Below are 86,450 nucleotides of genomic sequence, written 5' to 3' on the forward strand. Positions count from 1 at the left end.
AGATGATACCGGCGCCCGGCAATGGCGGCGCTTTGATTTATCCTCATCTTCCCTTTCTGATTTACCTTGCACTTGCCAGGCAACATTATCGCCTTCATAACATTTCTCCTTATTCGGCTGTTGTTATTGCAAACGGGCAGCAGAAGCAAAAGGGTTATTGAGCCCACAATAAATCTTGCCAATAAGCCAAAGCGCCGTTGGATGATGGCGGAGAAGCACCAAGCGACCAAGGCAGAGAAAAAGAGACGGGGAAACGTGAGAAGCACAACCCCTCGACCAAACACACTTTTAACTCAAAAAAAAGCTTAAAATTTAGCTTTTGAGCCACACATCACACAAGGCGGATTTGTAGAAGCCTAAAATAGCGGCTCCTTTTTCCCGGTCACAAGCCGGTTCGATTTTCTGGAGCCCTGTCGACGTGCCTCACATAAGCAATTTCAGAACCCAACTCTTTTCTTTGCGCCTGGGCCATGCCCTGCGTGAAGTCATCGCCAAGGAAGGCTATAGTGGAAAGCACTTTGGCCAGGATCTGATGGCCGGGGTCACTGTGGGGATTATCGCTATTCCGTTGGCCATGGCATTGGCTATCGCCAGTGGCGTAGCCCCTCAATATGGTCTCTACACCGCTATCATAGCCGGCTTTATCATCGCCATCACCGGCGGCTCACGCTACTCAATCTCTGGCCCGACCGCCGCCTTTGTGGTGCTGCTCTATCCCATAGCCCAGGAGTTTGGCCTCGCCGGCCTGTTGATGGCGGGGATGATGTCAGGCGTTATCCTGATAGCCATGGCGCTGCTGCGCCTTGGTCGCCTGATCCAATATATTCCCCAGTCGGTGACGCTGGGCTTTACCGCCGGGATAGGTGTGGTCATCGCAGTTTTGCAGCTGAAAGATTTTTTCGGTCTGCCCATAGACAGCATGCCGGAGCAGTTCGGTGAAAAACTGCAGGTGCTGGCACTGGCGCTGCCACAAACCGATTTTCCCAGCTTAGTGGTGGCATTGGTCACTCTGGCTGTCATGCTGCTGTGGCCAAAACTGAAATTGCCGGTGCCGGCGCATCTGCCGGCCATCATTGTCGGCAGTCTACTGGCTTTGCTGCTCGGCAATTTGGGGCAAGAAGTAGAAACCATAGGCAGCCGCTTCCATTATCTGTTGCCCGATGGCAGCCAAGGCAATGGTATTCCCCCCTTCCTGCCGAGCTTTGAGTGGCCTTGGTTGCAACCTGGGCCGGATGGCGAACCTCTGGGGCTTTCCTGGCAGATGGTAAAAGCGCTGGCTCCGGCTGCCTTTGCCATCGCCATGTTGGGCGCCATCGAATCCCTGCTTTGCGCCGTAGTGCTCGATGGCATGACTGGCAAGCGTCACAGCGCCAACAGCGAATTGCTTGGCCAGGGGATAGGTAATATAGTAGCCCCATTCTTTGGCGGTATCACGGCTACAGCTGCCATTGCCCGCAGTGCGGCCAACGTCAAGGCCGGTGCCTTTAGCCCGGTATCGGCGATTATCCACTCCCTGGTGGTACTCCTGGGGCTGGTGGCACTGGCCGGCTTACTGTCCTTCCTGCCGATGGCTGCCATGGCGGCCTTGCTGCTGGTTGTAGCCTGGAACATGAGCGAAGCCCCCAAGGCCTGGCAACTGCTGAAAACCGCGCCGCGCAGCGATATCTGGGTATTCTTAAGCTGTTTTTTCCTGACTGTGGTGTTCGACATGGTGATCGCCATCTCCTTCGGGATCATGCTGGCGGCCCTGCTGTTTATGAAAGAGATCGCCGAGATGACCCGTCTCTACGATATCAGCAACAATAAGCGCTACATCGACCGGCCACTACCGGACGACTGGGTAGTACTGAAGATCAACGGGCCACTGTTTTTTGCCGCGGCGGAGCGCATTTTCGCCGAAATCGCGCAGATGACCCAGGATAAGCAGGTCATAGTGCTCTATATGGATGGGGTGTCCATTCTCGATGCCGGTGGTATGGCTGCGTTGAACAAACTGATACGCAAATGCCAGAGCAACAATACCCGTCTGCTGGTTGCCGATCTGCAGTTCCAGCCCATTAGAACACTGGCCAAGGCCAAGGTTCAGCCTATCGAAGGTGTGCTCAAGTTCTATCCCACCTTGAGAGAGCTGATTGAAGAGCAGGTACCACAGATAACCGTCGATTCCACGGCACCGGACTCAAGCGCTACCGCCAAGGAGAAACCCGCCCAATAATTTGGCAACGCCGAGCTCTTTTTCTGCCTGCGCCCGGAGTTATCCGGGCGCTTGTTTATCCCGTCAGCAGTTTCAATCACAACTGACTGACACAACTGTAAGAAATTGGCTATCCCCCCACTAAAGTTAATCTGCTAGTATGCGCGCTGATGAAAAGGGCGCTGATTAAAAAGCACAGGATAAAAAAGGCGCAATATTGAATTGCCGCCATACATTGCAAAGGACTGGGGATGCAAGCCAAACAAACAAAGCTCTGTAACCTGTTGAAGCTGGGTGCCGGGCTAGGATTGCTCTGCATGAGCCAATTAGCGCAGGCAGATGAGGGTAAAACGGAAGCGGAGATCCGCTGGCAGGCGTTGAGCCCGATAGCCAACCTGTATCTGAGTCACGCCAATGCGGAAGACTTTATCGCCAAGGGGGATGAAGAAAAAAAACGCTACGACAACTACGCCGGTGCCCTCGCCTATTACCTGATGGCCACAGAGCGCGATAGCAGCAATATCTGGGCGCCCTATCAAGCCGCCGGTACTCTGGCAATGTTGGAACTTAAAGACCAGGCAATCGAAATGCTGCAGTTGGCCGACAGCCGCGGCCTGTGGCAACAGATAATGCTTGAGGAAGACGACGAACTTGCCGGCATCAAGGACTCGGATGAATACCGCGCCGTGTTGGATAAGGTTAAACGCCGTTATCCTCAGCATGCAAAAGATGCCGGTACAGCTTATATCTACCGCCCTCAGGGGGCTGCCCCTGAAGGTGGCTGGCCTGTGCTGGTCTGGTTATCCGGCTATGGCACAGAAGGCAGTGACAGCGCCCATATGGCCAAACTGCTGACAAGTGAACGGGCAATATTTATCGGGATCAACGGCACGGAAAAACTCAATGAGCACAGCTTCCGCTGGGCCAGAACCGAAACCGAGTCCAGTCATCAGGCAGTGCAGCAGGCTTTGGCCAAGGCGGCAAAGAACAGCCCTGTCAACAAGCAGAAAGTGGCACTGATGGGCTTTTCCCAGGGTGCCCTTCACAGCGCTCACCTGCTGGCCAAACACCCGAATGATTATGTCGGCGCCCTGCTATTGTCGGCAGGCGGTATGCAAACCGAAATCAAGGCTTCGGCGCCCGCCGGTAAGCGACTGGTTATCTCATACGGCGAACAGGAGCACAGCAGTAATCTGGCGCTGGATAAACAGCTGGAACAATTTTTTAGCCCGGGTAATCAACTGCAGGTCAAACCGCATCAGGGCGGGCATTTCTTTGATGATGCCTGGCAGCAGAAATACCCGGATTATGTCAATTTCGTATTGGAACTCAATTAAGGAAGATTAGATGGAACTGAAAAGTGCCTCAGGTTTTAAATCCTATTTTACCCCCAAGCGCATTCTGATTGGGGTGGGCGTTTTGGCGGCCCTGGGTATTGCCCAAAGCTCAGTATTGATGACTGATGCCGGTTACACCTATGTGCATCAGAACAATGTTACCGGCTCTTTGGATGTGTTCACCGAGCCCGGCATCCACTTTCGCATGCCGTTTCTGTCGAAAATAACCCGCTATGATCAGGTCGTTACCGTCTCCTTTGGCAACAACCAGGGCGAGGTGTTCTACCAACGTCTGCCGGCGCTGCAGGTACGTTTTGCCGATACCTACACAGGCCAGGTACCGGCCACTTTCCGCTTCAAGCTGTCTTATGATCCCGAGCAGCTCAAGACGATGCATCGGGAGTTTCGCTCCAACGACAACCTGATTGACACCATGTTGATCAAGAACGCCCGCAACGTCACTGTGATCACCTCGACCCAATATACCGGCGAGGAGTTTTTCCAGGGCGGCCTCAATCAGTTCAAGGCACAATTGTCAGATCAGCTCAGCAACGGTATCTACACCACTGAGCGGCGCCAGGTTGAAGTCGAGCAGGTGGATCTGGTGCCGGTTGGCTTCGATCAGGAAGATTCCAACAAGCTGCAAGCCACCAAACAATTGGTGTGGAAGACAGTACCTATTACCGACAAGAGCGGTAATCCGGTACGTCAGGATAACCCGCTCAAACATTATGGCATCACGGTCACCCAGGTCACTATCGGCGATCCCAAGCCGGAGGATCAGCTGGACAAGCTATTGACCGATAAGAAAAAACTGGTTGCTGAGCGGATCCGCACCATTCAGGAGCAGGAAACCTCCAAGGCCCAGGCCAAGACAGAGCAGCTGCGCAAAGAGATCCAGCGTACCCGCGAAGTACAGGATGCCCAACGTGCCAAGGAGCTGGCGGTTATTGCCCAGCAAAAAGAGGTTGAAGTGGCGCGGCAAATCGCCGAGCGTGAACTGGTGGAAGAACGCAAGAAGAAAGATATCGCCACCCTGAGCAAGGCCAAGGAGCTGGAAATCGCCCAGGCCAACCTGGAGATCCAGAAAGCCAACTCGGCCTCGGCCATGTTTGAGGCCAAGGCGATCCGTGAAAAAGGGATAGCCGAAGCCGATGTACTGGCGGCGAAATACAAGGCCCTGGGTGCCCATGAGAAGGTGTATCTGGCCGAGCTGAACCGGGATGTGGCCAACTCCCTGTATCAGAACCTGCCCAACTTCAAGGTGGATATGCCGAAGAACTATATCAACGGCAGTGGCGGCAACGGCATGACCTCCAATTTGGACGTGATCACCGGCTTGTCGGCGTTGGGGCTGATGGAAAAAAGCACCGCCCTTGGCAGCAAAGCATCCGCCAAATAACGGGCTGGTTAGAAAGTAAATTGAAGGGAGGCTTAGCCTCCCTTTTTATTCGCCTTCATTTCAGGTCATACTGATATGCCCAACTGCAAGGAGGCCTTATGTCTAAGCATTCATCCGTTTCACTGCGCCCGCTGCACCGCGCTATTTCGCTTGCAGCGGCTCTCTCTATGGCGGCTTTGCTGACAGCTACTGTGAGTGGCTCTGCACTTGCTGAAAATTCAGCGCCATCGGAACTGAAGGATATCCGCCTGCCCCAGGGCTTTGAGATAGAAGTCTATCTGGATAATGTCGCCAATGCCCGCCAGATGGCGCTTGGCAGCCAAGGCACACTCTTTATCGGCAGTCGCGGCGAAGGTAAAGTCTATGCCGCAATCGATACAGATGCCGATGGCCGCCACGACAGGGTCAAAGTGATCGCCTCCGGGCTCAATATGCCTTCCGGGCTAGCCTTTCGGGACCAGACTCTCTATGTGGGCGCAGTGAGCCAAATTCTCGCCTTTGACAATATCGAGCAGCAACTGAGCCAGAGTGCTTCCCCGAGTTATCGAATCTTTTATGATGACTTACCTTCAGATAAGCATCACGGCTGGAAATACCTCAAGTTTGCCGCCGACGGTCGCCTGTATATACCCATAGGCGCGCCTTGCAATATCTGTGATGCCGGCAGCGACTACAGCAAAATAATCAGCCTGGACCTCCAAAGCAAACAACCAAGGCTCGAAGCCGCCGGTGTGCGCAACAGTGTCGGTTTCGACTTCGACCCAGTCAGTGGCCAGCTGTGGTTTACCGACAATGGCCGCGACATGATGGGAGACGATATGCCAGCCGATGAACTCAATCATTTGAGTCAGCGCGGCCAACATTTTGGTTATCCCTACGTTCATCAAGGGGATACCCTGGATCCTGAATTCGGCAAAGGTAAGCAGTCTGCCGATTTCAGCCCTCCTGAAGTCAAGCTGGGCGCCCATGTAGCGGCGCTGGGGATGACCTTCTATCGCGGCGACAGCTTCCCCAAGGCCTATCACGGCGGCATTTTTATTGCCGAGCACGGCTCCTGGAACCGGTCCAGTAAAGTGGGATATCGAGTGCGTTTCATACCGATAAAACAGGGCAAGGCCGGTGAACCTCAGGTGTTTGCCGAAGGCTGGCTCAAGGGCGAAACCGTATCCGGACGCCCCGCCGATGTGCTGCAGTTACCGGATGGTTCCTTGCTGATAGCCGATGATGCCCAAGGCCGCCTCTATCGCATCTTTTACTCGGGCTGATTTTTGTCCGAAACACAGTGTTCAAGGGCAGCGCGCGCCGTCCTGTCATGATATTATCTGCAGCCATTATCGCCCGGCCTTGGGAACAACGCCGGGTTAAGGAAGCTGCGAACCACGCCTTGCATCCTGTCCTGTAAGCCCACGCAGAGCACGCATGGGACTGGTTTGCACCTTCCGTTACTGTACCCGACCTGGAAACAGGCAAAATATTATAAATAAAATCAGTAGTTAAGGAGTTATCATGCAAGCCCTCGTTGCTGTTGTAATGGGTTCCAAGAGTGATTGGCCCACCATGGAAGCGGCCGCAGAGATCATGGATTATCTCAAGGTGCCCTACCATGTCGAAGTGGTTTCGGCCCATAGAACCCCAGACAAATTGATGGAATTTGCCGCATCAGCAGCAGACAAAGGATACAAGGTCATCATAGGCGGTGCCGGCGGCGCCGCTCACCTGCCGGGTATGATAGCTTCCAAGACCCGCTTGCCTGTACTGGGCGTGCCGGTACAAAGCAAGGCTCTCAGCGGCATGGACAGCCTGTTGTCGATAGTGCAGATGCCCAAGGGTATTGCCGTGGGAACGCTGGCCATAGGTACAGCCGGGGCATTCAACGCCGGGCTACTGGCCTGCCAGATGCTGGCAACTCAAGACTCTCAACTGGCCGAGCGCCTTGAAGCCTTCCGCGAAGCTCAGACCCGCGCGGTACTCGATAATCCGGATCCGAGGGAAGACTGAGATGGCTGACAAGAGAGTTTGGGTACTGGGCGATGGCCAACTGGGTGCCATGTTGCGTCATGCCGGCCAACCGCTGGCCATAGATGTCCGCCCCGTGGATATCATGGCACCAAGCGATGAAAAGTTGCCGCTGACAGACACAGATATTATTACCGCCGAGCGTGAGCAGTGGCCGGAGTCCCCTCTGAGCCTGCAGTTGTCGCAGCACTGTCATTTCATCAATGGCCCGGTATTTGGCCGCCTCGCCGACAGATACACCCAAAAATCCCTGCTGGATCAGCTCAAGGTGGCCACTGCGCCTTGGGAACTGCTGGACGATAACACCCAAGCTAATGATCTTTATCACAAATATGGTGAAAGAGTTCTACTGAAGCGCCGCACCGGCGGCTATGATGGCAAGGGTCAGCACTGGTTGAAACAAGCCGAATCGACCAGTATCCCGGCCGATTGGCGCAATCAAGCGATTGCCGAACAGGCGATCCCCTTCGATGAAGAGGTGTCTCTGGTTGGGGTTCGCAGCCGCAGCGGCGAGTGCTTCTTTTATCCTCTGACGCTCAATTTGCATCAGGATGGTATTCTGATGGCATCGATAGCCCCCCTGGCGCGTCTGCAACCGCTGCAGGCCGAGGCCGAAACCATGCTCGGCAGCATAATGCATGAGCTGGAGTATGTGGGGGTGATGGCGATGGAGTGTTTCCGGGTGGGCGATCACCTGCTGGTCAATGAGCTGGCTCCCAGAGTGCACAACTCAGGGCACTGGACTCAGGCAGGCACCCATATGGATCAGTTCCAGTTGCACCTGCGGGCCCTGTGCGAATTGCCACTGATGACGCCTCAGGTTAACTTCCAATGTGTGATGGTCAACCTGATAGGCATAGATAAGGACGACCGTTGGCTGAGCCTGGCCAATGCCGAGCTGTTCTGGTACGACAAAGAGGTGCGCCCCGGCCGCAAGGTAGGCCACCTGAACCTGTCGGTACTGGATAAAAACGCGTTGGCCGACAGCATTGCCAGGCTCCAGCAGTGGATGCCGACGCAATATCAGGCGCCACTTATGTGGATACTGGCGGAGTTTGGCTGACAAACGGGCGGGCACCCGCGCCCGCCTCTGACTTTGATTCAAGGTATAACTTTAGGATTCTCAGGATTTGTTGGATCAGAACGGACTCAGAAAGCAGAAGATAGACACATTGGATCTGCGCTATCATCTGCTGCTTCTGTTACTGCCTCTGCTGCTGATAGCCTTACTGTTCTGGGTCACCAGCCCGGCCGGTGAGCTTCCCTGGCTGCAGTGGGGCGGGGTTTCGATCATCTATTTCCTGGCCTACAGCTTGGGCTATTTTGTCCATCAAGGGCGCTTGGGCCGACTGTGGCAACACCTGGAGCAGGTGCTGGGGATCAACGAAGCCACCTTCGAATTAGTGCATCTTTCCAGTCAATACGAAACCGAACACGCCTTTCTCAACGCCCTGCTCGGTAAGGCAGTCGCCATGGTTGATGGCGCCGAAATGGGCTCCATCATACTGGTGGAACCCGGCAGCAATAAGCTGCATTTTGAATCTGCACTCGGGCTGGATCTGGCCAAGCTGCAACAGCTGAATATGACCCTGGAGCAGTCTTTCGAATACAGATTGACCGATGGCCGCTGCAACCGGGTAGTCGTGGTCAACGATATGCGCAAAATCAACGCCCAGAGTAGCCTGAGCGCCGAAGATCAGGCCCTGCTGCTGAGTGCCGCCAGCATTCCCATTCGGGCCACCCTGTCCAGCCCAATCCATATCGATGGTCAGCTCTATGCCATGCTCAACCTAGACAGTTCACTGCTGGCCTGTTTCAGCACCTATGACAGGGATCTGGTGGCTATTTTAACCCGAGAAGCTGCCAATGCCATTGCCCTGTATCAAAAGTCCCGCCAGATCCACCAGTTGGCTAATTTTGACTGCCTGACCGGACTGGCCAATCGCAAGTATTTTGAAGAACAGGCGCAAAAATGGCAGCCCAAGACCAAGCTGGAAAGCATGCTGGTGCTGCTGGATATGGATAACCTGAAAAAGATCAACGATACCTTGGGGCACGGTGCCGGTGACTTTGCCCTCAAGCGTCTGGCAACCGAGCTGAAACGCAGCTGCCCGCCACCGGCCCTGGTGAGCCGATTTGGCGGCGACGAATTTGTGCTGCTCTGCTACGGCAGTGAAAGCTGGCTCAGAGAACGTTTACAGCAGGCCGAAGCCAGGCTTGCAGCCGATGAGGTTGCCGTTTATTTCAGTGCCGGTATCGCGCCTTTCAACGGCGATATGGAGTACAGCCTGAAACTGGCAGACAGCCAGATGTACCGGCAGAAAAGAGCCCGCAAGGGTGGGCACGAATAAAGAAACCTGGCTCCCAATGACGGGATTGCTGCAGTAGGTGACAAGGAGAACCGATGCACAAACAGCTCATAATTATGGCGGCGCTGGCCGCAAGCACTCTACCCGTGCTGCAACAGGCGCAGGCGGCACAAAACCTCTCTTCCTTAATGGTGGAAGTTCGCCAGCAGGATGGTATCCCCCATTATTACAATCTAGCCAGTGGCATGCCCCTCAATGGTGAAATATCCATCGTCCGGGACAATCAAGGCTATACCCTGGCGGAATTCTCCCAGGGCTTGCCCAATGGGCGCTGGCAGGTATTTCACTCCAACAATGCCAAATTGATTGAGGGCCAATATTTCCAGGGCTATCAAAATGGCAGTTGGCGCATGTATGACATCAGCGGCCAGATGACCGAATTGCAGGTGTTCAACAAGGGCGTGCCGGAAGGGGAATGGCAAACCTTCGACACTAAAGGCCGTCTCAGTGAAAGCGTCTTCTACCGCGACGGTAACAAAGAGCAGGTCAAGCGTTTCTACGCCAGTGGTAAACTCAAGGCCAGCGAAACCTATACCGACAACCTGCGCCATGGTCAGTGGCAGAGCTTCTATGAAAACGGCACCCTGGCCCAAAGCCAGCAATACGCCAACAACCAACTGTCAGGCGACTATCTGGAGCAAAACGCCCAAGGGGTAATCAAGGTCAAGGGCAAATTCGATGCCAATGGCCAACGTCAGGGCGTCTGGCAGAGCTTTTTTGATGATGGCAGCAAAGAGAGTGAGATAAGCTTCAGTGCCGGCGAGCGGGACGGCGAAAGCCTGAAATATCACCCAAGCGGCGAACTGGCGCTCAAATGTGCTTATCGCGCGGGTAAGCGCCAGGGCCAATGTCAGACGTTCGACGACAAAGGGATACTGCTGGGCAATGAGCATTTCAGTGAAGGCGAAAGAGATGGCACCCAGGAGTACTTCAACAGTGAAGGCAAACTGGTCATAGAGCAGCACTACAAAAACGGCCTGCAAACCGGTGTACAGAAGCGTTTTCACCCCAATGGCCAGTTGGCTGAGCTGGAAACCTTCCACGACAGCCAATTGAGCGACAATGGTCAATATCCCCGCCATGGCAAGTATGAGCGTTTCGATATCGATGGCAAGCCCCTGGAGAAGTCCCAGTTTGCCATGGGCCTGCTGGATGGTTTGCATCAGCGTTTCAGCGCCGGCGTACTGCAGGAGTCCAGCCAATGGCAGCAGGGTGAGCGTCACGGCGACTTTATCCGTTACTTCCCGAACGGAAAAAAACGCAGCCTGAACCAATACCAGCACGACAAGCAAACCGGAAAATCCATCCGCTACTTTGAAGATGGCACTGTGCAGGAGCAGGGCGATGTCATTGAAGGCAAGTGGGTCGGCAAATATGAGAGCTTCTACGACAATGGCAAGCCCAGGGAGTTGGCCCACTATGCCAAAGACAAGGCCGCCAAGGATTATCGTTATCCGCTCGATGGTGCCTTCAAGCGCTGGTACGCCAACGGCGACCCCAATGAGGAAGGCGCATATCTCAACGGCGACAAGGACGGGCTCTGGATTCAGTATCGCGAAGGGGTCAAGAGCCGGGAGCAGACCTTTGTCAAAGGCAAACTCAATGGCAAATATGCCGAGTATTACCATGGCCGCCGCCGGGTTACTGGGGAGTACCTGGACAACAAGAAGACAGGTACCTGGATAGACTACCGCTACGAAGAGGACGATCCTACCTTCGGCACCATCCCAGAAGGCAATATTAGGATCAAGAGCCTGTGGCAACAGGGTAAGTTGCATGGTGCACGCGAGCATTACAGCTTCAAGGGCATCCTTTATCGCAAGGAAACCTATGACAATGGCGATAAGACCGGCGGCTATAGCGAGTACTATGTCAACAATGGGCAGCAGAAACTGGCCGGCGAGTTGTTAAAAGGGGCCAAAAACGGCCAGTGGCAAAGCTGGTTTGAAGATGGCATGCTCGCCGCCAGTCAGGAATTCAAGGACGATGTACTGCACGGCAAATCTGAGCAGTACTACAGTAACGGCCAGTTGAAACAGCAGGCCAACTACTGGCAGGGAAAACTCGATGGCAAACTGAGCCAGTACTTCCAAAATGGCAAACCACAGAGCCATGAGCAGTGGGTCAAGGGCCAGAAAGAGGGTGAAGCCAGTTACTTCCACAACAACGGCAAGCTGGCCGAGAAAGGCACCTTCCTCAGGGACAGAAAAGAGGGGCTGTGGCAGACCTTCTGGACCAATGGCGAGAAACGTACCGAAGGCAGCTATATCAGCAATCGTGAATCCGGCGACTGGAACTTCTACGACCAGTTCGGCAAGCTGATAAAGACAGAACACCACGGCTGATAAAACGGCTGGCTCATCTATAGAGAAACCAAAAAGCGCACCTTAAGGGTGCGCTTTTACCGAAGAACAGCTTAGTTTCCCCTGCCCTAGCCAAAGAACAAACGCCAGAGCCAAGAGGCGTCCAAGTCTTCCTTGCACTGATTATATTGCGCAGCATAACGGCGGGAGCGATTGTCCACCTTGTCGGCCACCCTTACCAACCAGGCCTTGCTGCGGTAACTGCCGCGTTTGTAACCGCCCCAGCCTTCGTGATAATTGAGATACTGGTTGCGGGCGTCCCACTTGGACACACCATTGATCTTATGGCTCTTGTAGATAAACCAGCCCATAAAATCCATTGCATCATCAAAATCGCTGCGACTGGCCCAGCTGTTGCCGGTCTCACGCACATAATCATCCCAGGTCATGGTCTTGGCCTGGGCATAACCATAAGCATCACTGGCGCGTCCTATGGGAATGATCCACAAGAAATACTCCATAGGTGGCGCCGCATTATGCTTGAAGGAGCTCTCCTGATACATCATGGCCAAGGGCACATGCACGGGAACACCCCACTTTTCACGGGCATCCTTGGCGGCGTTATACCAAGATCTGTGCTCTTTGAAGATGGCACAGATATTGTCGGGCTCTTTGGGAGGTGAAGTGGCGCAGCCGCCCAAAAACAGGGAGGCGGAAATAGCAAGCGCCGGGGCAAATTTGGATAGAAACTGTCGCTTCACGAAAATCTCACGGCTTTCAAAGGCCAGGCCTTTGGTTGAACTTGGACTCAGTGTCGCCCGAGTCAAACATCAAATGCAACCTGAGCCTCTGAAAAAGTGAGCTTTATTGCGGCTCCGGCAGCTCGCATTCATGAACTTCCTGCTGCCAGACCACGGGTTCCCAGTAACCGGTATCCTTGCCGGTATAGCGCCTGTCGGTATTGAACTTGGCCGCCAGGTGATAACGTTGCCCGGCTTCCACCAGCAACTTCAGCTCCTTGGGCGTGCGGGCCGACAGCCGCACTTTGAGCTCAGATGAATCTATCAGCTCAGAGACGGTAAAACTGTGTTCACCCGGTGGCAACTGATAGTTGGGTTTGGAGATCACCGGCTGGCCATCGAGATGGGTGACCACCAGGCGATAAAACTGCTGCTCCCGATCCGGCTCCAGATAACCTGAAACCGTACCACATTCGCGCCCGGGCTCGGGAGCACTGGCGCAGGCCGACAGCAACAGGGCTGCGGCCGAGATTAACAACAAAGACTTCACTGACTGACTGCTTCCTTGGCTGGTTCATCGGCAAAGTACTGAACCAGAAAATCATCAAAATTCAAACGATCAGCGGCTTCCATCTGCAACTGACTCTCGATTGAGGCCTGGGCTTCGGCTTCAAAGGAAGCCAGCGCTGCGGCACTCAGCGGATAATTCAGCAGCTGCTGCTGATATTCTTTCGCCAATGCCATCACCCAGGCGCCGTGATCCAGCCCCTTGTCTGCCAGGGTCTTCATCACCTGCCCAGACAGCGTCTCATTCGGGTCGATAACGGCTTGATGCCACTTGGCCAGTGCCAGCTGATATTGGTCATCATCCTTTCCATCGAGCAGCGTGGCCAACTGCTGCAGCTCGGCAAACAGTGCCAGCATCCACTGCTCACGCGCCACAGGCTCGCCGTTTTGACTCAACATCAAGCCAGGCTTACGCCCTTCCAACACCACGGCCTTGAGGTTGGCGGCTATCTCCTGCTCACCTGTGCTATCGGTCGTCGCCGATGGACTCAACAGGCAATGAAGCAGGAACAGATCCAGGAAGCGCACCTGAGAGGCCTCTATGCCTATGGCACTGAAGGGGTTTACATCCAACGCCCGCACTTCGATATATTCCACCCCGGCGCGTGCCAGTGCCTCGGAAGGCTTTTCACCGCTGCGGGTCACACGCTTGGCGCGAATGGGGGCATAAAACTCATTTTCTATCTGCAACACATTGGCGTTGAGCTGGCGATATTCGCCATCAACCTTCACCCCTATGTTGGCAAAGTTGTCCGAAGGCATCTTGATGGCGGCGCGGATCCCCTTGAGATAATCCGCCAGCGAGTTATAGCTGATACTGAGCCGCTCCTGCTCCTTGTTGGTGTAACCCAGGTCACTCATTCTCAGTGAGGTGGCCCAAGGCAGATACAGGGTGCCGCGGCCCATCTTTTCAAAATCCAATTCTGTCTGCTGCTCTTTGATGAAAGAGCAGCACAGCGCCGGTGAAGCACCAAACAGATAAGGCAACACCCACACCAAGCGGCGGTAATTGCGGATAAGGCCGAAGTAACGCTCGGAGATAAAGTCACAGCGGGAAACCGACTTGTCGCTCTGGGCATAGAGCAGATCCCAAAGCTCGTCAGAAACCGAGAAGTTAAAGTGCACTCCTGAGATGATCTGCATCAAAGCGCCGTATCTGTAGGTCAGGCCCTTGCGATAGAGGGTCTTCATCCGCCCTGAGTTAGAGCTGCCGTATTGGGCGATGGGAATATCCTTCTCGTCACCCACATAACAAGGCATGCTCACGGGCCAAAGCTTTTGTCCCTTAAGCTGATTTAGGGTAAAGGCATGAGTCTCGGTGAGGCCGGTAAGCAGCTCATCTATGCTGTGGGTAACAGGCGTTATGAACTCGAGCAACGCCTCACTGTAATCGGTAGTGATCCTCGAGTGGGTCAGGGCCGAGCCCAAGGTTTTGGGATGACCATCCATAGCCAGGTGCCCGCTGGCATCAATTCTCAAGGCTTCTCGCTCAATCCCACGGCGCATATCCTTGAGTGCGGCGCGTCCTTCGGCTCCTTTGAGCATTGCGACAGATTCGGTAAATGACTTCAAATTCTTTTTCTCTGCTTGGCGGCCTAGGCCTTTATCTGGCCAATAGACCCGGGCATACCTGCTCCGCTTTCATCTCTTGGTGATTCATCACCAAAAGGCACAGGACTGCTCTGTGTGACTGCTGCCCAAAATAAAGCCTAAGCGGCCTTTCAGGCAAGTGTAATTTAAAAGAGACAGGCGGTGATGCTCCTTGAAGCATCACCGCCTTGCATAGTGGCAAGCGAGTCGTAACCCGCCGCGGTTAAGATCAATATGGGGTCAAAGTGGCCGTTTTACAAGGGCAGATTGATCACTGAATAACCCATTGCCTTAATCCCGGGCTCGATAAGATTTTTATCCCCGACCACCAATATTTGCATGCTGGCAGGATCCAACCACTCTTTAGCCAGTTCATTTAGCGTATCAATACTGGTTTGGTTGATAATCTCATCCTGACGGGCAGTAAAATCATCGCTCAGACCGTACTTCTGGATCATTCGGATAAAGCCGGCCTTTTGGTAAGGCGTTTCATAATCCAGTGCTTTACCCTGCGAAATTGAGGCCCGCATAAAGCTAAGCTCTTGTGTCGTCATCCCCTTATCATGATAAGCCTTGAGCTCCTTGATAAACTCGGCCAGCGCCTTGGCGGTGACATCACTGCGAACGCTGGCGCCCGCCTTGAAGTACCCCTGCTCAATACCACCACTGAAGAAGCTGCGGGCACCATAGGTGTAGCCCTTGTCTTCCCTGAGATTAAGGTTGATGCGGCTGTTGAAGGCGCCGCCCAAGGGATAGTTCATCAGGTAAGCCTTGAAGAAGTCGCCCGTGGCATCGTAAGGCAGGGCGCGCTTGCCTATGCTGATAACCGACTGGGCCGCTCCCGGCTTATCGATAAGGAACACCACACCGGGTTTACCCTCGGGCAACTCACCCAAGGTCGGCAGAGACACAGCCTGGCCGCCCCAAGGCTCCAATCCTTTTAGCTTGCCGATTAGCTGATCGCGGGGCAGATCGGTTACCGCCACCAGTTGGGCGTTGCCGGCGCGATACTGCTCCTTATAGAAAGCCTTGATATCATCGAGCGTCAGTTGGCTGACACTCTCAAGCGTACCGTTATCATTGACACCGAGACTGGTTTGGCTGCCAAACAGCAACTTGCTGAAACCCTCTTCGGCCAGATAGTTGGGATCCGAGGCCAGATGTTGCAGGCTTTGCAACTGCTGCTGTTTTACCCGCTCGAAATCGGTTTCCTTGAAGCCTGGCTCAAACAGCCTTTCTTCGACTATTGCCAGGGTCTTATCCAGGTTTTCGGTCAAGGCCGAGATCCGGATGCTGCTTTGATAGCCGCTGCTGTCGAACACCACGGAAGATCCCAGCAGCTCCAGCGCCTGGGCTAGTTCTTCACTGCTGCGTTTGGCGCTGGACTCATTGAGCATGGCCGCCGTCAAACCGGCGAGCCCGGCCTTTTCCACCGGCACCAGTCTGTGACCGCCGTTGAGGTAGATGACCAGCTCGGTAGTAGGCGTTTCATGGCTTTCAGTGCCCATGACACTGATACCGTTGTTCAGTTGGGCAGACCAAAGCTTGGGCACCTGCATGGAGGGCGCCTTGCCGGCAGCGGGGATCTTACTGCGATCGAAACTGCTGTTGGCACTTACGGCCTGCTGCAACCCGGCAACGGCGTTGGCGGCAACCCTTGGTTCAGGCGGGGTAAAGTTATCGGCCTTGGCCACCAGCGCCTTGGCGCCCATGGGCACAACGCTCATCACTACGCTGGGCTTATCCTTGATGTAGCGCTTGAATACCCGCATCACATCTTCTTTGGTCACAGCATCATAGCGGGCCAAATCTTTGGCTATCTGATTGGGATCACCGGCGAATGTCTGGTTATAGGCCAGGTTGGACACCTTGCCCGAGACACTCTGCAGCGAGAAGATACTGTCTGCGCGGAACTGCACCTTGACCTTCTGCAGATCTTCATCTGTGACGCCCCGCTGTTCAAATTCGGCGATCGATTCGCGGATCTTGGCCTCTATCGGCGCCAGTGCTCCGCCCTTGGCCGGATTGGCCAAGGCGTAGATAGACATTTGACAGGCCAGCTCCTGGCAAGGATGACTGACCCCGGCCTGCACCGCATAACCATCTTTCACCAGATTCTTGTAAACCAGCGAGGTCTTGCCGCCGCCGAGAATATTGGCCAGCAGATCCAGCGCGGCCTCATCCTGATGACGGGCGTAAACGGTTGGGAAAGCAATACGGATGAGTGGCAGATGGACATTGTCTTCCATCGAGATATAGCGGCTCTTGTCCAGCGTTACCAGAGGTTTGGCATCGGTCGCCACCTCAGGCCCCTTGGGAATATCGCCAAAGTACTTGCTGACCCAGGCCAGCGTCTGCGCGGTATCGATATCACCGCCTATGGTCAGGGTGGCATTGTTGGGGCCGTACCAGCGTTGGAAGAAGTGTCTTACATCATCGGGCGTGGCACGGTCGAGATCCTCGGGCCAACCTATCACAGGCCAGGAATAAGGATGACCGGCGGGATAAAACGCCTGATTGAAACGTTCATTCATCCGCCCATAAGGACGGTTATCGATGCGCTGGGCCCGTTCGTTTTTCACGGTTTCCCGCTGCACTTCAAATTTCTTGTCGGTCAGGGCCGGAAGCAGATAACCCATGCGGTCCGACTCCAACCAAAGCATTTTTTCCAACTGATTACTGGGAACGGTTTCGAAATAGTTGGTGCGATCAGTGTTGGTGGTGCCATTCAAGGTGCCGCCGGCTTCGGTGACTATCTTGAAATGCTGTTCATCGGCCACATGCTCGGAGCCCTGGAACATCATGTGTTCAAACAGATGGGCAAAACCACTGCGCCCCGCCTGCTCTCTGGCCGAGCCCACATGATAGGTTACATCCACATGCACCAGAGGATCAGAATTGTCCTGATGCAGTATCACTGTCAGGCCGTTGGCCAAGCGATACTTGCTGTAAGGGATACCGACTTCACCGGCCTTGGGGGTTACCGACTCGATGAGAGTCACTCCTGCCGGCAATTGTACCGAGGAAACCTCAGCCAATCCTGTGTCGGTTTGCACAGAGCAACCCGCCAATGCGGCTGAAATTGCCGCCGCCAATAACCATTTCTTCAAAACGTTACTCCTTCAACCAGAGACTGAAACCCAATAACTCATTGCAGCCACTCTAAAGCCAACAACACAATAATCAAATAGCGCAGGCCCTTGCCTGTCAAAATCATCAGAGTGGATTTTGTAAGAGGAAGTTTCATCCAACCTGCTAAAAGGCACAGAATATCGCCGATCAGCGGCACCCAGGAAAGTAACAAGGCCCAATAACCGTAGCGCTTCAGCAGCGCCAGCGCCTGCTTGTGGCGACCGCTGTCGAGTTGCTCGGGCGTGACCGCCTTGCGCCCCAATAGCCCAAGTAGATAACTGCTCAAGGCCCCCAAGGTGTTACCTATAGTGGCGCTAAGCAGCAGCGACAATGCCATCTCCGGCTGCTTGTCCAGCAAAGCCAGCAACAAGACTTCCGAGCCTCCAGGCAGCAATGTTGCCGCCAAAAAAGCGCCGCTGAACATCAGCCAGAGTTCCCACATAAGATACCTTCCTGCATACTGCCTGAATCAAATGTCCATCCAGGCAAGTTCAAAGATAAATAGTTTTTAGCGCTGAAAGATATAAGAAAACAATGTCATTGCCCAGCTAAGTCTCAAGAGTTTAAATCATACAATCGCGATAGAAAGCCACAAAACCAGGGGTTAAAACCAGCCCTAAGATGGACAAGGAAAGGAGTCATAAATGCAGGAGCTGAACTTTATTCAATCTGTTCAGGAGCGGGATATTGATTTGATGTTGCTGGAGGAGTGCCACACTTCAATGGCCTTCTGCAATTGGTTGGTTTCCCGGGTATATGAATTCCCCCACACCGTAGAGTTTGTCGGCGCCTGGCATTCTGTCATTCACAACCAATACGGCGAGTCGGATCTCGTGGTGATTTTCAATGACAATGACGGCTCCCATCAAGCCATTCTTATCGAAAACAAGATAGATGCAACGCCACAACAGCAACAAGGGTTAAGGTATCGCTACCGCGGCGAACATGGGATAGAACAGGGCTATTGGGTCGATTTTCGCACCTGTCTGTTGGCTCCGCAAAAATACCTGACATCCAACAATGAGCCCTATGATAAAACCATCGCCTATGAGGAACTCATGGCGTACTTTGTCGCCCAAGGGGCATGGTACCGGGCACGGCTTATGGCCGAGAGCATCAGCAAGCAAAGACGCGGATACCAGCCCAGCATTAGCCCCGAAGTCACAGAGTTTGCCAGGAGTTATCTTGAGTTTGCGAAAAGATATCACCCGGAGTTGAACCCGGAAACACCCAAAAACCGCGCCGCCGGACATTCCTGGCTGCATTTCTACCCACTACTGCCCAATAAGCAAATCCGCATCGTTCATCAATTGGCAGGAAGCCTGGTCAAAATCATGTTTCTGGGAGCAGCCGAGCAGCTTGATTTGCTCACACAAGCCTTCGGTGCATATGCAAGCACAGGACTCATGATCAAACGCTCCGGCAAGTCTGTCGTGATGGAACTGCCTACGCCGCCCATTGACCCTTTTAAAGACAAATTCGAAGATGTCCAACCGCAAGTGCAACAATCCATTGCCCAAGCCAAGAAACTGAGACAAATGTTAATTCAGGTGCTGGCGGATAAAGGAATTGCAGCGAGCAATATTCAAGCATCTGACTGGTACTCTTGAAGAACCCCGGTCTATGATTAAGCCATATCTCTTTGAATAGTGAGCAATCATGGCCCGTCTTTTGTTTCTACCTATTATCCTTTCCCTGTTCTGGATAGCGTTTTTACACTTCAACAATGTCCCTTTGGCGCAGGGGAAACGCGGTTTTATTTGGATAATAGGCGTCAGTGGTGCCTTGATTGCCCTGCTGTCACTGGCCATCTGGCTGACGGCCTAAGCTTTTGATATGAGCCTTTGAAATGAATGCTTGAATCGACTCAGAGTGTACCAAAACCCGCTCATTGCGGATTGCCCTCCAGCGAGCCTTAAAACCGATAACCGGCGCGGCACACTGGCTACGCCGGTTATTTTTAACGTCATGGCACTCAGCTATTCAGCGCGCAAAGCGCTCAGTTCCCCAATACCGCCAGCAGAATACCGGCAGCGACCGCACTGCCCAGCACACCGGCCACATTGGGGCCCATGGCGTGCATCAACAGGAAGTTTTGCTGATTGGCCTCTAGCCCAACCTTATTCACCACCCTGGCGGCCATGGGAACGGCCGAGACCCCGGCGGCACCAATCAAGGGGTTGACCTTGCCACCACTGAGTTTACACATGAGTTTGGCCATCAAGACCCCGGCAGCGGTGCCAATGCTGAAGGCCACCGCCCCGAGCAGCAAGATCCCCAGCGTCTCGACCCGAAGAAACTGCTCGGCCGAGAGCTTGGAACCAACCGCCAATCCGAGGAAGATAGTGACGATATTGATAAGTTCGTTCTGCGCCGTGTTGGAAAGTCTATCCACCACCCCGGATTCGCGCATCAGGTTACCGAGACAGAACATGCCCACCAAGGGGGTCGCCGTCGGCAAAAACAATATGGTCATTCCCAGCACCATAAGGGGGAAGATGATCTTCTCCTTCTTGCTGACTTCCCGCAGCTGTTCCATCTTGATCTGCCGCTCGGCTTCCGTGGTCAAGGCCCGCATGATGGGAGGCTGAATGAGCGGCACCAAGGCCATGTAGGAGTATGCCGCCACCGCAATGGCTCCCAGCAAATCAGGCGCCAGTTTGGAGGCGAGGAAAATGGCCGTGGGACCATCGGCGCCGCCTATGATGGCGATGGCTCCGGCATCTTGCATACTGAACTCAAATCCGGGCACCAGGTTCAGGGCTATCGCACCAATCAGGGTAGCGAAGATCCCGAACTGAGCGGCCGCGCCCAGCAATAACGTCTTGGGGTTGGCAATCAGGGCGCCGAAGTCTGTCATGGCACCGACCCCCATAAAGATCAGCAGCGGAAAAACCCCGGTATCTATGCCCACGTGATAAACATAGTAGAGCAGCCCATTTTCCTCGGTAAAACCTGCATTGGGGATATTGGCCAGAATGGCGCCGAAGCCGATGGGAAGCAGCAGCAAAGGCTCAAACTTGCGCACTATTGCCAGATACAACAACAAGGCACCGACCAACATCATCAAGGCCTGTGGCCAGGTAAAGTGCGCTATTCCCGTCTCAGACCAAAAAGCGAGTAAACCGTCCATCATCGCTCCTTAGGCCAGTGCCAGCAACTTGGTACCGACGCTGACGGCATCGCCTTCCTTGACCAGGATGCGGCTGACAACACCATCGGCCTGAGCCCGGATCTCAGTTTCCATCTTCATCGCCTCAAGGATGATAACGACATCACCGGCGCGAACGCTGTCTCCGGCAGCCACCTGTACCTTGAAGATATTGCCGGAAAGTGGCGCACTCATCTCCAGTTCCGGCCCAGAGGCAACAGCAGGGGCCTGCACAGGGGCAGCCTGCGGCTCTGCCACCGGCAAAGGCGCTACCTGACTGATATCACCGCCCTCACTGACCTGCACCACAAAGCGCTGGCCCTGCACATCCACGGTATAAACCTCCGGCTGACGCCCACCGGTGGCAGCCTTGGTTTGAGTTGTTTGTGACAGAGGAGCTTCCAATTCTGGCTTGGGTTCAAATGCCGCTGGATTGCCACGGTTCTTAATAAACTGCAGGCCGATTTGCGGGAACAGCGCATAAGTCAGCACATCATCGTCGCGCTCTTCGCTGAGGCTCAAACCTTGCGCCAACGCTTTTTCGGCCAGTTCGGCCCGCAGATGTTCAAGCTCGGGCGCGAGCAGATCGGCCGGGCGACAACTCACAGGCTCGGCCCCCTGCAACACCCGCTGTTGCAATTCACTGTTCACCTTGGCCGGGGTGGCACCATATTCGCCCTTGAGTACACCTTCCGTCTCCTTGGTCAGCGACTTATAGCGCTCGCCCATCAGCACATTGATTACCGCCTGGGTACCGACAATCTGGGAGGTGGGGGTCACCAGAGGAATAAAACCCAGATCTTCCCGCACTCTTGGGATCTCCTCGAGCACCAGATCCAGCTTGTCCTCGGCGCCTTGCTCTCTGAGCTGGTTTTCCATATTGGTCAGCATGCCACCCGGCACCTGAGCCCGCAGAATGCGTGAATCTATGCCCTTTAGTGCCCCTTCGAAACGGGCATATTTTTTTCTGACTTCACGGAAATAGGCGGCAATCTCCTCCAGCAGCGCCAAGTCATAGCCTGTTGCCCTATCGGTATCTTCAACCATGGCAACCAAGGTTTCGGTGGCACTGTGACCATAGGTTTGGCTCATGGAAGAAATGGCAGTATCCAGAACATCAATGCCTGCCTCAATCGCCTTTTGATAGGTTGCGGTTGATAACCCTGTAGTGGCATGGCACTGCATGGTGATCAAGAGATTGGTTTCCGACTTCAAGCGGCTTATTAGCTCAAATGCCTCCATCGGCTTGAGCAAACCGGCCATGTCCTTGATACAGAGTGAATGGCAGCCCATATCTTCCAATTGCTTGGCCATGGTCAACCAGGTTTGCAGTGTATGTACGGGGCTTGTGGTGTAAGAAATTGTGCCCTGGGCATGAGCGCCAACATCAATCACGGCTTTCAGCGCGGCTTGCAAGTTGCGCACATCATTCATGGCATCGAACACCCGGAATACATCGACCCCGCTGTCATGGGCGCGCTCTACAAACCGGGTAACCAGATCGTCACTGTAATGGCGATAACCCAGCAAGTTCTGGCCCCTCAATAACATCTGCTGCGGGGTGTTGGGCATGGCTTGTTTCAGCGCCCGGATCCGCTCCCAGGGATCTTCACCCAGATAACGGATACAGGCATCAAAGGTTGCACCGCCCCAGGACTCCAGGGACCAAAAGCCGACACTGTCCAACTTGGATGCAATCGGCAACATATCTTCGATACGCATTCTGGTTGCCAACAATGACTGGTGGGCATCCCGCAGGACAACGTCGGTTAATGCTAAAGCTTTACTCATCTTTTTTATCCATCAGATTGCGGCAATTAAGCCTGTTTGCGGTATTGGTGAATGGCACAACTAATGGCTGCTAGCTGTTGCGGCGTTGGTGCACCTGCCTGGGCGACGACTGCGGATTGTGCCTTGGCCCTTTCCTGAGTTTGGTTCTTATCCTCCAAGCTGGGTTTAGGTGCCAGATAATGGGCCGATATCCGGATCCCCAAGATCAGCAGCCCCAAGAACAGATAAACCAGCCCCATACCAAGCAGCATAATCCCCACAGCTTCCACGAGTTGCTCAGAAAGCGACATCATATCTTCCTCATTTTGTTAATGGCGCGGCAGGCCTTTCCATGTCTAAGTCTGGTCTGAGATGACATAACATGGCACCCCAGCCGGACAATAATGGTAAATATGCGAAAAAATGTGATTTTCAATCACTGCTTGTTTTAGCCTAACAGGCCAAGTTGCACCTAACCATGTGACTTAGGTCAAAAGCGATAACCAATCTATAACAAAAAAACCTCCCCAATGTAAATTGGTCATACCAAAACAAATCAATAAAACCTCATAGGGAATAATGATTCATAAATATTCATTTAAGATTTTTGATGAAAAACCAAAACTCAAACCAGAACGAAGGGAAGATGATATCGCGAATACCGGCAAGGGCGGCAAGTTTCAACATAGGGGACTTGTGAATACAAATGGTTTTAAAGCCTTTCCCGGATGTGTTCGCCATAAGCGATAAAACTGTCTGTGATGAGTTTGCCTAGAAACCAAGCGACTCAGCGGCTCTGCTTTAAGCAATGGCGGTACGAATTTCGACAGTATGAAGAACAAAGCATGGTACTTGATGATGAAAATAGGTTCTCTATCCAGAACTTGTTACATCCCGGACTTTCAGTGGGCCTGTGTCTCTGTATCAAGCTTACGGATAAGGCACGGTGGATAGCTAGGAAATTGCAGGCGAGTAAGAAACAGATAGCAAAACGCCCCGCTATTGCGGGGCGTCTTACTTCTTTGCTATTTGGCGCGCATGGAAGGAGTCGAACCTCCGACCGCCTGGTTCGTAGCCAGGTACTCTATCCAGCTGAGCTACATGCGCTTAATCCGGAACTCAGAAAGCTTAGCTCTCAGAGTATAGTAAAGAATGGCGGAGAAGGAGGGATTCGAACCCTCGATGGGAGATAAAGCCCATACTCCCTTAGCAGGGGAGCGCCTTCGGCCACTCGGCCACCTCTCCGCATAAATTGGTGCGCATGGAAGGAGTCGAACCTCCGACCGCCTGGTTCGTAGCCAGGTACTCTATCCAGCTGAGCTACATGCGCTTAAATCTATTGCGTACCTTACTTGATATCTGGTGCGCATGGAAGGAGTCGAACCTCCGACCGCCTGGTTCGTAGCCAGGTACTCTATCCAGCTGAGCTACATGCGCTTTCAGATAATCAATTTTTCTTAGCAGCCTTTAAGGTTCCAGATGGTGCGCATGGAAGGAGTCGAACCTCCGACCGCCTGGTTCGTAGCCAGGTACTCTATCCAGCTGAGCTACATGCGCTTGATCATCTTGGAAAACTAAAGCAGAAGTGGCGCGCATGGAAGGAGTCGAACCTCCGACCGCCTGGTTCGTAGCCAGGTACTCTATCCAGCTGAGCTACATGCGCGAATTGTATTCTTTACTGCTAAAACGGAAAATGGTGCGCATGGAAGGAGTCGAACCTCCGACCGCCTGGTTCGTAGCCAGGTACTCTATCCAGCTGAGCTACATGCGCATATTTTACGTTAAGAAATGGCGGAGAAGGAGGGATTCGAACCCTCGATGGGAGATAAAGCCCATACTCCCTTAGCAGGGGAGCGCCTTCGGCCACTCGGCCACCTCTCCGTTTTCTTGGCGCACATATTACTGTTTGAAGAAAATAAGTCAAACCCTTTTTCCGAAACCTTTTCCGTTTGTCCTGTTTTTAATCACCTGACCTAAATAACGCGCAAATCCTGTGCTATCAAGGGTTTTCCGGCTCCAGAAAGTAAAAAATCCACCTGCATAGCAGGTGGCTTTGAACAGCCCCCTAGAAGGGGGCTAAAAGAATCACCCATCCAAACCAAGCTTGATCTGACCGTTTGATTCCTCTGCCTCTACTTTCTGTTGATACCTTACATATCGACGAATGATCTCTTCGTTTGCTCCCACTGAAGACACTCAAGCTTGGCGGAAGTCTCACCAGTAAGTGAACATGGTCTATCTGGACATTTAGCTCTACTATCCGACACCTCTTCATGCCGCTATAGATATAAATACTCCGACAAACCTCCTCCCCAACTCGGCCCTTCAAGATCCTGTGTCTATACTTTGGCTTCCATACAATGTGATACTGACAGCGATAGAAGATGTGCGATGCACTTTCATATCGGCTCATACTGCTTACTCCTTGATTTGCTGGTAACAAACCGAGTCAGTATGCAGCATGGGCACTCTTCGGGCTGAGCCCCGACTTGACGATCACCACCTCCACAGGAGGTGGTTTTGGGGTGACAATAAAAAAGCCAGTTTAAAAACTGACTCTTCTATTCCTGACGGAGGTTCACTTTATGTCGCCTCAGAAGTTACCACCTTCAGAAGGTGTTCCTGTTTTCTCAGACTGAATACGCTGATAAATCTCTTCACGGTGCACAGAAACTTCTTTGGGTGCATTCACACCTATACGTACCTGATTCCCCTTCACACCCAGCACTGTCACTGTGACCTCGTCACCAATCATCAGTGTTTCGCCAACACGACGAGTCAAAATCAGCATTCGATTGCTCCTCTAGTTTCCATATCTTCTACACACGGCGCTCATCCGTCGTAACCATTATTATAAGGTGAGCTTAGTACAAATTAATAGTATTCAATACTAAATCCGTTGTTTAATTACACCTTATTTAGTTCAAAAGCGTGATGTAACACCCGAACTGCCCTGTGTAAATCCGATTCATCTATTACCACTGACAGCTTTATCTCTGATGTTGCCATCAACTTAACATGAATTCCTTCATTCCCCAAGATATCAAACACCTTGGCGGTTGCCTCGGCCCTGCGATGCACGCCGGCACCTATTACAGACACCTTTGCCAGGGCTTTTTCAAACACCAATGGGCCAAACGATGTTCCAAGTTCCGGTTCATCGAGCGCCTTTAACGCCCAAGGGAGCCTGCTGGCATCCAAGGTAAAGCTGACGCTGTCATCTGTACCCGCCTTGGTCACCAGATCCACTTCCACACCATTTTCGGCCAGCAGTGAAAATACTGCCGCAAAGGGGTCCGGTGAATCGTCGGTGCGACTCAGACTCAGCATCGCCTGCCCTTTACTGCAAGCGATACCCGCTACTTGATTACTCTTGTCTTCACAGGCATCGAAACGTATCAGGGTGCCACTGCCAGGTTCAAAGCTGGAAAGCACCCGCAAGGGAACCCGAAAGCGCTCGGCATAAGAGACTGAATCCGGGTGCAACACCTTGGCTCCCAACCGAGCCATCTCCAGCATCTCTTCGAAACTGATGGCATCAAGCTTTTGTGCGCTCGGTTCAATATTGGGATCTGTGGTATAGACACCAGCCACATCGGTAAAAATTTGACATTCCTGCGCCTTGAGCGCGGCAGCCAATGCCACAGCAGTGGTATCCGAGCCTCCGCGCCCAAGAGTGGTCACTTCCCCGAATTGATCCCGCCCCTGGAAGCCGGCCACTATCGGGATAATTCCCTGGGCCAGCAATTCCAGCAGATACTGAACATCAACTCGTTCGATACTGGCACGGCCAAACTGGCTATTGGTGTGGATTTGCACCTGGGCGGCATTGAGCGACTTGGCCTTGACGCCACGTTTTGCCAACGCCATCGCCATCAGCGCAATACTCACCTGCTCGCCGGTGGAGACCAGCATGTCCATCTCCCGCGCCGATGCATCGGGGTCAATCTGCCCCGCCAGTGCAAACAAACGGTTGGTTTCACCGGCCATGGCAGAGAGCACCAACACCTGATGCTCGCCGCTCAATTGAGCTTTGGCAATCTGCTCGGCAATCACCTCGATACGCTCAATGGAGCCTACCGAGGTGCCGCCGAACTTTTTGACATACAGTCGCTCGTTACTGCCTGAACGTACTTCTTGTGTCACATAGACCTCGTTGGTGGCGAAATTATGCCAGACGTTCAGTCAGCCAAGGCGTTACCGATGCCAATGCCTGAGGCAAGTTGGCAACTTCACTACCACCAGCCTGAGCCATATCGGGACGGCCACCGCCCTTGCCACCAACCTGCGCAGCCACCATGGCCACCAATTCACCGGCCTTCACCTTAGCGGTCAAGTCTTTAGTCACCCCGGCGATAAGGTTTACTTTGTCGCCATGAGCCAGACCCAGCACCACTACGCCAGATTGTAGCTTCTGCTTGAGCTCGTCCTGCAGACCACGCAGAGAGCCAGGGTCAATGCCTTCGACCTGTTTCACCAACACCTTGACTCCGGCAATCTCTTGCGCATCGGAAATCATATCGGCACTGGCCGCGGCGGCCAGTTTGTCTTTGAGTTGAGCAATCTCTTTTTCCAGTTGACGGCTACGCTCCAACTGCGCCTTAAGCTTGGCTACCACTGAGTGACTGTCTGCTTTCAGCAAGTTAGCAGCATCACTCAACTCTTGCTGTTGCTCGGCGACGAAGGCCATGGCAGCAGCACCTGTGACTGCTTCAATACGGCGAATACCGGCGGCGATACCGCCTTCGGAAGTGATCTTGAACAGACCTATGTCACCGGTGCGGCCCACATGGGTACCACCACAAAGCTCAATAGAAAAGTCTCCCATGGTCACAACCCGAACCTGGGCGTCGTATTTCTCACCGAACAAGGCCATGGCGCCCTTGGCTTTGGCCTGCTCTATGTCCATCTCAGCCGTTTTCAGCTCGTGGTTACGACGGATCTGGGTATTGACCATCTCCTCAACCGCCTTGAGCTCTTCAGACTTAACCGCTTCAAAGTGAGAGAAGTCGAAACGCAGACGCTCGGGCTCCACCAATGAACCTTTCTGGGTCACATGCTCACCCAATACTTGACGCAGCGCGGCGTGCAGCAGGTGAGTCACTGAGTGGTTCAGTTGGGTGCGATGGCGCAGTTTCTTATCGACTTGCGCAAGCAACTCCTGACCCAGAGTCAGTTTGCCTTGGCTCAGTTGGCCGATATGACCTGTGGCCTGGGCATACTTTTGGGTGTCGCTCACCTCAAACAGCAAACCTTCGGCTGTCAGTTGGCCCTTATCGCCTACCTGGCCGCCTGACTCGCCATAAAATGGAGTCTTGTCCAGCACAATAACCGCTTGCTGACCGGCATCCAGAGTGTCGACCGCCTGACCATCGACATAGATGCCGATAACCTTGCCATTGCCGCTGAGTTCACTGTAACCGCAGAACTCACTGTCGGCATCAATCTTCAGCCCGGCGTTGTAATCGGCACCAAACTGACCGGCGGCCTGAGCCCGGCTGCGCTGCTCGGCCATCGCCGCATCAAAACCATCTTCATCGACCTTGATATTACGCTCGCGGCAAACATCGGCGGTCAAATCCATAGGGAAACCATAGGTATCGTAGAGCTTGAATACGGTTCCACCATCCAAGGTATCGCCTTTAAGCTCAGACAAAGCAGCATCCAAAATACCCAGACCACGCTCAAGTGTACGGGCAAACTGTTCTTCTTCGGCTTTCAGCGCCTTTTCCACTATGCTCTGAGTCGCCTTAAGGCCCTTGGCAGCATCGCCCATCACGTCAATAAGTGTAGGTACCAGCTTGTAGAAGAAGGTGTCTGTGGCGCCCAGTTTGTTACCGTGACGCACGGCGCGGCGGATGATACGCCGCAGTACATAACCCCGGCCTTCATTGGACGGCATCACACCATCGGCAATCAGGAAGGCGCAAGAGCGAATGTGGTCGGCAATAACCCGCAGGGATTTGTTTTCCAGATCTGTCACGCCGATGATCTCGGCCGTTTTGGCAATCAGAGTGCGGAACACGTCAATTTCATAGTTGGAATGCACGCCTTGCATAATGGCGGCAATACGCTCTATACCCATACCTGTATCGACTGAAGGCTTGGGCAGAGGCTCCATCACACCATCGGCCTGACGGTTGTACTGCATGAAGACTATGTTCCAGATCTCAATAAATCTGTCACCATCCTCTTCCGGTGTACCTGGGCGGCCACCAGGAATGTGAGCACCGTGGTCATAGAAGATTTCAGTACAAGGACCACAAGGGCCTGTATCGCCCATCTGCCAGAAGTTATCTGAAGCATAAGGTGCGCCCTTGTTGTCGCCGATACGGATAATGTCCTCGGCGGGAACCCCTATCTGCTTGTTCCAGATATCAAAGGCTTCATCATCAGATTGATAAACGGTAACGCACAGACGTTCCTTGGGCAGCTTGAGCTCTTCAGTCAAGAAGGTCCAGGCAAAGCGAATGGCATCTTCTTTGAAGTAATCACCGAAGCTGAAGTTACCCAGCATCTCAAAGAAGGTGTGGTGACGGGCCGTATAACCCACGTTATCCAGGTCGTTATGTTTACCACCGGCGCGAACACAACGCTGCGAAGTGGTAGCGCGGCTGTAGCTGCGCTTGTCCATACCGAGGAATACGTCTTTAAACTGGTTCATCCCGGCGTTGGTGAACAACAAAGTGGGGTCATTGCCTGGCACCAGTGAACTGCTGTCGACTACCTGATGGCCATTCTTGCGGAAAAACTCCAGGAAAGCACTTCTGAGTGCTGCTGTGGTTTGGTACATAAATCGTCCTGAGTTGCTTAAGCCTGAATAATGTATAAAAAGTGGTCTAAAGGCGTGCGTCGCCCGGCCACTCAAGCGCTCTTTTGCCAAGCATTATAAGCATGCAGCGCCAGAATACCAATTAGATTGCGCAGGGTATGACGCCTGATACAGCCAAGGTACAGAGAGCGTTAGCGGCATAAGCCGAAACCCAATAACCTGAGTCAGCAAATACCATTTGCCACAGGCGCGGAATCACTCAGGGGATGGAGCCCTGAAGGCTACGGCAAGTTTTAACGGGACAGATAAAGTCAGCTAAAAGCGCCAGAACGGAGTGTTAACAGCTGAGTGTTACTTTGGCGTGCAAACAACGACTGCAACTCAAGGAAAGTAAATGCTGGGGTTTTGTAAAACAAGGTCAGTTTGGGATGCTTTAGCAGCGGTAAGCTTAGTTGTGAAGGGGCAATTGTGATAGAGGGAAAAGTCAGTCGTAAGGGTCATATTCAAGGGCATATGCCACTTGATCATAACTAAAGCCCTGCCCCATCAAGTGACGAATTCGACGAGCTTTTTCTTTCATATCATCTGCGGGACTATCACCGAATTTCTTCAGCGCGCGCGTACGGGCCAAGGCAAACCAGTCACAATCACTGGCATCCAAAACCTGCTCAATACATTGTTTATTTAAGCCCTTTTGCATCAGTGCTTGACGCACTTTCCCCGGGCCGTGGGCCTTGGCAATATGGCTGCGCAGCAAGGCTGCCGCGAAACGCTGATCATCAATAAAACCTTTGGCTTCCAGACCATCCAAAGTCTGTTCAACTTCCGGCAACTCAAAGCCCTTGTCCAGCAAGCGGCTCTTGAGTTGCTCGCGGCCATAGTCGCGGCGCGCCAATAGCGCGACCGCAACATCCATTACCGACTGGCTCAGAAGACTTCTCCGGTTTCCAGATCGACATTGCCTTCACCTGTCTCGGCGCTGGCAGGTGCCGTTTCTGCTTTGCTGAGCAGTTTGGCGCGCAGTGCCGCTTCGATTTCGGCAGCCACTTCAGGATTTTCCTTGAGGAACTTACCGGCATTGGCGCGGCCTTGACCTATCTTGTCACCTTTGTAGCTGTACCAGGCGCCGGATTTTTCCACCAGCTTGTGGGCTACGCCCAGGTCAACCAACTCACCGGTACGGTTGATCCCCTGACCATAGAGAATTTGGAAATCGGCTTGTTTGAAGGGGGCGGCAATCTTGTTCTTAACCACTTTAACCCGAGTTTCGTTACCAACAACCTCGTCACCCTCTTTGATAGCACCTGTACGGCGGATATCGAGACGAACGGAAGCGTAGAACTTAAGGGCGTTACCACCAGTGGTGGTTTCTGGGTTACCGAACATGACCCCAATCTTCATCCGGATCTGGTTGATGAAGATAAGCAGAGTGTTAGACTGCTTGAGGTTACCGGCCAGCTTACGCATTGCCTGGCTCATCATACGGGCCGCCAGCCCCATGTGGGAATCACCGATTTCACCTTCGATTTCAGCCTTGGGCGTCAGCGCCGCCACTGAGTCAACAATGATGACATCGACGGCGCCACTGCGAGTCAGCGCATCACAGATTTCCAGCGCCTGTTCACCTGTATCTGGCTGAGAACACAGGAGGTTATCGATATCCACGCCCAGCTTCTTGGCGTAGATAGGATCCAGTGCGTGTTCGGCATCGATAAAGGCACACACTTTGCCTTCACGCTGCGCCGCAGCAATCACTTCCAGTGTCAGGGTTGTTTTACCAGAAGATTCAGGACCATAGATCTCAACGATACGGCCCATTGGCAGACCGCCGGCCCCTAGAGCCACGTCCAGAGAAAGCGAACCGGTAGAGATGGTTTCGACATCCATGGTTCTGTCTTCACCCAGCTTCATGATAGAACCTTTACCGAACTGCTTCTCTATCTGTCCCAGAACTGCGTTCAACGCCTTCTCTTTGTTTGGATCTATTTTCATTCCTGTTCCCTCTTGATTGCGGCGCAATGCGCCGCCTGAAATCTATGTTGCCGCTCCTTTTAAGAGCTTTGGCGTCAATACCAATCTGCCACCTAGTATACTGTACAATCATACAGTATCAAGTGCTGGTGATAATTTATTTAAAGGCCGCTTGCGGATCAATCACTTGTGACCGAAAGCATAAAATTTACCCGCCCACGACTGGTTCAGTGATGAATAACTGATACTATTGGCGCCATTGTCGAAAGGGCAACCGCTCTTGGAAAAACAGTCAAGGAAACATCTGAAAGCTCCCATGAATGCAGTGATCACGCCTATGGATAACCCGGATTTGGAAAAACACACCCCGATGATGCGCCAGTATCTGTCGATGAAGGCGCAGCATGCCGAAATGCTGCTGTTTTATCGCATGGGGGACTTTTACGAACTGTTTTACGATGATGCCAAAAAAGCCTCCGAGCTCTTGGGTATTTCACTGACGGCCAGGGGCAAGAGTGGCGGCGATCCTATTCCTATGGCGGGTATTCCCTATCATGCGGTGGAAGGTTATCTCGCCAAGCTGGTGCAGCTCGGTGAGTCGGTTGCCATCTGTGAGCAGATTGGTGACCCGGCCACGTCCAAAGGGCCGGTCGAGCGCAAAGTGGTGCGCATAGTGACTCCCGGAACCCTCACCGATGAAGCGCTGCTGCAAGAACGTCAGGATAACTTGCTGGCCGCCGTCTACGAAGGCAAGAACGGTTTTGGCTACGCCACCTTGGATGTGGCCTCCGGCCGTTTTGTGATTGCCGAGCTGGCCACCCTTGAATCATTGGAGGCAGAGCTGCAACGCACCAAACCGGCCGAGCTGCTCTACAGCGAAGACTTTTCCCAACAAAGCCTGATTGCCGGCATCAAGGGCAAACGCCGTCGTCCCGAGTGGGAGTTTGACTTGGATACCTGCATGCGATTGTTGCTGGATCAATTCGGCACCAAAGATCTGCGTGGTTTTGGCATAACAGACGCCAGGCTGTCACTGCAGGCCGCCGGCTGCCTGATGCAGTATGTTAAAGATACCCAGCGCACCGCCCTGCCCCATATCAATGCCATTACCCGCTTTAACCAGAGCGACAGCATAGTGTTGGATGCCGCCACCCGGCGGAATCTGGAACTGACTGTGAATCTTGCCGGTGGCCGGGACAATACTTTGGCTTCGGTGCTGGACGCAACCGCTACCCCCATGGGCAGCAGGATGTTACAGCGCTGGATCCATCAGCCACTCAGGGATCATCAACAGATAGGCCTGCGGCAAACCGCGGTGGCAGAGTTGATTGCCAGCGGCCTGTTCGAACCGTTACATGACGACCTCAAGGCGCTTGGTGATGTGGAGCGGATCATGGCACGCCTGGCTCTGAGAAGCGCCCGCCCGAGAGACTTTGCCCGTCTGCGGCAAGCGCTGGCACTGTTGCCGCAACTGCAGCAACTATTGGCAAACACCCAAAGCCCCGAGCTTGGCCGTTTGAAACGCCAGCTCAGTGAATTCCCAGAAGAACTCGCGCTGCTGGAGCGGGCGATTGTCGACAACCCGCCGGTACTCATTCGTGATGGCGGCGTGATCCGCGATGGTTATCATGCCGAACTGGATGAATGGCGCCGCCTCAGTGAAGGCGCCAGTGACTATCTGCAACAGTTGGAAGTCAGGGAAAAAGAACAAACTGGAATAGCCACCCTGAAAGTCGGTTTCAACCGGGTACACGGCTACTATATCGAAGTTTCCCGTGGACAATCGGCACTGGTGCCCCTGAGCTATCAAAGACGCCAGACATTGAAAAACACCGAGCGCTATATCATCCCCGAGCTGAAAGAGTATGAAGAGAAAGTGCTTTCCAGTCAGGGCAAGGCGCTGGCACTGGAAAAACAGCTTTGGGACGAACTGTTCGATCTCCTGCTACCCAAGCTCAGCGAGTTGCAGGCTTTTGCCATGGCAGCGGCCGAGTTGGATGTACTGAGCAACTTTGCCGAGCGGGCCGACAGCCTCAACTACAACCAACCTGAGTTGAGCGATAAGCCGGGCATACATATTGAAGCCGGGCGTCACCCAGTAGTTGAGCGAGTCAGCCAGGCTCCCTTTATCGCCAACCCGGTAACCCTTAGCCCTGAACGTAAAATGTTGGTGGTCACAGGCCCCAATATGGGCGGTAAGTCCACTTACATGCGTCAGGTGGCGCTGATCACCCTGATGGCGCATATCGGCAGCTTTGTGCCGGCAGATAAGGCAATTCTGGGGCCCGTTGACAGGATCTTCACCCGTATCGGCGCCTCGGACGATCTGGCCTCGGGCCGCTCCACCTTTATGGTGGAAATGACAGAAACGGCCAATATTCTCCACAATGCGACCGCAGAGAGTCTGGTGCTGATGGATGAGATTGGCCGCGGCACCTCCACCTATGACGGCTTGTCACTTGCCTGGTCGGCGGCAGAGTATCTGGCTCAGCGACTCGGCGCCATGACACTGTTTGCCACCCATTACTTCGAGCTAACTCAGTTGGCAGAATTGATGCCCCAGGTTGCCAATGTACATCTGGATGCCATGGAGCATGGCGACAGCATAGTCTTTATGCACGCAGTGCAGGAAGGGGCCGCCAGCAAGAGCTATGGTTTGCAGGTTGCTTCACTGGCCGGTGTTCCGGCCTCGGTGATCAAGGCCGCCAAATTGAAACTGCAGCAACTTGAAAGTCGCGATCACGGTCAAGAACCCCATGTCCCGGCGCAGGCCACACTGCAACTGGAAACGCCGCCATCTGAGCTTGAACTTCTGCTTGGCAGGCTGAACCCGGATGAGCTCAGCCCAAGAGAGGCGCTGGACCTAATCTATAAACTCAAGGCGTTGGCAAACTAAGTCCGCTACTCCAGCTATCGCTGTGGCTTGTAAATACAAGAAAGAAGGGGCGCAATGCGTCCCTTCTTTTTATTACAAAGGATGGTAAGTTGCTTTAGGCCTTGAACAGGGCCTCTACCGACAACCCCTGAGAGGAGAGTATGTCGCGCAGGCGTTTCAATGCCTCCACCTGAATTTGCCGCACTCTTTCACGGGTCAGGCCAATTTCCGAGCCCACATCTTCCAGAGTAGAAGGTTCATATCCCAGTAGGCCAAAGCGTCTGGCAAGCACTTCTCTTTGCTTGGTATTGAGCTCATTGAGCCACTTAACCACTGAGTTGGAAATGTCTTCTTCCTGCACCTGGGCATCCGGCGTCATCTCATCATCATCCGCCAATACATCGAGCAGAGCCTTGTCGTTGTCACCGCCTATCGGGGTGTCGACCGAGGTGATTCTCTCATTCAGCTTCAGCATCTTGCTGACATCACTGCTCGGCAGTTCCAGCTTTTCGGCTATCTCTTCGGCTGTGGGTTCGTGATCCAGCTTATGAGCCAACTCCCGGGCTGTACGCAGATACACATTGAGCTCTTTCACCACATGAATAGGCAGACGTATGGTGCGGGTCTGATTCATTATGGCTCGCTCTATGGTCTGGCGGATCCACCAGGTGGCATAAGTGGAGAAACGGAATCCGCGCTCGGGGTCGAACTTCTCTACGGCACGGATCAGACCAAGATTGCCTTCTTCAATCAGATCCAAGAGTGCCAAGCCGCGGTTGTTGTAACGGCGGGCTATTTTAACCACGAGGCGTAAATTACTTTCGATCATGCGGTTGCGTGATTTTTCACAACCTTTGAGGGCCTTGCGCGAGAAAAAGACTTCTTCTTCTGCACTCAACAAGGGGGAAAATCCGATTTCACTCAGATAAAGTTGGGTCGCGTCTAAGTTCTTTTGCAGGTCATCCTGAACCATTTCGGCCAGAGCTTCTTCCTTCTTCGACGCCACTTCCGTGTCGTTTACGGATAAATCTACAAGCTCTTCCACGGGTGCGCTAGCATTTTTGCGGCTCATAATATTCTCTCCCAAACCTTAACAAACTAATTTACATCGCTTTTTATCCTCCATATGCCAACTTTGGCTCCCAAACAATCAGCGTTTGGGTAAATAATTAAGTGGATTAACAGACTGACCATGGTAGCGGATCTCAAAGTGCAGCATGACCTGGTTGGTGCCTGTACTTCCCATCTTCGCAACAGTTTGCCCGGCGGACACATGCTGCTTTTCCTTGACCAAGATCTTATCGGCGTGGGCGTAAGCACTGAGATAGTCATCACTATGCTTGATAATGACGAGGTTTCCATAACCCCGCAAAGCATTACCCGCATAGACTACCCGACCATCGGCAGTGGCTTTAATAATATCGCCTCGGTTGCCGGCTATCTTGATTCCTTTGTTTCCCTGCTCTTTGGCAGAGAAGGCGCCAATCACCCGACCATTGACTGGCCATATCCAGCGACTGACTTTGTCCGGCAGAGTCGAACTCGGCTTGTGGACAACATGGTTAACATTCTGTTTACCATTGGGTACAGGGTAAGCAGACTTTGGTTTGGGATCAAGTGTTTTTTTCGGCTTATTTTGCTTGGCTTGAGCGACGGCCTGTTTCTGCTTAACCGTCTGTTTTTTATAGATCTTATCTTTTGGTTTTTGAGGTTTGGATTTGGAGTTTTTACTCGAACTCGGCTGTGAATTCGATTTAACATTTTTTTTACCATCGAGAATGAGCACTTGGCCAGGGTAGATGGTATAAGACTTATCTAGCTGATTTAACTTGGCTATTTGTGCATAGTCTTTACCGGCCCCCCAAGCGATGGAGTAGAGGGTATCGCCCTTTTTCACCTTATAAGTGTCAGAGCGAATAGAACCTCTTTCGATCGCCGGCCGTTTTACGCCATAAATGGATTCGACCGGAGCCGGCCTGTGAGCCTGAAAACTGCATCCAGAAACCAGAGTGACCAATAGCACTGAGCCAAGGCGACAAAGAAATGACGCCTTTTTATGCAGAAACTGGCTGGAATGCAATGGGCTCAAGAATACTCCTGCATGCTTTAATGACTATCAGGCCAAACCGCCACTGATTAAGGGAACAAATTTTACCGCTTCGACCACTTGGGAAATAAACTGTCCCCTCTCCCGGCGGATCTTCAGCAACTGTTGGCTCTCATCACCAACGGGGATCACCAGTACGCCCCCCTCTGCCAACTGTTCCAGCAAGGCTGTGGGAATATCAGAGGCCGCCGCTGTCACCATGATGGCATCGAAGGGCGCCCTGTTGGGCCAACCTTGCCAGCCATCACCGTATTTGAAGGCCACATTATGCAGATCCAGGCGTTTGAGGCGTTGGCGAGCCTGAATTTGCAGGCTTTTGATTCGCTCAACCGTGCAAAGCTCTGGCACCAACTGCGCCAGTACCGCCGCCTGATATCCTGAGCCGGTACCTATTTCAAGCACCTTGGCAGGATTATGCTCCAACAATAACTCCGTCATTCTCGCCACAATATAAGGCTGGGATATGGTTTGGCCCGAGCCTATGGGTAGAGCGGTGTTTTCATAAGCCTTGTGCGCCAAGGCACCATCAAGAAACAACTCTCTGGGGGTTTTGGCCACCACCTGCAACAGACCCGGGTGACGGATCCCTGCTTCCTGCAGTTTTCTGGTTAAGTTCAGTGCCGATGTGGAGGCTACCCGGGTCATAGTTTTTCTATCCAGTGTTGCAATTGTGAGAGCTGCCGATAGGCGGTTAAATCTACAGTTAATGGGGTGATGGATACATATCCCTGAGACACGGCATAAAAGTCTGTGTCTTCGCCCACATCCAGTTCAATCCCGGGTGGCCCCAACCAAAATACCTCGCGGCCGTGAGGATCTCTGGCTCTGACCATACCCTCAGCCTTATGGCGGGCGCCGAGCCGAGTAACCCGTATCCCCTTGATTTCATCGAGAGGCAGATCCGGCACGTTGATATTGAGGATCTGATCCGAGGCAATAGGATGCTTCTTAAGCCCCATTATGATCTTCACCGCATAGGCCGCCGCACTGTCATAATGCGTAAGCTCACGGCCCACCAAGGATACGGCCACTGCCGGCAACCCCAGAAAACGCCCTTCCATCGCCGCCGCCACTGTGCCTGAGTAGAGGGTATCGTCTCCCATATTGGCACCGGCATTGATCCCCGAGACCACCATGTCGGGTTCGCCTTCATAGAGTTCGCGAATCGCCAGATGAACGCAATCGGTTGGCGTGCCGTTTACCGAGATGTAGCCATTGTCTAACTTATTAATCCTTAAGGGATTCGTCAAGGTTAAAGAGTTACTGGCACCGGAGCAGTTGCGATCCGGCGCCACAGTGAGCACTTCGGCAACGGCTGACAAGGCTTCCGATAGGGCGCGGATCCCAGGAGCCGTTACCCCATCATCGTTGCTGACCAAGATTTTCATGCAGGGTTTCCTTCCTGAGCCGCCTGGCGCTCACGCCACAGACGTTCGGTCACATCATCATAGTCGAGCAGTTCCCGCAGCACTGAGGTTGCAAAGCTGCCCGCAGGAAGGCTGAACTCCAGCTCCAGTGTGTCCGGCTCGATAAACTGGTACTTCATCCCTTCGGGACGCAACAACAATGGTCGCCTTTCCTGCTCGAGCCCGGCTTTTTCCAGGCCTTCACAATCAGCGCTGTATTCGGCCAGAACCTGAGCCTCAAAAGCCAAGGCATCGGCACTGCTGAGTGGCTGCCCCCTACCCCACATGGGCGCCGACAGCAAAATATCTTTCTCTGCCAGCCTTTGTTGCAACACCTCATCCCAGCGCTCGGCAACAAAGAAGCTGCGGCTGCCGGCCAGCATGACACAATCACCGTCCAGACACTCAAGCCCATGGGTCGCCAGGCGCTGAGATACCAGTTGATTAAACAATAATGAGCGCAGCGCCGACAGGTAGATGGAGCGCTTGTTTCTGTCTTTCACCTTGCGCCCCTGCAGCATCTGCCGCGCCATTTCTATGTTGCGGCCGTTGTGGCCAAAGCGCTGTTCACCGAAATAGTTGGGTACGCCCCCCTCGGCAATCGACTCCAGCCGCTGCAATACATCTTCCGGCTGAGTTATCTGGCGCAGAACCAGCTTGAAACGGTTACCGGAAAGCGCACCAATGCGCAGCTTCTTGTTATGACGCGCCGCACTCAATACCGTGATGGACTCACTGTTGAGACTCAGCCAATCCGGTGTTTCTTTACCCGGAATTCGTACGCCGAACCACTGCTCTGTGATGGCATTCTTATCCTTCTGGCCGGCAAAGGTCACCTCTTTGGGATGCACCTTGGCCAATTTGGCCAGCATCTCGGCCACCTGAACCGTATTCAGGCCATCTTTACGAATATGCAGCAGATGGTGCTCACCCTCGCCCGAGGGCAGAAAAGGCAGTATTTCCTGCACCTGAAAATCGCTGTTGCTGGTGCGCATATCGCCTTTGGAGAGAGGCTTGCCATAGAGAAAGTGTAATGAATTCATCTTATTTGAATCTTTTCCTGTAAATGAGTCGGTATTACATACCGAACATCAGCACCACGGCTTCTACCGCAATGCCTTCACTGCGGCCGGTAAAGCCGAGTTTTTCTGTCGTGGTCGCCTTGACGTTGATGGAATCGAGATCTGTGTGCAGATCTTCGGCCAACATCTGTCGAATGGCTTCAATATGCGGCGCCATCTTGGGCGCCTGGGCAATAATGGTCACATCCAGGTTGCCGAGACGAAAGCCTTTGTCCAGTGCCAGGCGGTAACAATGACGCAGCAGCACCCGGCTGTCGGCTCCCTTGAATTCGGCATCTGTATCGGGAAAGTGTTTACCTATGTCACCAAGTGCCATGGCGCCGAGTATCGCATCTGAAATCGCGTGCAATACCACATCACCATCCGAGTGCGCCAACAGGCCTGTGTGGTACGGCACTTTCACCCCACCGAGGACCAAGGGCGGCTCACCACCGAATTTATGTACATCAAAACCGTGTCCAATACGTATATTCATTGCTTGTTCCTGTATTCAGTTGCCCCGCTGATGCGCCAGATAAAGCGCTGCCAGCGGCAAGTCGTCCGGATGGGTTACCTTGATATTGTCACTGCGGCCGCTGATAAGTGCCGGGTGTACTCCGCGCCACTCCATCGCCGAGGCTTCATCTGTCACCAGCACACCGGCGGCCAGCGCCGCTTTCAGCGCATCGGTCAAAGTGAGCAGTGGAAACAGCTGCGGCGTTAGCGCATGCCAGAGTGCTTCTCTGGCAACCGTTTCACTGATGCAGCCATCAACGCCGCTGCGTTTCATGGTATCGCGCACCGGCGCAGCCAGTATCGCCCCCTGAGGATGTTGTTTTCGTGAAGCAAGCAGCTTATCAATATCGCCATGGGTCAGGCAGGGTCTGGCGGCATCGTGTACCAGGGCCCAGGTATTGGCAGGCAATGGCTTGTCGGCTACCAGGCTCTCAAGCGCCGCCAGCACAGAATCGGCCCGCTCTTTGCCGCCGGTGACTGTCTCCAACTTGGGATGACTGGCCACCGCCAGTTTGCCAAAGAAGCTATCTTCCGGGTTCAGCGCCACTATCACCCTTGAGATGCCATTGTGACTCAGCAACCCCTTGAGGGTTTGCTCCAAAATGCAGGAGCCGGCAAGTGGCAGATACTGCTTGGGACAGTCGGCGCCCATGCGACTGCCTATTCCCGCTGCCGGTACTATGGCAATCACTGGTTCATCACTGGGGATCCCGGCCGCTGTAGTCCGGGAGGAAATAGATTCGCTCATGGATATCCGTTATGTTGAAATTGGGCCGTTACTGACTGGCCAAAGACATGGAACGCTGCTCACCACCAACAACCCGATAAAAGGTTTCACCCTTCTTGATTAACCCCAGCTCATTGCGGGCACGCTCTTCCAGGGCTTCGGTACCGCTGCGCAGATCGCGGATCTCCTCTTTCAGTACCTGGTTACGTTCTTCGAGCCTGGCATTGCTGTCATTTTGAGCCGCTATCTGCTGCTCAAGATGGAAGTACTCCGGCAGACTGTTTTCTCCCAGCCAAAGACGATATTGCAGTAGCCCCAGCAACAAGGCGATGACAAAAAGCAGTCGTTTCATGGTGATAAATTCAGCTCATGCCCTAAAAAATACGATTAGTGTTGATAGTACAACAAAAAAGGCCACCAAGTGGCGGCCTTTTGTAGCTGGGGGCGAAAATTACGCCTGACCTTTGATCTCACTCAGGCCGCGGTAGGCTGCCTTGGCGCCCAGTTGCTCTTCAATACGCAGCAGCTGGTTGTACTTGGCAACACGGTCAGAGCGGCACAGAGAGCCGGTCTTGATCTGGCCGGCTGCGGTACCTACTGCCAAGTCGGCAATGGTCGCATCTTCAGTTTCACCTGAGCGGTGAGAGATAACGGCGGTATAACCGGCTTCCTTGGCCATACGGATAGCGGCCAGAGTCTCGGTCAGAGAACCTATCTGGTTGAACTTGATCAGAATCGAGTTGGCAACGCCCTGCTCGATACCGCGAGACAGGATCTTGGTGTTGGTCACGAACAGGTCATCACCCACCAGCTGGATCTTGTCACCAAGGATCTTGGTCTGGTAAGCCCAGCCATCCCAATCAGACTCATCCAGGCCATCTTCGATAGAAACGATAGGATACTGCTCGGTCAGCGACTTGAGGAAGTCAGAGAAACCATTGGAATCGAATACCTTGCCTTCACCGGCCAGGTCATACTTACCGTCTTTGTAGAACTCGGAAGCCGCACAATCCAGCGCCAGAGTCACATCTGTACCCAGTTTGTAGCCAGCAGCTTCAACGGCTTCTTTGATAACAGCCAGGGCATCGGCGTTGGATGACAGGTTAGGCGCAAAACCGCCTTCGTCACCCACGGCAGTGTTCAGGCCCTTGGACTTGAGCACCTTCTTCAGGTTGTGGAAGATTTCAGCGCCCATACGCAGGGCTTCACGGAAACTCTTGGCACCGACTGGCTGTACCATGAATTCCTGAATGTCGACGTTGTTGTCGGCATGCTCACCACCGTTCAAGATGTTCATCATAGGAACCGGCATGCTGTACTGGCCAGGAGTCCCGTTCAGTTCGGCGATGTGAGCGTAAAGCGGCATACCTTTGAAGGCAGCAGCGGCCTTGGCAGCAGCCAAAGACACAGCCAGAATGGCGTTGGCGCCCAGCTTGTCTTTGTTTTCGGTGCCGTCCAGCGCGATCATGATGCCATCCAGCTCGGCTTGAGCCGTGGCATCTTTACCCAGCAGGGCTTCACGGATAGGACCGTTGACATTGTCAACAGCCTTTAGCACGCCTTTACCCAGATAGCGGGCCTTGTCGCCATCACGCAGTTCCAGCGCTTCACGGCTACCGGTAGAAGCACCTGATGGAGCTGCTGCCATACCGATGAAACCACCTTCCAGATGCACTTCAGCTTCTACAGTGGGGTTACCGCGAGAATCCATGATTTCGCGTCCAATGACGTTAATGATCTTAGCCATAATGTCCTCGATTAAAGTTAAAGAAAAAACCCATACCCATCTGAGCGTTCAGCGTCTCTCATATGGGTATTGGACTTTCACTTCACACTTCCCGGCCCGGCCGGGGATGAAAAAGCCGGAGCTGCCATAGCAGTCCGGCTCTTCTAGTTTAACCCAGATTACGCTTTTGGTAAGTACTGGCGGCGGCGACAAAACCTTCAAACAGAGGGTGACCGTCGCGAGGTGTGGAGGTGAATTCCGGATGGAACTGACCGGCAACAAACCAAGGGTGACCAGGTATCTCGATCATCTCTACCAGCTTGCGATCCGAAGACAAGCCACTGAATACCAAGCCGGCTTTTTCCAGACGCTCACGGAAGGCGTTGTTCACTTCGTAACGATGGCGGTGACGCTCGATACAAGTGTTGCTCTTATAAGCCGCAGCGGCCTTGGTGCCTTCAATTAGATGGCACAGCTGAGCGCCAAGACGCATGGTACCGCCAAGATCTGAGGCCTCGTCACGCTGCTCCAGATTGCCTTCTTCATCGATCCATTCGGTGATCAGGCCCACAACAGGGAACGGGGTTTCCTTGTTGAACTCGGTAGAGTGGGCACCTTCCATGCCGGCGACATGACGGGCGAATTCAATCAAGGCAACCTGCATACCCAAACAGATACCAAAGTATGGCAGTTCGTTCTCACGGGCGTATTGAGCGGCAAGGATCTTACCTTCAACACCACGCTCACCAAAGCCGCCGGGAACCAGAATGCCATCCAGACCTTCCAGCACTTCAACGCCTTTGACTTCAACAGTCTGGGAGTCGATATACTTGATGTTCACCGAAACCCGGTTTTTGAGGCCGGCATGCTTCAACGCTTCGTTGACTGACTTGTAGGCATCCGGCAGTTCGATGTACTTGCCGACCATACCTATGGTCACTTCATTGTTTGGATTGGCTTCCTGATAAACCACGTTTTCCCATTCGGACAGGTCGGCTTCAGGGCAGCTCAGGCCAAAGCGCTTGACTACCAGCTCATCCAGCCCTTGTGAGCGCAGCAGCGCCGGGATCTTGTAGATGGAATCCACGTCTTTGAGGGAGATAACCGCCCGCTCTTCAACATTACAGAACAGGGAGATTTTGGCTCTCTCTGTGGCTGGAATAGCGCGGTCGCCACGGCAAACCAGAATATCCGGCGCAATACCGATAGAACGCAGCTCTTTAACTGAATGCTGAGTCGGCTTGGTTTTCACTTCCTGAGCCGGGCCGATAAAAGGCACCAGAGTCAGATGCATAAACAGGCTGCGATCGCGGCCCAGTTCAACACCCAACTGACGGATAGACTCGAGGAAAGGCAGAGATTCGATATCACCCACAGTACCACCGATTTCAACGATGGCGACATCATGGCCTTCACCGCCTTCGAGGACTTTTTCCTTGATGGCATTGGTGATGTGCGGAATAACCTGAATAGTGGCACCCAGGTAGTCACCACGACGCTCCTTGCGCAGCACTTCCTCGTAGATACGACCTGTAGTGAAGTTGTTGCGGCGGTTCATCTTGGTACGGATGAAACGCTCATAGTGGCCCAAGTCCAGATCTGTCTCTGCGCCGTCCTCAGTGACAAATACTTCCCCGTGTTGGGTTGGGCTCATGGTTCCCGGATCAACGTTGATGTAAGGATCCAGCTTCATGATGGTTACATTCAGGCCTCTGGCCTCTAAAATTGCCGCGAGCGATGCTGCTGCAATGCCTTTACCTAGTGATGAAACAACGCCACCAGTAACGAAGATATACCTTGTAGTCATGCTGAACCTGAGAAAAAAGAATGATAAATAGGTGCTCGAATGAAAGCACCAGGACGGGGCGACAGTATATCAAAGCCCCTGCCATTTACCAAACAGGAATGACGATAATTTTTACGCTCTGATCTCATTCGCGCAATTTTAATCCAGGCTTCGCCTTCTACTGGATTTCACCGCGCTCTTCACGCTTGACCTGATCCCAATAAGCATCCAGTGCCTGCAGATCATGTTCTTCAAACGGCTTGCCGCTGGCATTGGCTTTTTGCTCGACGGCGCGAAAACGCCGCTCAAACTTGTTGTTGGCCCCTCTGAGGGCCTGCTCGGGGTCCACCCCCAAGTGGCGCGCCAGATTCACCGCAGCAAACAGCAAGTCGCCCACTTCGTCCTCAACCCTGGCCTTATCCGGCGTGGCTTGACGCGCTTCGTGCAACACTTCTTCAATCTCTTCGTGTACCTTGTCGACCACGGGCTCAAACTCAGGCCAATCAAACCCTACCCGGGCGACCCGCTTTTGGATCTTACCCGCCCGCGCCAACGCCGGCAGCGCCTTGGGAATATCGTCCAGCACTGAGTGCAGCTCGCGCCCGGCGCGCTCGGCCGCCTTGATACGTTCCCAGTTGTTCTTGGCATCCGGTGCCGAGTCAAAACTCAAGTCGGTATCGGCGGCAAACACATGGGGATGACGATTGATAAGCTTATTACATATCCGCTCAAGCACAGTGGCGAAATCAAACCAGCCCTTTTCCTTGCCAAGCTGACAATAGAACACCACCTGAAACAGCAAATCGCCAAGCTCAGAAGGTAACTCCTGCCAGTCGCGGCTCTCTATGGCGTCGGCCACTTCATAGGCTTCTTCCAGGGTGTAGGGCACTATGGAGTCAAAATCCTGCGCCCTGTCCCAGGGGCAACCCAGCTCAGGGTCCCTGAGCTTTGCCATAATCTCAAGCAATGCATTGATATCTGCCGCCACCGCCGCTACTCCTTTGTTGCTAATACGCTTACCAATCCAACGACTCTTTGATAAGTCTTAAAAAACAGCAGGACGCAACCTATGCGTCCTGTTTTTCGTGTCACTCGCATACCAATCCGGCATCAGAGCCTACGGGCTTCTATTACCCCGTCTATCTGGGTCAGCTTGGAGATAACCCGGGATAAACCGTCGAGGTTATAAAGCTCCATCTCAAGTTCAATGGCCGCAGTCTGGTTCTTGAGATCCGATGAGGAACTCATCGCCAGCACATTGGACTTTTCCGCCGCCAGCACAGAGGTGAGATCCCGCAGCAGACCGGTTCTGTCATTGGCCACCACTCGAATACGGATTTTGTAGCCGCCGGAGTAGTTTTCGCCCCAGACCACATCCACTACCCGCTCGGGATGGGCACGCATCAGTTCCTTAACCTGCTCACAATCGGCTCTGTGCACCGAAATACCGCGTCCCTTGGTAATAAAACCGAAAATTTCATCACCGGGCACCGGCTGACAGCAGCGCGCCAGATGGCTCATCAGATTACCGACACCATTGACCTCAATCTGGCCGCGATTGGCGCCTATGGGTTTCTGCTGACCTTTCTTGACCAGCTCTTCCACCGCTTCTTCGTCAGAAGGCTCCTGAGTTCTGAGTCGGCTCTGTACATGATTAACCACTTGGTTGAGGCGCACATCGCCGCCACCTATGGCCGCCAACAGGTCATCCATGTTGGTCATGTTGAAGCGCTCAATTGCGCTGCCGACATCCTTGAGTGTCAGCCCCACCCGCGCCAGTTCGGCTTCCAGCATCTCGCGTCCGGCCACCAGGTTCTTGTCCCTGTCCTGCTGCTTGAACCAGTGTTGGATCTTGCTGCGGGCTCTGGAGGTCTTGATATAACCCAGGTTGGGGTTAAGCCAATCCCGCTTCGGATTGGGATGCTTGGAGGTGATGATCTCGATGCGCTCACCGGTTTCCACCTGGTAGGTGAACGGCACTATGCGGCCATCGACCTTGGCGCCAATACACTTGTGGCCCACCTGGGAGTGGATATAGTAGGCAAAGTCCAATACGGTCGAGCCGGCTGGCAAGTCCACCACTTCTCCGGACGGGGTAAACACATAAACTCTGTCTTCGAAGACCTGGGCCCGGATCTCCTCCACCAGGTTGCCGCTCTCGACTACATCTTCTTGCCACTGCAAAATCTTGCGCAGCCAGTTGATCTTCTCTTCATAGCCACTCTGTTTGCCGGAGTGATTGCCCTCTTTATATTTCCAGTGAGCCGCCACCCCGAGCTCGGCATCTTCATGCATCTGCTGGGTACGAATTTGGATTTCGACCGTTTTGCCCTCCGGCCCCACCACCACAGTGTGAATCGACTGGTAGCCGTTGGGTTTGGGGTTGGCAATATAGTCGTCAAACTCTCTGGGAATATGGTGCCAAAGGGTATGCACTACACCGAGCGCACCGTAGCAGTCCTGCAGCCGGTCGGTGACGATTCGCACTGCACGCACGTCAAACAGCTCGTCAAATTTAAGCTGCTTGCCGCGCATCTTGCGCCAGATGGAGTAGATATGTTTGGGGCGGCCATAGACCTTGGCACGAATGCCTTCTTCATCCAGCCGCGTTTGCAACTGATTGACAAAGTTGTCGATAAAGACTTCACGGTCCAGGCGCTTGCCGTCCAGCTGCTTGGCAATCTCTTTGTAGGTCTCGGGATGCAGATAACGAAACGAGATATCCTCCAGCTCCCACTTGAGCTGACCTATGCCCAAACGGTTGGCCAGCGGCGCGTAGATGTCGGCAATTTCCCGGGCCAACAATACCCGGGTTTCTTCATCGTCGTTTTTCACGGCCCGCAGCAGGCATACCCGCTCGGCCAGTTTGATCACCACGGCGCGTACATCTTCCACCATGGCCAGCAACATCTTACGGATATTGTCGATTTGCGGTTCGCTGCTGCGGCTGTCATTGCCCACCTTGAGTGCACCTATGGCATCCATGGTCTTGACGCTGTTGACCAAGGTTGCCAACTCGGGGCCAAAGTCTTCGGTGAGCTTGGCTTCATCGACTATGCCCACCTCGAAAAACACAAATAAGATGGCAGCCTGCAGAGTTTCGATATCCATGTTGAGCGGCGCGAGGATCTCTATCATCTCCCGCGCCTTGGCCTGCAGCTCGGCTTTGGGACGCTTGCACTTACCCATAGGCAGTGCTTCCACCTTGGCTATCAGCTCCAACAAACGCCCGGCATCGGCGGAGTCGGCCACATAACGATTAACCCACTCATCCAGATTGAAATCAGGATCCTTAAAGTGTGCTTCGCGAACAGATACCATCTCACCTTCCTTTAGTGTCCGATTAACAGACTCAACAAGACTCCCTATCTTGAGCATACCCGATGGGATGTCAAACCCCCGTGAGTACCTTTATTGATAAAATTGACTCGATAGACAATAAAAGCATCAATTCCGCACAAACAAGGCCATGGCTTCGGTGTGATGGGTCTGGGGAAACATGTCCAACACACTGAGGCGCTCCAGGCGATAACCTTGCTCGAGCAACAAGACGCTGTCCCGCGCCAGGCTCGCCGGGTTGCAGGAGACATACACCACTCGCTCGGGCGCGATGTTTTTCAGATAAGAAAGCGTCTCATAGGCACCGGCCCGGGCGGGATCCAGCAGCAGTTTATCCACCTTGCCAAGCCAGGGCTCGGTCGAGAGGTCGGCGCTGAGATCGGCGCAAAAGAACTGCAACCCTTCAAGCCCGGCCTGTTTGGCATTTTGTCTGGCCTGCTCAACCATGGCGGGCACGCCCTCGACACCTGTGACCCTAGCGCCGCTGGCCGCCAGCGGTAGGCTGAAGTTACCCATGCCGCAGAAGAGGTCCAATATGTGCTCGCCGGCCTTGGGTTGCAGCCAATCTATGGCCTTGGCCACCATGGCGCGGTTTACTTCACCATTGACCTGAATAAAATTCCCCGGATTAAACTTAAGCGTCAGCTCATCGCCTTCGGCGCCGGACAAGCGGTAGCTTGGCTGATTGCCCGTAAGGTACTCACACTCGCCCTGATTGTCCTGCAGCACCAACTGTAATCCTTGCTGCCCGGCAAAAGCCTTGAGCTTTTCCTTGTCTTTATTCACCAGTGGCCGGGTAATTCTCAGCACCACAAAACGACCGGCTTCGGTTTCAATCAGCTCCACATGACCAAGCTGAGCCACGCCCTGCAGGTGAGCCAGTTGCGCTGCCAACGGCTTTATCAGTTCCGACAACGAAGCCGCCAATACAGGACATTCGCCAATGGCAACTACCTTGCTGCTGGACTTGGCCCTGAACCCCAGGGTGAATTCGCGACTTTGTTTGTCATACCAGGTCGCCAGTCTGGCCTTGCGTCTATAATGCCAAGGGGCGGAAGCCAGCTCGCCTATCTCCGGCAGCTCGGATAGGCCAGAGAGTTTGGCAAACAACTCGGCCAGGGCCCGGCGCTTGTGCCGCCGCTGGCTCAAATCTGACAAGTGTTGCAGATCGCAGCCGCCGCAAAGCGCATAATGGGGGCATTGGGGTTCAACCCGCTCCGGCGATGTTTGGGTGATGCGGATGAGTTTGCCCCTGGCATAGTTCTTTTTTTGTTCGGTGAGCTGCACCTCGGCGCTCTCACCGGGCAACAAGCCGGGAATAAACACCACTTTGCCCTGATATTGACCGATCCCGGCACCCTGATGATCCAATCCGGAAGCCGTGAGTGACAGTTTTGCGGAGACTTTCTTGGATCTGTTTGGTTTTTCTCTAAAAAATTGTGCCATCTAGGCCCCTGAAACAATAAAAAACTGGCAAAGACGCCGGGATATCTGGCAGTCTATCTATAGCCGTAAAACAAACTATCTGGAATACCTATACCGCCCATGAACAGTGCGAATAACATGACCAAGTACAGCCTCAGATCCTGGGTGCTGGTATTGGCCCTGGCTCCTACCATTTTGGTCGGTATTCTTCTGGGCAGTTACTTTACCATAAATCGCTTTTATGAGCTTGAAGATACGCTCATAGAACAGGGCAGCAATATCATAGAGCCGCTGGCTATCGCCAGTGAGGTAGGCCTGGCCGCCAATAACCGCGAGGCCACCAAACGCCTACTCGCCGCGGCTCAGCTCAACAAGTCGACCTTGGTGAAATCCATCGCCATCTTCGATGCCGACAATCAACTGTTTGTCACCTCCCACTATCACAAAGACTTTGAGATTATGCGCTACAAGGGTGCCATCTCGGATCTGGCCCGCACCGAGTACGATCAGGTAGGCGACAGTCTGGTGCTGAGAGCGCCTATTTTCGCCGCCGGCAGTCTGCTGGCGGTAGACGATGCTCCCGGCTTCAATGAGAAACCTCTGGGTTATATCTCTTTGCTGCTCAACAAGGAAAAGGCGCTGCTGGAACAGCACAGAGCCGCGGTGGCGGCTTTTATCATAGTGCTTATCGGGGTGCAGCTGAATCTGCTGTTCACCTTCCGTTTGGTAAAGAATGTGACTCAGCCAATCACAGACATGGTGCGGGTGGTGGCCAAAATCCGCGAGGGCAAGCTGGATACCCGGCTGGAGGGCAATCTCATCGGTGAGCTGGATCTGCTCAAACGGGGGATTAACGCCATGGCGGGCTCCTTGTCGGAATACCATGACGAGATGCAGCAGAATATCGATCAGGCGACCTCGGATCTCAGGGAAACCCTGGAGCAGATTGAGATTCAGAACGTTGAACTGGACTTGGCCAAGAAACGGGCACTGGAAGCCAGCAGAATAAAATCTGAATTTTTGGCCAACATGTCTCACGAACTGAGAACGCCGCTCAATGGCGTGATAGGTTTTGCCCGTCAACTATTGAAAACGCCGCTGCACGCCAGCCAGATGGAATATATTCGCACCATTGAACGCAGTGCCACCAACCTGCTGAGTATCATTAACGACATCCTCGACTTCTCCAAGTTGGAAGCCGGCAAAATGGTGCTGGAAACCATGCCGTTTGCCCTCAGGGAAACCCTGGATGACACCATGATGCTGCTGGCCGGCTCTGCCCACGAGAAGGGGCTGGAACTTGTGGTGGATGTAGCGCCGGAAGTGCCGGATGCCGTCAGCGGCGATGCCATGCGGGTGGGTCAGATCATCACCAATCTGGTGGGCAATGCCATCAAGTTTACCGATCAGGGCAGCGTGCTGTTGAAGGTGGATATCAGCAACATCAAGGAAGACAAGTTGCTGCTGCACTGTGAGGTGTCAGATACGGGTATTGGCATTGAAGAAAGCCAGCAGGAGTTGCTGTTCCAGGCGTTCGGCCAGGCCGATTCATCTATCTCACGCCGCTTCGGCGGTACCGGCCTTGGGCTGGTGATCACCAAACGCCTCATTAACCAGATGGGCGGCCAGATAGGCTTTAGCTCCCGGGTGGGTAAAGGCTCCACCTTCTGGTTTACCCTGCCACTGATGACCAGCCAGTTCCCAATAGGTGAGCCGCTGCCACTGGAGCAGCTCAGAGGCAAGACGGTATTGTTGTTTGAACCCAGGCCCTTGACCCGCTCGGTGCTCAACCGCCGCCTGCAACAATGGCAGATGCAGGTCAACAGTGTTCACACTGTGCCGCAATTGGAAGCCGAACTTGCTCAAGACAAGGCGCATTTCCACTATGTGCTGCTCGGCTGTCACGGTTTCGATGGCCCGACTCAGTTGCAGGCAGTGCTCAAGAGTGCCAGACAAGTGACCGAGGCCCTTATTGCGCTGTTCGACTGCCATGATCAAGAGGCACTGGAGCGCTATATTCGCCCTGTGGTAGACCTTGTTCTGAGCATTCCTGCCAGCGAATATCTGATGGCACGCAACATGATTTATCTGCCACAGGAATCTGAACTCAAGCCTGCCCTGCCCAAGCTGATTGAGCCGCAGCAGCGCCACAAACTCAATGTGCTGGCGGTGGATGACAACCCGGCCAACCTCAAGCTGATTGACACCCTGCTCGATGAATTGGTTACAGGGGTGACCACCGCCAGTAATGGCGAGCAGGCGGTGAATCTGGCCAAACAGCGTAGCTTTGATTTGATTTTTATGGATATCCAGATGCCGGGAACCGATGGCATTACCGCCACCCGGCTCATTCGTCAGGACTCGTTGAACCGCAATACCCCCATCATTGCGGTAACCGCCCACGCCATCAATGAGGAGCGCGAGCGGATCCTCAATAGCGGCATGGATGGCTACCTGCCCAAGCCCATAGATGAAGCTGCACTGAAAGGAGTGATCAGCCGCTGGATTACCCGGCCCAAGTTTACCCATTTTGACCAGCACACCCTCAACTGGGAGCTGTGTCTGACCCAGGCCAATCAGAAACAGGATCTGGCGCTGGATATGCTCAGAATGCTAATTGACTCCATGCCGGACACCACCAGCAACATTCAGGAATCGCTGGAGCAGGATGACGCCGCCAAAATGCAGGCCTGTGTCCACAAACTGCACGGTGCCTGTTGCTACTGCGGCGTACCGACGTTGCAAAAACTCTGTCAAACCGTGGAAGGCGGTCTCAAGCAAGGCAGCAGCATTGCCGAGCTGGAGCCGGAAATACTGGAGTTACTTGATGAGTTAACTAAGGTAGAATCTGCGGCAAAACAAGTGATATCCCAACTTTCGATGGATTTAACCGATGACAACTAAACCGGGCTTCTTTAAACGCCTAAAGGCGCTGGAACTGCCACAAAAGAAACTCTTTGCCGTGGCGCTGTGCCAGCGTATGTACCCCAACTACCAACTGTTTTCCGAGGTGTGTGAATTCGGCGATCCCCAGGTATTGGATACGGTACTCAACCTGTTGTGGCAGTCTTTATATGACCGCAAACTCAAGCTGAACCTTGAGCTGCAGATGGCAAAACTGGAAGAAAACACCCCGGAGCCGACCCAATTCGACGCCTATGGAGTCTACCCGGCGATGGATGCCGCAGTGGCACTCAGTTCACTGCTGGGCGCACTGGAAAGCAAGGTGGAAGACGACATCACCAATATCTCCAAGCTGTCATCCGGTACCGTGGCCCACTATATCGAAGCCATAGCCGATCCCGAATTGGATGGTGAAGCATTGGACGAGTTTGTATTCAACCACGAAGTGATGCAGGAAGAGCGCGAATTGCAGGGATCCTTGCTGGAAATAATCGAGGAAAACCCGCAGATAACGGCGGAGTTTGTCAAAGCACTGCGCAAGGAAATCGTCATGAGCGGCGTATCCAACATAGGGATCAGCGCTCAATAAGATGCGTAAGCTTGTTTATCGTGGCTATATCCTCAGCAATACCGACGGCCTCACAGACAGCTGGACCCTGACCATAGGCCAGACCAGCCGTACCGGCTCTTTATTTGAGCTGAGAAGGCAGATCAATTTCTTTGAAGAGTTGGGGATATTGCCACAGCCGAAAATTGCTGACGCAACAGACACCGAAACAGCCGCCAATAAACCACTGCAGACCCGGAGCCAAAAGGCTCAAACGGCTTCCCGCAAAGCGACTGAGGGAAAAGCCACTGAAGGAAAAACCAAAGAGAGAAAGGCGGGAAAAGGCGGCGTAGGGGGAAAAAGCGCCATTAAAGGCTCACAGCGAAAAAACACTTCACCCAAAGGCCGTAAGTCATAGCAAAGACGGGGAAAATCGTCCGTCACGCTATTATCCAAAGCACCAAGGATGCGATCCCATATTATGCCAAGATGTACTGCACCTGCACGGATCCCTACTCTGGTCATACGTTCGTGGCGACCTGGTCACATCAACACACACTCAACCCCGGGCTACAATCAACCACCGAGCAACTGAGCGGATCATTATGTGCGAGCACTAGGGTGCTGAAGGTTTTGCCAAAGGCAGCTGTGGCGACTATGAAAAGTGCGTCAGCATGTGTTTGCCCCTTGATTAACTACTTTAAAGAAGAAAAAGCCCGCACCGCCGTCAGCAACAAAGAGATTAATCAAGCCACAGGAACCCAGATGGCCAGCCATTGGTTTACCGCTTCGCAGTGGCAATTACCCAATGCAGAGCAGTATCAAAAGCTGCAGGCCTTGTTTACCCAAAAGGCGCTGGAACGGGACTATGATACGCTGGAAACTGAGTTCGTGGCGCTGCAGCGACAATACCAAGGTCTGGCACAAGAGTTTGATGACTTGAAAGCACAGTACCAGCACTTACGCCGGCCATTCACGGTATCCAAGGACGTGCCGTTTACCGATGTTTGGCACTACCCGGCTGTGCCCTACTACCCAGGCAAGCACCCCTGTGAAAAACCCGCAGCCATGCTCGAGCACATCATTAACGCCAGCAGTCGCCCAGGAGACGTTGTCTTGGATTGTTTCATGGGTTCAGGCTCTACCGGAAAAGCCTGCAAGGCTCTGGGTCGGCACTTTATCGGTATTGAGTTGGATAAAGATATGTTTGAACAAGTAGGGACGAGAATGACATAGGTTACGAGTAATAACGAACGGTTAAATGAATCTAAAATCAACCTGCCAATTCAAAACCACAACGTAATAAAAACAGACTGGTTGACCTAACTCACATACACCATTTCTAAACTATAAATAGTATCCTAGTTAATTTTACTGAATCAATCGATGAATCACTGCCACTTCCCACGACCAACAAAACACCAGCATCAAATTTTCAATTATTAGTGCTCGTTTGTGTAGCATGATTCTGATAAATTGCTTATAGAGGGGCGAGTAGCCATCCATAAAGACATTGAATTTAAAATCTAAATTAGAGGAATGTATGTGGTTTGAGTTGTACGAGGAGTTTAAAGAGGCAAGTGTTTTTGCAGACTTTAACTTGAGCAAAATCTACCTGGATGAGTTATATGGTAAAACGGAAATTTCGGAAATTTATTTAAGAAAGTCAAAGCCTATTGACCCAACTAAAGCACCAGAATTGAAATGGCCATTATGCGAGCCAATCCCAGAAATAGAAAACGGATTCGCAATCTATTTAACTCTAGAAGCAAATTCAGATAAGTTTCTTGGTCAACTAGCCCACGAAGTAGCACACTTAAAAAATGCTTATGCATATGATTTATATATTGAGGGAATAAATACTAATTTTGCGAAAAAGCTACATAGTCACCTTGATAGAGAGGATGAATGGCTAGCATGGGAAGAGCATTTCGGCGCAGGTAAAGATCCGCTATACGCAGACACTTATCATCTAATCAAAGAGTTAGAGGAAAATATTGGACATGATTTTATTAAAAAAGCATTTAGCCATCTTATCCCAACCAAGGTTAATGGACACAAAGAGAGATATTTTGTAAATTTAAAAAACTGGCTAGATGAAATTAATGGTATCACAAAAATTAAAGCAGTTAACATTTTCAAGAAGCATCAAAAAAACATACTATCACATAAAAATGGTGAATATGGGCAAACTCAGACAATTGATGAGATAAAAGAATAACAAGAGGTTAAAATGAAAAACTTATTATTAGGAGCCATATTATTGGCTGTTTTATGGTTTATTATGGATTCAGGAACAGATACAGAACTCAAACAACAATATACGCTTGATTTAATATGTGCACTCGTGACAGGTAGTGAAGCAATGACTGTTGAGGCTGCACGCATGCAAAAAATTCTTGATAGCAATAACATTGTCATTAACGAAAGTGAAGTTAATTCTGCCATTAGTCATTGGTTAAATGTATATAGTGTCAACTCTTATAGTGATTTAGTACAAAACCATGAATTCATTATGATGTGTAAATATAACGCTTGTAACTACGAAGGTAGAGGCATAGAAACCTGTATTAAAGAAAAAATAGATACATGCTTTAAATATGGAATTAGTAAAAATGCCTGTATTGGTGAGTAACCTTCCAAATAAACAATATTAGATAAAAACCATGAAAAATTCATTTAAAAAAACTTTAACGATATTGATTCTAGTCGTATTATCCTCCAGCACATATGCAGAAACAAAGCTCACTAATGCATTGGCTAAAGATATTGGTCAAGCTTATGGGTTCTACTTGGGACAAAACTATTCCTTGAGAAAAATCTCCAAGAAGTACCCCTCAACATCAGGATTAGTGCTAATAGCCGAGAAGGAGTTTTTGGCAACCTTTAACTCATCAATTGAAGGCATGGATGAGTTAATGGAAAGAAACTCCAAAAGCGAATGGAATGAAATAAAAAAACAGCTCAACACTCAAATAGAGAGTTCTATCAACATTGATAAAACATCCGAGACACAAGCTCGCCGATTTATTAATATTGTTCGGGAACGAGCAAAAGGAAATATAGATTCTCCAATCCTTGAGACATTACTACTTTTCAAATCAGGTTATAAAAACAATCCAGAGCGAGAGTTTATTGACGGTTACAAACACAAATACTCAACGAATGGTGCTGGAAAAGCAAAGGGTGTAGCATTTTCTATTGAAGCCCCTAGAACATGGATTGCAAAAGAAGGTAATCGACCAAATGTCGTACAGAAATTTGTTAGCGAGAACGGTAGAGGACTTGAGTTACTAATTGTTCTAATCAAAGAAATACCATTACAGCCCGGAGAGGAAATAACAGAAAAAGATGTATTAAAAATATCAAACCCGAAAGATATTCAAGATATTATACCTGACGGCGGAGTCCATCTGAATAGCGGAAAATTAACTTTGGAGAATTTGCCTGGTTTTTGGGTGCATTTCAAAATGGACAAAGCAAGGATGAGGAACACATTTAGTATGGAAACAATCATGTATACTATCTTCTATAAAAACAAAATGATTCAAATCCAAGGCCAAGTGATGACATCTATAAATGGAGAACCAACGGATCGAGGTGGGTTAAAAAGATATGAAAAGCTATTTGATCTTATGGCAAATAGCCTTGTAATTCCAAAAATGTATAAATAGCAGCTAACAATCGCATGCATTCGGGGCATTAAGTCATAGAGATTTTATCCAAAATTAAAATGTTAGGACTAACGACCTTACTCTAAAAGCATCCTTAATAGTGCAGCCTGCAACTTATTCAATAAGTCAAAGACAACTTGTGGAATTATGTGACAAAGAATAAATATAGCTATACACATCCAAAAATGCTTATATAGTGATTTACAATTTCAGTTCATGAGGGCCATGTTGGGCTCCCATACATCTAGGTTACTATTGCACTTTAATTCCCTGGAAACTGTTGATTGATACACCTTTGCCGTTCTGAAAATCATGACCACATAACTTCCTTGCGCAAGGAGTAATGATATTTGATATAGTTTATCCTCAGTCAACTGCTGATCACTCATGTTGATGCTCACTTATATCTTTAGCGAAATAAAGCGTACCACTTTTAGCAGTTGGCTGTCTCTAACTGAGACACCAAGCATGTCGTATTTATTAACTCACCCCCGCTATATAACTGTTATCGCATCCCATCTTAATATGTAAGCAATATTTCTGCTCTCGCGTTAACTAAGCATTACTACCACTCTATTTACGATAAGAGCTCAGTAATTTCATTTCAGGCACTGAAAAGAAGTGTGACACCCCATTAACGTCTAAAAAAACATTATCCATGACAATACGAAGCCCATATTTCCTCACCACATTGCGACATATAACATCTCGTTTAAAACAATCTCTTTTTAAATTGGCTTTAAAACCTCTCCATACAAAAAAACATATAACCAATAAAGCCCCACCACCTAATTTTATAAATTCAACATTGAATATATCAGAAAGAAGAGCATCATCCCCTCTAAAAAAGACCTCAGCCCACATTAATAAAAATACAGCACCAACCCACACACACATTCTTTCTCTATTGATATTCTTAACACAAGATTCACTCAAGGCATTAACGTTGAAAACACATTCGCTAATATTCTCAACGTCATCACGCCCCAATGGCTTACTAAGGTATTGATTAATATCCATAACCAACTCAAATAGTTACTAGAAACTCAAATTTATTATACTTTCCAACATTATCACAAAAACAGACTTTAGTATTCAGTTTAAAACCATGAAATTTAGATGACCATAAGCAGTACTATTACTCCTTAAGATGGTTCACGCACACTCAGAGACCCCAGCTTGGCCAGCTCGGGGGCGCTGTTGATGAACTCCACAATATCACGCGCCAGTGGCAGCACCTCGTTGCTCTGATAGACATCGTTGGTTTTAAGCGGGTCACCAAGCCCTGCAGCGCCCTGTGGAATAATCCCCGCCATCCCGGCCGGAAAGCGGTTGGCCGTCAACACATCCTAAGCGCTGATGTTCTTGGCGCTGGCAAATTGATCTTTGGAAGAAAAGTCGCCGATGGGGATCACCTGGATCCCCTTCTCTTTGCCATCCGGAATGTTGATAAAAAATATTACGAAAGTTACCCGCCCCTTGCTGCGAGCCAGGGCGCTTCCTATCGCCGGTCCTGATCACTGAGCTTGGGATCTGACACGTACAACAGGTGGCCCATGTGGGCGCCGTTCTTGAATTAACTGACTTGTTAACTGCCTTGAAGCTTAACTACTCAGCAGCTCGCGGGCGTTGGCCAGGGTATTGCTGGTGATGGTATCGCCGCCAAGCAACCGAGCCAGCTCCTGTACCCGCTGCTCTTTATCCAGTGCCACCATGGAGGTTTCAGTACCACTGCCCTTGGCATGTTTGGCAACAAACATATGCTGATGGCCGTTACCTGCCACCTGCGGCAGATGAGTCACACACAATACCTGGGTCGATTCTCCCAGGGTGCGCAACATGCGGCCCACCACGGCAGCCGTTGGTCCGGAAATCCCCACGTCCACCTCGTCAAAAATCAGTGTCGGGGTTGCCACCTTACGGGCGGTTATTACCTGAATACCCAGGCCGATACGGGAAAGCTCGCCCCCAGAGGCCACCTTGGCCAGACTCTGCAGTGGCTGCCCCGGGTTGGTGGTCACCAGAAACTCAACCCTGTCACTGCCGTTGACCGACATCTGCTCAGGGCTGAACTCCACCGCTATGCTGAACTTGCCCTTGGGCATATTGAGTTCATGGATGGAAGCCGTGACCAACTTGTCCAACTCTTTGGCATAGCGGCTGCGGCTCTGACTGAGTTTTTGCGCCTGGGTCAGGTAATTCTGTTTGCTGGCTTCCAATTGCTGCTCTATCTCTTCGAGCTTCTGCTCATCTGAGTCGAGGCTACCCAGTTCGGTCAGCAACTGCTGATGGTGTTGATACAACTCTGAGGGCATCACCTGATGCTTGCGCGCCAATTGCATCGCCTTGGAAAGTCGCGCCTCCAGCATGGCAAAGTGTTCAGGGTCCAACTCGAGCTTGTCCAGATAGCGCTGTAGTTCGCTGCTGCTTTCCTGCACCTGGATCAGGGCATCGTTGAGCATACCGCCAACATTGGCCAGCTCAGAATCGACACTCTCCAGCTCGGCGCTGATATGCACTGCCCGGTTCAGCAATGACTCTATGTTGGCCTCTTCGCCCTCACTGAGCAGCATCAAGGCCAACTGACAGGACTCGATCAGCGCCGTGCTGTTGGCCAGGCGCTTGTGCTCCTGCTCTATCTCGGCAAACTCATGCTCCCCGAGAGCAAAGTCGTTGAGTTCTTCCACCTGATAACTGAGTAACTGCTTGCGGGCAATTCTCTCCTGCTGCGACAGCACCAGTTGCCGCAGTTCCTGCTCGATTTGGCGATAACGCTGATAGGCACTGCTGACACCATCGAGCAACAGCTTATGATTGGCATAGCTGTCCAGCAGGTAAAGTTGCTGCTCTGTCTTGAGCATGGCGTGATGGGCATGCTGGCCGTGGATCCCCACCAGCAATGGCCCCAATGCCTTGAGCTGAGTCAACGGCACAGGGTTACCATTGATATAGGCGCGGGAGCGGCCATCGCTGCCAATGGTGCGCCGGAGAATACATTCATCTTCGAGTTCGAGATCATTATCTTCCAGCCAACGCTTGGCCAGAGGAACATCCGCCAAAGAGAAACGGGCACTGACTTCCGTCTTGCTGGCACCGGGACGCACGCTGGCGGCATCGGCCCGATTGCCGAGACAAAGCCCCAGGGCATCGATGGCAATGGATTTACCCGCCCCGGTCTCGCCGGTAATACTGGTCATTCCCGGACGGAAGTCCAGCTCCAGAAAACGCACTATGGCAAAGTTATTGATGCTGAGTTGGCAAAGCATAATGAATTCCCAAAACACTGTATTGATAAACAGTATATACTGATTTTTTATACAGTAAATATCTGTCGATTAATTATTCCCTGTGTTCTTCCCGGCCCCGAAATACTAGACGGCCCATGCCGCTATCAAAGGCAAACTGATAAAGGTGATCAGCGTGCCCACTAATATCCCCTGAGCACTAACCCCGGCCTTGGTGTCATAACGCTGCGCCAGTAAGTATACACTCGCTGCCGTAGGCAGGGCCGCAAGAATGACCCCCATCTGCAGATTGGTGCCGCTGATCCCCATGGCTTTCAATAATAGATAAGCCAGCAGAGGTTGCAGTAGCAGTTTGCAGGCGTTGATGCCAAAGAGCTCGGCCAACTGCCAAGGCCCAGGTAAGCGGGTGGCGCCACGAACCCGAGTCGCCTTGGCCAACACCATGCCGATGGCAAACAGGGCGCATGGACTGGAGGTGGCGCCTATCTGACTTATCATCATCTCTATCCCATCCGGCAGAGCCATACCGGACGCCGAGACGGCAACGCCCAGGGCGCTGCCGATAACAATCGGGTTTTTCGCCAGCGCTTCAACAATTATCAGCAAAGGATGCGCCTTATTTTCTGTATCTCTGGCAAGCTCCAGCGACACCAGTGCCACGGCAAACATCACCACAGACAACAGGCTGGCAATGGCCGCCGCGGCCAGCGCCAGCTGGTTTCCCGGGTAGACTATCATCATCATGGGGATACCGATAAAGGCGGTATTGCCAAAGGTGGCATTCAAGGCGCGAATTGCCCCTACCCCTTGGCCCGCCCTGAAACAGCCGGAAATCAGCAACACCAGCAGGTAGGTCAGCATCATTGCTACGCTGAAACCGACGATGAAATGCCACTGGAAGATCTCCTCGAAAGAAGTTCTTGCCAGCACTATCATCATAATGGCCGGAAAAGCTATGTAGTAAACATATTGATTGAGCGCCGCATCCGTACCATCCGGCAGGATTTTGCTTTTCTGTACCAGTGAACCTGCGAGCATAATGCCAAACACAGAGATCAGCGGAGTAATGATTCCAGTCATACTTCTTCCATTTTGCTGACTTTGGCTGTCGTACTCCCGCCGGGGATCTGCGAAAATGGCGGGGAATTCTGTATCTTGCCTGCCCTTATCAGTACAGCGAAGTAAGTTCGGCAGAGACGCCGGCAAGATACCATAGTCGTTATCCGCCAGCCATTGCGCTATGGTCGTAGAAACCGGCAGACAAGCGTTTTAAACATATCCTTGGCACATTGAGGAACCGCAATGAGTGACAATCAGGCCCCCGAACTGCAACTGCTCTACTTGTTTGTACATCTGGTCAATGCCGGCAGTTTCTCCCAGGCCGCCAAAGTGTTGGATATGCCGGTGGCGACCGTCAGCCGCAAACTGGCCAAGCTGGAGTCTGTGCTGGATAAACAACTGCTGATGCGTACCACCCGCAAACTGAGGTTGACCGAAGAGGGACTGGAGTTATTCCAACGCTATCAGCAGCTGATAGCCCAGTTTGATGCCCTGGCCAGTGGCACCTGCGCCGACAAGCCCGAAGGCACCTTGAGAATTGCCGCCCCCATCTCGATAATCTCTATGATATTCATCGAGACACTGAACGAATTTTGCGAGTGCTACCCGGATATCAAACTGCATATCGCCCAAAGCAATGAGGTGGTGGATCTCATCGACAAAGGCATAGATGTTGCCATAGTTGGCGGCACCCAACCGGACTCCTCCTGGGTCTCCTGCTCTCTCGGGGTATTGGATTATCGCCTGGTGGCTTCCCCCGGGTATCTTCGAAAGGCGCCGGTATTCAATCATCCGCAGCAGCTCAGTCAACACAAGGTGATCAAGGTCTGGCCTCTGTTCAACTGGTCGCTGCGCCATCCTGATGGCGATGCCTTCTATTATGACGGCCCGGCCAACCTGACCCTGACGGATCTCCACGGCGCCATCCGCGCAACCTTGAATGACGGCGGGATTCTTTACGGCCCAGAGCTCTTTTGTAAACAGGAGTTGAAAGACGGGCGGCTACAGGTATTGCTGCCGGAGTGGAAAGGAGAAAAACGGCGTATCTCCCTGCTCTATCATCAACGCAGCCAGCAACCACTCAAGGTGAAGCTCTTTATCGAGTTCATGCAGCAGCGCGCCCCGGCGCTGTTTTCCATGGACTGAAACACAAAAAAGCCCGCGATGCGGGCTTTTCTTCGAAGGGAGTATGTCTTACAGACGGATACCAGCCTTCTCCAGGTCTTTGGCAATCACACTTCTTGGCAGTGCAACATAACCGTCTTTCTCAACCACCTGCTGACCCTGCTTGGACAGGACATAGCGGACAAACTCGCGCTGCATGGGTGACAGCTCTTTGTTTGGATGCTTGTTGATGTAAACGTAGAGGTAGCGTGACAGTGGGTAAGTACCGCTGGCCGCGTTTTCTGGTGTTGCAGCGATATAGTCGTCGCCCTTCTTGGACAGAGCCACGGCTTTAACACCGGCAGTCTTGTAACCTATGCCTGAGTAACCGATAGCGTTCAGCGACTGAGATACAGACTGAACCACTGAGGCGCTGCCTGGCTGCTCGTTCACGTTGGCTTTGAAGTCACCCTTACACAGCGCTTTCTTCTTGAAGTAACCGTAAGTACCGGATACTGAGTTACGGCCGTACAGCTGAATGTCTTTGGCAGACCAGCTTCCGTCCAGACCGGCATCACCCCAGCGAGTGATATCGCTGCCACCACACTTGTGCGTAGAGGAGAAGATAGCATCAACCTGCTCTATGCTCAGGCCCTTGATTGGGTTGTCCTTGTGAACAAAAACCGCCAGGGCATCGATGGCTACACGAATCGCAGTAGGCTTGTAACCATAGTGCTTTTCAAACGCTTCTTCTTCGTTTGGCTTCATCTTGCGGCTCATTGGGCCGAACTGAGAAGTCCCTTCGGTCAGAGCTGGAGGCGCAGTTGAAGAACCGGCAGCCTGGATCTGGATGTTGACGTTAGGGTACATCTGTTTGAATTCTTCCGCCCACAGAGTCATCATGTTGGCCAGAGTGTCAGAGCCGACGGAAGACAAGTTACCGGAAACACCACTTGTTTTCTCGTAGGTTGGCAGTGACTGATCGATAGCAGCCATAGATGCTGCAGAGAATACACCAGCGGCCGTAAGGGTTACCGCGCCGACAAGCTGTTTCAATTTCATTATTTGCTCCAGTTTTTACCGAACTTGGTTTCTAAAACGCAGCCAGTATCAATTGCCACAATGACAAGTCTATGACTTAAAAATGACAGTTGCATGACAAGCCAAAATAAATACGCTGTAACTGGGTATCGAAAATAACGGACTGAAAATAACGGCCAGCCACGCCTTGAAGCCATTTCGGCATAAAGGACTCTCGATTGACAATGTCGCCCCAACAGTTTCCTTGGATATACTAAAGCCTTTGCTTAATCATGACCGTGAGATTGCCATTTGCCACAGGCTTGAAAAAGAGTGCACAAAGCCTACCTCTTCCCGCTAGACAGCAAAAAGGAGCCAAAGGCTCCTTAATAGGGTTAATGCAGTCAAACGCGTCAGGAAGCTTGCTGCTCCAGAAGATGCTGCGGGATCACAAAGCTGAAGGTACTGCCCTTGCCCAGCTCACTGGCCACCTTGAGTTCGCTGTGGTGATGACTGAGGGCGTGTTTCACTATCGCCAGTCCCAGACCACTGCCACCGGTTTGCCGCGAGCGGGCACTGTCGACCCGATAGAAGCGTTCGGTCAGGCGACTGATATGCTGCGGTGCAATCCCTTCACCGCTGTCTTTAACACTGAACATGGCGCCGGTTGCCACCCGTTGCCAGCGCACCTCAATACTGCCGCCCGGTTCAGTGTAGCGTATGGCGTTGGACAACAGATTGGAGCATGCACTGCGCAGCTGCAACTCATTGCCATGGGTATTGAGCCCAGGTTCGGCATAGAAGCTCAGTTGGTAGCGACCACGGGAGAGCGCTTCACCCTCCTCTTTTAAGGTGGTCATCAACTGCTTCATATCCACTGTGTGTTCCAGGTTGATATCTGCGGCATCTTCAATCCGCGACAACGCCAACAGCTGCTCCACCATGGACTGCATCCTGCCTGTCTGCTGCTGCATCAGCTCCAGCGCCTTGACATTGGGTGAGTCGGGTTCGGCCATGCTCTGCATCATCTCAAGATACCCCTGCAGCACAGTGAGCGGTGTCTTCAGCTCATGGGAGACGTTGGCAACAAACTCCTTGCGCATCCCCTCGAGTTGCCTAACCCGGGTGATATCCCGAGCAATCAGCAACAGCTGCCTGTCGCCATAGGCCATCAAGCGCACTTCCAGCAGACGCTTATCCGAAACCGGGGACGGCAGCTCCAGCGGCTCCTTGTAATGGCCCTTCTTCAAATAGGCCGAAAAGTCGGGATGCCGGATAAGGTTATCTATTCGCTGACCATTATCCTGCGGCCAGACAAAGCCAAGCAGCAGCTGCGCCAACTTGTTACACCAGAGAATATTGTGCTCTGAATCGAGTACCACGGCCGCATCGGGAAGTGCTTCGGCCCCCTGGCGAAACCTTCCCAACAGCCCGGCCAACTGACTCACCCGCTTGCGGTTTTTGCCCTGCAGGCGATAGATGCCGTTGAACACCCCTTCCCAGCTGCCACTGCCCTGCGGCGGCGTTAAGCGGCGATCGCGCCACAACCAGTAATTGAGCCGGATAAGCTGGCGATAGTGCCAACCCAATAATAGAAAAGCGCCCAGACACAGTACCAAGAGCAACTGACCAAGCAGCAACCCAAGCAGCAAACAAGCCGCCAGGTACAGCATCAAACGGGAAAACAGCCGATAACCCGAATAGGAATCAAACATAGAAAATGCCCAGGCAAAAGGCCGATGGTTGCACAAGATAACGCAAAACCCGGCCCATGCCCATTGTTACCCCGCTAGATACGGGTAGAGAAGCGGTAACCTGCGCCGCGAACCGTTTGGATCAGTTTATCGTGCCCGGACAGCTCCACGGCTTTCCTTAAGCGACGAATATGCACATCCACGGTTCTGTCTTCGACATAGACATTGGTGCCCCAGACATTGTCCAGCAGCTGCTCACGGCTGTAGACCCGTTCCGGGTGAGTCATAAAGAAGTGCAGCAAACGAAACTCGGTCGGCCCCATCTCCAGCACAGAATCCCCCACTGTGACCCTGTGGCTGACAGGATCCAGGGTCAGGCCCTGCACGTCTATGGTTTCTTCCAGCCGGGTTGGTGCGGCGCGTCTGAGAACCGCCTTGATGCGAGCCACCAGCTCCTTGGGGGAAAACGGTTTGGTAATATAGTCATCGGCGCCCACTTCCAGGCCTTTGACCTTGTCCTCTTCCTCGCCGCGGGCGGTGAGCATGATAATAGGGATCTGGCGGGTAAACTCATCTTGCTTCAATCGCTTGGCAAACTGAATACCACTGCCACCGGGAAACATCCAGTCCAGCAGAATAAGATCCGGATAAGGTTCCTTGAGCAGTGCCAACGCAGAGTCAAAGTCCTCGGCGGCACTGGTGGTGTACCCGTGTTGTTCCATAACAAAAGTCAGCATCTCACGGATAGCCAACTCATCTTCTACTATTAAAATCCTTGCAGTCATAACGGTTTCTGTCAGTGAATTTCCACGTGGCCATTATTGGACAGTTTTATTACAAAATTATGAAAAGGGCCGACTCTGACACCTTTAACGCCGCTATTTTGTCACAATTTTCCCGATTAAACACTTGAAACTGGAATGAAAAGCTTACCAAAGAGCCATTATTGACCGCCACGAGCAACAATCTCACTGCAGCTAAATTTAGATTACAAGTCTACAACAAACAATAAGTTAGCCTTAACTTAACCAAGTGCTGCCGCGGCTCCCTGTTAGGCCAGGCGCGAATTATCTTTCAGGTACACGGCACTGACACAATTTCCAGACTACTGTTTTCACACTGCAGGAACGCGCCCAAGAGCCGTTCGGCTGAGCTCGCAGGATTCATCCGCAAAGGCCGAAGGCAAAGCCAACAGCAGCGCGACAAAGAGCTACCTCAATACGCCTCCTACCTACAAACAGTGCAAACAAAAAGGAGGCCCAAGGCCTCCTTCGCTGCAGCTGTGGTCGTTTAGAACTTGTGTTCCAGACCAACACCTATGTACTTGTCATCATCGTCCATATCTTCCATGGAGCGATTGGTGTAGAAGGCAAACAGCTTGGTAGGCTTACCCAGCTTGTAGTCGGCACCGATAGACCAGGAATCACCCTTGTCTTCCATGTCCTGCCACTGACCTTTGAGGGTCACTGCGTCAATCTTGTAAGCCGCACTCAGCAGGTAACCGTTCTTGCTGTCACCGTCCACTGACTTTTCTTCCTGCTGGTACATACCGCCCAGGATGAAGTTGGCCAGCTTGGCCTGTACTGTGGCGCGCAGAACATCGTAGCCCTTAACTTCAGAGTCGTAGGCAACAGAGGCGAATACTGCGCTCTTTTTCAGATCCTTGTCACCGTACATGGCAGCAACAGAGAAACCATCTTCACCGTCTTGTGACTTGGCGGCTTCGGCAGCGTAAGTGGCACCAACTTTAAAACCACCGAATGAAGGCGACAGGTAAGTCACTGTTTGCTCAATACGGTTTTCACCCTTGAACAGGCTCTTGAGGTCGCCTGACAGGTCGTTGAACTGGTCCACTTTACCTTGAGACACTTTCAGCATGGTGTCGTTACGACCCACAGAGACAGCACCGAAGTTACCCTTCAAACCAACAAACTGGTTACGGGCCAGGAAGTTGTCTTTGGCATCATCGCCTGTGTCTACTTCGTATTCCACTGTGTAGAATGCTGCCAGGTTGTTACCCAGATCGAATTCGCCCTTCACGCCAAAACGAGAGGCATTGCTCTGAACCGTGGTTTCAGAATCGTCAGCACCGGCCTCGTCGTTGGACTGAACAGTAACATTCAGCTTGCCGTAAACGGTCAGCGGCTCGGCTGCATGGGCAGAGGCCAGAGAGACTGAAGCGATAGCTGAAGCGAGTAGTGTTTTGCAAAATGCGTTCATCATTAATTCCTTTCGACGTTCTCTTCGTCTTGGTTATTGGTTTGGAACGAGCGAAAGTGTGCAACGAGTCTGTTGCAGTTTTATTTCATCTTTTAACCTGTTGGCTTCGTTGGCATCAAAGACCAGCCCAGCCACAGGTAAAAGCCCGTCACCACAGGGCCTCGCGGCAAGCGAAGGGCTATATGACATTTTGGTTAAATCTGCCCAGAGCGAAAAAATCTGTGCTAGCAGGGCGGGTTTACCTAGAGGAATTCATGCCTTACACTGCGGCTTTATTTTTCAAAGAGCGCCTGTCATGTGGTTTAAAAATCTCACCGTATATCGTTTCAACAAACCATTTTCCACCGATATAGAGGCACTGGAGACGGCCCTTGAGGGCTTCACCTTTTCTCCCTGCTCCAGTCAGGACATCAGCAAGTTCGGTTTTTCCAAGGCTTTGGGCAAACTGGGGCACACCCTGGTTCACAGCGCCAACAACCGCCACCTTATCTGCGCCACCAAAGAGGAGAAGCTGCTGCCTTCTCAGGTCATCAAAGAAGCGCTGGAAGAAAAGGTGTCGCTGCTGGAAGAGGAAGAAAACCGCAAGCTGACCAAGAAAGAGAAAGATGCGCTCAAGGATGAAATCACCACCACTCTGTTGCCAAGAGCCTTCTCCCGTCGCAGCCAAATCAAGGCACTGTTGCTGCTGGATGAGCAACTGATCCTGGTAGACAGCTCCAGCGCCGCCAAGGCCGAAGAACTGCTGGCTTTGCTGCGTAAGGCGCTCGGCAGCCTGCCTGTGGTACCAATGAGCACCAAGACACCGATTGAAGTGCAAATGACCGAATGGCTCAAGCAAGGCAATGCCCCTGCCCCCTTCACCATTCAGGATGAAGCCGAGCTCAAGTCTGCCGCCGATGATGGCGCAACCGTGCGCTTCAAGCAGCAGGATCTGGGCGAAGAGGAAGTACTGGCTCACCTGGAAACCGGCAAGCAGGTGCATAAACTGGCACTGCACTTCGGTCAGTCCATCGCCTTTGTGCTGCAATCCGATGCCGGACTGCGTCGCCTCAAGTTCTCGGAAGAGTTCCGCGCCGCCACCGATGATGTTGCCGGTGAGGATCCGCTGGCCAAACTGGACGCCGACTTTGAGCTGATGAGCAGCGAACTGGTTACGCTGATGCTGGCACTGGTCGACGCCCTGGGCGGCGTTGAAGACAACCTGTAATCGCTATCTCCAAGTAAAAAGGCGCCTGATGGCGCCTTTTCTGTCTCCAGCTAACCGCCCCACTGCTCTAGCAGTGCCTGCCGCAACACCTCGAGTTTGGCAGAGTGCTGCCTTGAGGGTTGATAAACCAGAAAAAGAGGATGAGGGCGAGGTGCATAGGTTGGGAGGATTTCCTGCAATTTGCCTTGCTGCAGTGCATCATCAACAAAATAGCGCATCAGTTGTACCACTCCCGTGTCCAGGCAGGCCGCTTCCAGCAAAGGGTCACCGTGATCGAGTATCAGGTTGCCGTCAAAATCATACTCCAGTTGACTACCACCTTCACTGAAACGCCAACTGACAGGTTTACCGCTCAGCGGACTTCGCACCCGCAAACAGTTATGCTGCCTCAGCGCGGCGGGCGTATCGGGTGCGCAGTGAGAGGCAAGATACCCGGGCGAAGCCAGCGTCGCCCATTCAAGTGCCTTCAGCGGTCTGGCAATCAGGCGTGAGTCCTTGATTTCACCCGTGCGGATGACGGCATCGAATCCTTCATCAACCAGATCCACCAACCTGTCGGTCAGTTCCATCTCTATCTTGAGCTCAGGGTAACGGGCCAACAGGCCTGACACTATGGGTAATACCACAACTCGACCAAAGGCCGATGGGGCGCTGATCTTCAGCAATCCCTTGGGCAGACAAAGATTCTCCTGCAGCGAAATCCTGGCTTCTTCGAGCCCGGAAACCAGTGGCGCGCAGCGGGCGAGAAACAGTTGTCCATCTGGGGTGAGGCTCAGGCTGCGGGTATTTCTGTGCAGTAGTCTGACTCCCAGTTGTTGCTCCAGGCGACTAACAGCCCGGGACAGTCCCGACTGAGTCAGTCCCAACTGCACCGCGGCTTCGGTAAAGCTCAGACATTCCGCCACCTTGATAAACTGACGCACCGCATTAAGATCCATGACTTTATTCATTTCTAAAAGGAATTTATGAAATTTATCAAACTTAAATCATAAGTAATACTGTAACCACCTTAAATCTTTCAGCTAAAAAATCATGTCAAAGTCACTGCCTTTTTCTATCTACCTGCTGGCACTGGGTATATTCAGCCTTATCAGCTGCGAGCTGCAGGTGCTCGGAATGATGCCACAGTTGTCCGCCTCACTTTCCCTGTCGGTTTCCGAAGTGGGTTATCTGGTCTCCTTTTACGCCGGCGCCATGGCGCTGGCCGGCCCTGTGCTAACCCTCTGCCTATCTGGCCGGCCGCCGAAACAGGCCCTGCTCATTCTCTACAGTCTGTTTTTACTGGCCCAAGGGGTTGCGATTATGGCGCAGGACTATTGGCTGCTTGTGGTCACCCGGATCATCATAGGCGCAGCCGCAGGCGCTTTCTTTGGGATCACGGTCGGCCGAGTCGGCGAGCTGGTACCCGAAGCGCAAAAAATGCGCGCCATCGCAGTGCTCTTGGCCGGGATCATGCTCGGCACTATATTGGGCCTGCCTATGGCCAGCCTCAGTGCCGAGTATTTTGGTTGGCGCACTGGGTTCTTTCTGGTCTGGCTCTGCGGCTTAATGGCCGCACTGCTCAGTGTTCGCTTATTGCCTTCACTGCCTTCCCAGCCGCCACTGCCACTCAAGGAGGAACTCAAGGCTTTTGCCAGCGCCAGACTCTGGGCCATCTATGCCACCAGTTTCTGTATTATCGGTACCACTTATGCTGCGTTCAGCTATTTTGTCCCCATTCTGTCCGAGCTGGCGGGTTTCAGTAGTCAAACTATCACCCTGTTACTCTTTGGTTATGGCTTGAGTATGTTGCTGGGCAATCATTTGGTGTCCCGCTTCTGTGGCCGCAACGACTTAACACTCCAGGCGCTGGGATTGCTGCTGCAGGCGTTATTCCTGTTGCTGCTGGCCCAAGGCAGTGAGTACCCACTATTGGCAGCGGTGGCGGTATTGGGAATAGGTTTCAGCGGTGTCAGCATGAACCCCGCCATGGTGAGCCGTCTGATGCAGCTTCCCCATGGCAGCCGGGCACTGGTTAATACAGTGCATACTTCGGTTATCACCCTGGGTGTCATGGGAGGCAGTTTTATCAGCGGATATGCGCTCGCCCGGGGAGCCAACCTCTATGCCCCCATCTGGATTGCCATGCTGATTGCACTACTGGGATTACTGAGCCTGGGTCTGCCTCGGCTTCTGTCAGCAAGCTCCCGGGCAGAAGTCCCCTGCGCTGAGATAAAGTAAGCGCCATAAAAAACACCGGCGCACCTGAAGATGCGCCGGCGTTTTCGGGACAATCAGACTCAGGACTTATAGTTACCCTGAGCGTCAAACGGCCAGTCTATGCCGAGCCATGCCTTGAAGAAGGCTTTCTGGGCGCGGCTGACTCTTTCCTGGGGCTTAATTTGCAGCTTGCCGGATTGCTCTGAGGCCAGAGTCACACGCCGCTCTATGAGCTTATCGTCGTGGAACAGGGTCACAGTCAACTCATCACCCGCGTTAAAGTCGGCCAAACGTTTGGCGTAACCTTCGGCGCTGACTTTCAAGCCATTGATAGCCAGCAACTGATCGCCGGCGACTATGCCCGCCTGCCAAGCCGGACCACCGCGCTCAACACTTTGCAACACCAAAGAGCCGGAAATGAGTGTCATACCGGCAAAGGCCTGCTCCTTACTGTCTTGGCCGTAGGCGGTCTTAAGCCCTGCCTGACTCAGCAGTTTGTCAAAGTCCAGCACCAAGGGGGCATTGACATGGCTCTGCCACCAAGACTCATAGTCCTTGCCGGATAAGTTTTTCAAAATACGTTTCACATCCGTGACATTGTATCCCTTGGGGACCTTATGCTCACGATAGAGACTCCGGTGCACATCCCGGTAGGACACTTCTTTATCTGTGTCCTGCAGCAGTGAAAAGTCCAGTGCCAGCGAAGTCAGATAACCTTCGGAGTAGATGTTCACACTGTGGTTGATGGCGTAATCGCCGCCTGTGCTGACCCACTGACCGGCACTGGCCTCGGCCACCGACTGAATTTCCCGCCCCGGTTTATGTTGATTGGCATTGACCCGCTTGGCCAGGTCCTCCATAAACTCTTTCGGCGTCATGATCCCGGCACGCAGCAACAACTGGTTTTGAAAATAGCTGGTAGAGCCTTCCGCCATCCATAACAGCTCGGTCATATTCTCCTGCTGATAGTCGTAGGGCACCAGTCCCTCCGGGCGATAGGCCTTGACGTTCCAGGTATGAATAAACTCATGGGAAGCCGTGCTGATAAAACGCAGGTAATCCTGGCGCTCACGGAAATTGAATCTGGGCAGCTGGATAATGGTTGAGTTCAAATGCTCGGTAGCGCCGCGGGCCCCCGAGGTGGCGTGCACCATATAAACATAACGCTCGAAGGGATAGTCATCCCAAATGGCCGCCGCCGTACCGGATAATTTGCCGAGATCTGCCTTTATCTGCTCCAAATCATAGTTACCCTCACCCCAGACCACCAGCTCATATTGTTTGCCATCGGCCTTGAAGGCGCGGTGCTGACTGAGCCCGGTTTCAATTGGCGAGTCGACCAATACATCATAGTTGGCGGCCACAAACGAATGGGGCTTATCAGCTGCTGCCATTCCTGAGTAACTGCGCCAGTCGGCCGGCACATCCAGTGTTACCTTAAGCGGCTCTTGGCGAAACTCTGGGCTGTACATGAATACGCCGCTGGCATCCAGAAACGCATGGCTGGCATCAATATGCCTGACTCTTTGCCCCAACTCGTTGGCATAGAGTTGATAGCTGACGGTGACCGCTGTTGGCTTGGACAAAACCACTGTCCATTCACCGCTGGCACTGCGCTTCCAAGGCAGGCTGTTGCCCTGCTCGTCCGTGGCATGAAAGCGGCGAACCCCGTCCGCCAGCGGCAATACCCGATACTTGCCGGTACGCCAAACCGGCAGATTGACCTTGAGCTGTTGCCCTGAATGTTGCGGGAAAGTGACCTTGACCTGAGCCAGATGATGTTCCGGGCTTTTAAGATCTATCTGATAATCGACGTCAGCCCAGGCTGAAGATGCCATGCCCAGTGTTGTCAGTAGGGAAGAGTAAGATATGATTGACAAAACAGCGGATTTCACTCGTAATTCCTTCTTATGTCATTGTTGTTATAAAATCGGCCGAGTATAACAATTCGGGGCGGTCACCTCACCCGTTGCTAATAAAAGCTAACAATTAAGTCCCCGCAGAATGGGACAGAGGCAAATATATGTACTTTTTCAGGGTTATGTTCATCGCATCCATGCTGCTTGTGGGTCTGGCGCACGCCGACGAACTGGATGATATAGAGATAAGTTTCAGGGAGCAGCCCAGGCAGCTCCACAGCACTGTGGTCAGTTCTCTGCCCGAGTCGTTGCAATATCCTTCGCTTGAACAGTTTCAGTCCAGCGCATTGGAAGTGGGTTTTGCCCCGGATCAGCTGATGGACAAACTCATTCTGCTGGCTCGGCTGGATCTGGATGCCCAAGTGCTGGTTCCCGGGCGGCTGGAGCAGGCACAAGATATCATTGAGCAGTTGAAGATCATCGCCCGCAGCGACTATGAAAAAGCTGCCCTCTATAATCTTGAAGGCCGTTATCTCGGCCGGGTCGACCAACAGTATGAACAAACCGTCGCCCTCAACCAGCAGGCGCTCGAGCAGTTGGGCGATGCCCAGGACAAACGCAGCCAACTGCTCAGGTATGTCATCTACGAAGATCTGGGTACAGTTAACCTGATAGCCAAACAGGCTATTCCGTCTCTGAACGCCTACAACCTGCTCAGAGATACCGCCTACCGGCTGCGCAATGACTACCTGATAGCCAATGCCGAAGCGGCTTTGGGCAAGTATTACAATATCAACGGCCAGCGCACCAAGTCGCTGCAGCACTATACCGAGGCCTTCCGTTTGGCCAGCCGTTACAACCATCCCAATCAAAAGGCACTGCTGCAGCTTAACCTGGCCAAGCTGTACCGGGACATGGAACAGTGGGATGAAGCGCTGGAATACGCCCACGGCGCCGCCGACGCTTATAAAGCCATGGGTTCCGGCTCTTTCCTGTCCCATACCATGACGGTTATCGCCATGGTGTATGGCAACACAGGCGAGTGGAACAAGGCGATTGACTACTACCTCAATGCCCAGCAGATAGATGCCGAGCTGAAGAACTTCATCGCTCAGGGGCTTAACTTCCACAACCTGGGTGAGGCTTATTTCCATTTGAACGACTATCAGGTCGCGCTCGACTACCTGTTCCAGGCCAACGAAATATTCAAGGACAGAAAGAGCAACCACTACCTGGTTTATAACGAGATGCTGATAGCCGAGGTGGGCCAGGCCATGGAGGATTGGCCTTTGACCATGCAGCACGCCATAGAAGCCTTGCGACTGGCCAAGTTGCTGGAATTGCCGGATGAGCAGATAGAAGCCCTTGGCTACCAAACCGCGGCCTACAAGGCGCAGGGTAAGTTTCAGCAGGCACTGGCAAGCCAGGAGGAAAGCATCCAACTGCAACAGGCCATATTGGAAAAAGAGCAGCAAACCACCTCGGACGTTAATTCATCCGCCGTTACAGAGCAGAAGCTGAAACTGGAAGTGGGTCAACTCAGGCAAGATCAACTGCAAAGACAAGACGCGCTGCATACCCGTAATATTCTGCTGGCAATCAGCCTGGGGCTCTGCCTGCTGTTGCTGGCATTGGCGATGCAGCAGTATAGATTGCGCAAACAAATGGCGAAAAAGAACCAGGCTCAAAAGGCGAAAATGCAACTGGAGCCAATAAGCGGCCTACCTGGTTATCGCGCCTTGCTTGGCAGTATTTCAAGTAAAACCAAAGGCCTGGCGCTATTGTCTCTGGAGCAGGAATTCAACTCTGACTTCACCTTGGGCAACAGCCTGGCGGCGCCGAGACTGGTGCAGCAAGCCGAGGAGATTGCCACCCTCACCGGCGCCAAGGTATTCCTGCTCAGACCCGGCCTATTTGCCCTGACCCTTGCCGAAGACACTGGCCCGGCCAAACTTTACCACCCGCTCAGTGCCTGGCAATTCCAGGGGCAGATGCTCAAACCGGCGCTGGGTTATATTCCGTTGCCGCTCCTGGGTAACCCGGATATCAAGCTGTCGGTGGAAGTCCTGTTTGAAACGGCGCAATTGGCCCTTGCCGGTGCCATCAGCCTGAAAAACAGCCAAGGCAGTTATGTCGGTTTCAGTACTTTGGACTTCACCCCGGCCGCCATTTTCTCGGCCCCGCTCTATCTGCAATTGCAAAAGAGTATTATCCGCGGCCTGATAAGAGTGGAGACCAATGGTGAGAAAGATAAGATCTGCTGGCCGGAGTCACAACAGCAGTCCAGAGCCGAACCTGTGTCAATAATTTGATCTGAACGACAAAACTTTGTCACAACAACTGGATGGCAGATTTGCACTCCTGCCGGATTGCGATACCATTTAGAAATGTCTGGAACTGGAGTCGTGGGGTTTTCGAGCCACTCATGACCCGACTATAGATTCGATCGCGCATCGAAGGAAAATTACAGGAATGAAGGACTCAAACGCAACGGTGTCGCAACTAGGTGTACTCAAGCAGAAATTGCATTCCACCAAAGCCGCGTTGGATGAAATGAATGAGGACAGAAATGCCAAGCTGCAGGCATTGCTGCAGTTTATTGGTCACCTCAGTCTGGCCTGTAAGGGGCAAAACCTGGAGCTGGACAATAAACTGGCCAAGCTCAGACATAACCTGGGAACCTACGAGCGTATCGATGATGTGTTGCCGGATCTGGTCGAGGTAGAGCGTCTGCTCAAGGGGCAATACCATCATGTGATGGGCCAACTGGAAGAAGGCCGCTACAGCCTGAGCAAATTCAGCCGCCAACTGCAACGAGTCGACTCCATGCCTGAGCGCCTCAAAAAAGAGGTCAGCTATTTCAAGCAGGAGCTGGGCAAACCTTTCCATACCGTCTGGGATTATATTCCCAAGGTCGAGCAACTGGTGGGGTTTTACGAGCAACTGCTGGACAACCAGTTTGAATCTGAGTCCCCCATCGCGGTACTACCCAAGCACAGACAACTGGGTCACGAGCTGGCGCAGATGATTTCCAACATAGAGTTTCGCAAAGATCAGCGTGACCAGGTGTTGGTAATTAAGGAGCAGTTGGCCTCGGCCGAGATAGATATCGATGCCCTGCTGGAGGCCTATCAAACCATACTCTCGCTGCTTTTGGATAACATAGCCCGCGAAAAAACCGCCTCACAGGAGTTTCTGTTTGCCCTCAACGACGCCCTGAGCGCCGTGCGTGAAGTGGTCAGCGACTCTTATAACCAATCCCAGCGCAGCCATCAGCTCAAGAGCCAACTGAATCGTGAACTCAACGCCCAGGTAGACAATGTCGGCGAGTCATTGGTGGATATTGAGGATATTACCGAGCTCAAGCAGCAGATCAGCGAGCAACTGGCCGCCATTCGCGCCAGCCTGGCCCGCAAGGAAGCGCTGGAGCAAAGAGAGCAAGCCTTGCTGCGCAAGTCGATGGAAACCATGCGTAAAGAGCTGAGCGACCTCTCCAGTGAAGCCACCACCTATAAGGAAAGGTTGTTCGAGCAGCAGAAGCTCAATATGCTCGATACCCTCACCCAGCTGCCCAACCGCGCGGCCATGGAGGAGCGGATGGAGCAGGAATACCGCCACTTCCAGCGCAACAAACAGCCACTGTGGCTGGCGGTAGCCGACATAGATCACTTCAAGTCCATCAACGACAGCTTTGGCCATACCACAGGTGACAAGACACTGCAGGTTATCGCCATGGCGTTGAAGAACTCCCTGCGTGACACTGAGTTTGTTGCCCGTTATGGCGGTGAGGAGTTTGTTCTCATCATTCCGGATGTTTCACCCAAGGATATAGAACAACTATTGAACAGAGTGCGCGAAAAAATTAAAAATATTCCTTTTAAATTTAAAAATCAGCGTATTACAGTTACAGTATCCATAGGGGCCGCGCAGATATTGGATGGCGAACACATCCAGGAAACTTTCGAACGCGCCGATGCGGCCCTCTACAAAGCCAAACATGAAAGCCGTGACAGAGTCATTATAGATTGACAGCAATGACTCCTGTTTCAGCTCAAGGAGTCGTCATGATAGTCAGGATCAGTCCCCGCGGCAGTATGGATCAACTGTCGCAACTGGAGGCAGACCGCCTCAAACAGAGTGCCAAGAGTGACCTTTACCAACTCTACCGTAACTGCTCGTTAGCCGTATTGGCCTCGGGGCAGCAAACTGACAACGCCAAGGAACTGTTTGACCAATTCCATGACTTTGAAATCAACGTGCTGCGCCGTGAGCGTGGCATCAAGCTGGAGCTGGTCAACCCGCCGGCCAGCGCCTTTGTCGATGAGCAGATCATAGTCGGCATTCAGGAGCACCTGTTTGCCGTGCTCAGGGACATCATCTATGTCAGCAACAAGTACGATGGCCTGAAACACATCAACCTCACCAACGCCAGCCATATCACCAACGTGGTGTTCGACATTCTGAGAAACGCCAGAGCCATTACCCCGATGCAGGATCCCAATGTGGTAGTCTGCTGGGGCGGCCACTCGATAAACGACACCGAGTACAAATACACCAAAGAGGTGGGCTACCAGTTGGGGCTGAGAATGCTGGATATCTGTACCGGCTGCGGTCCGGGAGCCATGAAAGGGCCAATGAAGGGAGCCGCAATCGGCCACGCCAAGCAGCGCATTCATAACGCCCGTTACATAGGCCTGACCGAGCCAAGCATTATCGCCGCCGAGCCGCCCAACCAGATAGTCAATGAACTGGTGATTCTGCCGGACATCGAAAAACGCCTGGAGGCCTTTGTGCGCCTGGGGCACGGTATCGTCATCTTCCCCGGCGGCGCCGGCACCGCTGAAGAGCTGCTCTACCTGCTTGGCATTTTGCTCAACCGCGAAAATGCCGATATTCCTTTCCCGCTGGTGCTCTCCGGCCCCAAGGAAAGCGAAGCCTACTTCCGCGAAATCGATGCCTTTATCGGCGCGACGCTGGGCGAGCAGGCGCAGCAGAAATACCAAATCATCATAGACGACGCCCCCCAGGTGGCGCGCATCATGCGTGCCGGTATGGAAGAGGTTAAACGTCACCGCAAGCAAACCGGTGATGCCTACCAATACCAATGGAGCCTCAAGATAGAGCCTGAATTCCAGCTGCCCTTTGTGCCCACCCATGAAGTGATGGAAAACCTTAACCTGCACTTCCAGAGCAATAAGGCTGAGCTGGCGGCCAACTTGCGCAAGGCGTTTTCCGGCATAGTGGCGGGCAACGTCAAGGCGGAAACCATGAAAAACATCGAGCGTCATGGTCCATTCAAGCTCAAGGGCGATCCCGAGCTGATGGCCTTGATGGATAAACTGTTGGGCGCCTTTGTCAGCCAACAAAGAATGAAGTTACCGGGCACCGCCTATGTGCCCTGTTATCAAATAATGAAATGAACCGACTGCTGATTATTGATGGTATGAATCTGGTGCGCCGCCTGCATGCGGCGCAGCCGGATGAAGCCGACATGCAAGGGCTGACCGAGCGCAGCCGCAATGCCTGCCAGAAGCTTATTCGCCAGCACTGCCCCACCCATGTGGCTATTGTCTGGGACGGTGATGAAGAGTCCTGGCGCAAACGCCTGTATCCGGATTACAAGAAAGGCCGTAAGCCCATGCCCCAGGCATTGGCCGATGGCCTGCCGGCGCTGAAACAGGCACTGGCAGAAGCGGGGATTGGCTCCATCAATGCGCTATCGGAAGCCGATGATGTTATCGCCACCCTGGCAAGCAAGTTGTGCCTACGCGGTGGCGAGGCGATTATCGTCTCCACCGACAAGGGCTTTTGCCAGCTGAGATTACCGCGTTTGCTGCTGTGGGATCACTTCAATGGCGCCGCCATGGATATTGCCGCACTGGAGCAAAAACTCGGCATAGAACAGAGCCAGCTGCTGGACTTTATGGCCCTCAGCGGCGACAGCGGTAACAAGATCCCCGGCATCCAGGGAATAGGTCCCAAGACGGCCGGTGAACTGCTCAGAAGCTTTCGCACCCTGGCCAATGTCTACAATGCACTCGATACTCTGGGCGCAAAGCAAGCCAAAAAGCTAACCGAAGGCAAGGAGATGGCGCGCCTCAGCTATCGATTGGCAAAACTGCGCACAGATCTCGAACTCAATATTCGCTTAAGCCAGTATAGAGTCAAAGAAAGCTAAGGCTCCAAGAGCTCAACTTAAGCAAAAAATGGAAAACCAGCATGAAAGGTAAGGCCCCTGTGATTATCGGCAGTATCTTTGTCGCCTATCTGCTCTTTATTGCCGTGGTCATCCTCTTCTATGAGCCCAAGCCGGAAGAGATGAGCAGGGAAGACAGGCAAGCCTATAACCAGTCTAAAGTCACTGAGTTACTGCTGGGGCAAACGCTGGAACAAACCATTGAAACCCTGGGTAGAGCCGATTTCAGCGAAGCCATGCAAACCCATGGCCAGTCGCTGCAGGTGCTCTTCTACCGCACCCATCATGTAAAATCCGACGGCAAGACCACCAAAGACGAATGTACCCCTCTGCTGTTTGCCGATGGCCGGCTCCAGGCCTGGGGGGAAGACACTTATCAGCAGTATCTGCAGCAACATATGCAGCCCCAGCAGACAACACCCAAACAGACACAGGAATAGCGAAACGGGCTCACATATTTAAGCGCCTAAAGCCTTGGTAGCCTTATCGGCTGCTCGTTATTTTTAAAATCTTTTCCAACTGACCTGCTCATTCCCGGCAAAGCAGTTTAAAGGAGTAAACAAGTATGAATGACTACCTGATTTTCCACCGCCGCCAATTCTATCTGGAGCGGAACTGGCTGATAAAAGCCAACACGCCCCAACGCCCGGAGGAATATGGGCCGGATCTGGTGGTGGATTTTGCCCAGTGCCCTCGTCTGTTCTTCGCTGAACCTTTCGCCGACATACTCTCGTCAATGGAGCCTTTCGGGGTTGAGCGTATTAAAAACCCCTACAAGCCGGATGAAGATATGTATGCCGAGATAGACATAGGCACAGTAGACGAACTGGATTTCATTGATGAAGTGCTCTATGCCTATTTTCATGTTTTCAATCGCTATGATGTGCTCGATATCGACCACACCATCTGGAACTCTGAATCGCCCGCCATCGACGCGATACGAACCCCGGTGCTGGATCCGGCCAAATTGGCAGCCATTCCGCTTGAGCAGCGATTATTGTTCAAACTTGACCAAGACCCCTCCTTCCTGCTGGTACACAACAGCGTAATGGACAAGCTGACCGCGGCCAATTTGAAAGATGTCTGGGTGCGCTGGAGCGAATAACGCCAAGGAAGAAACCGGGGGACATGATTCATATCAACAACGAGTATTTTGTCCTGTATTGTGGCAGCGGTGATATGCCATCCCCCTTATACCGTCTGCAGTAGAGAGCATTATCTTATTTACCGGGGTCCTACCTCGTCGCGCGAGCCCATCTATGCCGAATCGCCGGCAGATGAGGAGGAAAATATTCCCCTGATTGACGCCATGGAGCTGGACGGTATGCCTATGGTAACGAATGCCATAAAACGAGAGCTCGACTATCTGGACATCTACCGGCTGCAGCTGTTGCCTGTCTGCTACTGCCCTGCCGATGAGAGCTAACACCTCTATTGAGCCGTAATGCTCAACAACAGCCTCGCAGTCTATGACTTTGACAACAGCCAATCTATCCGCCAGCAAGCGGACGACTCGGTTTCCGCCATCAATATTCGCCTGGACGCCGACAAACTGCTGGCCATTCCTTTTGCCAAACGACGGATGTTCGAAGTCAAAGGCATGAGATCTATCTACATAGTGCATGAGTCCGTGGCTGAGAGACTCATAGCACTCAATGCCAACGGGTTACATATGGTGCCGCTGCTGGAATGGGACATGGGCTTTGGCTTCACCATCTAAACCAGCTATTCAGTGACCTTTGCCCGGCCTGGCAGCCGGACAACAATCGCGCACAGACAAAACATATTACAAACATACTGTTTACATTGGAGCTGTCGCGAGTATCTTATATCACTCAATACAGAGTGAGCCGTCTTGCTCTGGAGTGAACCCAGGTTGAGCAATAAAACGGAATAACAGCATGAAAAGTAAGGCACCCGTAGTTATCGGCAGTATCTTTATCGCCTATCTGGCCTTTGTTGCCGTGGTCATCCTCTTCTACGAGCCCAAACCGGAAGACATGAGCTGGGAAGACAGGCAAGCCTATAACCAGTCTATGGTTTCCGAGCTGCAACTGGGGCAAACACTGGCAGAAGTCACCCAAACCCTGGGCAAAGCCGACTTCAGCGAAGCCAAGCAAACCCATGGTCATTCGCTGCAGGTCCTCTTTTACCGCACCCATCACAGTAAATCAGACGGTAAGACCACCAAAGATGAATGCACCCCACTGCTATTCGAAGATGGGCAACTGCTGGCCTGGGGCGAAGACACTTACCAGCAATATCTGCAGCAACATTCGCCGCAGCAAGTGCTATCCAAGGAGCCCGCTCAACCCGAATAACGGCAGAAAGCCCGCAGTTTAAGGAAAGGAAAACCAAGGGTAGAATCAACCTGTTCTAGCTCCCCTTCTGCCCAGCAAAAAATGTTCAAATTCATAATTCATTCCCAAAGAGTTTGCCACCTTGCGTACGCCGCACCTTTTTATCCGGGATTGATGATTATTCAGGCAATAGCTACGAACACAGTCGAGACTGGGTTGAATCGCATCGATTGAAACTGGCAGTAGCATTCGCCATTGTTCTGTGCCCCTTTGCGGTCATGTCCACTCACTGCATTTGGTGCTCAAGGTTAACCACTGAATGGGCACTGGAGCAGGTTGTACAGCGCTGTACGCCGACTTTACAGCACTCCCCTGCTATCCCGGCATTTTCTCCGCTGTGAAACACTTTCTGATATTGAATATCTCAGTTTTCAGCAACCTACAGTTAATATTGGATGTCTTTGTTTCTTGTTTTAGTTAATATTGGGTGTCTTTTGCTTCTTTTTTCTTTCGAGCCAGCACGAAAAGACGAATTACCCAATTCCAGCAGAATTATGCGTGTCAACCTTCTGTCGGTGAACATTTACCAAAGAAAGGGCTGTTTAAGTCAAGACTGTGGCCCCGATAAGAGCATTGATCAAGATGCTGGTCAGGCAAAAGAGACTTTTGTAAGCAGCAAATGTTTATGATTGATGAAATTTTGAGGACAAAATGATGGAAGTTGCATATATTACCGAAGATTTTAATGAAGGAGACTCTTTCTTTGAGTACGATGATAAAAGATCTTTCTTTTATAACAAGGATAATGACTTTAACCCTACGTCTATTTCAGAGCCTATAGTTTGGAAAGATAACGACCTGGATCATATTGATGCTTTAGACTTAATAAAACTAGGTTGCTTTAATGTTACCAAGGAAATTGCTCATGTTATAATGAGCTTTGACCCGTATGGCATAGCTTTTTACCCCGCCAAACTCGCTTGTGCCGGCCAGGATACATCTAGCGGGCGTTACTTAATAGCTGTAAACAATATTGTTGATGTAGTTGACGAAAACAAAAGCAAAAACGTTTCCAAGGCAATGACTCAGCATTATCTTTCCGAAGATAAAATAAAATCGCTTCCACCATGTAGACAACACGTATTCAAGCCCAAAGGAATGAGTAAAGTTTTCTTTTCAAAAGAAATATTTGATGCACTTCACAACATATATGAAGAAGGTAAAATCAAGACCAGTTTAATTGCTTACACATTTGACACATCTGAAGAGTGCCCAAATATTTAACAACATTGGGTATCTTTTTTCTTTAGCTGTATCTGTTTTGAGAAAATTGAGCAAGATAAGAATGTCGCGCGCAGTGCTAAATTCTGGTGAATCTTGGCTAAATAGATATAAAGCAAGAGAAAGGATATCTGTGCAGTTGAATAAAATGGAGATTCATTAGTCAAATGATAGCCAGATTTACCTTTCTGGCGATGAAGTTTCAGGCAACATGTTTGGTCTTTTGGGAGTTGCTATCGATAAAATTTGACAATGTAATTTCCGAGCAAGTAAAACGCCGTTCTACAAACAATAAAAACCTTAATTACTGCAGACAATAATGAGGAAGCATCAGTCGGTACACAAGGCGGGCTCGCTTTTGCCCAACAACGACTACCAAAGACAACACTTAACATCCCAAGTCTGCTTGAGTACGCATCGCCCTACCCTATAAACAGAAAAAAGAGGCGACCAATTGGGCCGCCTCTGTGAGTTATTTGGGCAGAAAGGGAGTTCAGTCTTCCGCCTTGGGCTCGCGATAGGCTTCGCCCTTTTCAAGCCACTCGGGGGCCTTGGCTCCCTTGAGGTAATGATCGAACCAGTCTTTCATCCGTACACTGTAATCCAGCTTGTTGGGATACTTCTTCAGATGGTGCGGCTCGTCCTGATACTGCAGCAAAACCACATCTTTTCCGGCGCGGCGCATTGCCAGGTACAGTTCAACCCCTTGCTCCCAAGGCACGGCATCATCTTTATCACCGAACATGATCATCATCGGCGTTTGAATGCGGTCGACATAGAACACGGGGGAGTTTTCTATGTATTTCTGCGGCGCGCGCATCAGGCTTTCACCGATACGGCTCTGGCCGGTTTCATACTGGAACTGACGGGCAAGGCCGGTGCCGTGACGTATGCCGCTGTAGGCACTGGTCATATTGCTTACCGGGGCACCGCTGACTGCGGCCTTGAAGATATTGGTCTGGGTCACGGCAAAGGCTGTCTGGTAACCGCCCCATGAGTGGCCCTGAATACCCACGGCATCCGGATCGGCAATCCCCATGTCGATAAGCTTCTGCACTCCGGCGGTCAACGCCTTGACCGAGCTGATACCGGGATAGCCGACTTCAAAGCGGATATCCGGCAGGAAGATGGCGTAATCATCGGCGGCATACCAGGCAAAGTTGGGCCTGTGATTGATTTTCATGTCCGGGAAGGCGTGCAGGCGATCGCTCATAAAGCGGTAGAAATATACCAATACAGGATAACGCTTGCCACTTTGATAGTTGGCAGGCTTGATTAACACACCGTCCATTTCACGGCCATCACCGTCGCGCCAGTGCACCAGCTCTGACTTGCCCCAGGGCAGTTTGCGGCGCTGGGCATCAAAGTCGGTTTGTTTGACCGCCTTGGCCGGCTCAAGCAAAGCCGAGCTGTAGAGATCCGGATAGCTGTCGTAACGCTCCTGACTGAACAGCAAGGTATCACCCTTGTCGGCTCTGGCCAGCACAGACAGCTTGTTGTCTTTGGCAAGCAGCGGCGTCAGTTGAGCCCGGCCGATAACCGCACGGTAAAAACCGTCGGCCTTGGTCTTGTGGCTATAGCCCTGCAGCAACACAGCCTGGTTGCGCGCCACTGTGGCCGGATAAGCCTTGTCTGGCTGGGCCAGAGCTTCAATACGCAGACTTTGCTGCTGCTTGCGGCCCTCGCCGCCTGTCAGCATAAAGCCATCGTGGGAGCGGGTATCAAATTGCCAGATATCGTATTTGTCGTACACCAGCAGGCCTGAGTCATCCTCGAGCCAGGGGCCGAAGCCATAGCCGGGCGCCGCAGATGGATAATCATGATCTTCATCGGCGAAGCTGACCTTGAGCTTGCTGCTGAGGTTATGTTTTCGGCCGCTGGCCACATCATAGAGATAGATGCCGCCCTGCTGATAAAAGGCCAGGTATTTACCTGCCGGTGACAGGGTTGGCGCACTGCCGCTTGGCTGTTGGGTCAATACCCGGGTCTTGTGACCTGTATTGATATCCACCAGGTAAAAATCCCGATAGAAACCGGCCCAGGTGATCATCTTGCGATAGGGAATATCCGAGCTCCCCAGCAGCACCCGCTTGTGTTCGCTCAGCTCAATGTCCGGCACCTTGCGGTCGGCCAGTTGCACCAGGTTGCGCGAACCAAGATGCAGCACAGCCAGATAAGTGCGGCTCTGCTCTTTTTCATACTGTTTGACTTCGTTGGGCTTGATCAGCGGATCATCGCCGTGCCACAGGCGTAGATCCCGCTGGGCACTGACCAGCGCGGTGTCGTACAGGTCGCTGCTCTGCTCCACCTTGGGAATTTGCAGCTGCTTGCTTATCTCGGGCACCCGACCGAAGAACAGCCGCTCACCGTCGGCCGAAAAGCTCAGCTTGGCATGACGATTAATGAGCCAGCCCTTGCTGTCGCCCTTGCTCGGCAGAATCTGGCTCAGTTTACCCGACTCTCTGTCGTAGAGAGACAAGGCATAGGGGCGCTCATTCGCATCCAGCGCCGCATCTCCTCGGGTATAGGCAAGATAGCGGCCGTCACGGCTCAGCGCCAAGGCGCCAAACTGCTTGTCGGCTTGGCTGCTGACCGATTTGAGTTCAAAGCTCCGGGTATCAAGCACAGAGATGCTGTGGCTATTACTTGCACTGTCATTTTGCGCCAGTGCCAGCACGCTGCCGTTATAAGCCAGTTGCCAGGCGGTCACATGCTCGAAACGCTGTGACTTGCCGCTTGCCAGCGACAACAGCTCGAAACTGCTGCCGGCATCCAGTTTCGGCGTTTTGGCTGCTGGAGCCTCGGGGGCGGATGCTTGATTGGCTGCTTTGGCTGAGGCCTCTTTGGCATCAATGCCGTTTGTCTCTGCGCTCTCTTTGCTTTCTTCATCGGCCTCATACCAGATAGCCAGCAAAGTACCATCTTCGCTGAAGGCATAAGACTTGACCCGCTCAAAGCGGCGCTGCTCACCTGTGGTGTTATCCAGCAGCAACAGGCCTTTTTTCAGCTTCTTGCGCGCCTTGGGAGCAAGCTTTTCCGATTCCAGCAGCGAAGGCGCCAGAGTAAAGGCAGTGTAACGGCCATCGGCTGACAGCTGCGGCTTGGAGCCACCGGCGACATCATAAACCTTGGTATTGGCCAGTGACTTGACCACACCACGGCTGTCGCCGCGATCCGGCGCAACACTATAGGCCAGCACCTTGCCTTGTGGGTCGAGAACCTGATCGGTAATCGACTCAAACTGCATTATATCCTTGAGGGTCAGTGAGGGGCTGCTCTGGGCATTGACAGTGGTCGCGAAACCGGCTGACAGCAACAGCAGCGATGCTAAGGGCGTTAACTTCAAGATCGTCCTCTTTTTCATTGTTGTTAGACTAAAGTAGACTTTTTATTTTGTTGGCGTTCCATCATGGTCAGACGCCGACTTTTTAGCAAGTCAGCCTACAGAAAAAAGCGTGAGATTGCTCACTATTTCCTGTGAAAATGCGTTGAATGTGTATAGAATAGCGGCGATCTAAATCACAAAATTCTCAGTCGAAAACCGTGTCACTGACATGGTCTGATAAATAGCAGTAACGACCAACCGTGGAAGGACCTCTCCATGTCAAAAAGAACTATTACCGTGATCCCTGGTGACGGGATCGGCCCCAGCATTATCGACTCAGCTCTGAAAATTCTCGATAAGGCGGGGTGCGACTTTGAATATGAATTTGCCGATGCCGGTCTGACTGCTCTGGAAAAACACGGTGAGCTCCTGCCTCAGCGCACGCTGGATCTCATCGAGAAGAACCGTATCACCCTCAAAGGCCCATTGACAACGCCTGTTGGCGAAGGCTTCACCTCCATCAACGTAACCCTGCGTAAGAAGTTCAGCCTGTACGCCAACGTGCGTCCTGTGCTTTCTTTCAAGGGCACCCAAGCCAGATATGAGAACATAGACATCATCACAGTACGTGAAAACACTGAAGGTATGTACTCAGGCCTGGGACAAAAGTTGTCTGAAGACGGTGCCATTGCCGAAGCCACCAGTATCATTACCCGTCAGGGTGCCGAGCAGATTGCTACCTTCGCCTATGAACTGGCTCGCAAGGAAGGTCGCAAGAAGGTGACCATAGTCCACAAGGCCAACATCATGAAGTCGACTTCAGGCCTGTTCCTGAAAGTGGCCCGTGAAGTCAGCCAGCGTTATCCGGATATTACTACCGAAGAGATGATTGTTGACGCCACTTGCATGAAGCTGGTGATGAACCCGGAAAACTTCGACGTGATAGTCACCACCAACCTGTTCGGTGACATTCTGTCTGATCTCTGCGCCGGTCTGGTGGGTGGTCTGGGTATGGCCCCGGGCGCCAACATCGGCAGCAACGCCGCTATCTTTGAAGCGGTTCACGGCAGTGCCCCGGATATTGCCGGCAAAAACCTGGCGAACCCAACTTCAGTGATCCTGGCATCTATCCAGATGTTGGAATACTTGGGTATGTCAGATAAAGCCGCCGCCATTCGCGCCGCCGTTTCTGCGGTTATCGAAGAAGGCGACCGCACTACCCGCGATCTCGGTGGTACCCATGGCACCACAGATTTCACCCAAGCGGTGCTGGATAGACTCTGATCTAATATCAACCCAGTAAGTTGCTAAAAAGGATGACCCAAGGTCATCCTTTTTTATGCCTGTGTTGGCAGGCAATGGGAGACGTCCGCCGCCGGAGGCCCAACCAATGTTTTTGGCTATTTTGAGCTGAAAGCTATGTTAGCCGCTGTGCCAGCGGCGGCTCCGAAGGGGGAATTGGTGCAATTTTGTTAGCGCTGAGTAGCTTGAAACATCTGTAATGCAAACACCCGGCATTAGCTGGGGGAAGTCACTTTAGGTTTCAAACCCAGTCAATTGTGCTTCAAAAACAACCAAAATCAGGGTTTTGTTGCCTTTGTCAAAACTTGACCTTTGGCTAATTGTTTTCAAATTCAGTACTGGGTATTGTATAACAAATTCAAACGCTTAGCTTTAGCACTTTCTTAAGCTTAAGGCCAGAAGCAGCAACACTCTTCCAATTTCAGCGGAATGCAGGGACGAACAGAGTTTGGACCCGTGCGGTAGCCATGGCTTTACTCAAAGTTTTTTATAGGGTCTGGGTTGTAAGGTCCTTGGTTGTACGGCTTGAAGCGCTTATGACAAGCACCTCAGAACTGATTTTTTATACAGTATTATTGACGTTCTGGACAAAATGCCGGGAATTTGCAGCTAAGCTTGCGCGTTATTTTCGTAATATTGCAGGAAATACTGTTAAATTCATAATGTTAAAAAATACAGCTGGTAGATAATAGGTTTAGAAACCGCGCATGCGCGTTTAGCTGCAAGGGATATTAGGACTAAATGGTATTATATCCAGCAAATACAAACAGATAGCGATGCGCGTTTACACTCCTCCGAGGACTAAAACGCGCATGCGGGAGAGAATATGGACACCCTGCGTTAATGGCGCGGTAGTTAGCCACCGACTATGCTTTGTTTAAGCATTTAACAAGGAGGTTATTATGCCGCGCCCTCGCCGAACTCAAATCAGCCTTGAAGATACACCTTACTACCACTGTTGCAGCCGCGTGGTACGGCGAGCTTTCTTGTGTGGTGAAGAGAGAATATGGACACCCTGCGTTAATGGCGCGG

Annotated in this window: 70 protein-coding genes, 8 tRNA genes and 1 pseudogene (1 of these 79 only partly in view); 32 read left to right on the top strand and 47 right to left on the bottom strand. The window is 52.4% G+C overall.

Annotated features, from left to right (window positions below):
• On the bottom strand, positions 1-47 hold the beginning of the coding sequence (locus tag ACF8D4_RS21870) for a von Willebrand factor type A domain-containing protein (RefSeq protein WP_392466564.1). It extends 1,855 nt beyond the left edge of the window; 47 of the gene's 1,902 nt are visible here — the first part of the coding sequence; the start codon lies at positions 45-47; its stop codon lies beyond the left edge, outside the window.
• A gap of 371 nt (positions 48-418) precedes the next feature.
• On the opposite strand from ACF8D4_RS21870, the gene dauA reads away from it, so the two are divergent.
• The 8 genes from dauA to ACF8D4_RS21910 all read left to right on the top strand — a co-directional run bounded on the left by dauA (position 419) and on the right by ACF8D4_RS21910 (position 11,663).
• Positions 419-2,215, top strand: coding sequence for a C4-dicarboxylic acid transporter DauA (dauA, locus tag ACF8D4_RS21875; RefSeq protein ID WP_044734838.1), 1,797 nt, complete (start codon positions 419-421; stop codon positions 2,213-2,215).
• Positions 2,216-2,445: 230 nt separating this feature from the next.
• Positions 2,446-3,531, top strand: a complete 1,086-nt coding sequence (locus ACF8D4_RS21880; protein WP_208137251.1) for an alpha/beta hydrolase — start codon at positions 2,446-2,448, stop codon at positions 3,529-3,531.
• Positions 3,532-3,541: 10 nt separating this feature from the next.
• Positions 3,542-4,933 (top strand): SPFH domain-containing protein, encoded by a 1,392-nt coding sequence (locus ACF8D4_RS21885; RefSeq protein WP_025010940.1) that lies wholly within the window; start codon positions 3,542-3,544, stop codon positions 4,931-4,933.
• Positions 4,934-5,031: 98 nt separating this feature from the next.
• Positions 5,032-6,198: a sorbosone dehydrogenase family protein gene (locus ACF8D4_RS21890; protein WP_243888340.1), complete on the top strand. Its 1,167-nt coding sequence runs from the start codon at positions 5,032-5,034 to the stop codon at positions 6,196-6,198.
• A gap of 241 nt (positions 6,199-6,439) precedes the next feature.
• Positions 6,440-6,931, top strand: coding sequence for a 5-(carboxyamino)imidazole ribonucleotide mutase (gene purE / locus ACF8D4_RS21895; protein ID WP_028781534.1), 492 nt, complete (start codon positions 6,440-6,442; stop codon positions 6,929-6,931).
• Between the two features lies 1 nt (position 6,932).
• Positions 6,933-8,012, top strand: coding sequence for a 5-(carboxyamino)imidazole ribonucleotide synthase (gene purK / locus ACF8D4_RS21900; protein ID WP_368873539.1), 1,080 nt, complete (start codon positions 6,933-6,935; stop codon positions 8,010-8,012).
• Between the two features lie 67 nt (positions 8,013-8,079).
• Positions 8,080-9,300: a sensor domain-containing diguanylate cyclase gene (locus ACF8D4_RS21905; RefSeq protein ID WP_129980413.1), complete on the top strand. Its 1,221-nt coding sequence runs from the start codon at positions 8,080-8,082 to the stop codon at positions 9,298-9,300.
• Positions 9,301-9,353: 53 nt separating this feature from the next.
• On the top strand, positions 9,354-11,663 hold the full coding sequence (locus tag ACF8D4_RS21910; protein WP_392466567.1) for a toxin-antitoxin system YwqK family antitoxin: 2,310 nt from the start codon (positions 9,354-9,356) through the stop codon (positions 11,661-11,663).
• An 86-nt stretch (positions 11,664-11,749) separates the two neighbouring features.
• Here the strand turns inward: ACF8D4_RS21910 and ACF8D4_RS21915 are convergent, their stop codons facing one another.
• The 5 genes from ACF8D4_RS21915 to ACF8D4_RS21935 form a co-directional block, all read right to left on the bottom strand.
• Positions 11,750-12,382, bottom strand: coding sequence for a hypothetical protein (locus tag ACF8D4_RS21915; protein WP_144438485.1), 633 nt, complete (start codon positions 12,380-12,382; stop codon positions 11,750-11,752).
• Positions 12,383-12,485: 103 nt separating this feature from the next.
• Entirely contained in the window at positions 12,486-12,911 is a 426-nt protein-coding gene (locus tag ACF8D4_RS21920) for a hypothetical protein (protein ID WP_144438484.1), read from the bottom strand.
• Positions 12,908-14,473 (bottom strand): glutamate--cysteine ligase, encoded by a 1,566-nt coding sequence (gene gshA / locus ACF8D4_RS21925; protein ID WP_392466581.1) that lies wholly within the window; start codon positions 14,471-14,473, stop codon positions 12,908-12,910. The genes ACF8D4_RS21920 and gshA overlap by 4 nt, the downstream gene beginning before the upstream one ends.
• A gap of 299 nt (positions 14,474-14,772) precedes the next feature.
• Complete coding sequence (locus tag ACF8D4_RS21930) at positions 14,773-17,628, bottom strand: M16 family metallopeptidase (protein WP_392466570.1); 2,856 nt, start codon at positions 17,626-17,628, stop codon at positions 14,773-14,775.
• Between the two features lie 38 nt (positions 17,629-17,666).
• Positions 17,667-18,092: a YqaA family protein gene (locus ACF8D4_RS21935; protein ID WP_054745120.1), complete on the bottom strand. Its 426-nt coding sequence runs from the start codon at positions 18,090-18,092 to the stop codon at positions 17,667-17,669.
• A gap of 202 nt (positions 18,093-18,294) precedes the next feature.
• On the opposite strand from ACF8D4_RS21935, the gene ACF8D4_RS21940 reads away from it, so the two are divergent.
• Entirely contained in the window at positions 18,295-19,260 is a 966-nt protein-coding gene (locus ACF8D4_RS21940; protein ID WP_345880123.1) for a hypothetical protein, read from the top strand.
• 49 nt (positions 19,261-19,309) lie between these two features.
• Positions 19,310-19,477 carry a hypothetical protein gene (locus ACF8D4_RS21945; RefSeq protein WP_025010950.1) on the top strand — a complete coding sequence of 56 codons (168 nt, stop codon included), beginning with the start codon at positions 19,310-19,312 and terminating at the stop codon, positions 19,475-19,477.
• 172 nt (positions 19,478-19,649) lie between these two features.
• Here ACF8D4_RS21945 and ACF8D4_RS21950 read toward each other — a convergent pair whose 3' ends face one another.
• From ACF8D4_RS21950 to recA, 17 genes and pseudogenes are all read right to left on the bottom strand, one after another.
• Positions 19,650-20,783 (bottom strand): sodium ion-translocating decarboxylase subunit beta, encoded by a 1,134-nt coding sequence (locus ACF8D4_RS21950; RefSeq protein WP_028781526.1) that lies wholly within the window; start codon positions 20,781-20,783, stop codon positions 19,650-19,652.
• A 9-nt stretch (positions 20,784-20,792) separates the two neighbouring features.
• Positions 20,793-22,592 carry a sodium-extruding oxaloacetate decarboxylase subunit alpha gene (gene oadA / locus ACF8D4_RS21955; protein WP_392466573.1) on the bottom strand — a complete coding sequence of 600 codons (1,800 nt, stop codon included), beginning with the start codon at positions 22,590-22,592 and terminating at the stop codon, positions 20,793-20,795.
• A gap of 26 nt (positions 22,593-22,618) precedes the next feature.
• On the bottom strand, positions 22,619-22,885 hold the full coding sequence (locus ACF8D4_RS21960) for an OadG family transporter subunit (RefSeq protein WP_025010953.1): 267 nt from the start codon (positions 22,883-22,885) through the stop codon (positions 22,619-22,621).
• Between the two features lie 716 nt (positions 22,886-23,601).
• Positions 23,602-23,678, bottom strand: a tRNA-Arg gene (locus tag ACF8D4_RS21965).
• Positions 23,679-23,724: 46 nt separating this feature from the next.
• Positions 23,725-23,816, bottom strand: a tRNA-Ser gene (locus tag ACF8D4_RS21970).
• Positions 23,817-23,824: 8 nt separating this feature from the next.
• Positions 23,825-23,901, bottom strand: a tRNA-Arg gene (locus ACF8D4_RS21975).
• A gap of 30 nt (positions 23,902-23,931) precedes the next feature.
• Positions 23,932-24,008 (bottom strand) — tRNA-Arg (locus ACF8D4_RS21980).
• Positions 24,009-24,051: 43 nt separating this feature from the next.
• Positions 24,052-24,128, bottom strand: a tRNA-Arg gene (locus ACF8D4_RS21985).
• Positions 24,129-24,157: 29 nt separating this feature from the next.
• Positions 24,158-24,234 (bottom strand) — tRNA-Arg (locus ACF8D4_RS21990).
• 31 nt (positions 24,235-24,265) lie between these two features.
• Positions 24,266-24,342 (bottom strand) — tRNA-Arg (locus ACF8D4_RS21995).
• Between the two features lie 18 nt (positions 24,343-24,360).
• Positions 24,361-24,452: transfer RNA gene (locus tag ACF8D4_RS22000), tRNA-Ser, on the bottom strand.
• 204 nt (positions 24,453-24,656) lie between these two features.
• Positions 24,657-24,984: pseudogene (gene tnpA / locus ACF8D4_RS22005) on the bottom strand (IS200/IS605 family transposase).
• A 180-nt stretch (positions 24,985-25,164) separates the two neighbouring features.
• Positions 25,165-25,362, bottom strand: a complete 198-nt coding sequence (gene csrA, locus ACF8D4_RS22010; protein ID WP_025011666.1) for a carbon storage regulator CsrA — start codon at positions 25,360-25,362, stop codon at positions 25,165-25,167.
• A gap of 116 nt (positions 25,363-25,478) precedes the next feature.
• Positions 25,479-26,717: an aspartate kinase gene (locus ACF8D4_RS22015; protein WP_044734850.1), complete on the bottom strand. Its 1,239-nt coding sequence runs from the start codon at positions 26,715-26,717 to the stop codon at positions 25,479-25,481.
• A gap of 22 nt (positions 26,718-26,739) precedes the next feature.
• Entirely contained in the window at positions 26,740-29,364 is a 2,625-nt protein-coding gene (gene alaS / locus ACF8D4_RS22020) for an alanine--tRNA ligase (protein ID WP_144133676.1), read from the bottom strand.
• Positions 29,365-29,827: 463 nt separating this feature from the next.
• Positions 29,828-30,259, bottom strand: coding sequence for a regulatory protein RecX (locus ACF8D4_RS22025; protein WP_371873365.1), 432 nt, complete (start codon positions 30,257-30,259; stop codon positions 29,828-29,830).
• A gap of 11 nt (positions 30,260-30,270) precedes the next feature.
• Positions 30,271-31,335, bottom strand: a complete 1,065-nt coding sequence (gene recA / locus ACF8D4_RS22030) for a recombinase RecA (protein ID WP_107005311.1) — start codon at positions 31,333-31,335, stop codon at positions 30,271-30,273.
• A 316-nt stretch (positions 31,336-31,651) separates the two neighbouring features.
• Between recA and mutS the strand changes: the two genes are divergently transcribed.
• Entirely contained in the window at positions 31,652-34,210 is a 2,559-nt protein-coding gene (gene mutS / locus ACF8D4_RS22035; protein ID WP_371873728.1) for a DNA mismatch repair protein MutS, read from the top strand.
• Positions 34,211-34,304: 94 nt separating this feature from the next.
• Here the strand turns inward: mutS and rpoS are convergent, their stop codons facing one another.
• The 13 genes from rpoS to rlmD form a co-directional block, all read right to left on the bottom strand.
• Positions 34,305-35,261, bottom strand: a complete 957-nt coding sequence (gene rpoS, locus ACF8D4_RS22040) for an RNA polymerase sigma factor RpoS (protein WP_025889143.1) — start codon at positions 35,259-35,261, stop codon at positions 34,305-34,307.
• A gap of 78 nt (positions 35,262-35,339) precedes the next feature.
• Positions 35,340-36,251: a peptidoglycan DD-metalloendopeptidase family protein gene (locus ACF8D4_RS22045; RefSeq protein ID WP_392466281.1), complete on the bottom strand. Its 912-nt coding sequence runs from the start codon at positions 36,249-36,251 to the stop codon at positions 35,340-35,342.
• A gap of 54 nt (positions 36,252-36,305) precedes the next feature.
• Positions 36,306-36,941, bottom strand: a complete 636-nt coding sequence (locus tag ACF8D4_RS22050) for a protein-L-isoaspartate(D-aspartate) O-methyltransferase (protein ID WP_044734852.1) — start codon at positions 36,939-36,941, stop codon at positions 36,306-36,308.
• Positions 36,938-37,684, bottom strand: coding sequence for a 5'/3'-nucleotidase SurE (gene surE / locus ACF8D4_RS22055; protein ID WP_044734853.1), 747 nt, complete (start codon positions 37,682-37,684; stop codon positions 36,938-36,940). Before surE ends, ACF8D4_RS22050 begins: the two co-directional genes overlap by 4 nt.
• Positions 37,681-38,745 (bottom strand): tRNA pseudouridine(13) synthase TruD, encoded by a 1,065-nt coding sequence (truD, locus tag ACF8D4_RS22060; protein WP_025889137.1) that lies wholly within the window; start codon positions 38,743-38,745, stop codon positions 37,681-37,683. The genes surE and truD overlap by 4 nt, the downstream gene beginning before the upstream one ends.
• 34 nt (positions 38,746-38,779) lie before the next feature.
• Positions 38,780-39,259, bottom strand: coding sequence for a 2-C-methyl-D-erythritol 2,4-cyclodiphosphate synthase (ispF, locus tag ACF8D4_RS22065; protein ID WP_071239239.1), 480 nt, complete (start codon positions 39,257-39,259; stop codon positions 38,780-38,782).
• A 15-nt stretch (positions 39,260-39,274) separates the two neighbouring features.
• The gene (ispD, locus tag ACF8D4_RS22070; RefSeq protein WP_144220733.1) at positions 39,275-40,027 is read right to left on the bottom strand and encodes a 2-C-methyl-D-erythritol 4-phosphate cytidylyltransferase; all 753 of its coding nucleotides are present in this window, start codon (positions 40,025-40,027) and stop codon (positions 39,275-39,277) included.
• A 28-nt stretch (positions 40,028-40,055) separates the two neighbouring features.
• Complete coding sequence (ftsB, locus tag ACF8D4_RS22075) at positions 40,056-40,358, bottom strand: cell division protein FtsB (protein WP_025011658.1); 303 nt, start codon at positions 40,356-40,358, stop codon at positions 40,056-40,058.
• A gap of 99 nt (positions 40,359-40,457) precedes the next feature.
• Positions 40,458-41,753 carry a phosphopyruvate hydratase gene (gene eno, locus ACF8D4_RS22080; protein ID WP_025011657.1) on the bottom strand — a complete coding sequence of 432 codons (1,296 nt, stop codon included), beginning with the start codon at positions 41,751-41,753 and terminating at the stop codon, positions 40,458-40,460.
• Between the two features lie 148 nt (positions 41,754-41,901).
• Positions 41,902-43,539, bottom strand: a complete 1,638-nt coding sequence (locus tag ACF8D4_RS22085; RefSeq protein ID WP_028781516.1) for a CTP synthase — start codon at positions 43,537-43,539, stop codon at positions 41,902-41,904.
• 157 nt (positions 43,540-43,696) lie between these two features.
• Positions 43,697-44,506, bottom strand: a complete 810-nt coding sequence (mazG, locus tag ACF8D4_RS22090) for a nucleoside triphosphate pyrophosphohydrolase (RefSeq protein ID WP_392466269.1) — start codon at positions 44,504-44,506, stop codon at positions 43,697-43,699.
• A 122-nt stretch (positions 44,507-44,628) separates the two neighbouring features.
• Positions 44,629-46,839 carry a GTP diphosphokinase gene (gene relA / locus ACF8D4_RS22095; protein ID WP_044734857.1) on the bottom strand — a complete coding sequence of 737 codons (2,211 nt, stop codon included), beginning with the start codon at positions 46,837-46,839 and terminating at the stop codon, positions 44,629-44,631.
• Between the two features lie 126 nt (positions 46,840-46,965).
• On the bottom strand, positions 46,966-48,303 hold the full coding sequence (gene rlmD / locus ACF8D4_RS22100) for a 23S rRNA (uracil(1939)-C(5))-methyltransferase RlmD (protein ID WP_392466267.1): 1,338 nt from the start codon (positions 48,301-48,303) through the stop codon (positions 46,966-46,968).
• A gap of 99 nt (positions 48,304-48,402) precedes the next feature.
• Between rlmD and barA the strand changes: the two genes are divergently transcribed.
• The 7 genes from barA (at position 48,403) to ACF8D4_RS22135 (ending at position 55,407) form a co-directional block, all read left to right on the top strand.
• Positions 48,403-51,186 carry a two-component sensor histidine kinase BarA gene (barA, locus tag ACF8D4_RS22105; protein WP_144220731.1) on the top strand — a complete coding sequence of 928 codons (2,784 nt, stop codon included), beginning with the start codon at positions 48,403-48,405 and terminating at the stop codon, positions 51,184-51,186.
• Entirely contained in the window at positions 51,176-51,775 is a 600-nt protein-coding gene (locus tag ACF8D4_RS22110; RefSeq protein WP_028781512.1) for a YjaG family protein, read from the top strand. The genes barA and ACF8D4_RS22110 overlap by 11 nt, the downstream gene beginning before the upstream one ends.
• A gap of 1 nt (position 51,776) precedes the next feature.
• The gene (locus tag ACF8D4_RS22115; RefSeq protein ID WP_107005307.1) at positions 51,777-52,151 is read left to right on the top strand and encodes a DUF3319 domain-containing protein; all 375 of its coding nucleotides are present in this window, start codon (positions 51,777-51,779) and stop codon (positions 52,149-52,151) included.
• 239 nt (positions 52,152-52,390) lie between these two features.
• The gene (locus ACF8D4_RS22120) at positions 52,391-52,969 is read left to right on the top strand and encodes a DNA methyltransferase (RefSeq protein ID WP_208190747.1); all 579 of its coding nucleotides are present in this window, start codon (positions 52,391-52,393) and stop codon (positions 52,967-52,969) included.
• 307 nt (positions 52,970-53,276) lie between these two features.
• Positions 53,277-53,954 carry a hypothetical protein gene (locus tag ACF8D4_RS22125; protein WP_107005306.1) on the top strand — a complete coding sequence of 226 codons (678 nt, stop codon included), beginning with the start codon at positions 53,277-53,279 and terminating at the stop codon, positions 53,952-53,954.
• Positions 53,955-53,966: 12 nt separating this feature from the next.
• Complete coding sequence (locus ACF8D4_RS22130) at positions 53,967-54,368, top strand: hypothetical protein (protein ID WP_107005305.1); 402 nt, start codon at positions 53,967-53,969, stop codon at positions 54,366-54,368.
• Positions 54,369-54,399: 31 nt separating this feature from the next.
• Complete coding sequence (locus ACF8D4_RS22135) at positions 54,400-55,407, top strand: hypothetical protein (protein ID WP_107005304.1); 1,008 nt, start codon at positions 54,400-54,402, stop codon at positions 55,405-55,407.
• A 573-nt stretch (positions 55,408-55,980) separates the two neighbouring features.
• On the opposite strand, the gene ACF8D4_RS22140 is transcribed toward ACF8D4_RS22135, so the two are convergent.
• From ACF8D4_RS22140 to ACF8D4_RS22155, 4 genes are all read right to left on the bottom strand, one after another.
• Positions 55,981-56,427 carry a hypothetical protein gene (locus ACF8D4_RS22140; RefSeq protein WP_345868402.1) on the bottom strand — a complete coding sequence of 149 codons (447 nt, stop codon included), beginning with the start codon at positions 56,425-56,427 and terminating at the stop codon, positions 55,981-55,983.
• Positions 56,428-56,552: 125 nt separating this feature from the next.
• Entirely contained in the window at positions 56,553-56,753 is a 201-nt protein-coding gene (locus ACF8D4_RS22145) for a hypothetical protein (protein ID WP_107005301.1), read from the bottom strand.
• 258 nt (positions 56,754-57,011) lie between these two features.
• Entirely contained in the window at positions 57,012-58,673 is a 1,662-nt protein-coding gene (gene recN, locus ACF8D4_RS22150; protein ID WP_093983584.1) for a DNA repair protein RecN, read from the bottom strand.
• A 105-nt stretch (positions 58,674-58,778) separates the two neighbouring features.
• Positions 58,779-59,732, bottom strand: coding sequence for an AEC family transporter (locus ACF8D4_RS22155; RefSeq protein WP_028781001.1), 954 nt, complete (start codon positions 59,730-59,732; stop codon positions 58,779-58,781).
• 222 nt (positions 59,733-59,954) lie between these two features.
• Here ACF8D4_RS22155 and ACF8D4_RS22160 point away from each other — a divergent pair, with 222 nt between their 5' ends.
• On the top strand, positions 59,955-60,857 hold the full coding sequence (locus ACF8D4_RS22160; protein ID WP_025011643.1) for a LysR family transcriptional regulator: 903 nt from the start codon (positions 59,955-59,957) through the stop codon (positions 60,855-60,857).
• A 48-nt stretch (positions 60,858-60,905) separates the two neighbouring features.
• On the opposite strand, the gene ACF8D4_RS22165 is transcribed toward ACF8D4_RS22160, so the two are convergent.
• The 4 genes from ACF8D4_RS22165 to ACF8D4_RS22180 form a co-directional block, all read right to left on the bottom strand.
• Positions 60,906-61,877, bottom strand: coding sequence for a PstS family phosphate ABC transporter substrate-binding protein (locus ACF8D4_RS22165; RefSeq protein ID WP_025889126.1), 972 nt, complete (start codon positions 61,875-61,877; stop codon positions 60,906-60,908).
• Positions 61,878-62,248: 371 nt separating this feature from the next.
• Positions 62,249-63,550 carry a phosphate regulon sensor histidine kinase PhoR gene (gene phoR, locus ACF8D4_RS22170; RefSeq protein ID WP_028781003.1) on the bottom strand — a complete coding sequence of 434 codons (1,302 nt, stop codon included), beginning with the start codon at positions 63,548-63,550 and terminating at the stop codon, positions 62,249-62,251.
• A gap of 74 nt (positions 63,551-63,624) precedes the next feature.
• On the bottom strand, positions 63,625-64,314 hold the full coding sequence (gene phoB / locus ACF8D4_RS22175; RefSeq protein WP_025011640.1) for a phosphate regulon transcriptional regulator PhoB: 690 nt from the start codon (positions 64,312-64,314) through the stop codon (positions 63,625-63,627).
• Between the two features lie 505 nt (positions 64,315-64,819).
• Positions 64,820-65,752 (bottom strand): porin, encoded by a 933-nt coding sequence (locus tag ACF8D4_RS22180; protein WP_096142748.1) that lies wholly within the window; start codon positions 65,750-65,752, stop codon positions 64,820-64,822.
• Between the two features lie 292 nt (positions 65,753-66,044).
• Here ACF8D4_RS22180 and rdgC point away from each other — a divergent pair, with 292 nt between their 5' ends.
• Positions 66,045-66,956 carry a recombination-associated protein RdgC gene (rdgC, locus tag ACF8D4_RS22185; RefSeq protein ID WP_392466260.1) on the top strand — a complete coding sequence of 304 codons (912 nt, stop codon included), beginning with the start codon at positions 66,045-66,047 and terminating at the stop codon, positions 66,954-66,956.
• Positions 66,957-67,006: 50 nt separating this feature from the next.
• On the opposite strand, the gene ACF8D4_RS22190 is transcribed toward rdgC, so the two are convergent.
• On the bottom strand, positions 67,007-67,894 hold the full coding sequence (locus ACF8D4_RS22190) for a LysR family transcriptional regulator (protein WP_208160000.1): 888 nt from the start codon (positions 67,892-67,894) through the stop codon (positions 67,007-67,009).
• A 94-nt stretch (positions 67,895-67,988) separates the two neighbouring features.
• Between ACF8D4_RS22190 and ACF8D4_RS22195 the strand changes: the two genes are divergently transcribed.
• A complete protein-coding gene (locus ACF8D4_RS22195; RefSeq protein ID WP_392466257.1) occupies positions 67,989-69,176 on the top strand; it encodes an MFS transporter in 1,188 nt (395 codons plus the stop codon).
• Between the two features lie 59 nt (positions 69,177-69,235).
• On the opposite strand, the gene ACF8D4_RS22200 is transcribed toward ACF8D4_RS22195, so the two are convergent.
• The gene (locus ACF8D4_RS22200; RefSeq protein ID WP_392466254.1) at positions 69,236-71,050 is read right to left on the bottom strand and encodes a M61 family metallopeptidase; all 1,815 of its coding nucleotides are present in this window, start codon (positions 71,048-71,050) and stop codon (positions 69,236-69,238) included.
• A gap of 128 nt (positions 71,051-71,178) precedes the next feature.
• Here ACF8D4_RS22200 and ACF8D4_RS22205 point away from each other — a divergent pair, with 128 nt between their 5' ends.
• From ACF8D4_RS22205 to ACF8D4_RS22250, 10 genes are all read left to right on the top strand, one after another.
• Positions 71,179-73,326 carry a lipopolysaccharide assembly protein LapB gene (locus ACF8D4_RS22205; protein WP_071239251.1) on the top strand — a complete coding sequence of 716 codons (2,148 nt, stop codon included), beginning with the start codon at positions 71,179-71,181 and terminating at the stop codon, positions 73,324-73,326.
• Between the two features lie 160 nt (positions 73,327-73,486).
• Positions 73,487-75,043 (top strand): diguanylate cyclase, encoded by a 1,557-nt coding sequence (locus ACF8D4_RS22210; protein WP_144132965.1) that lies wholly within the window; start codon positions 73,487-73,489, stop codon positions 75,041-75,043.
• Positions 75,044-75,078: 35 nt separating this feature from the next.
• Positions 75,079-76,434: a nucleotide 5'-monophosphate nucleosidase PpnN gene (gene ppnN / locus ACF8D4_RS22215; RefSeq protein ID WP_025011997.1), complete on the top strand. Its 1,356-nt coding sequence runs from the start codon at positions 75,079-75,081 to the stop codon at positions 76,432-76,434.
• Complete coding sequence (gene xni / locus ACF8D4_RS22220; RefSeq protein WP_392466250.1) at positions 76,431-77,192, top strand: flap endonuclease Xni; 762 nt, start codon at positions 76,431-76,433, stop codon at positions 77,190-77,192. The genes ppnN and xni overlap by 4 nt, the downstream gene beginning before the upstream one ends.
• Positions 77,193-77,233: 41 nt before the next feature.
• The gene (locus ACF8D4_RS22225) at positions 77,234-77,650 is read left to right on the top strand and encodes a DUF3192 domain-containing protein (protein ID WP_392466247.1); all 417 of its coding nucleotides are present in this window, start codon (positions 77,234-77,236) and stop codon (positions 77,648-77,650) included.
• A 125-nt stretch (positions 77,651-77,775) separates the two neighbouring features.
• Positions 77,776-78,315, top strand: coding sequence for a hypothetical protein (locus tag ACF8D4_RS22230; protein ID WP_392466245.1), 540 nt, complete (start codon positions 77,776-77,778; stop codon positions 78,313-78,315).
• 48 nt (positions 78,316-78,363) lie between these two features.
• Positions 78,364-78,636 (top strand): hypothetical protein, encoded by a 273-nt coding sequence (locus ACF8D4_RS22235; RefSeq protein WP_392466243.1) that lies wholly within the window; start codon positions 78,364-78,366, stop codon positions 78,634-78,636.
• 18 nt (positions 78,637-78,654) lie between these two features.
• Positions 78,655-78,930: a hypothetical protein gene (locus tag ACF8D4_RS22240; protein WP_208169884.1), complete on the top strand. Its 276-nt coding sequence runs from the start codon at positions 78,655-78,657 to the stop codon at positions 78,928-78,930.
• A gap of 181 nt (positions 78,931-79,111) precedes the next feature.
• Entirely contained in the window at positions 79,112-79,531 is a 420-nt protein-coding gene (locus ACF8D4_RS22245) for a DUF3192 domain-containing protein (protein ID WP_345841378.1), read from the top strand.
• Positions 79,532-80,221: 690 nt separating this feature from the next.
• Entirely contained in the window at positions 80,222-80,794 is a 573-nt protein-coding gene (locus ACF8D4_RS22250; RefSeq protein ID WP_345857971.1) for an imm11 family protein, read from the top strand.
• 490 nt (positions 80,795-81,284) lie between these two features.
• Here the strand turns inward: ACF8D4_RS22250 and ACF8D4_RS22255 are convergent, their stop codons facing one another.
• Positions 81,285-84,137 (bottom strand): prolyl oligopeptidase family serine peptidase, encoded by a 2,853-nt coding sequence (locus ACF8D4_RS22255; protein WP_215794698.1) that lies wholly within the window; start codon positions 84,135-84,137, stop codon positions 81,285-81,287.
• A 255-nt stretch (positions 84,138-84,392) separates the two neighbouring features.
• Between ACF8D4_RS22255 and ACF8D4_RS22260 the strand changes: the two genes are divergently transcribed.
• Positions 84,393-85,400 carry an isocitrate dehydrogenase gene (locus tag ACF8D4_RS22260; protein ID WP_025011991.1) on the top strand — a complete coding sequence of 336 codons (1,008 nt, stop codon included), beginning with the start codon at positions 84,393-84,395 and terminating at the stop codon, positions 85,398-85,400.
• The last annotated feature ends 1,050 nt before the right edge of the window (positions 85,401-86,450 follow it).

The sequence above is a fragment of the Shewanella sp. YQ_9 genome (assembly GCF_043103185.1).
In the GTDB taxonomy this organism is placed as follows: Bacteria; Pseudomonadota; Gammaproteobacteria; order Enterobacterales; family Shewanellaceae; genus Shewanella; species Shewanella algae.

Bases quoted from the DNA above. Each gene is read 5' to 3' on its own strand.
- ACF8D4_RS21880 (WP_208137251.1), top strand. From the start codon at position 2,446: ATGCAAGCCAAACAAACAAAGCTCTGTAACCTGTTGAAGCTGGGTGCC.
- ACF8D4_RS21885 (WP_025010940.1), top strand. From the start codon at position 3,542: ATGGAACTGAAAAGTGCCTCAGGTTTTAAATCCTATTTTACCCCCAAG.
- ACF8D4_RS21890 (WP_243888340.1), top strand. From the start codon at position 5,032: ATGTCTAAGCATTCATCCGTTTCACTGCGCCCGCTGCACCGCGCTATT.
- purE (WP_028781534.1), top strand. From the start codon at position 6,440: ATGCAAGCCCTCGTTGCTGTTGTAATGGGTTCCAAGAGTGATTGGCCC.
- purK (WP_368873539.1), top strand. From the start codon at position 6,933: ATGGCTGACAAGAGAGTTTGGGTACTGGGCGATGGCCAACTGGGTGCC.
- ACF8D4_RS21910 (WP_392466567.1), top strand. From the start codon at position 9,354: ATGCACAAACAGCTCATAATTATGGCGGCGCTGGCCGCAAGCACTCTA.
- gshA (WP_392466581.1), bottom strand. From the start codon at position 14,473: ATGCTCAAAGGAGCCGAAGGACGCGCCGCACTCAAGGATATGCGCCGT.
- ACF8D4_RS21935 (WP_054745120.1), bottom strand. From the start codon at position 18,092: ATGTGGGAACTCTGGCTGATGTTCAGCGGCGCTTTTTTGGCGGCAACA.
- ACF8D4_RS21940 (WP_345880123.1), top strand. From the start codon at position 18,295: ATGCAGGAGCTGAACTTTATTCAATCTGTTCAGGAGCGGGATATTGAT.
- ACF8D4_RS21945 (WP_025010950.1), top strand. From the start codon at position 19,310: ATGGCCCGTCTTTTGTTTCTACCTATTATCCTTTCCCTGTTCTGGATA.
- ACF8D4_RS21950 (WP_028781526.1), bottom strand. From the start codon at position 20,783: ATGGACGGTTTACTCGCTTTTTGGTCTGAGACGGGAATAGCGCACTTT.
- oadA (WP_392466573.1), bottom strand. From the start codon at position 22,592: ATGAGTAAAGCTTTAGCATTAACCGACGTTGTCCTGCGGGATGCCCAC.
- ACF8D4_RS21960 (WP_025010953.1), bottom strand. From the start codon at position 22,885: ATGATGTCGCTTTCTGAGCAACTCGTGGAAGCTGTGGGGATTATGCTG.
- csrA (WP_025011666.1), bottom strand. From the start codon at position 25,362: ATGCTGATTTTGACTCGTCGTGTTGGCGAAACACTGATGATTGGTGAC.
- alaS (WP_144133676.1), bottom strand. From the start codon at position 29,364: ATGTACCAAACCACAGCAGCACTCAGAAGTGCTTTCCTGGAGTTTTTC.
- ACF8D4_RS22025 (WP_371873365.1), bottom strand. From the start codon at position 30,259: ATGGATGTTGCGGTCGCGCTATTGGCGCGCCGCGACTATGGCCGCGAG.
- recA (WP_107005311.1), bottom strand. From the start codon at position 31,335: ATGAAAATAGATCCAAACAAAGAGAAGGCGTTGAACGCAGTTCTGGGA.
- mutS (WP_371873728.1), top strand. From the start codon at position 31,652: ATGGATAACCCGGATTTGGAAAAACACACCCCGATGATGCGCCAGTAT.
- rpoS (WP_025889143.1), bottom strand. From the start codon at position 35,261: ATGAGCCGCAAAAATGCTAGCGCACCCGTGGAAGAGCTTGTAGATTTA.
- ACF8D4_RS22050 (WP_044734852.1), bottom strand. From the start codon at position 36,941: ATGACCCGGGTAGCCTCCACATCGGCACTGAACTTAACCAGAAAACTG.
- surE (WP_044734853.1), bottom strand. From the start codon at position 37,684: ATGAAAATCTTGGTCAGCAACGATGATGGGGTAACGGCTCCTGGGATC.
- truD (WP_025889137.1), bottom strand. From the start codon at position 38,745: ATGAATTCATTACACTTTCTCTATGGCAAGCCTCTCTCCAAAGGCGAT.
- ispF (WP_071239239.1), bottom strand. From the start codon at position 39,259: ATGAATATACGTATTGGACACGGTTTTGATGTACATAAATTCGGTGGT.
- ispD (WP_144220733.1), bottom strand. From the start codon at position 40,027: ATGAGCGAATCTATTTCCTCCCGGACTACAGCGGCCGGGATCCCCAGT.
- ftsB (WP_025011658.1), bottom strand. From the start codon at position 40,358: ATGAAACGACTGCTTTTTGTCATCGCCTTGTTGCTGGGGCTACTGCAA.
- eno (WP_025011657.1), bottom strand. From the start codon at position 41,753: ATGGCTAAGATCATTAACGTCATTGGACGCGAAATCATGGATTCTCGC.
- ACF8D4_RS22085 (WP_028781516.1), bottom strand. From the start codon at position 43,539: ATGACTACAAGGTATATCTTCGTTACTGGTGGCGTTGTTTCATCACTA.
- relA (WP_044734857.1), bottom strand. From the start codon at position 46,839: ATGGTATCTGTTCGCGAAGCACACTTTAAGGATCCTGATTTCAATCTG.
- rlmD (WP_392466267.1), bottom strand. From the start codon at position 48,303: ATGGCACAATTTTTTAGAGAAAAACCAAACAGATCCAAGAAAGTCTCC.
- barA (WP_144220731.1), top strand. From the start codon at position 48,403: ATGAACAGTGCGAATAACATGACCAAGTACAGCCTCAGATCCTGGGTG.
- ACF8D4_RS22110 (WP_028781512.1), top strand. From the start codon at position 51,176: ATGACAACTAAACCGGGCTTCTTTAAACGCCTAAAGGCGCTGGAACTG.
- ACF8D4_RS22115 (WP_107005307.1), top strand. From the start codon at position 51,777: ATGCGTAAGCTTGTTTATCGTGGCTATATCCTCAGCAATACCGACGGC.
- ACF8D4_RS22120 (WP_208190747.1), top strand. From the start codon at position 52,391: ATGAAAAGTGCGTCAGCATGTGTTTGCCCCTTGATTAACTACTTTAAA.
- ACF8D4_RS22125 (WP_107005306.1), top strand. From the start codon at position 53,277: ATGTGGTTTGAGTTGTACGAGGAGTTTAAAGAGGCAAGTGTTTTTGCA.
- ACF8D4_RS22130 (WP_107005305.1), top strand. From the start codon at position 53,967: ATGAAAAACTTATTATTAGGAGCCATATTATTGGCTGTTTTATGGTTT.
- ACF8D4_RS22135 (WP_107005304.1), top strand. From the start codon at position 54,400: ATGAAAAATTCATTTAAAAAAACTTTAACGATATTGATTCTAGTCGTA.
- ACF8D4_RS22140 (WP_345868402.1), bottom strand. From the start codon at position 56,427: ATGGATATTAATCAATACCTTAGTAAGCCATTGGGGCGTGATGACGTT.
- recN (WP_093983584.1), bottom strand. From the start codon at position 58,673: ATGCTTTGCCAACTCAGCATCAATAACTTTGCCATAGTGCGTTTTCTG.
- ACF8D4_RS22155 (WP_028781001.1), bottom strand. From the start codon at position 59,732: ATGACTGGAATCATTACTCCGCTGATCTCTGTGTTTGGCATTATGCTC.
- ACF8D4_RS22160 (WP_025011643.1), top strand. From the start codon at position 59,955: ATGAGTGACAATCAGGCCCCCGAACTGCAACTGCTCTACTTGTTTGTA.
- ACF8D4_RS22165 (WP_025889126.1), bottom strand. From the start codon at position 61,877: ATGAAATTGAAACAGCTTGTCGGCGCGGTAACCCTTACGGCCGCTGGT.
- phoR (WP_028781003.1), bottom strand. From the start codon at position 63,550: ATGTTTGATTCCTATTCGGGTTATCGGCTGTTTTCCCGTTTGATGCTG.
- phoB (WP_025011640.1), bottom strand. From the start codon at position 64,314: ATGACTGCAAGGATTTTAATAGTAGAAGATGAGTTGGCTATCCGTGAG.
- ACF8D4_RS22180 (WP_096142748.1), bottom strand. From the start codon at position 65,752: ATGATGAACGCATTTTGCAAAACACTACTCGCTTCAGCTATCGCTTCA.
- rdgC (WP_392466260.1), top strand. From the start codon at position 66,045: ATGTGGTTTAAAAATCTCACCGTATATCGTTTCAACAAACCATTTTCC.
- ACF8D4_RS22190 (WP_208160000.1), bottom strand. From the start codon at position 67,894: ATGGATCTTAATGCGGTGCGTCAGTTTATCAAGGTGGCGGAATGTCTG.
- ACF8D4_RS22195 (WP_392466257.1), top strand. From the start codon at position 67,989: ATGTCAAAGTCACTGCCTTTTTCTATCTACCTGCTGGCACTGGGTATA.
- ACF8D4_RS22205 (WP_071239251.1), top strand. From the start codon at position 71,179: ATGTACTTTTTCAGGGTTATGTTCATCGCATCCATGCTGCTTGTGGGT.
- ACF8D4_RS22210 (WP_144132965.1), top strand. From the start codon at position 73,487: ATGAAGGACTCAAACGCAACGGTGTCGCAACTAGGTGTACTCAAGCAG.
- ppnN (WP_025011997.1), top strand. From the start codon at position 75,079: ATGATAGTCAGGATCAGTCCCCGCGGCAGTATGGATCAACTGTCGCAA.
- xni (WP_392466250.1), top strand. From the start codon at position 76,431: ATGAACCGACTGCTGATTATTGATGGTATGAATCTGGTGCGCCGCCTG.
- ACF8D4_RS22225 (WP_392466247.1), top strand. From the start codon at position 77,234: ATGAAAGGTAAGGCCCCTGTGATTATCGGCAGTATCTTTGTCGCCTAT.
- ACF8D4_RS22230 (WP_392466245.1), top strand. From the start codon at position 77,776: ATGAATGACTACCTGATTTTCCACCGCCGCCAATTCTATCTGGAGCGG.
- ACF8D4_RS22240 (WP_208169884.1), top strand. From the start codon at position 78,655: ATGCTCAACAACAGCCTCGCAGTCTATGACTTTGACAACAGCCAATCT.
- ACF8D4_RS22245 (WP_345841378.1), top strand. From the start codon at position 79,112: ATGAAAAGTAAGGCACCCGTAGTTATCGGCAGTATCTTTATCGCCTAT.
- ACF8D4_RS22250 (WP_345857971.1), top strand. From the start codon at position 80,222: ATGATGGAAGTTGCATATATTACCGAAGATTTTAATGAAGGAGACTCT.
- ACF8D4_RS22260 (WP_025011991.1), top strand. From the start codon at position 84,393: ATGTCAAAAAGAACTATTACCGTGATCCCTGGTGACGGGATCGGCCCC.